The organism is Microbacterium indicum DSM 19969, from assembly GCF_000422385.1.
GTDB classification, from domain to species: Bacteria; Actinomycetota; Actinomycetes; order Actinomycetales; family Microbacteriaceae; genus Microbacterium; species Microbacterium indicum.
Map to the genome: position 1 here is coordinate 56,985 of NZ_AULR01000005.1, position 113,379 is coordinate 170,363.

The window sequence follows — 113,379 nt, forward strand, 5'->3', positions numbered from 1 at the left end:
CGAGCCCCTTGACGCGGAGGATCGACGTCGACCCCGCGTGCCGCTCGATGAGCCCAACCGCGAGGAACAGCGTCGTCTGCACGACGATGTGGTGGACCATGTAGTACACCGTCGCGCCGACGGCCTCCTCGGTCGCCATCGAGATGCCGAAGATCATGTAGCCGACGTGGCTCACGAGCGTGAACGAGAGGATCCTCTTGAGCTCGGCCTGCGCGACGGCGCCGAGGATCCCGATCACCATCGTCGCGGCGCCCACGATCCCGAGCACGAGGTCGAGGTCGCTCGAGTGGAACATCTGCGTCTCGGTGCGGATGATCGCGTAGACGCCGACCTTCGTCAGGAGCCCCGCGAACACCGCGGTCACGGGCGCCGGCGCCGTCGGGTAGGAGTCGGGAAGCCAGAAGCCGAGGGGGAACACGGCGGCCTTGATCGCGAAGCCCAGCAGCAGCATGACGTGCAGGACGAGCTGGACGTCGTGCGGGAGCTCGGCCATGCGCTCGGCGATCTGAGCCATGTTCACGGTGCCGAGGGCGCCGTAGATCACGGCGATCGCCGAGAGGAAGACGACGCTCGAGACGAGCGAGACGACGATGTAGACCGTGCCTGTGCGGATCCGCGACTCGGTGGATCCGAGGGTGATGAGGACGTACGAGGCGACGAGGAGGATCTCGAACCCGACGTAGAGGTTGAACAGGTCGCCCGCGATGAAGGTGTCGAAGATGCCGGCCGCGAGGATCAGGTACGACGGGTGGAAGATCGAAACGGGGGTGTCCTCGTCGCCGTCCTCCGCGCCCTGTCCGATCGAGAAGAGCAGGACCGCGAGGAGCACGATGCTCGACACCGCGATGAGGAGCGCCGCGAGCCTGTCGACGTAGAGCACGATGCCGAACGGCAGCGGCCAGCCGCCGACCGAGACCGCGAGGGGCGTCCCCGCGTCGACGGCGACGAGCATCACGGCCGCGAGGACGAAGGTGGCCGAGAGCGTGACGACCGAGACGCCGATCTGCAGGCGGCGGTGCTTGCCGAGCAGGAGCGTGAAGGCCGCGCCGAGCAGGGGCAGCATGACGAAGAGCGGTACGAGGTTGCTCATCGATCGCCCCCTTTCTGTTCGGCGATCTCGTCGATCGCGGCGGTCAGCGGCTGCGCGGGGGCGCCGCTGAAGTCGCTCGTCTCCTCGTCCTCGTCGTCGGCGTCCTCCTCCTCGTCGTCCATGACGACCTCGGCCTCCTCGGCGCGCTCGAACAGCGACCTGTCCTCTTCGTCGTCGCGGACGGTGTCAGCCTGGCCGAGCTGCCAGGAGCGGTAGATCAGGGCGAGGAGGAACGCGCTGACCGCGAAGGTGATGACGATCGCGGTGAGCATGAGCGCCTGCGGGAGCGGGTCGCTGGCCCCCTCGGCGCCGTGGAACGGCGAGACGCCGGGGAAGCCCATGACGACGAGCAGCAGCAGGTTCGTCGCGTTGCCGAGCAGGAGGAACCCGAACAGGACGCGGGTGAGGCTGCGCTCGAGCATCGCGTAGACGCCGACGGCGTAGAGCACGGCCATGACGACGACGAGGGATGCGGAGGTGGTCACCTCGTCACCTCCGATGCCTTGAAGATCCGGGCGTCCTCGGCCATCTGGCGGTCGACCTCGGCGCCGAGCGAGCGCAGGACGTCGAGGACGAGCCCGATGACGACGAGGTAGACGCCGATGTCGAAGAAGGTCGACGAGACGAACTCGACGTGGCCGACGAGCGGGAGCTCGGCCTCCCAGATCGCGCGGGTCAGGGGGTCGGCCCCGAAGAACATCGGGACCAGCGCCGTGCCGACCGCGAGCACCATGCCGGCCCCGAGGAGCTGCCCCGCGTCGCGCGGCGCCGCGACGCCGAGCTCGTAGCGGCCGCCCGCGACGTAGCGCATGACGAGGGCGAGGCCCGCGACGAGGCCGCCCGCGAAGCCGCCTCCCGGCAGGTTGTGGCCCGCGAAGAGCAGGTACAGCGAGATCACGATGATCGTGTGGAAGAGGATCCGCACCACGACCTCGAGGATGATCGACCGGTTCTCGGTCGCCATGGTCTGGCCGCCGAGCAGCCACGCCCGCGGGCGCCCGAGGTTCTCGGCGTTCTGGACGCGGATCCCCTCCGTCGTCTCGACGAGCGTGCGCCCGCGGGCGGCGCGGCGCTGCGCGCGCGGGATCGTGCGGCGCACCTTGGCGCGGAACTCGCCGAGCTGGTCGGCGCGCGCCGTGACGAAGACGAGCGAGGCGACGCCCGTCGCCGCGAGGACGAGCACGCTGAGCTCGCCCATCGTGTCCCATCCGCGCAGGTCGACGAGCGCGACGTTGACGACGTTCTGGCCGTGGCCGATCTCGTAGGCGAGCTCGGCCCACGCCGTCGAGACGGGCTCCGCGATGCGGGCGCTCGAGGCGACGACTGCCACGACCGCCATCGTCGCGCCGACGCCGACGCCGATGAGCGCGCGCCAGATCCCGCCGGACGAGCCGTTGTGGTCCCCGAGGCGGGCGGGGATCCGCCGCAGCACGAGTGAAAACGCGATGAGCATGACGGTCTCGACGAGGACCTGCGTGACCGCGAGGTCGGGGGCGCCCGAGACGGCGAAGAGCACGACCATGCCGAGGCCCGTGACGCCGACGAGGACCACCCCCGTGAAGCGCTTGCGCGCGCGGGCCGCGAGGATCCCCGCCGCCATCATGACGAGGGCGACGACGGGCTGGGCGGGGTGCTGCCAGAGGTCGACGCTCGCCTCCCAGCCGGAGCCCGAGAGCAGCACGGCGGCCTCGGACCCGATGAGGACGACGAAGACCGTCCCGACGTAGACGGGAAGCGATCCGCTCTGGGCGACGGAGGTCACGAGGACGGAGGACCGCTCGATCGTGCGGACGACCGTGTAGTAGACGTCGCCGGCCTGGAAGGGCAGGAGCCGCCTGCGCGCCGCGAAGCACGTGCGCTGCGCGAGCCAGAACACGAGGACGCCCGCCGCGATCGCGCAGATCGAGAGCAGGAGCGCCGGCTCGACGCCGTGCCAGAGCGCCAGGTGGTAGTGCCCCTCCCCCGCCGTGTCGGCGTAGGGCGAGAGCAGGTCGTCGAGCATCGGCGCGACGAAGCCGCCCGCGAGGGTCAGCGCCGCGAGGAGGAGGGGGCTCGCGAGGAAGCCGATCGGCGGGTCGGGCCAGGCCGTGTCGGGGCGGAGCGCGCCGTCGTCGCCGCGCTTGCGGGCGAAGGCGCCCCAGAGGAACCGCAGCCCGTACGCCGTCGTGAGCGCCGAGCCCGCCACGATCCCCGCGAGCGCGACCCATCCCCACGCCGATCCGCCCAGTGCGGCCTCGAGCAGCGAGGTCAGCGCCGCCTCCTTCGCCACGAAGCCGAGGAGCGGCGGGAAGCCGGCCATCGACGCGACCGCGATGACCGAGATGATCGCGAGGGTCGGCGCCTGGCGCGCGAGGCCGGAGAGCTCGCGGACGTCGCGCGTCGAGAGCTGGCGGTCGATGATGCCGACGACGAGGAAGAGCGCCGCTTTGAAGAGCGCGTGGGCGAGGACGAGCGCGACGCCCGCGAGAGCCGTGTCGCGCCCGCCGAAGCCCACGACGACCGAGATGAAGCCGAGCTGGCTGACGGTGCCGTAGGCGAGGATGCGCTTGAGGTCGTTCTCGCGCAGCGACTGCATGCCGCCCATGAGCATCGTGAAGATGCCGAGCGAGACGAGGATCGGCCGCCACGGACCCGCCCCCGCGAAGACCGGCGCGAACACCGCGAGCAGGTAGATGCCCGCCTTGACCATCGCGGCCGCGTGCAGGTAGGCGCTGACGGGCGTCGGGGCGGCCATCGCGCCCGGCAGCCAGAAGTGGAAGGGGAAGATCGCCGACTTCGACAGGGCGCCGACGAGGAGGCACACGAGCGCCGCGTCGATCAGGCCGCCCGTCGGGGCCGCCGCGAGGATCCCCTGGATGCTGTTCGTGCCGGCCTCGACGACGAGGATCACGGCGCCCACGAACATCACGAGGCCGCCGAGGGTCGTCGTGAGGAGGGCCTGCAGCGCCGAGCGCCGGCTCGCGGCGCGCGTGAAGGAGTGCCCGATCAGGAGGTAGGAGAGGATGCTCGTGATCTCCCAGAACATCACGAGCATGATGAGGTCGTCCGTCAGGACGAGCCCGTACATCGCGCCGGCGAAGGCCAGGAGCACGGCGGCGAAGCGGCCGACGCCGTCGCTCTTCCCGCGGAAGTAGTTGCGGCAGTAGATCAGGACGAGGGCGCCGACCCCCGTGACGATGATCGTCATGAGCCAGTTCAGCGTGCCCATGCGCATCGAGATCTCGATGCCGAGGTGCGGAATCCAGTCGTATGTCTCGAACGGAATGCGACCCGCGAGCACGTCGCCCGTGCGGACGAGGGCGTGCACGAGGCCCGCGATCGGCAGCAGCGCCGCGGCGTAGAAGACCCGAGCCCCGAGCACCTTCGTGAGCCACGGCAGCATCGCCGCGGCGATCGCGAACGCGAGGAGGATCACGAGCACGGGCATCTCCTCGTCGTCGGGCCGGCGCTGAGCGCCCAGGCGGCGGGTGTGGGGGGGTCCGTCCATTCTACGGGCGATATGCCTTCCGCGCCCCGGCCCGCGCAAATAGGCTGACGCCATGCCCGCCCGCCACGCCCGCCTGCGCGCCGACGCGGGCGCTCTCGCCGCGTCGCTCGCGGCCTTCCGCGCCTCGCTCGATCTGCCGGGCGACTTCCCGCCGGACGCCCTCGCCGAGATCGGCGACGAGGCGGTCGACGGACCCGACGCCGCGCGGGCCGACCTCACGGGCGTCGCCTTCCACACGATCGACCCTGAGGGATCGCGCGACCTCGACCAGGCGCTGTCGATCGAGCGCTCGGGCGACGGATTCCTCGTGAGGTATGCGATCGCCGACCTCGCGGCGTGTGTGCGACCCGGCGGCGCGCTCGACGCCGAGGTGCGCCGCCGGGGCCAGACGCTCTACGCGCCAGACGGATCCGTCCCCCTCCACCCGCTCGAGCTCTCGCACGGGGCGGCGTCGCTCCTGCCGGGCGAGCGGCGCCGGGCGTACGCGTGGTGGTTCGCGCTCGACGCCGCGGGCGCCGTCGCCGAGGTCGGCCTCGAGCGCGCGTGGGTGCGGTCGAGGCGGCAGTGGACCTACGCCGAGGCGCAACGCGAGATCGACGCCGGGACGGCCCCACCTGAGGTCGCCCTCCTCGCCGACGTCGGCCCGCTGCGGATCGCGCAGGAGGCGGCCCGCGGCGGCGCCAGCCTCGACACCCCCGAGGAGGAGGTCGTCGAGGTCGACGGCGGCTACCGCCTCACGCGGCGAGCGCCTCTCGCCGTCGAGGACTGGAACGCGCAGGTCTCGCTCATGACGGGCATGGCCGCGGCCGACCTCATGCTCCGCGCGGGGGTCGGGATCCTCCGCACCATGCCGCCGGCCGCCGAGGAGGCGCTCGCGGGGTTCCGCGCGACGACGCGCACGCTCGGGCGGCCGTGGGGCGACGACGTCGACTACGGCGCGTACCTGCGTTCGCTCGACGCCGGCGACCCTGTGACCGCCGCGATCATGCAGGCCGCGACGAAGCTCTTCCGCGGCGCGGGCTACGAGCCGTTCGACGGATCCCCGCCCGCCGACCCCGAGCAGGCGGCGATCGCGGCGCCCTACGCGCACGCGACCGCTCCGCTGCGCCGCCTCGTCGACCGCTTCGTCCTCGCGATCTGCGAGGCGGAGGCGAACGGCGCGGACATCCCCGCGTGGGCGCGCGGGGCGCTCGGGGAGCTGCCCGCCGTCATGCAGCGCTCGGGCCAGCTCGCGGGCCGCCTCGAGTCGGGCGCGATCGACCGGATCGAGGCCGCCGTGCTCGCGGGCATGACGGGCGCGGAGCTCACGGCGGTCGTCATCGCCGAGACGAAGGGCGGCGTGCGGGTGCAGGTGACCGATCCGTTCGTCAGCACGACGGCCCCGGGCCCCGCCGCCGTCGGCTCCGAGGTCCGCGTGCGGGTCGACGCGACCGACATCGCCGCCGGCACCGTCACCCTCTCGATCGTCGGGTGAGGCGGCGCGCTACGCCCGGTCGATGTCGATCGCCGCGACGCCGTCGTCGCGCACGTGCACGTCGGCGACCATCGTGAAGTAGACGTCCTCGTCGATCGGGATGAGGCTGCCCGTGAAGTAGTCCTGCACAGTGAGGGTCACGTGCGCCGTGCCGCTCGCGGGGCTGACCTTCCAGCTGTCGCCGTCGGGGACGAGCTTCGTGCGCGGCATCGACGTGATCGACCACTCGATGTCGTCCTGCGCCCAGCCCCACGACGCGTCGTACGAGAACGGGCAGCCGCTCGGCTGGAGGACGGCCTGCGTGGTGCAGGTGTCGGTGAGGTACTGCTCGACGCTGTTCTGCACGACGTCGCGGAGCTGATCCGTCGGCTCGGTCTGGACGTCGACGGAGACGACGCCCATCGGATCCTCGGCCGTCGCGGTCACGGGGTCGGCCGTCGTCGCGGCCGTGTCGACCGAGATCGCGTACGACCCCGGCGCGAAGACGAGCATCGAGACGGGATCGAGCCCGTTCGCGTCGACGCCGTCGGGCGAGATCTGCCGCTCGTCGACCTCGAAGTCGGCGACCGAGAAGCGCCAGGATCCGCGCACCGTCAGGTCGATGACCGCGAGCGGGCTCGTCTCGAACGCCCACTCGGGCACGAGCCCCGCGCTCCCCGTCTGCTCGACCCGGAACGTCGTCTCGCCCGGGGACCCGTCGAGCGTGTAGGCGACCGTGACCTCGTGCACGCCGCCGTCGACCACCCGGTCCCGGGTCACCCGCACGTCGTCGAACTCGCCCGTGAGCGTCGCGGACCGCAGGAGCACCTCCGATGCGCCCTCCTCGCCGATCCCGCGCAGCTCGGAGACCTCGGGGGCGACGCCGGGGATCGCGAGGGCCGCCGAGGCGTCGGCATCGGCGAGCGTCTCGACGTAGCGCTCGGCGAAGGCGCCCGCGCTCCAGAACTCCCTGTTCAGCGCGAGGAACGACGCGCCGATCGCGGCGAAGGTCATGAGGAGGAGCAGGACGATGACGGCGAGGTCCCATCCCGCGCGGCGCCGCGGCGCGCCGGGGGAGGGGTGAGACATGCGGCAAGTCTAGGAACGCGATCGTGCGGATCCCCTGATCGCGCCGCGACCGTTGCCGAAACGTAGGATGGGCGGGTGCCCGCACCCTCCCTCTCCCCCGAGCAGGAGGCGCTGTTCCGGCTCATCGAAGACACGCAGGAGCACGTCTTCGTCACGGGCCGCGCCGGGACGGGCAAGTCGACGCTGCTGCGCCACCTCACGTGGAACACGAAGAAGCAGATCGCGATCTGCGCCCCCACGGGCGTCGCGTCGCTCAACGTCGAGGGCCAGACGATCCACTCGCTGTTCAAGCTGCCCATCGGCCTCATCGCCGACAGCGACATCGACCAGTCGGGCGACACCCGCAAACTCCTGAACGCGATCGACACCCTCGTCATCGACGAGATCTCGATGGTCAACGCCGACCTCATGGACGCGATCGACCGATCGCTCCGCCAGGCGCGCGCTCGGCGCCGCGAGCCCTTCGGCGGCGTGCAGATCGTCATGTTCGGCGACCCCTACCAGCTCGCCCCCGTCCCGCCGCGCGGCGACGAGCGCCGCTACGTCGACGACCACTACCGCTCGTTCTGGTTCTTCGACGCGAAGGTCTGGGCAGGAGAGGGATCCGGCGACGGCCTCATCGAGATGGGCCGCCACGGCGCCGAGCTGCACATCCGCGAGCTCACGCAGATCCACCGCCAGGCCGACGACGGCTTCAAGACCATGCTGAACGCCGTGCGGTACGGCCGCGTGACGAAGGACATCGCCGACCGGCTCAACGAGGCGGGCGCGCGCACGCCCCCGGCCGACCTCGCCGACCCGATCATCACGCTCGCGACGCGCAACGACCGCGTCAACGCGATCAACGCGCGCCACCTCGCCGAGCTGCCGGGCAAGGTGCAGACCGCCGTCGCCGAGGTGTCGGGCGACTTCGGCCGCGGCGACGCGTACCCCGCCGACGAGAACCTCGAGCTGAAGATCGGCGCGCAGGTGATGTTCCTCCGCAACGACGCCGGCGCCGGAGAGGACGGGCCGCGCTGGGTCAACGGCACGATCGGCACCGTGACGCGGATCCTCGGCGACACCGTGCGCGTCGACGTCGAGGGCGAGGAGCACGACGTCGAGCCCGTCGTGTGGGAGAAGTACCGCTACTCCTACGACCCCTTCCAGAAGAAGCTCTCGCGCGACATCGCGGCCGAGTTCACGCAGTTCCCCCTGCGCCTCGCGTGGGCCGTCACGATCCACAAGTCGCAGGGCAAGACCTACGATCGGGCCGTCGTCGACCTGGGACCCGGCGCCTTCGCGCCCGGGCAGACCTACGTCGCGCTCTCGCGGCTCACCTCGCTCGAGGGGCTCTACCTGTCGCGCCCCCTGCGCCCGAGCGACATCCGCGTCGACGAGGACGTCCGCCGCTTCATGAAGGGTGCCTGGGAGCGGCAGGGCGAATCCATGCGGATCAGCTCGCCCGAATAGACTCGTCCGCAGTCTGTCTGATCTGGGGGTTCCATGCGCTTCTCGCTCCGTCGTCGTCGCACCGCGGCGGCCGCCGCCATCGGAGTCGCCGCTCTGCTCCTGAGCGCCTGCACGGGATCGAACCCGTCCCCGTCCGAGATCGAGGATCCGCTCCCCGACGACATCGCGACGCAGCTCCAGGACACCGCGACCCACGGCATGGCCGCGGGCGGCGCCTCGGGCGCGATCGTCGGCGTCTGGGTCCCCGGCGTCGGCGACTGGACGGCGGGCATCGGCGACGGCATCTCGACCGACATGACGTTCCGCGCCGGCCAGATCACCCGATCCATGACCTGCGACGTGCTCTACGCGCTCGACCGCAAGGGCACCGTCTCGCTCGACGACGCCGTGACCGACTACATCCCCTCGGTGCCGCAGCTGAGCGAGGTCACCCTCGTCGAGCTGTGCGACGGCACCTCGGGCGTCGCGTCGTCGCTTCCGCGCATGTGGGGCGAGGTCCTCTCGAACCCCGACCGCGACTGGGAGCCGCGCGAGTTCGCCTCGGGCGGGCTCGGCGGATCCCTCGGCGACGGCGAGAGCTGGGCCGACTCCGACACCGCCTTCGACCTGCTCGGCATCGCGCTCTCGAACGCGGCGCACGAGAGCTACGCCGACCTCGTGCAGCAGTACGTCGCCGACGCCGCGGGTCTCGAGCAGACACGGATCCCCGCCGACACCCCCGCCGCCGCGGGCTCGAATGCGATGCCGGGCTATTACACGAGCTCGTCGCAGCAGCAGGCGGGCTGCACCGAGTCGACCGAGTACACGAAGATCTCCCCGAGCTACGGCTTCGCCGACAGCAGCGCCGTCTCGACGCTCACCGACCTGCGCGACTACGTGAGCGACCTCGCGGGCTCGGCCGGCTCGTCCGACGACCTCGCCGCGCGCTGGGCGTCGTCGCTCCCGACGTCGTCCGACGGCGACCAGTGGATCCGCGCCGCCGGCGGCGACATCCTCTACGGCCCCATGCTGGGGCAGGAGGGCTCGATCCTCGGATACTCGACGGCCGCGTACAGCGACGTCGACAGCGGGCTGACGGTCGTCGTCGCGCTGAACGACTCGGCGGGCGGGGGCGCGCTCGCGGGCGCGATCGCGCGCGAGCTGGCGGCCGTCGCGGCGACGGCCCCGGCCGACACCCCCGCGTCGCTGCCGTGGACGGCGGAGCAGGCCCGCTCGGCGGTCGACGCCGCGGCGGTCTGCCCCATCAGCTGACGCGCGCGTCGCCTCAGAGGCCGCGACGGGCGTCGCGCTCGGCGAGCGCGGCGAGGCGCGCGTTGTACTCCGCGAGCTCGGCGTCGCCCGTGCGGTCCGCGGCGCGGTCGTGGCGCTTCTGCTCCCGGCGGTCCGAGCGCGACCACTGGATCGCGACCGTGATCGCGGTGATGACGGTCGGGATCTCGCCGATCGACCATGCGATCCCGCCGCCCGTGTACTGATCCTCGAGGGGCGTCGGGCCCCAGTCGCGCCCCATCGCGCCGAACCACTCGGCGACCATGAGGCCGTCCTGGCTCATGATCGCGATGCCGAAGAACGCGTGCATCGCCATCGTCACGATGAGCGTCACGAGGCGCCCGGCGTACGGCATGCGGTAGGGAACGGGGTCGGCTCCCGTGAGCGAGAGCACGAAGAGGTACCCCGTGACGAGGAAGTGGACGACCATCCACTCGTGCCAGAGGTGGTCGTACATCACGAGCCGGAAGATGTCGGTGAAGTAGAACACCCACAGCGAGCCGACGAACAGGAGCGCCGCGACGATCGGGTTCGTCAGGACCTTCGCGACGGGGTTGTGCACGATCCAGAGGATCCACTCGCGGCCGCCCCGGGTGCCGTCGTCGCGCCGCGCGATGGCGCGGGCCGCGAGCGTGACGGGGGATCCCGGAACGAGCATGAGCGGGATCGCCATCGTCAGGAGCATGTGCAGCAGCATGTGGATGCTGAAGAGCGTGTGCCCGTAGGCGTTGAGGGGGCCGCTCGTCACCCACGCGAGGACGAGCATGCCGAGCACCCAGAGCACCGTGCGGTGGACGGGCCAGCGGTCGCCGCGCTTCGCGAGCCGCCTGACGCCCAGGAGGTAGAACACGATCGCGAAGCCGCACACGAGGAGCCAGAGCGGATCGATGTCCCACTCCGTGAGGAAGCGCAGGGGCGTGAGCTCGGGAGGCAGCGGCACCTCGGTGAGGATCTCGGCCGGCGTCTGGCGCACGGGAGGGACCTCGTTGACCGGAGGGGCCGAGCGCGCGAGCGCCGCGGCGGCTCCCATCGCGATGCCCATGAACGCGAGCTCGAGGACGAGCACGGCCCAGAAGACCGCGTTCCGCTCGCCGCTGCGCGGGATGAGGGATCGCCGGTACCAGGCGCCGAGCGCGCCCATCGCGACGAGCATGACGACCTTGATCAGCAGCACGACGCCGTAGGCCGTCGTGACGAGCTGGACCGGATCGGCGATCGACGACGTCGAGCGCAGGACCCCCGAGAACGCGACGACGACGAACATCGCGAGCGCGAGCGACGAGTAGCGCTCGAGCACGACGCGCGCCCGGTCGCCGTCGAGGGACGACCGGATGATCGCGAGCGCCAGGAGGCCGCCGAGCCAGATCGCCGCCCCGATGACGTGGAGCGCGAGCGAGGTCACGACGACGTTGTGGTCGGCGAGGTCGCCCGAGTGCCCCTGCGTCGCCATCGGCACGAGGCTCGCGACCGCGAGGACGCCCGTCACGAGGGTCGGGATCCATCCCCGCACCGCGAAGGCCAGCACCGTGACGACCGCGCCCGCGATCGTCTGGATCAGCCAGGCCGTGCCGAGCTCCGTGCCCGTGAGGAAGGACCCGAACTGATCGCCGAACTCGCTCGACGCCGAGACCTGCGGGTTGAAGCTCGAGAGGTAGTTGAAGTACGCCGTGACGCCGCTCGCGACCGTGAACACCGCGGCGCCGATCGAGGCGACGTCGAGCGTGCGGTCGAAGGCCTTCTCGCCGGGCTTCAGGGCGAAGACCGCGAGCACGATCGGGCCGACCATCACGGATCCGCCCACGTTGACGAACATCTTCGCGACGGGGAGGCCCCAGCGGACGACGGGGCCCGGGTCCTGCAGCGCGAGGGGCGATGCACCCCCGGCGATCTCGAGCGAGACGACGAGCGCCGCGATGCTCGCGACGAGCAGCACGACGGGCCCGACGGCCCGCAGCAGGCGGGGATTCACGCCCTCCACCCTATTTCTCGGCGCCTGAACGCCGGATACGCGTCGAGGCGCTCGCCCCGGAGGGCGAGCGCCTCGAAGAGACGACGTCGTCTGATTACTTGACGGCGGCCTTGAGCTTCGAGCCCGCGGTGACCTTGACGCGCTTGCCCGCGGGGATCGCGATCTCGGCGCCGGTCTGGGGGTTGCGGCCCGTGCGGGCGGCGGTCTCGACCTGCTCGAAGGCGATCCAGCCGGGGATCGAGACCTTCGAACCCTTGGCGACGGCGTCGGACACGGTGGCGAAGAGCGCGTCGAGGACACCCGAAACGGTGGCCTGGCTCTGGCCCGTGGCGCTCGCGATGCTGGCGACGAGCTCGGTCTTGGTGATGTTCTTGTCGGCCATTGGTCTTCCTCCAGCGGCGCGGGGCACCGCAGCGATTCAGTGGACCGAGGGTGTTCCCTCGGGTGGTCGTTCGACCGTGCACCAAGCTAGCCGCTCGCCGCGGTTTTCCGCGTATTTCCGCGGTTCTCGGCCGAATCGACGCGGCGTGTCGCCCCGGATTTCGCCCGCGGCGGACAGATCGGGGCCGAACGCGACCCCCGGAGACGCCGGAAGGCGGATCCCGCAGGAGCAGGATCCGCCTTCCGGATGCGTCGAGGTCAGCTCACCAGGACGACTTGGTGATGCCGGGCAGCTCGCCGCGGTGCGCCATGTCGCGGAAGCGGACGCGCGAGACGCCGAACTTCGTCAGGACGCCGCGGGGGCGGCCGTCGATGACGTCGCGCGAGCGGACGCGGACGGGCGACGCGTTGCGCGGCAGCTTCTGCAGCGCGACGCGGGCGGCCTCGCGCTCCTCGTCGGACGCGTTCTCGTTGACGAGCGTCTTCTTCAGCTCGAGACGCTTCTCGTTGTAGCGGGCGACGACAGCCTTGCGCTGCTCGTTGCGCGCGATCTTGCTCTTCTTAGCCATGGATCAACGCTCCTCTCGGAATTCGACGTGCTTGCGGACCACCGGGTCGTACTTCTTGAGCACGAGGCGGTCGGGGTTGTTGCGACGGTTCTTCTTGGTCACGTAGGTGTAACCGGTGCCCGCCGTCGAACGGAGCTTGATGATCGGACGGACGTCCTGCGACTTCTTAGCCATCAGATCTTCACACCCTTCGCGAGCAGGTCCTTCACGACCGAGTCGATGCCGCGGGCGTCGATGACCTTGATGCCCTTGGCCGAGACCGTCAGCGTGACCTTGCGGCCGAGCGACGGGACGAAGTACGTCTTCTTCTGCACGTTCGGGTCGAAGCGACGCTTGGTGCGTCGGTTCGAGTGCGAGACGTTGTGACCGAAGCCGGGGGTGGCTCCCGTCACCTGGCACACAGCAGCCATGTTTCACTCTCCTTCAATACCGTGGCCCGCGACGGGGCCACCCAAGATCTCTTGTCTGCGCCCCGCTCTCCCCGCCCGTGACGGGCTGTGTTCAGGGGAGTGAGGCACGGTCTGTGCACAGGAGTGCGCACAGCCAAAGAGCGAGTCTACCAGACGTCAGGGGCGCAACAGGATCTTGCCCACGCGGCCGGCGGTGTCGCTCGCCGCGGCCGCCTCGCGCGCCTCGTCGAACGAGAAGATCCGCTCCACGGGCAGGCGCACCTCGCCGCCGCCGACGCGCCGGAACAGCTCGCCGAAGAGCTCGGCGCGCTTCTCGGGCGCGAGCTCGCGGCTGACGCGGGATCCCCAGAACCCGCGCACCGAGATGCCGCGGAAGATCACGTCGGCCGCCGTGACCGCGAGATCGGCCGAACCCATCGATCCGAACACGACGACCGATCCGTCGTCGCCGAGGACCGAGATGAGGTCGGCCGTCCCCGCGCCGCCGACCGAGTCGACGGCCGTCACGGGGCGGTCGTCGCCGAGGATCGCGAAGGCCTCGTCGCGCCAGCCCTCGTGCTCGGTCGAGACGACGCGGTCGATGCTCGCCTCCGCGAGCTCGGCGACCGCCGCGTCGCGGCGCACGAGGCCCAGGACGTTGACGCCGCGCGCCCGCGCGAACTGGGCGACGAGGCGGCCGACGGCGCCGTTGGCCGTGTTCTGCACGATCCACTGGCCGGGCTCGACGGCGAGCGAGTCGAGCAGCGCGAGGGCGCTGAACGGCATCGAGACGAGCTGCGCCGCCGTCTCGTCGTCGACGCCGTCGGGCACGGGGATCATGCCGGCCGCCGGCGCGACGAAGTGCTCGGCCCAGACGCCGAAAGTCGACCCCGTGACGCGCTGGCCTACGCTGAGGTTCTCGACGCCCTCGCCGAGCGCGTCGACGACCCCGACGGCCTCGGTGCCCGACTGCGCGGGAAGCTCGGGCTTGAATCCGTAGGTGCCGCGGATCGTCCAGAGGTCGTGGTTGTGGATCGGCGACAGGATCGTGCGGACGCGCACCTGCCCGGGGCCGGGCTCGGGGGTAGGGATCTCCTGGACCCGGAGGACGTCGGTCGCCTCTCCGAACGTCTCGTGGACGAGTGCGCGCATTGCAGTGCCTTTCTGTGGACGGATGCTCCGACTGTTCAACAGGCGTCCTGCTGGATTCATTCCCCGCTCACCACGGGCCGACCTCGCACCAGCTCGAGTCGAAGCCCGGGACCACCTGGATCTCGTCGCCCGTCGCGATGTCGACGATCCGCGTCTCGACGGTCTCGGGCATCGCCTGGTGCCCGCCGTCGTAGCGGTTCCCGACGATGTCCGGGGCGACGACGACGGCGGCGTACTGCGCGCTCGGCGAGGCGCACACCTGGAGCAGCGCGTCGCTCTCGGCGACGGTCGCGACGTCGAGCTGCGAGCCGCCAGGCAGCGCCTCGACGATGCGGGTCTCGCGGGGGACATTCCCGTCCATCACGCCGTAGGCGCGCAGCGTCCCGCCGTCGGCCGTCGGGATCAGCTCGTTGAGCAGCCAGACCCCGTCGTGGTCGACGTCGGCGAGGGGCGTCGTGTCGCCCGTCTCGAGGTCGAGGCCCACGATGCCCTGGTCGGCGGTCTCGACGATCGCGGTGTAGGTCGACCGCGCGATGCCCGCGATCGCCGAGCCGAGGCCGAAGCTCGAGGGATCCCCTCCCGCCTGGTCGACGAGGGTCAGGTCGCCGTCGAAGTCGTTGAGGAGCAGCGACGAGGTCTCGGGCACGAAGCGCCACGCGTTGATGCTCGGGGCCGAGCCCGCGACCTCGACGGGCGCGGGATCCGCCGACCCGCCCCATGCCGCGCGCAGCTCGCCCGTGTACAGAACGCTGTTGCGCCCCGAGGTCTCGGTCAGCTCGTCGTCGGTGTAGACGAAGCCGTACAGCTGGCCCTTCTCGGACACCTGCAGGCCCGCGATCGTCCCCTCCCCGGGCAGCGCGACGTCGCGCGCCTCGCCCGTCGCGCGGTCGACGACCGTCAGCCCGTCGCCCGTCGACACCGCGAGGAAGCCGCTCGTCGCGCGGAAGTCGTCGATCGTCGGCGCCTCGTAGACGACGTCCTCCGCGTCCGACCCCACGGTGCGGCTCGCGATGCGGTCGTCGCCGTCTGCGCTCCGCTCGAGCACCAGGTAGCCCGCGGCCGGCGTCGTGAAGCTCGTCGTGAGCGTCGACGACGGGCCGCCCCCGAGCCCCGTGGCGCCCGAGACCGTGACGGTGTAGGTCGTCCCCGCGTCGAGGGCGGCGGGGAAGCGGACCCCGACGGTGCGGCCCGACGCGTCGATCGTGTGCTCGGTCTCGGGTTCGACCGTGACCTGCGCGTCGGCGACGTCCGCGAGCGCCTCGTTGGCGGTGAGGATCACGCGCGACCCCGACTCGGCGATCGCCGACGCCGGGTCGACCTGGACCTGCGTGACGCGCGGCCCCTGCGTGAGGCTCACGCCCGCCCCGACGCCGCCGATCACCGCGAGGACGCTGATGACCGCGGCGAGCGCGACCGAGAAGCCGCGCCGCCTGCGCGCCGTGCGCCGCGAGCGCCGCGTGTCAGTACTCATACGGATCCTCGGGCTCGTCGATCGCCGTGAGGGTCGCGGCGTCGATCACGAGCGATCCCGCGGCGTCGGTCCCGACCTGGCCCGCGATCTCGACCCACTGGCCGGTCTCGAGGTCCGACCCCTCCTCCCCCGCGATCGGGAGGTTCGCGGGCTGCGCGTCGATGACGCAGTGCGTGATGACGAGGCGGCTGAGGTCGATGGAGCCGTCGGACCCCGGGGTCACGAAGCCCGTGAGCGTGATCGGGGCGCCGAGGTAGCGATCGGGGTTCGTCGCCGTCGCGAAGACCGCGGCCCAGTCGCCGACGCCGAAGTCGGACGTGTCGACCTCGCCGAGCTCGACGTCGTCGGCCCCCGCGAAGAGGGGCGGCGTTCCCGTGTCGCGGTCCATCGCGACCTCGGCCGAGAGCGTCGCGGGAGGGAGGGCGACGGCCGCCGCGGCCACGATCGAGGCGACGACGCCGCCCGCGACGGCGGCCGCGGCGCCGACCCGCGACGGGGATCCGTGTTCGTGCCCGTGATCGTGCTCGTGCTCCTCACGGAGCGGCAGGAGGAACGACGCGATCGATCCCGCGAGCAGCAGGACCGCCATGCCGCAGGCGAACCACGCCTGGCCGGGGTTGATGTAGAGCTGCAGGCGGCCCGTCGCCGTGAGCGCGACCGTCAGAGCCGCGAGGAGCGAGGCGATGCCGACGCCGAGCCAGCGGTTCCACGCACTAGAGGACAAGGTTCATCACCGTCCCGAGCGCGAAGGCGAAGAGCGCGACGACCGCCGAGATCCCCGCGATGACGCGCGTCGTGAACGTCGTGCGGAGGAGGGCGATCATCTTGACGTCGATGAGCGGGCCGACGACGAGGAACGCGACGAGCGAGCCCGTCGTGAAGGTCGACGCGAACGAGAGCGCGAAGAAGGAGTCGACGTTCGAGCAGAGCGCGACCGTGACGGCGAGGAGCATCATCGCGACGACCGAGAGCACGGGGTTCGACCCGATCGCGACGAGGACGCTGCGCGGGATCACGACCTGCACGGCGCCCGCGATCGCCGATCCGATGACGAGGGCCGGCATGACCGCGCGCAGCTCGATGACGAACTGGGCGAGGCTGCGGCGGAACCGGGATCCCCCGGCCTCGGCCGTGTCCTCGCACGCGAGGCGGAAGCGCTCCGTCAGGAGCGCCTGCGGGTCGGGGTGGCGGCTGTAGACCCAGCCGATCAGGAGGGCGACGGCGTAGCCGCCCGCGACGCGGGCGACGAGGATCCCACCGGACCACCCGAACGCCTGGTGCGTCGTGATGATGACGATGGGGTTCACGATCGGCGCCGCGACGAGGAACGCGAGCGTGTCGGCCGGCGTGAGCCCGCGCATCATGAGCCCCCGCGCGAAGGGCACGTTGCCGCACTCGCACACCGGGATGAGCATGCCGAGCGCCGCGAGCACGAGGCGGCGCGGCCACGCCCGCCGCGGGAGGACCCGCTCGACCCACGCGGCCGGGACCCACACCTGGATCGCGATCGCGAGGATCACGCCGAGGCCGACGAACGGCAGCGACTCGATGAGGACGCTGAGGGTCAGGGTCAGGCCGTCCTGCACCCGCGTCGGCAGCGTCGCGTCGAACGCGGGCGCGAGGAGCAGGTTGACGGCGAAGATCAGCGCCGCGAACAGGACGCCGGCGCCGAGCGCCAGGAGGGCGCGCGACGGATCCGCCGTCTCACGGCCGTTGCGGCCGATGCGGACGGATCGGGCTGCGGGGGGCGCCGCCACGCGTCAGGCCGCGTCGACCTCGGCCGTGCACTGCGCGCACAGCCCGAAGATGTCGACGACGTGCTCGGCGCCCGTGAAGCCGTTCTGCGCCGCGACGTCGTGCGCCCACTGCTCGACGGCCGTCGCCTCGATCTCGACGGTGCGGCCGCAGCGACGGCAGATCAGGTGGTGATGGTGTCCCGAGGTCTTGCAGGCGCGGTAGAGCGCCTCGCCCTCGGGGCTCTGCAGGCTGTCGGCCTCGCCCGACTGCGCGAGGCCCGCGAGGGCGCGGTACACCGTCGCGAGGCCGATGCCGGTGTCGTCGCGGATGCCGGCGTGCAGGGTCTGCGCGCTCACGAAGCCGTCGGCGTGGCCGAGGGCCTCCCGAACGGCCTCCTTCTGCCACGTGTTGCGCTGTGCCGCCATGGCCCCCAAACTACCGCCCGGGCCTGCACGGCGCATCGTCCGCGGCATGGAGGCGCATGTGAAGCGCGCGGTCGCGGCGGGCCGCGATGATGCGGCACACGACGTAGATGAGGAACGAGATCGTCGTGATGTACGGGCTCACGGGCAGCGTCCCCGAGATCGCCAGGAGGATCCCGCCGACCGCCGAGACGAAGCCGAACACGGCGGCGAGCACGGGCACGACGACGGGGCTGTGGCTGACCCGCATCGCGGCGGCGGCCGGCGTGACGAGGAGCGCCATGACGAGGAGGGCGCCGAGGATGTGGACCGCGGCCGCGACGATAATGCCGAGCAGCAGCATGAACACGATGCTCAGCCCGCGGACGGGAAGCCCGCGCGCCTCGGCCGCCTGCGGGTCGAGCGAATCGAAGCGCAGCGGGTTCCACACGATGACGAGGCCGACGAACACGATCGCGGCGAGGACGACGAGCCACACCGTCGAGCTGTCGCTCACGGCGACGATCTGGCCCGTGAGCAGGCTGAAGCGGTTGGCCGATCGCCCCTGGTAGAGCGACAGGAACAGGATCCCGAGGCCCAGCCCGAAGGGCATGAGGACGCCGACGATCGAGTTGCGGTCGCGGGCGCGCGACCCGAGGAGCCCGATGATCAGGGCCGCGACGATCGAACCCGCGAGCGAGCCGACGACGACCGAGGAGCCGAGGAGCAGCGCGAGCGCCGCCCCCGCGAAGGAGAGCTCGCTGATCCCGTGCACCGCGAACGCCATGTCGCGCTGCATGATGAAGACGCCGATGAGGCCGCCGACGATCCCGAGGGCCGCGCCCGCGATGAGCGGGTTGATCATGAGCTGGAGCAAGGCGCCGTAGTCCTGGAACGAGAACACGTCGCTCCACTCGAGGGCGGGGAGGATGCGGATCATCAGGCGGCTCCCGCGTCGTGCTCGTGATCGTGATGCGGGTGGTGGGGCTCGGCGTCGGGGATGCCCGCGACGAGCAGGCGGCCGGCGGCCCGGACGACCTCGACGGGCGCGCCGTAGAGGTCCGTGAGCACCTCGGTGCGCAGCACCTCGTCCGGCGTCCCGAGGCGGAAGCGCCCGCCCGCGATGTAGAGGATCCGGTCGACGACGCCGAGGATCGGGTTGATGTCGTGCGTCACGAAGAGCACGGCGGCCCCGCGGTCGCGGCGCTCCGCGTCGATGATGCTCGTCACGGCCCGCTGGTTCGCGAGGTCGAGGCTCGAGAGCGGCTCGTCGCAGAGGAGCATCTGCGGGTGGCCCGCGAGGGCCTGGCCGACCCGCAGCCGCTGCTGCTCGCCGCCCGAGAGCGAGCCGACGGGGTCGTCGGCGAAGCGCGTCGCCCCGACGCCCGCGAGCAGCTCGTCGACCCGCTCGCGGTCGCCCCGGCGCGGGAGGGGAGCCCCGAACCGGGTCCCCGTCACGCCGAGCGCGACGAGGTCGCGGGCCCGGAGGCTCGTCCCGAGCGGGAGCGGGCGCTGCTGCGGGATGTACCCGACCTCGGGGTTGCCGCGGCGCACGGGGCGGCCCGCGACGCGGATCTCCCCCGCGCTCAGCCGCTGCAGCCCGAGGATCGAGCGCAGCAGGGTCGTCTTGCCCGAACCGGAGGGGCCGAGCACGGCCACGAACTCGCCCGGCCGGATCTCGAGGTCGAGACCCTGCCAGAGATCGCGGCCGCGCAGCCGGAGCCCCGCCCCTGTGATGCTGAGAACCGGTTCGGTCATGCCTCCGATTGTCTCAGGGGCGGGTGCGTCACTCGGCAAGGGCGTCAGCGAGGTTCTTCGCGTTGTCCTGCATCCAGCCGAAGAAGTCCTCGCCGTCCGGAAGCGTCTCGGTGAGCTCGATCACGGGCACGCCCGCCTCGTTCGCCGCGTCGATGACGGCCTCGGTCTCGGATCCGCCCGTCTGGGCGTTGGCGATCAGCACGCTGACGTCGCCGCCCGAGATCGCGTTCGTCGCGGCGAGGAGCGTCGCCGGCGCGACGTCCTGCCCCTCCTCGACGGCCTCCGAGAAGCCCTCGGTCGTGACGTCCTCGAGGCCGGCCTCCTCGGCGAAGTACGCGCCGACGGGCTCGGTGAAGAACGCGGTGTCGCCCGTGTGGTCGGCCGCGATGTCGGCGAGCGACGCCTCGAGCGCGTCGAGGTCGGACGTCACCTTCTCCGCGCCGGTCGCGACGGCGTCCGATCCGTCGGGGTTCAGCTCGTCGAGCTCGGTCTGCACCGCCGCGACGAGGCCCTCGACCGTGTGCGGGTCGTACCAGACGTGCTCGTTGAAGCCCTCGATGTGCTCGTGGTCGTGGTCGTGCTCGTCGGCGCTCTCGTCGTCGCCGTGATCGTGCTCGTCCTCGGCCGCGTCGGCACCCGGGTAGGTGCTGTTGTAGTCGACCGCGCTGATGACGTGGTCGACGCCGGCCGAGTCGATCATCTTGTCCATGAACGAGTCGTAGCCGCCGCCGTTCATGACCACGAGGTCGGCGTCGTCGACCGTGAGCTGGTCGCGGGCCGTCGCCTCGTAGTCGTGCGGGTCGGCCGACGCCGAGCTGATCACGGGCGTGACGGTCGCCGAGTCGCCGACGAGCTCCTGGAGGATCGACGCGTAGACGTTGGTCGAGGTGACGATCGTGAAGCCCGCGTCGCTCGCGGCGGCGTCGAAGCCGGAGTCGGCGGAGGATCCGCAGCCGGCCAGGATCAGGGCGGGCACGGCGAGGAGGGGTGCGACGATGAGCGCGCGTCGGTTCAGCATGCGAGCGACGCTACGCCTAACGAGAACCGTTATCAAATTCAGCGAGCGCTGTACAGAGGCCTCACGGATTCAGGATCCCCGAGATCTCCTCGAGCCCGTCGATCGCGGCCGTCGCGGCGGTGTCGGACGCGGTCGCCCCGCTCACGAGGTGGACGTCGCCGTCCGCGACCGCCGGAACCCCGGCCAGCGCCGCGCTCCGCAGCAGGCCGTCGAAGGGCGCGAGGCCGGCGCCCCGGAAGTCCTCGACGAGGATCACGTCGGGCGCGGCCGCGACGATCTGCTCCGGGTCGGCAGGCACGGCACCCGGACCCGCCCCGACGACGCGCCCGCCCGCCTGCTCGACGAGGTGCGACATCAGCGTTGTCTGGGGCTGGATCATCTGCTGCCCGCCGCGCGCCATGAGGAGGAGCACGGAGGGGCCGTCGCCGCCAGACGGCGCCGCCTGCTCGACGGCCGCGCGCCGCTCGTCGAAGTCGGCCAGGACCCGGGCGGCGGCGTCCTCCTCGCCGAGCGCGTCGCCGAGCACCGTCACCGCGTCGGCGATCCCGTCGAGCGTCTGGAACTCGGCCGAGTCGAACGCGATCGTCGGGACGCCCGTCCCCTCCAGGAGCGACGCCGCGTCCTGTTCGCCGTCGTGGCGCGCCGTCATGAGGACGAGGTCGGGCTCGAGCGCGAGGATCTGCTCGGGATCCGGAGACGTGCTGGTCTCGAGGACGGTCCCGACCTGCTCCGCGAGGTCGATCCGGTTGCCCGCGCCCTCCGTCACGCTGCCCGTCGACACCGCGACCAGGCGATCGGGCCCGCCGAGCTGCAGGGCGACGTCGCCCGTCTCGGTCGAGAGCGCGACGACGCGCTGCGGCGCCTCCGAGATCTCGACCGACGCGCCCTCGACGTCGACGGTCCGCGGCCATTCCGCCGCATGAGCGGCCGTGGGCACCGGCTCGCTCGCGGGCGCCTCGGCCCCGCACGCGGCGAGGCCGAGCGCGCCGGCCAGCGCCGTTCCGACGGCGAGGATGCGGGCGGGAGTGGATGTCATGGTTCTCTCTCTTTCTCAGGGGGGAGCGTGCCGAGGAGGGCGATCCGCAGACCGCCCGTCTCAGGGTCGGGGCGGACGCGCGCATCGACGCGGTACGCGCCCGCGAGCGTCTCGGGCGTGATGACCTCGGAGGGCCGGCCCGTCGCGACGACGGCGCCGTGCGCCACGACCGTGACGACGTCGCAGACGCGCGAGGCGAGCTCGAGGTCGTGGATGACGACCCCCACCCCGACGCCGGCCGCCGCGATGCGGCCGATGAGGCGGATGACCTCGAGCTGGTGGAACGGGTCGAGCGAGGCGAGCGGCTCGTCGAGGAGCAGGAAGCGGGGATCCTGCGCGATCGCCTTGGCGATGAACGCGAGGCGCCGCTGTCCGCCCGAGAGCGACCGCAGGCCGCGATCGCCGAGGTGCGCGAGCCCGACCCGCTCGAGGGCGTCGCGCACGCGGGCGGCGTCGACGGACGACGGCGGCGCCAGCGGCGGGCGGTGCGGGTAGCGGCCCATCATGACGAGCTCGCGCACCCGCAGGTCGTCGCCTCCCGAGGCGTCCTGCGGCAGCATCGCGCGGATTCGGGCGCGCGAGCGCGAGCGGATCGACCGCATGTCCCGGCCCCCGAACCGCACGACGCCCGAGGAGGGGAGGGTGACGGCGAGGGCGCGCAGGAGCGTCGACTTGCCCGCGCCGTTGGGTCCGACCACGCCGTGGACGCGTCCGGGGCGGATCTCGATCGAGGCGCCGCGGAGCACCAGCGCGCCGCCCCGGCGGACGTCGATCCCGCGGGCCTCGTAGACCTCCCCGCTCACGGCGCCGCCCGCCGGCGCAGCACGAGGAGCATAAGGACGGGGGCTCCGACGAACGCCGTCACGGCCCCGGTCTGGAGCGTCACGGGCTGGAAGGCGAGGCGCGCGACGATGTCGGCCAGCACGAGGAAGACCGCCCCGGCGGCCGCCGACAGCCCGAGCAGGCCGCGGTGATCCGATCCGACGACAAGCCGCACGAGGTGCGGGACGACGAGCCCCACGAACGAGATCACGCCGGTCACGCAGACCACGGACGCCGTCGCGAGCGCCGCGACGGCGAGCAGCGCGTGCCGCGTGGCCGACGTGCTCACGCCCGTGGAGGCGGCCTGCTCGTCTCCCAGCGCAAAGAGGTTGAGCGCGGGCCCCGACAGGCAGAGCACCGCCACGCAGACGACGGCGGGGCCCGCCGCGATCGCGACGTCCGACCACGTCCGCGCCGTGAGATCGCCGTTGAGCCAGAACATGACGCGCTGCACGTCGGCCGAGTCGGCCGCGTTCGCGAGCACGGCCGCGACGATCGCGCCGAGGAGGGCGTTGATCGCGATCCCCATGAGGACCAGCGTCGACGGCGCGCCCCCGGCCAGGCCCGCGATGACCTGGACCGCGACGGTCGCCAGGAGCGCACCGACGAAGGCGAACGCGGGGAGAGCCCACCACGCCGTCGTCGCCGCGCCCAGCACGATCGCGACGACCGCCCCGACCGCGGCGCCGCTCGAGACGCCGACGATCCCCGGCTCGGCGAGCGGGTTGCGGAACAGCGCCTGCATGACGACGCCGCAGACCGCGAGCGCGGCCCCCGCGAGCGCCGCGACGAGCACGCGCGGGAGCCGGACCGTCGCGATCAGGGCGTCGGACCCGCCCGCCGGCGCACCCGCGGCGAAGGCGGCGATCGCGTGCGCGACGTCGGGGAGCGGCGTCGCGACGGGGCCCAGCGAGATCCCGGCGAGCATCACGGCCGCGAGGGCCGCCGCGGCGATCGCCGCCGTGAGCAGTCGCCGGGGCGCGCTCAACCCTGGCGGCCCTTGAAGCGCGGGTTGAGCTTGTTGATGACGTAGACGCGGCCACGGCGGCGCACGACCTGCGCGCCCGGCATCTTCTTGAGCGACTTGAGCGAGTTGCGGACCTTCATGGATCCTCCTTAGTGAGAATGGTTTTCAGTAATGTACCGTAGGTCGGCATGACCCCCACCAACCTGATCGCCGTCGTCGGAACGTGCGCGCCCGAGCGGGCGCAGTACGCCGGGCGGCTCGCCGCGCGCACGGGCCTCGCGCACCTCCCCCTCGCCCGGCTCGCGATGTCGCCCGACCCGATCGACGAGGCGGAGGCCCTCGCCCCCTGGTCGCACGAGCAGGGCGGCGCCGTCGCCGAGCTGCCTCCCGCGATCGCGCCGACCGCGATCATCGGGCGGTACGCGCGCGCCGACTCCCCCGTGCGCCTCATCGGGCTCGTCTGCGTCGTCGACGCGGCGCACCTCATCTCCGACCTCGCCCGCGACGACTACCTCACGGTGTGGGGATCCGACGGCGAGCGCATGCACCGCGCCCGCGCCCTCGCGACCGCGACCCAGATCGAGTACGCGACGACCGTCGTGCTCGCCAACTGGGAGTCGCTCGCGACGCCCGACCTCTCGACCGTGCTCGCGATCGTCAGCGCCCTCGGCCCGACGGCACGGATCCGCCTCGACCCGTCGCCGTACCCCGCCGTCGAGCTCGCGACCCCCATCACGCAGGTGCAGGATCGCCCCGGCTGGATCGGCCTCCTCAACGACGACCACGAGCCGCACATGACCGATCGCCGCGTCAGCGCCTTCCGCTACGAGGCGGCGCGGCCCTTCCACCCCGCGCGGCTCGAGGCGCTGCTCGACGACCGGGTCGAGCCCGGCGACTTCGGCACCGTGCTGCGCTCGGCGGGGTTCTGCCGCCTCGCCACCCGGCCCGGGACCGTCGCCCACTGGGAGCACGTCGGGTCGATGCTCTCGCTGCCGCCGCTCTCGGACGACGGCGACATCGGCGACGACGAGGAGCTGCTCGCGGCGGGCCAGGACATCGCCTTCTTCGGGCTCGACCTCGACCGCCCCGCCCTCGTGCGCGCGCTCGACGCCGCGTGCCTCACCGACGCCGAGTTCGCCGCCGGCCCCGACGCGTGGCGGTCATACGAGGATCCGTTCCCGGCGTGGGAGCGCGCGTAGGGGCTACGTCAGGAGGGCGCGGAAGTCGGCTGTCGTCAGGGCCGAGGGGGCGAGGTCGTCGGACCCGCCCAGCACGCCGTCGAACAGGCGGCGCTTGCGCTGCTGCAGCTCGCGCACCTTCTGCTCGATCGTGCCCGCCGCGATGAGCCGGTACACCATGACGGGGCGCTCCTGCCCGATGCGATGGGTACGGTCGACCGCCTGCTCCTCGGCCGCGGGGTTCCACCACGGATCGAGCAGCACGACGTAGTCGGCCTCGGTGAGAGTCAGGCCGACGCCGCCCGCCTTGAGCGAGATGAAGAACGCGGGGATCTCGCCCGACCGGAAGCGATCGATCATCGCGGCCCGACGGCGCTGCGTCGTGGATCCGTCGAGGTGCGCGTAGCGGATGCCCATCTCGTCGGCGACGCCCGCGGCCATGCCGAGGAACTCGGCGAACTGGCTGAACACGAGCACGCGATGCCCGTCGGCGACGACCTCGCCGAGCAGCCGGGCGAGCGCGTCGAGCTTCGCCGAGGGTGCGTCGACGCCCGCGAACGACGGGTCGAGGGCGTGGCGGCGGAGCGTCGTCAGCGAGGCGAGGATCTGGATCCTGTTGCGGTCGACGTCGTCCAGCAGGCCGAGGAGCTTCTGCTGCTCGCGCCGGAACCGCTTCTCGTAGGCCCGCTGGTGCGCGGGGTCGAGCGGGATCTCGAGGACCTGCTCGCTCTTCTCGGGGAGCTCGGGCGCGACCCGCTCCTTCGTGCGGCGCAGGAGGAAGGGGCGGATCCGGCGCCGCAGCTCGGCGAGCCGCCGCCCGTCGCCCTCGCGCTCGATCGCGCGCTGGTAGCCCTCGCGGAACCGCGACCGCGTGCCGAGGAGGCCGGGCGCCGCCAGCGTCACGAGCGCGAAGAGCTCCATGAGGTCGTTCTCCATCGGCGTGCCCGTGACGACGAAGGTCGACGGCGCCTCGAGGAGCCGCGCCGCCGCGTAGCCGCGCGACTGCGTGTTCTTGACCTGCTGCGCCTCGTCGAGCACGAGGATGCGGAAGCCCAGGCGCCGGAACTCCTCGGCGTCGATGCGGAAGATCGCGTAGCTCGTGATGAGGAGCGTCGCGTCGCCCGCGGCCTCGGCGAGCGGGGCTCCGCGCTTCGCCGTCGTCTCGGCGATCGCGCGGGCGCCGAGGCCCGGCGCGAACCGCTCGGCCTCGGCAGCCCAGTGCCCCACGACGCTCGTGGGCGTCACGACGAGGAAGCGCTCCCCCGGCTCGTCGACGCGGGCCTGGTCGAGCGCCGCGAGCATCTGCACCGTCTTGCCGAGGCCCATGTCGTCGGCCAGCACGCCGCCGAGGCGGTGGCGGCGCAGGAAGTCGAGCCACGAGAAGCCGTCGCGCTGGTAGCCGCGGAGCTCGGCGCGGAACGACGCCGGCGGGTCCGCGCGCTCGATCCGGTCGTCGCCGAGCGCGGCGAGCGCCTCGAACCACGCGCTCTCCTGACGCGCGATGACGCCGATCTCGGCGAGCTCCTGCCAGAGGTCGAGGTCGTACCTGCCGATGCGGACCGTCTCGCTCGTCGGGTCGTCGAGCGCGCGCGCCTGGGCGAGGATGTCGCGCAGCCGCGCGAACGCCGGCGCGACGAGCGGGAACACCGTGCCGCTCATGAGCGTGAAGTAGGTGCGGCCCTGCGCGAGCGCCGTGAGGAGATCGGCGTTCGGAACGGGCTCGCCCTGGATCGTGACGACGATCCTGAGCTCGAACCAGTCGCGGCCGCCCGGGTCGACGCCGACCCGGACCACGGGATCCTCGGTCGCGAACGCGTAGGCGGGGACCTCGTCGTGCAGCTCGACCGACAGGTCGCCGATACCGCGGAGCGCCGGCAGCACCTCGGCGAGGAACTCGACCGTCTCGTCGGGGCCCAGGTCGCGCGCGGGGTGGATGAGGTCGCGCGGGCCGCGGCCGAGGAGGTGCGCGAAGCGGCCGGCCGCCTCGTCGACGGCCGCCATGATCTCGCGCTCGGCGCGGCGGTGCGGGCGGGCGCCGGGCGGATACTCCCACTCCCAGTAGAGGTGCGCGACGGGCGCCGCGTGCCGCACCGCGAGCACGAGCCTCGGGCGCGGGGCGGGCGGGATCTCGAACGACCCGTCGCGCGACGCGAGGGGCGCGATCTCGCGCAGGCCCGGCAGGTAGTCGTGCACGAAGTCGGCGACGCGGGCGGCGGGGATCGAGAGGTGGTCGGCGCGGTGCAGCGCGTCGAACTCGGCGCTCACGGGCTCGGCGAGCGGCACGAGCAGGTCGATTCCCCCGCGCTCTCCCCCCGTCTGGGCGACCGCGACGGTCGGCGCCCCGAGCGGGTACCGCCGGCCCTCGGCCGGGGACTCGGGGATCGCGATGACGGGCTCGACCCGCAGACGCCCGCGCGCCATGCGCAGGTCGATCGACGCGGTGCCCGCGATCTCGGAGACCGCGACGGGGGCGTCGCCGTCGCCGAGGAAGATCACGCCGGCGTCGTGCGCGTCGCGCAGCGCGCCCCACAGGCCGCGCGAGGGGACGGCGTCGAGGCGCACCCAGTCGGGGGCTCCCCACCCGCCGCCGTACTGCGTGCGGTAGCCGCCGCGGGGGCGCAGCCGCTCGGTCGACGCCGCGAAGTTCTCGCGCGAGAGGTGCAGCGCGAGGACGTCCTCGAGGGCGCGCCACCGTGGATCCTCGCTGCCGCTGTCCACGATGTCGCGCCACGTGAGGGCCGAGCGCACCCACGCGCCGCGGGCCCCGCGCACGAGCGGGCGGATCGCGACGCCGTCGCCCGGGGGATCGCCGGCCTCGCTCCCGCGCACGCTGAACAACAGGGCGATGTCGCCCGGCGGGTCGGCGTCTGACGCGGGGGCGTCGCGATCGAGCACCCCGCGCAGCGCGCGCTCCCACGGTTCCAGCATGCTCACAACGCTAGGGCCCGGGTCCGACAGGCGACGCCGCGCGTCAGTCGAGCAGCAGCGCCGGCTCCTCGAGGACCGCGGCGATGTCGGCGAGGAAGCGGCTGATCTTGTCGCCGTCGACGATGCGGTGGTCGAAGGATCCCGACACCGTGGTCACCCACGCGGGGCGGACCTCGCCCTCGACGACCCAGGGCTTCTGCCGGATCGCGCCCATCGCGATGATGCCGGCCTCGCCCGGGTTGATGATCGGGGTCCCCGCGTCCATCCCGAACACGCCGATGTTCGTGATCGTGATCGTGCCGCCCGCCATCTCCGCGGGAGTCGTCCTGCCGTCGCGCGCCGTGCGCGTGAGCGACTGCAGCGCGAGGGCCAGCTCGCGCACCGACATGTCCTGCGCGTCCTTGATGTTCGGCACGATGAGGCCGCGCGGGGTCGCCGCGGCGATGCCGAGGTTCACGTAGTTGCGGATCTGGATCTCGGCACCCTGCTCGGTCTCGATCCACGCCGAGTTGACCTCGGGCGTGCGCTGCACGGCCCAGAGGACGGCCTTCGCGTAGACGAGGAGCGGCGAGACGCGGATGTCGGCGAACTGCGGCTGCTTCTTGAGGCGCGCGACGAACTCCATCGTGCGGGTCGCGTCGACGTCGGTCCACACCGAGACGTGCGGGGCCGTGTACGCGGATCCCGAGACCGCGTTCGCGGTCGCCTTGCGGACGCCCTTCACGGGGATCGCGTCGTAGCGGTCGTCGAGCGGGCGCGGCGAGAGGGGCTTGCGGACCTCGCGCTCGGCGGGCCACTCGGGCGTCTGCAGGTTGCGGAAGACCGACGCCTGCTCGGCGTGCTTCACGACGTCGTCGCGCGTGACCTCGCCCGAGGGGCCCGTCCCGGCGACGTCGGCGAGCGCGACGCCGAGGTCGCGGGCGAGCTTGCGCACGGGGGGCTTCGCGATCACGCCGACCGACGAGACGACCGCCGCGTCGTGCGAGGGCCGGCGCGTGCGGCGGGTCTTGGCCTCGCCGCCCGAGCCGTAGCCGACGAGGACGTCGCTCTTCTTCTCGGCGGCGGGGCTCGCGGGGGCGGGCTCCGCGGGGGCCGGATCCACGGGCGCGGCCGGCGCCTCCGGGGCGGGCGCGGGGGCCTCGGCAGAGGCGGTGTCGACCGTCAGGATCGGGGATCCGACGTCAACGGTGTCGCCCTCCTTCACGAGGAGCTCGCCGACGACGCCGTCGATCGGGGCGGGCAGCTCGACGACGCTCTTCGCCGTCTCGATGTCGGCGATCGTGTCGTTGACCGACACGCGGTCGCCGGGCTTCACGTGCCACTCGACGAGCTCGGCCTCGGTCAGGCCCTCGCCCACGTCGGGAAGGTTCACGGTGTCCATGCGGAGATCCTCTCTCGGGTGTCCGGAGATCAGAAGGCCAGGGCGCGGTCGACGGCCTCGAGCACGCGGTCGGCGTCGGGCAGGAAGAGGCCCTCGAGCTTGGCGGGCGGGAACGGGACGTCGAAGCCGCTCACTCGGAGGACGGGCGCCTCGAGCGAGTAGAACGCGCGCTCCGTGACGGTCGCGGCGATCTCGCCGCCGAGGCCCAGGTGGCCCGGCGCCTCCTGCGCCCACACCATGCGGCCCGTCTTGCGCGCCGACTCCACGAGGGGCGCGTAGTCGACGGGCGAGATCGAGCGCAGGTCGATGACCTCGCAGCTCGTGCCCTCGCCCTCGGCGATCGCGGCCGCCTGCAGGAGGACCGAGACCATGGCGCCGTGGCCCACGAGGGTCACGTCGGATCCCTCGCGCACGACTCGCGACGCATGCAGGTCGAGCCCGCGCTCGTCGGTCTGGACCTCGCCCTTCTGCCAGTAGCGGCTCTTGGGCTCCATGAAGATCACGGGGTCGTCCGAGGCGATCGCGTCCTGGATCATCCAGTACGCGTCGTTCGGCGTCGAAGGGCTCACGACGCGCAGGCCCGGCGTGTGGGCGAAGTACGCCTCCGGGCTCTCCTGGTGGTGCTCGACGGCGCCGATGTGGCCGCCGTAGGGGATCCGGATCACGACGGGCATCGACAGGGATCCCTCGTGCCGGTTCGTGAGCTTCGCGAGCTGCGTCGTGATCTGGTCGAACGCCGGGAACACGAAGCCGTCGAACTGGATCTCGACGACGGGGCGGAAGCCGGCCATCGCGAGCCCGATCGCGGATCCGACGATCCCCGCCTCGGCGAGCGGGGTGTCGAGGACCCGGTTCGCGCCGAAGTCGCGCTTGAGGTGCTCGGTGACGCGGAAGACGCCGCCGAGCTCGCCGATGTCCTCGCCCATGAGGAGGACGCGGTCGCTCTCCTCCATCGCGCGGCGGAGGCCGGCGTTCATCGCCTTGCCGAAGGTCATCGTGGTGGGGTTCACTTCGCGTCTCCCTCGAACGAGGCCTCGTAGCTCCGGAGCCACTGCGCCTGCTCGGCCATGACCGGGTGATCCTCGGAGTACACGTGGGCGAACATGCTCTCGGGCAGCGGATCCGCGAGCTGCGCGATGCGCGTGCGGGTGTCGGCCGCGAGCGCGTCGCCCTCGGCGTCGACGTCGGCGAAGAAGCGCTCCGAGGCGCCGCGGGCCGCGAGGAAGGCGCGCATGCGGGCGATCGGATCGCGCCGCGCCCACTCCGCCTCCTCGTCCTTCGTGCGGTACTTGGTCGGGTCGTCGCTCGTCGTGTGGGCGCCCATGCGGTAGGTCACGGCCTCGATCGCGCGGGGGCCGCCGCCCGTGCGCGCCTCGTCGAGGAGCATGCGCGAAACGGCATATGACGCGAGCACGTCGTTGCCGTCGACCTGGACGGAGGGGATCCCGTAGCCCGCGGAGCGCTCGACGAGCGGCGCCTTCGCCTGCGTCGAGACGGGGACCGAGATCGCCCACTGGTTGTTCTGCAGGAAGAAGAGCTCGGGGGTGCCGTAGGACGCGGCGAAGACCATCGCCTCGTGGACGTCGCCCTCGCTCGCGGCGCCGTCACCGTAGTAGACGACGACGGCCTCGTCGGTCTCGACGTCGCCCGTGCCCGACTTCCCGTCGAACTTCAGCCCCATGGCGTAGCCCGTCGCGTGCGGCACCTGCGTGCCGAGGACGAGCGTGTAGAGGCGCGTGTTGCCGTTCTTCGGGTCGCTCGGATCCCATCCGCCGTGCGAGGCGCCGCGCATGAGCTTGATGATGTCGATGAGGTCTACGCCGCGGATCTTCGCCACGACGTGCTCGCGGTACGACGGGAAGATCGTGTCCTGCGGGCGGGCGGCGCGGGCGGATCCGACCTGCGCCGCCTCCTGCCCCCACGACGGCGGCCACAGGGCGAGCTGGCCCTGCCGCTGCAGCAGGGTCGCCTGCCGGTCGAAGGCACGGATCACAGCCATGTCGCGGTACATCTGCTCGAGCGCGGCGTCGTCGAGATCGTCGACGAGGGCGCGGTATCGCTCCGCCTCGGGAGTGGGAGCGAACGAGCCGTCTGGTTCCAGGAAGCGAACGGTCACCGTAGGAGCCTATGCGGCCCGGCTGTCCGCCGTCCGACGACACGGCCCACAACGGATCGGCGGATCATGTGGGGGAACCCGACAGGCGCATGCCGCCCCCCGCATGCCCGCGACTCTCCTTTTCTCCGTGTTTTCCCCACGCCAGGCGTGGGGAAAACACGGAGAAAAGGAGAGTTCTGGGGGGTCAGCGGGTGAGGCGGGCCCTCGTGAGCTGCTCGGCGAGGCCCGTGTAGGTCGCCGGGGTGAGCGCCTTCAGGCGGTCCTTCGCCTCGTCCGCGAGGTTCAGGCCGTCGACGAACTCCGCGAGGTCGGTCGCGCCGATGCGGTGGCCGCGCGTCAGGTCCTTGAGCAGCGCGTACGGGTCGGAGATGTCGCTGCGGCCCGCGACCACCTCGGCGCGAATCACCGTCTGGATCGCTTCGGCGAGCACCTCCCAGTTGCCGTCGAGGTCGGCGAGCAGCGCCTCGCGGTCGAGCGAGATCTGGTCGAGCCCGGCCGACAGGTTCGTGAGCGCGAGGAGCGAGTGGCCGAGCGCGACGCCGATGTTGCGCTGCGTCGTCGAGTCGGTCAGGTCGCGCTGCATGCGCGAGGTCACGAGCGTCTGGCCGAGCGTCTGCAGCAGCCCGCCCGCGATCTCGAAGTTGGCCTCGGCGTTCTCGAACCGGATGGGGTTGATCTTGTGCGGCATCGTCGACGAGCCCGTCGCGCCCGCGACCGGGATCTGCGTGAAGTAGCCGAGCGAGATGTACGTCCACACGTCCTGCGCGAGGTTGTGCAGGATCGCGCCCCCGTGGCGCACGTGGTCGTAGAGCTCGGCCTGCCAGTCGTGCGACTCGATCTGCGTCGTGAACGGGTTGAACGACAGCCCCAGGCCCTCGATGAACTCGCGCGTGAGGTTGGGCCACGCGAGCTGGGGCTCGGCGGCGAGGTGCGCCGACCAGGTGCCCGTCGCGCCCGAGAACTTCGCGAGGTACTCGGTCTGCTCGATGCGGGCGAGCACGCGCTCGGCGCGCCACACGAAGACGCCGAGCTCCTTGCCCATCGTCGTGGGCGTCGCGGGCTGGCCGTGCGTGCGCGCGAGCATGGGCGCGTCGGCGAGGTCGAGCGACGTCGCGCGCAGCTTCTCGACCACCTGGCGGAACGCCGGCAGCCACACCTCGGTCACGGCGCGCCTGACCGTGAGCGCGTACGACGCCGAGTTGATGTCCTCGCTCGTGCACGCGAAGTGCGTGAGCTCGGCGATCGCGTCGAGGCCCAGCTGCGAGAGCCTGTCGCGCACGAGGTACTCGACGGCCTTGACGTCGTGGCGCGTCACCGCCTCCTTCGCGGCGAGCCAGTCGATCTCCTCCTGGCCGAAGTTCAGGTAGGCGAGCCGCAGCGCGTCCTTCTTCTCCTGCGGCAGCGGCTCGGTCCCGAAGATCCTGTGGTCGGTGAGGTGCAGGATCCACTCCACCTCCACCTCGACCCGGGCGCGGTTGAGGCCGGCCTCGGACAGGTACTCGGCGAGCGGGGCGACGGCGGGCTGGTAGCGGCCGTCGAGGGGGCTCAGGGGCTGGGTGGGCAGTGCGCTCACGCGGCACCTCCGGATCGATCAGGCAGGTTTGCCCCCTCAGCCTACGGCGTGTCGGACGCCGGGTCAGCGCGTCCACAGGGGCCTCCTCCTCCGGGTTATCTGAGGATCCGGCGCCCGGGTCGCGCGGCGGATCCGCGGATGTTGCGAGGGTTGCCCCATGGATCCCGAACTCGCACGGCGCGCCGCGACGCTGCTGGAGTGGGCCGCGTCCGACGCGGGCGTCGCCTCCCGCGCGGCGCAGGACGCCGCCGACGCGCTCACGGCCGCGGTCGCCGGCATGGACTGGCGCTCCGCCGCGGGCGACGCCTTCCGCGCGAAGGCCGCCGCCTTCGCGGCGGAGGCGCAGGACATCGCGGATCTCGCGGGCGCCGACGCCGAGGCACTCGCCGCGCGTGCGGCCGAGCTGGCGGCGTCATGAGCGTCGCCGTCACGTCCGGATCGGTCGTCGCGGTCGACCCCGACTCGCTGCGCGGCGCCGCCCGCGTCCTGCGGCCCGCCGTCTCGGACGCGATGTCGGCGGGCGCCGCGTCGGCGCGGCAGGACGGGTGGGTCGCCGAGGCGCAGCCCGAGGCGAGCGCCGGCTGGCTGCCGCTCTCCTACGGCGGCGCGGCGCGGGCGTACGCGCTCCGCGACGGGATCGCCGAGCTCGTCGCGGGGCTCGCGCACGCGGCCGACGCGTACGAGCTCGTCGAGCTCGAGACCACGCGCCTGATGGGCGGGGGATCAGCGGCGGACGCCGCCCGGTGGGACGAGATCGCGGCGCGCGACCCCGAGGCGGCCGCCGAGGCCTCGCGCCTCCTCGGCGCCTGGAGGGTGTTCGGCGGGGCCGAGCTCGCCCCGCACTGGAGAGACGTCGCCGGCGTCGACGCGGGGATCTGGTTCCTCGCCTCACTGCGGACCGTGCGGTGGGCGGCGTCGCTCGGGAAGGGATCCCTCGGCGCCGGCGCGCGCGAGGACGCCTGGCTCCGGGCGCACCCCGACCGCGTCCGCATGGAGATGACGCCGACGACGTTCGCGTCGCGGCCCGCGTCGTCGGCGGCCGACGCGATCCGGCGGATCCCTACGGGCGAGGGCGGCGGCGGAGACGAACCGGGCTCGCGGCCGCAGGACCGCGTGCGCGTCGACCGGATCACGATGGCCGACGGATCCGAGCGCTTCGCCGTCTACGTCTCGGGCTCGCGCGAGTCGCCGCTCGACACGAGCGACGTGCTCAGCTGGAAGAACAATCTCGCGCTCTGGACGAGCGAGGGCGACGCCCCGGGCTACGAGTTCGTCGTCGACGCCCTGCACCGAGCGGGCGCGACCTCGGCCTCGCCCGTCGACGCGTACGGGTTCTCGCAGGGCGCGATGATCGCGCAGCGGCTCGCGCGCGACGACGCGTTCGCGGTCGACCGCGTCACGACGATCGGGGCACCCTCGCGGATCCCCGCCCCGGACGGGACCACCTCGCTGACCTTCGCGTACGACGACGATCCCGTCGCGGGGCTGTCCGACGGCGGATCCCCCGCGCCCCTCGGCGGCCCGGGCAGCGCCCTCGTGCGCGGCGTGCACGACCCCGCGAACCGCGGGATCCTCGAGCTCGACGCGAGCGCGCACCGCGTCGCGGCGTACGCCGACCTCGCCGAGGAGTTCGCGGCCTCGCACGACGAGCTGGCCGACGAGGCACAGGCGTTCTACGACGGGCTCGCGGGCGCCGTGTCGGTCGAGAGCACCGTCTTCGAGGCGCCCGAGTACGACCCCGAGAGCACCGAGATCCTCGCGCCGGGCGACGGGCCGCCCGCGCTCTGGGCTACCGCCGCTTCTTCGCCTGAGGCCTGAGGATGATGCCGAAGATCCAGTTGATGACGCTCAAGAGGATGCCCGCGAGCACCGCGGGCCAGAACGCCCCCGTGCCGAGGCCCCAGTCCCACCCGCCCGTGATCCAGGCCGTGACGATCAGCAGGATGCCGTTGAGCAGCAGCGACGCGAGGCCCAGGGTCAGGACGAAGATCGGGAAGGCGAGGACCTTGATGACGGTCCCGATGATCGAGTTGACGAGCCCGAAGAGCGCGCCGAGCACGAGGAGCGTGAGGACGAGCTGCAGGTCGCGGCCCGGGGCGAAGGGCGTGATCGAGATCTGCAGCAGGGGGATCAGCGAGAGCACCCAGAGGGCGAAGCCGTTGACGACGGAGCGGATGACGAAACCCATGGGGCGAGTGTCCCATCGACTCGGGGCCGCGGCACTGGGGATGACCCGAATAGGATCTGAAGATGGTCTCCGACGAACCCGTCCTCCCCCGCCTGCGCCCCGAGATCGCGGCGCTCCCGCCCTACCGCCAGGGGAAGGCCGCGTCGGCCTCCGGCTTCAAGCTGTCGAGCAACGAGAACCCGTTCGACCCGCTGCCCGGCGTCGTCGAGGCGGTGCACGGGGCGAGCGCGCTCAACCGCTACCCCGACGCCACGGCGGCGCGCCTCCGCGCCGCGCTCGGCGAGCGGTACGGGGTCGCGAGCGACGAGGTCGTCATCGGAAGCGGCAGCGTCTCGCTCCTCGCGGCGTTCATCCAGGCCGCCGCGTCGGTCGGCGACGAGGTCGTCTACGCGTGGCGCTCGTTCGAGGCCTACCCGAGCCTCATCCTCGTCAGCGGCGCGACGAGCGTGCAGGTCCCGGGCCGGGCCGACGGCCGCCACGACCTCGACGCCATGGCGGCGGCCGTGACGGATCGGACCCGCGTCGTCATCGTCTGCTCCCCCAACAACCCCACGGGGCCGATCGTCACGTCCGAGGAGTTCGAGGCGTTCGTCGCGCGGATCCCGTCCGACGTCCTGATCCTCCTCGACGAGGCGTACACCGAGTTCGTCACCGACGAGGGAGCCGTCAGCGGCCTCGAGGAGCGGGTCTTCGAGCGGCACCCCAACGTCGTCGTCCTGCGCACCTTCTCGAAGGCCTACGGCCTCGCGGCCCTCCGCGTCGGCTACGCGATCGGCCACGCGCGCGTGCTCGACGGCGCGCGATCGACGCAGATCCCGCTCTCGGTCACGGCGCAGGCCGAGGAGGCGGCCCTCGCGAGCCTCGGCCACGAGGATCAGCTGCGCGAGCGCGTGGCCCACATCGTCGAGCGCCGGGGCCGCCTCGTCGCTGGCCTGCGCGAGCTGGGGCTCGCGGTGCCCGACAGCGAGTCGAACTTCGTCTGGATCCCCACGACGGATCCCGCGGTCGCCGAGGCCTTCATGTCGGCCGACGTGGTCGTGCGCCCCTTCCCCGAGGGCGTGCGCATCTCGGTCGGCGAGGAGGAGTCGCTCGAGCGGATCTTCGCGATCGCGCGCACGATCGCGTCCTGACGCCCCGGGCGGGGCGCCGGCGGCTCACTCCTCGTCGGAGGGCTTCTTCGCCGCCTTCTCCTCGTCGTCGCGGAGGAGGACGGGCTTGTCGGGCGCCGTCGTGACGTCCTTCGGATCGATCGCGAGCAGCAGGAGCGCCACGCCCAGCAGGACGACGATGAACACGATGCCGGCGACGATGCCCGCGAAGCGCCAGGCCGCCTGCACGGTGCCGGCGCCGAGGTCGGTGAACGCGCCCATCGACATCGCGACGACGAAGCCCGCGAAGAGCGCCGCGACGAGCGCGAGGCCCACGAGCTGCATCGGCTTCATGAGTTCGCGGCGTGCGGAGGGCTTCTTCTTGCTCATGACTGCTCTTTCGAAAGCTGTGCGGGTGCGGGCGACAGGGCCCCGATGGCGAGGTACACGCCGACGAGGGCGGCCCAGCCGCCGAAGATGCCGACGCCGATGATCGTGCCGGTCAGGGTGAACGAGCGGCCCGCGTCCTCGATGAAGTAGTCGAGCGCGTACTGCGGCTCGACGATCAGCGAGACGACGGCGAGCAGCAGCGTCAGGCCCCCGACGACAGCCATCTCGGCCGCGCCAGCGGTGCCGCGGCGGCGGATCCCCGGGACGAGCTCGACGAGGCCGGACGCGATGGCCCAGCCGAGCAGCAGGACGTGGAAGCGCACCCCCGCGTCGCCCAGCGGGACGACGGCGAGGACGGCGGTCGCGAGGTGGACCGCGGCGAGGACCCAGCGGCGCCCCGCGAGCAGCACGACGCCCGTCGCGGCCGCGAAGAGCGCGAGCACGAGGAGGCTGAAGGATCCGTCGCGCTCCTGGACGAACGTGATCACGAGGGCCGCGGCGATCGCCACGACGGCTCGCGCGATCAGCACGGCCCGCGTCGCGCGGGTGCTGAAGGTGCGTGGGGGCATGGCGGTTCCAGAAGCTCTCTCGGGGGTCGTCCCCATCCTAGGAGCCCCGTTGCTGGGAGCCGTTCAGAGAGCGCGCGTCATGAAGTACGACTCGGGGCTCGCGGGGTAGCGCCCGAACGGCCCCGTCTCGGCGAAGCCCTCGCTCGCGTAGAGGTGGCGTGCGGCGGCGAACGCGTCGGAGGTCCCCGTCTCGAGCCAGAGGTTCGCGTACCCGCGCGAGCGCGCCTCGGCGATCGCGCGGCGCAGGATGGCGCGGCCCACGCCGCGCCCGAGGAACGCCGCCGCGGTGCGGAACGACTTGAGCTCGCCGTCGCCGCCCAGGCCCGCGAGCCCGCCGACGCCCGCGAGCGCGCCGTCCTCCCACGCCGAGAACAGGGTCACGCCCTCGCGCGTCAGGGCGTCGACGTCGTAGGCGTAGACGAACTCGGCGCTCTCGGCGCCGCTGTGCATCTCGGCGACGTGCGATGCCACGAGCTCGCGGGTCGCGGGGGAGGTCAGGTCGTCGATGCGGATCTCGAGGGTCACGAGAACCTATTATCGTCAGGCGACGCTGTGATCCGGCTTCCTGCGCGCCCAGCGAGCGGGCGTATCGGGGCCGTCCCAGACGAGGACGATGCCCCACAGGACGGCGGCGAGCGGCACCGCGAGGATCGCTCCGAGGATCCCGGAGAGGACCGTGCCGATCGTCAGGGCGACGAGGATCACGAGGGCGTGCAGCTGGAGCGCGCGGCCCATGAGGACGGGCTGCAGCAGGTTGCCCTCGAGCTGGTTCACGACGACGACGATCGCGACGATGATGACGGCCGTCCAGATCCCGCCGTCGACGAGGCCGACGAGCGCCGCGAGGATCCCCGCGAGCGTCGCGCCCACGATGGGGATGAACGCGAGCACGAAGACCACGAGCATGAGCGGGAACCACAGCGGAACCTGCAGGATCACGAGGCCGATGCCGATGCCGATCGCGTCGACCGCCGCGACGGCCGCAGTGCCGCGCACGTAGGCGCCGATGGTGCCCACCGTCTTGTCGCCGATGCGGCGCATGCGCTCGTAGTTCTCGCCGCGGAAGGGGCGCAGGAGGAAAGCCCAGATCAGGGGGCCATCCTTGAGGAAGAAGAACAGCACGACGACCATGAGTACGAGGCCCGTGACGAAGTTCGCGACGGCGCCGCCGACCGCGACGGCGCCCGAGCTGAGCGTCGACCCGAGCGACGACGACGACAGGAAGCTCTGGATCTGGCCCCAGATCTCGTCGAGCGCAGACTGGTCGTGCACGATCGGCAGCGTGTTGACCCAGTCGATAACCTGGGCGACGCCCGTCGCGGCGCTGTCGTAGAGCTCGGACCACTGCCCGATGATCGAGGCGACCATCGCGTAGACGACGCCGCCGAGGATCAGGACGATCGCGACGAGCACAATGACGGTCGCGAGCGCGTTGGGCATCGCGCGGCGCAGGCGCTTCATGATCGGCTCGAACGCCGACGCGAAGATCAGGGCGAGGATCACGGGGATCACGACGACCGTGATCGAGCGCGCCGCCCAGATCACGCCGACCGCGAGGATCACGACCGCGATGATCTGGATCGAGCGCGTCGCGAGGCGGCCCATGGTGTCGCGCCACAGCTCCGACGGGTGCGGCGCCTCGGCGGGCGCCGCGGGGCGCGGGGCCTGGCGGGCCTCGGGGGTGGGCGAGGGGCGTCGTCCGAACAGCATGGGGATCCTTCCGTGCGGTGCGCGTCACCCTATCCTGCCCCACGCGGGCCGCGCGGCGGGGCGCCGTGCCGCTAGCGTGTGGGCAAGCGCTTTCCCCGCGCCGCATCCGAGCCGAAGGAGCCTCATGCCGATCCGCGTCGCCGTCGTCGGAGCGGGAGCCATCTCCCGCGAACAGCACCTGCCGAGCCTCGCCGCGCTCGGCGACCGCGTCGAGGTCGTCGGGATCGCCGACGTCGCCCCCGACGCCGCGCGCGCCCTCGCCGACACGTGGGGCGTCGCGCGCTCGTACGGAGACGCCCGCAAGATGATCGCGGCCGAGCGCCCCGACCTCGTGACGCTCGCGACGCCGCCCATCGCGCACCGCGGCGACGCGATCGCGGCCCTCGAGGCCGGCGCGTGGGTCCTCTCGGAGAAGCCCCCGACGCTCTCGCTCGCCGAGTACGACGAGGTCGCCGCGCACGAGCGGGAGGGCGGCCCGTACGCGGCCTACATCTTCCAGCACCGCTTCGGATCCGCCGCCGTGCGGCTGCGCGAGCTCGTCGCCGACGGATCGCTCGGCCGGCCGCTCGTCGCGCTGTGCGACACCCTCTGGTTCCGCGACCCCTCCTACTTCGCGGTGCCGTGGCGCGGGAAGTGGGCGACGGAGGGCGGCGGCCCGACGATGGGCCACGGCGTGCACCAGATGGACATGCTGCTCTCGCTCCTCGGCGACTGGACCGACGTGTCGGCGCAGATGTCGACGCTCGCCCGCGACACCGAGGCCGAGGACGTCTCGCTCGCGCACGTGCGCTTCGCGAACGGCGCCCTGTGCTCGGTCGTGAACAGCCTGCTGTCGCCGCGCGAGACGAGCCGCGTGCGGATCGACTTCGAGCGCGCGAGCGTCGAGGTCGAGCACCTCTACGGATACGACAACGCGCACTGGACGTGGACGCCGGCGCCCGGTGTCCCGCTCGAGGAGGCCGCGACGTGGGCCCCGGTCGACGACGTGCCGAGCTCTTCCCACGCGCCCGTCTTCGCGCACGTCGTCGCGTGCATGGAGCGCGGCGAGCGCCCCGTGACCTCGGGGGCGGGAGGGCGCCGCGTCATGGAGCTCGCGGCGGGCATGTACGCCTCGGCGCTCTCGGGCCGCGCCGTCGCCCACGACGAGCTCGCGCCGGGCACCCCGTTCCACGCCGCGATGGCGGGGCCGGATCCCCGCGCCGCGACCGCGCGGATCCACGCCGGCACGATCCGGGGCGGGAAAGTCGCGGATCCGCACTTGTGAAACGTTTCGGGTCTGCGTTAGCGTGCGAATCGGCAAGCGCTTTCCCTGGCGCACCTCGGGCCACACCGCAAAGACGCAGTAAGGACCAGCGATGAAGCGATCCACGAAACTCTCCCTCCTCTCGACCGCCGTTCTCGGCGCGACGGCGCTCGTGCTCTCGGGCTGCGCCGGCGGAACGGCGGCCGAGGAGTACGACCCCGACGAGCAGGTCTCGATCACCTTCACCTGGTGGGGCAACGACGACCGCGCCCAGCGCTACAACGACCTCATCGACCGGTTCAACGAGGAGTACCCGAACATCGAGGTGAAGGGATCCTTCACCGACTTCGCGGGGTACTGGACGCAGCGCCAGACCGAGGCGGCGGGCGGCGGCCTGCCCGACGTCATGCAGTTCGACTACTCCTACCTGCGCCAGTACGCCGAGAACGGCCTCATCACCGACCTCTCCTCCTTCGAGGACGTCGACACCTCCGCGATCTCCGACAGCCTCCTCGGAACGGGCCAGCTCGACGGCACTCAGTACGGCCTGCCGCTCGGCTACAGCACCTGGGCCACGTTCCTCAACGACGACCTCCTCGCGGAGTACGGCGTCGAGCCCTATGCGGGCGGCACCTCGTACGAGGACTACTCGGCGTGGATGGCCGACGCGACCGAGAAGTCGGGCGGCGCGGTCTTCGGCGGCACCGACTACTCGCAGCGCATCCAGAACTTCGAGATGATGCTGCGCGCCGGCGGCGGGAACCTCTTCACCGAGGACGGCGAGCTCGGCTTCGACGAGGACCAGCTGCGCGAGTTCTGGAACCTCGGCGCCGCCGACATCGAGTCGGGCGCCGTCGTCCCGCAGCAGCAGCTCGCCGAGATCGACCCGATCTCGGGGTTCGGCGCGAACCTCACCGAGAGCGAGCTCAGCTGGAGCAACTTCATCGCGAGCTACCTCGCCGACTCGGGAGCCTCGAGCGTCACGATGGCGGCCCCGCCGACCTTCGAGGACGGATCGCAGGACCTCTACCAGCAGGCGGGCCTGCAGATGGTCGTCTCCTCGCAGAGCGAGCACCCGACGGCCGCCGCGATCTTCCTCGACTACGTCGTGAACAGCCCCGAGGCGGGCGAGATCTTCGGCACCTCGCTCGGCTTCCCGGCCTCCGAGACCAAGCTCGCGGGCGCGACGCTCGAGGGGCCCGACCAGCAGGTCGCCGACTTCCTCGACTCGGTGTCCGACCGCATCGGCGACGCCCCCGCGCTGCCCGTCAACGGGTACGGATCCATCGAGCAGACCTTCTGGGACCTCGGCAAGGAGATCGGCCTCGGCACGACGAGCGTCGACGACGCCGTCAGCCGGTTCTTCAGCGAGGCCGACGTCGTCCTGAGCGCCAACAGCTGACCCGACGATGACGACGACGACGGAGACGAGAGCGGTCACCACCGCGAAGGCGGTGCGTCGCCCCCAGCCGGTCGATGCGCCGCCCGCGCGGGCCGAGCTCAAGAAGAAGAACCTGCGCGAGACGCTCGGCGGGTACGCGTTCCTCGCGCCGTGGCTCGTGGGGTTCCTCGGCCTCACGCTCGGCCCGATGATCTACTCGCTGTACCTGTCGTTCACCTCGTACAACCTGTTCACACCGCCGAAGTGGATCGGGCTCGACAACTTCGTGCGCATGTTCACGGACGACCCGGTGTTCATCCAGTCGGCGACGATCACGCTCGTCTACGTGCTCGTCGGGACGCCGATCAAGCTCGCCGCGTCGCTCGCCGTCGCGATGCTGCTCAACTACCGCGACCGCGGATCCGCGTTCTTCCGCTCGGCGTTCTACGCCCCGAGCCTCATCGGGGCGTCGGTGTCGGTCGCGATCGTGTGGCGCGCGATGTTCACGACCGACGGCCCCGTCGACAGCGGCCTGCAGCTGTTCGGGATCCACCTGGGCGGCTGGGTCGGCAACGTCGGCCTCGTGCTCCCGATGATGATCCTCCTCGCCGTGTGGCAGTTCGGATCGACGATGATCATCTTCCTCGCGGGCCTCAAGCAGGTCCCGAAGGAGCTCTACGAGGCCGCCGAGGTCGACGGCGCCGGGTCGTGGCGCCGGTTCCGCACCGTGACGCTGCCGATGCTCTCACCGACGATCTTCTTCAACCTGGTCCTCGAGCTCATCGGCGCGTTCCAGGTGTTCGCGTCGGCGTACATCATCTCCAACGGCCAGGGCGGCCCCGCCGGCATGACCAACTTCCTCACGGTGTACCTGTACCGCCGCGGATTCTCCGACGGGCAGATGGGCTACGCCTCGGCGATCGGCTGGGCGATCATGATCGTCGTCGCGATCCTCGCCGTGATCCTGTTCCGCACCCAGAAGTCGTGGGTGCACTACTCGGGAGAAGACCGATGACCGCAACAGCCCTCATCACGACCGGCCGGCCCGCGCCGCGGCGCCGCGTCAAGCGCCGCACCTGGCAGACGGTCGTCTGGTTCGTCGTCCTCATCGCCATCACGTGCGTCGTGCTCTACCCGCTCGTCTGGCTCCTGCTCTCGACCTTCAAGCCCAACGCCGAGTTCGGGCAGAACCAGGGCCTCCTGCCCCAGAGCCCGACGATCCAGAACTACCTGACCGTGATGGAGGGCATCGGCGGGGTCCCGATGTGGCGCTTCTTCGCCAACTCGCTGATCCTCGCGGTCGGGGCCGTCGTCGGCACCGTGATCTCGTCGTCGCTCGCCGCCTACGCCTTCGCGCGCATGCGCTTCCGCGGCGTCGGCGTCCTCTTCACCTGCATGATCGGAACGCTGCTCCTGCCGTTCCACGTCGTGATCATCCCGCAGTACATCTGGTTCAACCAGCTCGGCCTCGTCGACACCTTCGTGCCGCTGATCCTGCCGAAGTTCCTCGCGACCGAGGCGTTCTTCGTGTTCCTCGCGGTGCAGTTCATCCGCGGGATCCCGCGCGACATGGACGAGGCGGCGCGGATCGACGGCGCGGGCCACTTCCGGATCTTCCTGCAGATCATCGTGCCGCTCATCAAGCCCGCGCTCGTGACCTGCGCGATCTTCGCGTTCATCTGGTCGTGGAACGACTTCATGGGCCCGCTGCTCTACCTCAACAGCCCCGAGAACTATCCGCTCCCGATCGCGCTGCAGCTCTACAACGACCAGACCTCGGCGAGCGACTACGGCGCGACCGTGACCGCCTCGTTCGTCGCCCTCGTCCCCGTGCTGCTGTTCTTCGTGATCTTCCAGCGCTTCCTCGTCGACGGGGTCGCGACGCAGGGGCTCAAGGGATGAGCGCCTCCCGCGCGCGCCGCCGCGCCGCCGCGAGCGGCACGGGCCCGACGGCCGACGCCCCCGCCGCCAACCCGGGGGCGACCGCCTGGTTCGCCCTGCTCGGCGAGGTGTTGCTCACGGGGATCGGCGTGACGGTCGCCTCGCTCCCTCTCGTGACGCTGCCGGCCGCGCTCGCGGCGGGGCACCGGCACCTGCGCCGGTACGTGCGGGCCGAGGGCTCGTCGTTCGGCGCCGCGTGGCGCGACTTCGCGCGCGCCCTCCCCGGCGGGATCCTCGTCGGCGCCGGCGCGCTCGCGCTCGCGGCCGTCCTGGCGGTCGACATCGCGTTCGCGGGATCGGGCGCACTGCCGGGCGGATCCGCGTTCGTCGTCGCCGGCTGGGCCGTCGCCGTCGCCGCGGCGGGCGCCCTCCTCGTCGCGGCGGGGCTCTGGGATCCGTCGTCCGGCTGGCGGGGCGCCCTCCGCGCGCTGCCCGCGGCCGTGACCTCCGACCTCGCGGGCGCCGCGTACGTCGCGCTCGCGGGCGGCCTCGTGCTGCTCGCGACGTGGATGTTCGCGCCGCTCCTCGTCCCGGCGCTCGGCTGCGCGTCGCTCGCGTCGGTCGCGGCCCCCGCGCGCCCGCGGAGGCGCTGATGCTCTACGGCGCCGACTACAACCCCGACCAGTGGCCCGAGGAGGTCTGGGACGACGACGTCGCGCGCATGCGCGAGGCGGGCGTCACGACCGTGAGCCTCGGGATCTTCGCCTGGTCGCGCCTGCAGCCGGGCCCCGACGAGTGGGACTTCGGCTGGCTCGACCGCGTCATCGACCTGCTCCACGCGGGCGGGATCGGCGTCAACCTCGCGACCGCGACGGCCTCGCCGCCGCCGTGGGTCACGGTGCGGCACCCCGACGTGCTCGCGGCCGACGAGAACGGGGCGCCGTACTGGCACGGATCCCGGCAGCATCACTCGCCGTCGTCGCCGACCTACAGGAGGCTCGCCGCCGAGCTCGTCCGGCGCATCGCCGAGCGCTACGCGCACCACCCCGCCGTCGTCATGTGGCACGTCGACAACGAGCTCGGCTGCCACCTGCCCGTCGAGTACGGCGACAGCGCGCGCGACGCCTTCCGCGCCTGGCTGCGCGAGAGGTACGGCACCGTCGCCGCGCTCGACGCCGCCTGGGGAGCCGACTTCTGGTCGCAGCGGTACGGCTCGTTCGACGAGGTCTTCCCGCCGCGGAAGGCGCCGTACAGCCGCAACCCCGCGCAGGTCCTCGACTACCGGCGCTTCATGTCCGACACGTGGCTGTCGCTCTTCCGGATGCAGGCCGACATCATCCGCGCGGCGGGCGCGACCCAGCCGATCTCGACGAACATGATGGGGCCGTTCCCGCACGCCGACTACGCGTCGTGGGCCCCGCACATCGACGTCATCACGGACGACTGCTACCCGGATCCGTCGAGCCCGACGCGGGTGCGCGACATCGCGTTCCAGCGCGACCTCGTGCGCTCGCTCAAGCGCGGGACGCCGTGGCTGCTCATGGAGCAGGCGACCGACGCCGTGAACTGGCGGCCGACGAACCCGTCGAAGCGCGACGGGCAGCTGGCGGCCGAGACGGCGCAGGCGATCGGGCGCGGCGCCGACGGCGTCTTCTTCTTCCAGTGGCGCCAGTCGCGGGCGGGGAGCGAGAAGTTCCACTCGGCGATGCTCCCGCACGCGGGCACCCGCACGCGGACGTGGGAGTCGGTCGTCGAGCTGGGATCCGCACTCGCCGCCCTTCCCGAGCTGCCCGCCCCCTCGGACTCCCCCGTCGCGCTCGTGTTCGACTGGGAGAACTGGTGGGCGGTCGAGGGGGCCGACCACCCCGGCACGGTCGACTACCTCGGCGTCGTGCGCGCTTGGTACGGCGCGCTGCACCGGCGCGGGGTGATGGTCGACGTCGTCCGTCCCGAGGACGTCGACGGGAGGTACCGCCTGGCGATCGCGCCGTTCCTGTACCTGATGCGCGACCCGGGGGTGGCTGCCCTCCGCGCGTTCGCCGCGGAGGGCGGGGTCCTCGCGGCCGGGCCCTTCACCGACGTCGTCGACGAGAGCGACCGCTTCCGCGACGGCGGGTTCCTCACGCAGCTCGGACCGATCCTCGGCGTCGCGTTCGAGGACTTCCGCCCGCTCCTCCCGCCGACGCTCGGCGACGCCGCGGCGCGGGCCGGCGCGGCGTCCGTCGCGGCGGCGTCGCCCGCGGAGGAGGCCGCCGTGGCGTTCGGATCCGCCGAGTTCGCCGGCACCTTCTTCGCCGAGGCGCTCTTCGCCGACGACGCGGCCGTCCTCGCGACCTTCGCCTCGGGGCCCTCCGCCGGGCGGCCCGCGATCACGCGGCGAGCGCACGGATCCGGATCGGCCTGGTACCTCGCGACGCAGCCCGACGAGCGGGGCCTCGACCTCGTCGTCGCGCGGCTCCTCGCCGAGTCGGGCGCCGAGTCGGTGCTCGGGATCGCCCCTCCGCCCGGCGTCGAGCTCGCCCAGCGCGGCGATCTCGTGACGATCATCAACCACGGCGAGGGCGAGGCGCGGATCCCCGAGCTCGGCCTCGCCCTCGGCCCGCAGGAGCACGCCTACGTGCGGCAGGATGGGGCGGCATGACGATCACCGAGCAGATCCTCGACGGGCCCCACGGGCCCCTGCGGGTGCGGCTGTATCCGGCGAACGGCGACACGGCGATCGTGTGGGCGCACGGCGGCGGGTTCGCGTACGGCGACATCGACATGGACGAGGCCGACGCGGTCGCGCGGGCGTTCGCCGAGCGCGGGTTCCCGACGGCGTCGGTCGACTACCGCCTCGCCTCCGCGATCCCGGGCGACAGGTGGCCGGCCGCGGGCGAGCCCCGCGGCATCCGCGCGCCCGTCCCGGCCGAGGAGGTCGCCTTCGTCGTCGGGTGGGCGCGCTCGCTCGCGTCGCGCGTCGCGGTCGGCGGCGCGAGCGCGGGAGGCAACATCGCGGTCGGCGCGACGCTCTCGCTCATCGGCGCGGGCTCCGCGCCGCCCGATCGCGTGATCCTCGCCTACCCGACGCTGCACGCGGCGCAGCCGCCGACGCCGCCCGCGCTCGCGGCGCGGATCGCCGAGCGCGGGCTCGCGGATCAGTTCTCGCCCGCGGTCGTGCGCGACATGTACGCGAACTACCTCGGCGGATCCGAGCCCACCGTCGTCGCCGTCCCGGGAACCGCGGGCCCCGACGACCTCGCGGGCTTCCCGCCGACGACGATCGTCGCGTCGGAGACCGACGAGCTGCAGGTCTCGGGCGCGGCCTTCGCGGGATCCCTCGCGAACGCGGGCGTCGACGTGTCGTTCGCGGTGATCCCCGGCACGACCCACGGCCATCTCAACCGCCCGGAGGACGGCGGCTTCGAGGAATCGATCGCCGCGCTGGCGGCGGGGCTCGGGGCGTAGCGCGTCGCTCAGGCGACGAGCGTGACGCTCGATTCGCCTGTCTCGAGCTCGATGTGGACGCGGGCACCGACGGCCTCGGCGTATCGCATGAGCGTGTCGATCTTGTTCATGCGCACGTCGCCGCGCTCGATGCGCGACACCCGCTTCTGGCTGATGCCGAGGCGGTCGGCGAGTTGCTGCTGCGTCAGCCCGTACGCGTCACGCAGCTCGCGCAGCGCATGCGCATTGACCTCGCCGCGCAGCCGCTGCTTGGCCGCTTCAACTGACTCCTCATCGAGCGCGACCTCGCCGCGCAGCTCGTCCCACGTCCTCGCCATCACGGCCTCCTCAGCCTGTCGAGATGCTCCTGCCACAGGGCATCCGCCCGCGGAATGTTCTTGTCGTACCACTTCACCCCCTCGCCCGACTTGTCACCCGCGATCAACAGGATCGCGTGGCGTCTGGGGTCGAAGGCGAACAGGATTCGGATCTCGCTGCGCCCTGTGGATCCGGGCCGCAGCTCTTTCATGTTCCGGAATCTCGAGCACGAAACCGTGTCGACGACCGGCCTCCCGAGCTGCGGCCCCTCTTCGCCGAGCATGTCGAGCGCCGCCGCGACCTGCTGCTGCGAGCCGGGGTCGAGCCCGAGAAACCACTTCTCCACGAGGTCGACCTCGATCACCCACCGGGACACAGCTTACTACCTATACGTTCTGGAACGGGTGCTCTCATGCACGAATCACACCAGCGACCCCCCGACATCCGAACGACGCGACCAGAGGCGTCAGGAGGCGTGGAGATCGGCGGCCGTGCAGGCGGTCGGCTCGGCGGAATCCAGATGGAGTTCGACGCTGCACCGGTTCCATGTCACGAGCCCGATCGCACCGTCTCCTCGTTCACGTGGATCACCTCGGGAGGACCCATGCGCATGTCGCGTCAGTTGCCGAGCGGCAGCGCGTCGAGCCAGCCGTCGGCGGGCCCGTCGAACAGCAGCGTGGTCACAGGCGTCGGATCCTCACGTGGGCCGATCCCGGAGCCCGCCCCGTCACGTAGAGGCGCGGGCCGGGCATCGCGTCGGTGCCGCCGAGGTAGGTGTAGTCCTCGCCGGGCCGGTAGAACCCCGTGCCGACCGACGCGGACGTCTCGACGCGGACCGCGTCGTCGCCCGCCCGGTAGATGGACCCGTCGAGCACGCCGCCGGGCCGGAAGGCGATCTCGAGCGACCACGCCGTCTGCGGCCCGTCGATCGACAGGTCCAGGTCGACGCCGTCGAGCGTCGGAATCACCCGGATCCGGGTCGTCAGCTCGACGTCGGTTCGCGCCCGTTCACCGAACGCCATCGCCGCGGAGAAGCGTCCCTCGTCGACGACCGGGTATACGCCGTGCGACCGTCTGTGCTCGGGCGCCAGGGGCTGGTAGTAGCTGCCGGTGACGCTCTCGCCGAGGTCGATGCCGCCGTCGCCCTCGGCCATCTCGTCGGCGCGGAACGGGCCGAGCCCGAAGAATTCGCGCGAGAGGCGCACCGACTCGATCACCACCTCTCCGGCGTGAATCCGCAGGAACGTGGGATTGTTCGCGAGCCCCGAGCGGATCCGCCTGTGCTTCGCGTAGTCGCTCCCGCCGAACACCGTCACGGCTCGAGTCAGGTTCCGATCGATCACGAGACCGGATTCCGGCCATGAGAACCGCCCGACGGGGCGCACGGACGCCTCGGGTAGCTCCTCGGCGATCTCCGGATGCAGGAGGATGTCGGCGAGAACCGTCTGAGGTTCGGCGATGTCGGCCCGCGCGGCGACGCTCGCCGCCCATGCGAGCGTCTCGTCGCCCGTGGCGAGCGCGGCGCGTCGGAGCGGCACGAGCAGCGGGGCGAGCGCGAACGACGGTTCGCACTGATCCTGCCTGCGCGAGTGCACGGTCTCGACTGTTGCGTCGTCGTGGATCGCTCCCACGAGCGAGAGGAGGTTGCGGTGCGCGATCTCCAGGAGGTCGGGGCGCGCGAGCTCGCCTGCCATAGCGAAGAGAGCGGGAAGCGACACGTGCGCCGCATAGTTGGCGCTGCGCTCGGAGAACTGTCCGTCGGCGTCGATGTCGATGCCCTCGGCGAGCCACTGATCGATGCGGGAGCGAACAGCAGCGGTGTCCGGAGCGACGCGGAGCAGCCGGGCAAGCGCCGCGGCGAGTTCCCACCGATGATTCGGCGTGTGCACCCCACCCGTCAGCATCGCGGGGATCGCCGTGCGAGCGATCCCCGCGAGCCCTGCTCCGAGTGTCTCGAGCGCGGGATCCATCGAGGCCTCGATCAGCGCGAGGATGTCGCCGACGTCGTTCAGTGTGAAGCCGCTGTCGGGAGGCGACTCGACGTTGTCGCCGCCCGAGAACAACCCCGACGGCGTCTGCAGCGTGGTGAGCGCGCGAGCGTATTCACCCGCCTGCTCGATGAGCGAGGCCTCACCCGAGAAGCGGCCGGCCGGGGCGAGGTACGCCGCGACGAGAAGCTTCGCGCGGCGCATCGACTCCCGGTGCGGGCCGAGCGGGGCCCGTTCGATGGGCTCCGCCCCCGCGAGCGCGTCGACCGCGTCGTCCGCTGCGGCGATTACTCGGGCGAGGAAGGCGTCGTCTCTCGTCATGGTGCGACCTCCAGGCGCAGGGTCCGGATCTCGAACGCGGCGAGCGCGTGGGCTTCGTCACGGGCGACGTCGTCTCCCGGCGTCTCGACGAGATCGCATTCGCGGATCCGCGCGACGTCGAACCCGGGGATGAGGCGGAACGACGTACGCGCACCGCACGTCTCGAACAGCCGGACGATCACATCGCCGGAGCCGTCGGCCGCGAGTTTGATCGCGGAGATCTCGGCGCTCGTGTCGGGGTCGAGGGCGACGAGCGGCTCGACCGTCGCGGAGCCCCGGATCAGGCGCGGCGGCGCCTCGACGACGGATGCCCATGCCCGTGCGACGTCGGTCTGCTCGGCGGGAGCGATGAGCGTCGTGAATTCGTGATCACCCTGGTCGGCGTGAGGGTCGGGGAACGTGGGTGCTCGCAGCAGCGACTGTCGCACCGTCGTGATCACCCGCCCGCCCACGCTCTCGCGTCGCGCGTCGTGACCGTAGATCCCGTCGTTGACGAGCGCGACCCCGAAGCCGGGCTCGCCCACGTGCACCCACCGGTGTGCGCACACCTCGTATCGCGCCGCGTCCCACGACGTGTTGCGGTGCAGTGGTCGCTTCACGTGGCCGAACGCGGTCTCGTAGGCTGCGTCTGCGGCGTGCACCTCGAACGGGAAGGCGAGCTTGAGCATGCGACGGGTCTCGTGCCATGCGACGCGGGTGCGGATCACGACCGCGCGCCCCGTCTCGTCGAGCCCGATGCGCTGCGTCATGCGACTCGACCCGAAGTCGCACTCGACGATGACTTCGTCGCCGTGGAGCCGCGCCGCGCCGACGAGCGTCTCGGTTGCGAGTTCGTAGGAACGATCGAGGTCCCATGCGTCCCACCGTGCTGGTGCGTCGACGCACAGCCGCGCGACGTTCGCCGGGTGTCCCGGCGCGAGCAGGTCTCGCCCTGTCTCGAGATCGACGATGCTGACGATCGCGCCGTCTCGGCCGACGGAGACGCCGAGGGCGTCCGAGCGCAGGCGGAGCGCCTCTCCGTCATCGAATGCGGCGATCGTGACGGGAGCAGAGGGATCGACGACGCCGAAGGACGACCCGTGCGCGGCGAGCTCGCGGTCCCCGACCGGAACGAGCGCAGCCAGGGATCTGGAGATCATCGCCTCGAGCGTTTCGATCACGCGCGCGTGCGTCGCTTCGGCCTCGCGATGCACCCAGGCGATCGCGCTCCCCGGGAGGATGTCGTGGAACTGGAGCAGGAGGACCTCGCGCCAGAGTGCGTCGAGTTCTTCGGCAGGATACGACGCTCCCGTCCGCACCGTCGCCGCTGCAGCCCATCCCTCGGCCTCGACCAGCAGGCTCTCCGCCCGCCGGTTGCCGCGCTTCGTGCGCGACTGCGACGTGAAGACCCCCCGGTGGAACTGCAGGTTCATCTCCCCCGACCAGATCGGAGGGTCGGCGTACTCGGCCTCAGCCTCACGGAAGAACCCCTCGGGCGTGCCCAGCTCGACGCGCGGCGAGCCATCGAGATCGGCCTGAACACGAGCGTCCGCGACCATCTCCCGCGTGGGCCCGCCCCCGCCATCCCCGTATCCGAAGGGCATGAGCGACATCGTCGCCGCCCCGTGATCAGCGAAGTTGCGCACGCTGCGGGCGAGTTCGGTCGGCCGCATGTCCCCCGAGTATGTGTTGTTGGGCGGGAAGTGGGTGAACACCCGGCTGCCGTCGATGCCCTCCCAGAGGAAGGAGTGATGCGGCATCGCGTCGGAGTCGTTCCAGCTCATCTTCTGCGTGAAGAACCAGCGGATCCCCGCGCGGCGCAGAATCTGCGGCAGGGATCCCGGATACCCGAAGGAGTCGGGCAGCCAGCCGACCTCGGACCGCACGCCGAATTCCTCGTCGAAGAAGCGCGTGCCGTAGAGCAGCTGCCGCGCGAGCGACTCCCCCGACGGCATGTTGACGTCCGACTCGACCCACATGCCGCCGACCGGCGCGAACCGCCCCTCAGCGACCCGCTCTCGGATCCGTTCGAAGAGCGCGGGATCATGCTGTTTCACCCAGGCGAAGTGCTGGGCGGACGAGCTGACGAAGGTCACCTCTCCGTCGCGGTCCATGAGATCGAGCACGTTGGCGTAGGTGCGGATCACCTTGCGCACGGTCTCCCGCGAGGGCCAAAGCCAGGCCGAGTCGATGTGCGCGTGCCCCGTCGCGGTGACCCGGTGGGCGGAGCTCGACGCGGGCGCGGCGAGGAGGGGCGCGAGGATTTCGCGGGCCTCCGCCGCGCCTCGGGATGGAGCGTCCGGATCGATCGCGTACAGCGCGCGTTCGAGGCCCCGCAGGATCAGCGCACGACGGGGCGAGGCATCGTCCAGTTCCGCGGCGAGGCCGCGCAGGATACGCACCTCGCGTTCGAGGGCTTCAACGCCCGCGTCGATCAGGCGGATCTCCATCCGGCCGAATCGGTAGAGCGGATCGGAACCCGCCGTCACTCGGTCGCCGAGCGGGGTCGCGGAGAAGGCGCGGGGGCTGCGGAAGTCGTCGCCGCCCGAGAGATCCGCGTTCGACGCGGCCTCGACGAGGAAATCGACGTGCGACCCGGGGTCAGCATCGAGCGGAACGTGGTGGTTGCGGGGCTCAAGCCCCTTGACCGCGGTTCCGTCGAGGAGTCGCACGAGGCCCTCGCACTGGAAACCCGGTTTCGCGGATCCGAACCCGAGGTCGATCGATGCCTCGATGCGCCCGCGCCCTGCCCAATCCGACGGGATCGCGCCCGCGATGCGAAGCCACGTGGTGCCCCACGGCGCACCCCACGCATCGCCCGGCTTCACGGGGACGTAGCTCGCCCGTGCCACGGCCTCATCGAACGGTATCGGCTCGCCCGGCACCTCCCACGCGCCCACCTGGAGGTCGACGGCGCCGGCGACGATGCCTTGCGGGAGGTATTCGCCGAGGAAGCGGTCGACGCGGTCGAGAACGAGGTGGGGCGCGTGGTGCACGTCAGTCCTTGAGGCCTGTGTTGATGTTGGACGAGGTGATGTACCTCTGGAACACGAGATACAGAGCGACGAGCGGGATCATCGACAGGACCGACGCCGAGAGCAGGACGCTCCAGTCGATGTTCTCCGCGCCCACGAGCGACCGCAGACCGATCTGCAGCGTGTACTGCTTCGGATCGCCGAGCACGATGAGCGGAAGGATGTAGTCGTTCCAACGCCACTGGAACGAGACGATCGCGAGCGTCAGCATGATCGGTCGCGAGAGCGGCATCATGATCCGGAAGAAGATCCCGTACTCACTAGCGCCATCGATCCGCGCGGCGTCCATGAGTTCGTCCGGCACCGTCACGAAGAACTGTCGGAACATGAACACACCCGTCGGAGTGACGATGCTCGGCACGATCACCCCAAGCAGCGAGTTGTAGAGCCCCAGGTCGCGGACCACAGTGAACAGCGGGTTGAGGATCACCTCGCCCGGCAGCATCGTCATCGACAGGATGAGGAGGCCGAGAACGCTGAGCCACGGGTTCTTGTACTTCGCAAGCGCATACCCCGTGGTAGCGCAGAGGAAGACAGTGAGCGCCGTCGTCACGACGGCGACGATCGCACTGTTCGTCAGGTATTGCAGGAAGTCGATCTGCTCGAGTGCCTTCTCGTAGCCGTCGAGCGTCCAGGTGCGCGGCAGGAACGACAGCGGGTAGCTGAACAGCTCGCCGCCCGGCTTGAACGATGACAAAAGGAACCACAGGAGCGGGAACGCCATGAGGACCGCGAGTACCCAGAGGAACGTCGTCGGGAGGACGGCTCGACGCCAGCGGCCGCCACGCCTGCGCGTCGGACGCCTCGTGCCCGATTGGACGGTGAGAGAGTATGTGCTCTCCGTCGGTGGTGCCGTCACCATGCGCTGTTCCTCCTGCTCGCCCAGAGCTGCACGATCGCAATGATCATGAGGACCACGAGGAGGATCATCGAGGCGGCGCTCGCGTATCCCACATCGCCGCTCGTGAAGCCCGTGTCATAGATGTACTGCACGATCAGTCGATTCTGAGTCCCCGGTCCCCCGCTGTTGAGCGCCTGGATCATCGCGAACTCCTTCATGCTGCCGAGCGTCGACAGCAGGACCACGAGGACCGATGTGGGAGCGATCGACGGCAGTGTGATGTGCCAGAACCGCTGCCATGCGTTCGCCCCATCGAGCTCGGCAGCCTCGTAGTACGACTGCGGAACGTTGTTGATCGCGGCGATGAACAGCAGCATGTTGAACGCAGCCCCGCCCCAGGCGCCCGCGAGCACGACGACGAGCAGCGAGAGATCCGCGTTGCTCGCCCACGGAACCGGTCCGATTCCGACCAGCCCGAGCGCGAAGTTGACGAAGCCGAAGCTCTCTCCGAACAGCCACCGCCAGATCACACCGGCGACGATGGGCGAGACGAGCCATGGCAGGAAGAAGATGATCCGCGCCGCGGTCTTGCCCTTCGCTCCTGCCCCATTGAGCGCCACCGCCATCGCGAGAGCGAGCACGTACCCGACGGGCACCGAGACGAGCGCGAACAGCAGCGTGCGCCCGAGCGACTGGTAGAAGTCGGAGTCTTGGAACAGCGTGATGTAGTTCTCGACCCCGATGAACTCGGCGTCGCCGTACCCGCGGTAGTCGGTCAGCGAATATGCGAGCCCGAGCAGCCCAGGCCAGAGGAAGAACAGCGCGAACAGGACCGCGGTGATGACGGTGAAGAGGAAGGGCGCGGTGCGGTAGCGGCCGAACGGCCGCCGGCGCCCGGGGCGCCCAGCCGGGGCGCTCGGCGGCGCTGGGGCCCGCATGAGAGTGTCGGTCATCGGGCCGTCACTCCCCGGCCGCGGCCATCTGCTCGGTAGTCGCCTCGCCGACCGCCGCCACAGCCTCGTCAAGCGTCGCCTCGCCCGTCAGGTAGCGCACCATCTCATCCTCGAGCGGCTCGCTGTCGACCGAGACGCCGAGGTACCCGTTGAGCAGGGCGTCTGTGGTCTGGGCAGCGGAGACCTCGGGCGACTCCGCGATCTCGTCGTTGTACAGGTCGAAGGCGTACGAGTCGTCGCCGTAGTCGACGTCGATGCCATCGAGCGCCGGCAGACAAGCCGAGATCTCGCAGTACTCCGCGTAATGCTCCGGCTGGTACATCCACGAGATGAAGTCGAGCGCCTCCTGCTCGACGCCGCTACCGTCGAACGCGACGATCCAGCTCGCCGCCCCGTAGTTCGTCGCGCGCACCGGTTCCTGCGGCAACGGCACGGAGACCCACTCGAAGTCGGAGATGTTCTCCTGGAAGTCTGCGATCTGCCAGACGCCCGACAGGTATGCCGCGACACGGCCGCTCTTGAATGTCGCGCTCGCGTCCTCGGCGGACGCCCACACGGAAGCGGGGATGAACCCGTCGTCGTTCAAGTTCTTGAAGTATTCGAACGCGTCAGCTCCTTCGCGGTCGAGCGCCCAGCTGCCGTCGTCCTGCTCCGTGACGCCCTGGCTCCCGAACTCGTACAGGAAGGCTCGCAGACGGTGAGCGGACCGGTCCATGACTGCGCCGTACTGCGCGTCGGTCGCCTCGACGACCTGAGTCGCGGAGTCGACGAACTCGTCCCAGGTCCACTGCTCGTCGGTCGAGGTGGGGTAGCTCACGCCCGCCTCATCCCACAGCGACTTGTTGAGGAACATGCCGACCGACGTCAGCGTCGTCGGGAGCGCCTTGACCTTGTCGCCATCAGTGGGGTCGGGAACTTCGAGAGTGTCGATGACGCCGGCCTCGTCGGAGATGTCGCTGAGGTCGAGCAGCCGGTCGCTCCACGCCGGGTCGACGCCGGGCGCCGCCGCGAGCGCGGGCACGTCGTTGGCCTGAGAGGCGGTACGCAGCCGCGTCTGCAGGTCGGCGCTCGGCACCTCGACGACGTCGACTTTGACGCCCGTCTCTTTCTCGTATTCGGCAGCCATCGCCGCGTAACCACCGCCCTGATTCGCATCGCCCGATTGCAGGAACTCGAGGGTCACCTCCCCGGAGTCGGCGCTGCCGGAGCAGGCCGACAGCCCGAGAGCCGCTGCGGCGACTCCCGCAACGAGGACGGTGCGGATGGTGCGTGATCGTTTCATGGCATCTCCTGACCTGGCGCGCTACAGACTTTGGCATCACTACGAGCGCTTACTGAGCCCCACTGTCACGCCATGAGAATTCGTTGCAAAGTCAAGGATGTTTCCGGATGATGAAGATGTGGCGGCGGCCTCCCATCACGGGAAAGCGGGCACTCCTGATCTGATTCACTATCAACCTGATGCCAAATCGCAATGGGACGGAGACGCCGGTGACAGCATCGCGCTCGCGACGGACCGCGACGACGAAGGTCGTCACGCAGATCAACAGGACAGCGGTACTCGACGCATTGCGGGACTCCGGCCCGGTGACCCGGCGGCGGCTGTCCGATCTGACGGGGCTGAGCTCCGCGACGATCGAACGATTAGTCGGCGCGCTTCTTCGCGAGGGTCTCATTGAGCAGGATGGCGTGGTGCGGCAGGCCGGCGGACGCCCGTCGACGCTGCTCAAGTATTCCGGCGGGCGACGCAGCGTGGTCGTCCTCGAGGTGAGCGCCGAGGCCGTCCGAAGTCTCACGATCGGCCTCGACGGCGACCCGCTAGGCGATGTCGCCGTCACCCCGCTCTCAGACTGGTCGTCTCGTCACCTCACCGACGTCATCGAGATCACGAAGCAGGCTGTCGCGCACGCAACCGACATCGGCGGCGAGTGCCTCGGTGTCGGCGTCACGGTGCCCGGCATCGTGCACAGGGGGCTCGTCGCGAAGACCGCGGAACTCGGCTGGCAGAACGTGCCGCTCGAGCAGATCCTGCGGGATCAGACGAAGCTTCCTGTCCTGGTCATGAACGACGCGAACGCGATCGCGTACGGGGAATGGCGGCGCGGTGCCGCACGCGAACTGTCGACCGTGGCGTCTCTCGTGCTCGGGTCGGGCCTCGGTTCCGGCATCGTCAACGATGGCCACCTCTATCTCGGCGCGCGCTCCGCAGCGGGGGAGGTCGGCTTCCTCTTCGGCGATGTCACCGCAATGCGTCGATACTTCACCGACCACGGCGACCTCGAGTCGCGGATGAACGAGATCGCCCGGCGAATCTCGCCCGGCTCGCCGACTACCGCTTCCGCCGTGCGCTCGGCCGTCGAGATGTGCGCCTCAGGCGATGCCCCGGCCGACGAAGCCGAGTTGTTCTTCGACCTCCTCGCCTTCGGCGCCGCCGCGATCTCGATCGCGTTCGACACCGAGGCTCTGCTCCTTGCCGGGGCCTTCGAAGCAGCGCCGCAGCACTGCGTCGCCGAAATCGAGCGACGCCTCGTCGGGCGTATCGCCTCGGTGCCGACGATCATGCCCATCGCCCTCGGGTCCATGAGCGCGCTGACGGGAGTCGGCGAATCGCTGATCCGCATCGTGCGGGAGGCCACCTACCTTGCGTGATGTCGACGGGCGCCGCCCCGCGGCCGTCGTCGGAGTCGACGTCGGCGGGACGAAGACGCACATCGCGACCATCGATACCCGCGGCGAGCGCAGCGATGTGATCATCCCGTCTTCCGCGTGGCGCGAAGGCGATGTCTTCGCACACCCGGACAACCTCGTCCGTCTCGCCTCGGCGATCTCCGACGGCGCCCGGGTCGTCGACCACACCCGAATCGTGATCGGGCTGCACGACTGCGATACCGCGGAACAGGGGCGTGCGGCGCGCGCGGCGCTTGCGGACGAGCTCCATGCGCGGAACGTCATCGTGGCGAACGACGGCGAGCTGTTGGGCTGGGCCGAGAACCACCCGACGTCAGTGCAGCTCATCGTCGGGACCGGATCGGTCGTCCTCGGGCGCACGGCCGCGGGGGTCCCGGTTCGCGCGCTCGGCAACGGCTGGCTTTTCGACGACGCGGGGAGCGCCCCGGCGCTGCTCCGCGAGGCGGTCGCGTCGATCGCGTCGACGCACGACGACCCCGATATCTCCCGCGATCCGCTCGCCCAGTTCCTGTTCTCCGACTACGCAGTATCGGACGTCCCCTCGCTCGCCTCGGCGGTCGCGCGAGATGCCGGTCCCGCCGAGTGGGGCACGCGCGCCCCGCTGGTCTTCGAGGCGATGCGCCTCGGTTCCCCGATCGCTCGACGCGTCGTGCAGCGTGCGGCCGATTCGATCGCATCGGCAATCGCATCGGTTCGGGCCCGTGGCGCCGTCGCCGATTCGATCGTCGCCGCCGGCGGAGTGATCGTGAACCAGGAACCGCTGCGCGCCGCGATCCAGAACTCTCTGGCTGCGCTATCCGTCGATCTCCCGCTTCACGTCATCGCGCACGCGCCCGTCGAAGGCGCCGTGCGGTGGGCGCAGTCCCTCACGCCCCCGAGGAACACGCCGTGACCGCTGCTATCCCCGTCGTCCACGGAGCCGGCGCCTCGAATGGGCGAGGCAGGATCGCGGTGGCGGCCGCGTACGTCTTCAACGGGCTCGCGCTGACCTCATGGAACGTGCGGCTCTCGTCGATCCGCGACGAAATGGGCATCACCTCCGCTGACCTCGGCGGATTTCTCACGGCCGGTGCGGTCGGAACGGTGGTCACCGCGCTCGTCGCAGGGCGTTTCGTGCAGCGTTTCGGCGCGCGCCGCATCTATCTGGCGGCCACCGCGCTCTTCGCTGCCGCGTACCTGACCCTTGCAGCGGCGCTCGAGGTGCATTCCTTCCCGCTGCTCCTCGTCGCCAGCGTGGTCCATGGCCTCGCCTTCGCCTGCACGAACGTGCCGCAAGCGGTTCTCGGAGCAGCGTCCGAACGACACGTCGGGCGGACGATCCTGCCCCAGTTCCACGCCGCGTATTCGGTCGGAGCCGCCATCGGCGCGTCCATCGGCGGCCTGCTGTCAGGCGTCGGTGTCTCCCCGAGCCTCCAGTTCCTCATGCTGGCAGCCGCAGCCGTCGTCATCAGATCGGCGATCGCGCGACTCGTCCGCCCCCTCGATGAACGGATGTCGGCAGAGCGCTCCGTCGACGTCGCTGGTCGCTCCGACCGTACCCCCTGGTACGCGGTCTGGGGGAATAGCGCTGTGCTGTCGATCGGCGCCCTGGTGTTCGCGACGTCGATCTCCGAGGGAGCCGCGAACAATTGGGCATCCATCGCGCTCGTCGACAGCTTCGAGGCCGACGAGCAGACGGCCGCCGCGGCCCTGACCGTGTTCCTCGTCGCGCAGACGATCGTACGGATCGGTGGAGGCCGACTCGTCGATATCGTCGGTCGGCCCTGGGCGTTGGCAGGATCCGCCGCGGCGGCGGCACTAGGGCTCGCCCTGTTCGTCTTCGCCCCGACCATCGAGACAGCGATCGCCGCGAGCGCGCTCTGGGGAGCGGGTGCGGCACTCGTCGTCCCGGTCGGTGTCGGTCTCGTCGCCCGAGATCCCGTCAACGGCCCGTTGCGAGTCGCCGCGGTCACGTCGCTAGGGTCGATAGCGAACATCGCCGGACCGCCGCTCATCGGAGCAGCGGGCGCCGCGGTGGGCGTGCGCCCCTCGCTTCTGTTCGTGGTGGCCGCCCTGGCCATGACCGCCCCGCTTGTCATCCGACTGAGGGAGAGACGATGAAAGACCACACCCCCATCGATCGAAGGAGATCCATGCGCATCGACCGTCCCGGGCCCGGAACCGGCTCGCTCCCGCCTCGCGCCCGCCTGCGGTCGGACGCCCCCGAGCAGCTGCTCGACGGCGAGTGGTCCTTCCGCGTCCACCCCGCGCTGCGGGCCGCGCCCGACGACGGGTGGCAGGAGGCCGACGCGTCGGCGTGGGACACGATCGAGGTGCCCGGGCACTGGAACCTGCAGGGCCACGGATCCCCCGCCTACTCGAACGTGCAGATGCCGTTCCCCCTCGACCCGCCGTTCCCACCCGACGAGAACCCGATCGGCGACCACCGCCTCGACTTCCTCGCGGCGCCCGACGTCCTCGCGCACGCGCGCCGGATCCTGCGCTTCGACGGCATCGAGTCGGCGGCCGAGATCTGGCTCAACGGCCGGCACCTCGGCTCGACCCGCGGCAGCCGCCTGACGCACGAGTTCGACGTGTCGGATCACCTCGTCGAGGGCTGGAACCGCCTCGCTGTGCGCGTCGCGCAGTTCAGCGACGGCACGTACCTCGAGGACCAGGACATGTGGTGGCTCCCGGGTATCTTCCGCTCGGTGACGCTGCTCGCGCGGCCCGAGGGCGGGATCCGCGATGCCTTCCTCACGGCCGACTTCGACCCCGCGACGGGCGAGGGATCCGTCGCCGCCGACGTCGACGGAGACGCCCGCCTCGTGATCGACGAGCTCGGCGTCGACGCCCCGGCCGCGGGCTCGATCGCGGTCGGCCCCGTGGACCCCTGGACCGCCGAGACCCCGCGGCTCTACGACGCGCGCCTCGTCAGCGCGGGCGAGACGGTGACGCTCCGCCTCGGCTTCCGCCGCGTCGAGGTCGCGGCGACCGAGATCCTCGTCAACGGATCCCCCATCATGTTCCGCGGCGTCAACCGCCACGAGCACCGCCCCGAGCACGGCCGCGTCTTCGACCCCGCGGTCGCCCGCGACGAGCTGCTGCTCATGAAGCGGCACCACATCAACGCCGTGCGCACCTCGCACTACCCGCCGCACCCCGACGTGCTCGATCTGTTCGACGAGCTCGGCTTCTGGGTCATCGACGAGTGCGACCTCGAGACGCACGCCTTCGAGTTCGTGAAGTGGCGGAGGAACCCGAGCGACGAGCCCGCGTGGCGCGAGGCGTACCTCGACCGCATGGCCCGCACCGTGAACCGCGACAAGAACCACGCGTCGGTCGTCATGTGGTCGCTCGGCAACGAGTCCGGCACGGGCGCGAACCTCGACCAGATGGCGCTGTGGACCAAGCAGTTCGACCCCTCGCGCCTCGTGCACTACGAGGGCGACTGGTCGTGCCGGTACACCGACGTGTACTCGCGCATGTACGCCTCGCACGACGAGGTCCGCCGCATCGGCGAGGACGGGATCGGCGGACGCCCCGAGCTGCCGTTCATCCAGTGCGAGTTCGTGCACGCGATGGGCACGGGCCCCGGCGGCATGGAGGAGTACTGGGATCTCTTCGAGCGCTTCCCGCGCCTCGCGGGAGGCTTCGTGTGGGAGTGGCTCGAGCACGGGATCCGCTCGGCCGACGGCCGCATGCTCTACGGCGGCGACTTCGGCGAGGCCGTGCACGACGGCAACTTCGTCATCGACGGGCTCGTCTCGGCCGACCGCGAGCCGCGCCCCGGCCTGACCCACTACGCCGCCGTCATCGCCCCTGTCCGCCTCACGGTCTCGCCGGATCGCTCGTCGGTCGACGTCGAGAACCGCCACGACCACGCGTCGCTCGACCGCTACGAGCTCGTCTGGCAGCGCGAGGTCGACGGGCGGGTCGTCGCGTCGGGATCCCTCGGCTCCCCCGCCTGCGGCCCGCGCACGCTCGTCGCGGTCGACCTGCCCGCGTTCGAGGCGGTCGAGGCCGCGACCGCCGACGTCGTCACGGTGCGCGCCGTGACGCGCGCCGACGCGGCGTGGGCGCCCGCCGGGCACGTCGCGGGCGTGGGGCAGAGCGTCATCCGCACCGCTCCCGCCGCCCCGGAGGAGGGCGGATCCCTCCCTTCCTTCGACGAGGTCACGGGCCGGGTCTCGGGCATCGGCGGCGTCCCCGTCTCGGGCCCCGCCGTCGGCGTCTGGCGCGCGCCGACCGACAACGACGACGGCCGCCTCTGGGGCGAGGAGGATCCGCGACCCCTGTCGCTGCGCTGGCGCGAGGCGGGCATGGACCGCATGGTGCCGCGGCTCGTCGCGTTCGAGGCGGGCGACGCCGTGCGCGTCACGACCCGCACCGGGGCGCCGATCCACGACTTCTCGGTCGACTCACGCCTCACCTGGACGCCCGTCGCGGGCGGCGTGCGCCTCGACGTCGAGATCGACCCCGTGGGCGACTGGCCGGTCGGGTGGGCGCGCCTCGGCCTCGACTTCGTCATCGACGCGGCGCCCGCAGGTCTCGCCTTCGCGGGGCTCGGCCCCGTGTCGGCATACCCCGACATGACGGCGGCGGCGCACTTCGGCTGGTGGGAGATCCTGCCGGACGACCTCGTCGTCCCCTCCGTGCGGCCGCAGGAGTCGGGCGCGCGCCAGGGCGTCGTCGACGCGACGGTGCGCACCGAGGCGGGATCGCTCGGGATCCGCGCGCTCGGGGATCCGTTCGCGCTCACGGTGTCTCCGTACTCGCGCGCCGAGACGGCCCGGGCCGAGCACATCTGGGATCTCGCGGCCGACGGCCGCACGCACGTGTCGATCGACCTCGCGCAGTCGGGCGTCGGGACCGCGAGCTGCGGGCCCGGCGTGCTGCCCGAGTACCGGCTGGACGCGCGCTCGTTCCGCACCTCGCTGGTGTTCGAGGCGCGGTAGCCCCCGCGCCGAGACTCTGGCGATGAGCCGGCTCCCGCCCGAACCGGGTGGGATCGCCAGAGCCTCGGCGCGTCGCCAGAGTCTTGGGCCCCGGCCGCGTCAGGCTGCGCGGCGCGCGAGCGCCCTCCGCAGCGGCGCGAGGCGCGCGATGCTGTCGGCGAGGCCGCCCTCACGCGACGACAGGAGCCACGCGGAGCGCTGCGCGGCGAGGAGCGCGTCGAGCCGCGACGCGAACGCCCGGGCCGCGGGGCGGTCGGCGGGGGACGGATCCCGCAGGAGGATCCCGTCGGCGAGCAGGTCGACCGCGAGGATCGCGAGGCGCACCGCCTGGCCGACCTCGGCCGCGAGGCGGGAGGGATCCTCGCGGGTCGGCCGCATGAACTCGAGATCCTCGAGCGCGCCCGCCAGCACCGCGCGCGCCTCGGCGAGCCGGTCGGCGGCCGGGTAGTCGCGCTCCGCGTACTCCTCGGCGAAGAGCAGCACGCGGAAGAGCGGGCTCGCGTTCGCGATCGGGACGCCGAGCCGCGCCGTCACCCGGCCGATCTCGACGAGCACCCGGCCCGCGATCCCCGTCTCGTCGTCGAAGATCCGCTCGCCGAGGACGCGCGCGAGGTCGACCCCGCGGTTCGCCTCCGACGCCCAGCCCGCGCCGCCCGCGTAGACGATCCCGGGGTACGCGATCGCGGGCGGGTCGTAGTGGCCGTGGTCGCCCCACGTCGTCGTGAGGATCCCGTCCGACCCGTTCTCGAGCCCGACGGCGACGGCGTCGTCGATGTTCGCGATCGCGTTGTCGATGCGGCCGATGAGCGAGAGCCACGCGCTCGTGCCCGGCGCGACCCAGAACGGCGTCCCGGCGTCGACCAGGGCCTGCGAGCGGCTGCGGAAGGCGCCCGCGATCGCGTCGAGGTCGACGCCGTGATCCGCGAAGTCGCGCCGCTCCTCGTCGGTCATGCGCGAGACGGCCTCTGCCATGAGCTCGGGCGAGTCGTACTGCCACACGACGGGCTTCGCGCCGGCCGGGACGTCGCCCGCGACCTCGGGGTGGTTCGCGAGGATGTCGGCCCAGAACTCGACGCCGTACCCGCGCTCGATCCACGGCGTGAGCACCCGCGTTACGTAGTCGAGGTAGACGCGCCCGATCCCGTCGCGCTCGGCGCGCTCGCGGCTCGCGCCCCGGCCGAGCTCCCACGTCTCGTCGGCGCCGACGTTGACGCGGTCGGATCTCAGGAGGGCCTGCAGCTCGTCGACGAGCCCCGTCACGAACGCGGCGTTCTCGGCCGTCGGCGCGAGGGTCGACGGCGGCCGCAGCTGCCCGCCCATCTCGATCGGCCCCGACACCTCGCCGCGGGCCGCGTAGGCGTCGTGCTCGAGCCAGCGCTCCCAGTGGCCGAAGGTGTTCTGGTTCGCGACGAGCGCGATGCCCTTCGACGCGCACAGGTCGTCGAGCCAGCGCATGTCGTCGGCCGTGAGCGGCGACGCGTCCTGCCAGGCGGCCGCGTGGCCCGCGTAGGCGAAGGTGTGCTCGAGGTAGATCTCGAGCTGGTTGATCCGGGATCGCGCGAGCACCTCGACGAGGCGCGCGAGCGACGCCCGCGTCGGGACCCGGTCGCGCGCGACGTCGAGCATGAACCCGCGGTGCGCGAAGTCGGGCCAGTCGTCGATCTCGCAGGCGGCCTGCTCGGCGAGCGGGGCGCCGCGCAGCTGGTCGAGGGCGTCCTGCCCGTAGCGGAGGCCCGCCGCGTCGGAGTAGGCGAGGCGGATCCCCGCGGCCGCGTACGTCAGGCGGTAGCCCTGGGGGCGGATCCCGGGATCGCGGACGACCTCGATGGGGGCGTCGGGCCCGGCGGGGCCGCCGTCGAGCTCCGCGATCGAACGGGGTACGGGGAAGAGGAAGGGGAGCGACATGGTGCCTTTCGGGTGGCGGTCAGCCCTTGACGGCGCCCGCGACCATTCCGGTCGCCATCGTGCGCTGGACAAGGAGGAACAGGATGATCACGGGGACGGACACGAGGGCGGATCCCGCCATCACCCCGCCCCAGTCGGTGCCCTGCATGCCCTGCTGGAAGGTCTGCAGCCACACGGGGACGGTCGTCGTCCCCGACGAGAGCATGACGAGGGCGAGGGTGTACTCGTTCCACGCGACGAGGAAGCCGAAGACGCCCGTCGAGACGAGGCCGGGCCCGAGGAGCGGCAGCGTGACGCGGAAGAAGGCGCCGATCTGGCTCGACCCGTCGACCATCGCGGCTTCCTCGAGCTCGACGGGCACGCCGTCGACGAAGCCCTTGAGCGTCCACGCGATGAACGGCAGGACCGTCCCGACGTAGAGGAGGCTCAGGCCCGCGACCGAGTTGAGGAGGCTGACCGAGTCGAGCATGCGGTACTGCGAGATGAAGAGCGCCTCGGCGGGGATCATCTGCACGACGAGGACCGCGACCACGATCCCGCCGCGCCCGCGGAAGCGGAAGCGGCTCAGCACGACGGCGGCGAGGACCGCCGCGATGAGCGACACCGCGACGGCGAGGAGGCTCACCCGGAGGCTCATCCACAGCGACGACCAGAACGACGGGTCGGCGAGCACGCCCGCGTAGGAGTCGAGGGTCGGCTCGGACGGGAACAGCCGCGGCTCGCTGATGCGGAGCAGGTCGGGATCCTGCAGCGACGCGTTGACCATCCAGTAGATGGGGAAGACCCACGCGAGGGCGAAGAGGATCGCGATGACGCTCGCGATCGTGCGCCCGGGCCGGGGCCTGCGGCGCGCGGCCGGCGCGGCGATCGGTGCGGCTGCGACGGTCATGCGATGTCTCCCTGCTTTCCGAGCTGGCGCACGTAGCGCCACGTCATGGCGAGCAGCAGCAGGAGCATCACCATGGCGAGGGCCGATGCCATGCCGTAGTCGCCGCCCGAGATGCCCGTGTTGTAGATGTACGTGCCGAGCAGGTTGGTCTCGGTCGCGTCGCCGCCCGAGCGCTGCAGGACGTGGATCTGCGTGAACACCCGCAGATCCCAGATGATCTGCAGCGTGCCGACGAGCATGAGCACGGGACGGACGAGCGGGAGGAGCACGTGGACGAACTGCCGCCACACGCCCGCGCCGTCGAGCGCGGCGGCCTCGACGACCGACGCGTCGACCTGCGTGAGCGCGGCGTAGGAGGTCAGCGTCACGAGGGGGACGCTCGCCCAGACGATCACGCTCGAGGCGACGACCCAGAACGACAGGGGGCTCGCGTGCAGCCAGTTGAAGCCGTCGAAGCCCGTGAGGCCGATGCCGGAGAGGATCCGGTTCACGAGCCCGTTGCGCTGGTCGAGCAGCAGCTGCCAGATCGTCAGGGCCGCGATGCTCGGCGTCGCCCACGCGAGGACGAGCGCGACCTGGAGGGCGACGCGGGCGCCGGGCCAGATCCGCTGCATGAGCGCGGCGAACCCGACCCCGACGACCATCGTGATCGCGGCCGTGACGAGGCAGAACAGGATCGAGCGGATGAGCACCTGCCAGAAGTACGGGTCCGTCGCGATCGCGACGTAGTTCGCGAAGCCGACCCACTCGGGCGGCTGGCCGAACTGCTGCGCGAGGCCGAACTCCTGGAACGACATCACGAACTGCTGCGCGAGCGGGTACCCGAGCGCGATCGCGACGAGGGCGACGGGCAGGGCGATCAGCAGGTAGGGCGCGAGCCGGCGTGCGCGCCGCCCCCGCGCCGTGCGCACGGGCGCATGCACGGGGACGGTGCGCGGTTCGCCGCCGCTCGCGGCGCCGGTCTTCTCGAGCGTCATCGTCATGCTCAGCCGTTCAGCATGCCCTCGAGCTGCGCGTCGACCTCTTCCGCGACGGTCTGCACGTCCTCGCCGTTCGCGAGGCGGGTGAAGATGCTCGCCGGCACCTGGGCGCTGTCGGCGACGCCCCACTCGGGGGTGTTCGGGGTGAGCTTCGACGCCTCGACGGCCTCGACCGCGAACTGCGCCGTCTCGCCCGTGAGCTGGTCGGCGTAGTCGAGGTTTCCCGGCACCCAGCCGCCCGACGACGCGAGGAGCGACTGGAAGTCCTCGCTGTAGATGAGCTTCATCGCGTTCTGCGCGAGCTCCTGGTGCTGCGACGCGGCCGAGATCGCCATGTTGGATCCGCCCGCGAAGGTCACGCCGGCCTCGCCCGGCTCGAGGCCGGGGAGCGCCATGACCCCGACCTTGCCGCTGTCCCAGAGATCCTGGTCGATCTCGGTCTCGGCGTAGTTCAGGTAGGAGAGGAACCCGACGCGGCCCGCGTTGAAGAGGTTCGGGGCGGCCTGCACGGCGTCGTTCGAGTCGAGGTCGTACTCGGATCCGTCCTGGAAGATCCGCTGGATCGTCGTGAGCGCCTCGATCGACTCGGGGGTCTCGAGCGCGCCCTCCCATGTGCCGTCGGCGGCCTGCGTCGCGTAGTCGCCGCCGTAGGTGAAGAGCATGCCCTCGAGCGTGTGCGCGTCGGACGCCGCGAGGTACATGCCCGTGAAGTCGTCCGTGCCCTCGGGGTTCGCCTCGTTGAGCGCGATCGCCGCGTCGGCGAGCTCGTCGATCGTCGTCGGGACCGCGATCCCCGCCGCGTCGAGGAGGTCGGTCCGGTAGAAGATGACGCGCGCGCCCTGGTAGAGCGGCGTCGCGTAGAGTGTGTCGTCCCACGTGCCGGCCTCGATGCCGCTCGCGACGAGGCTGTCGCCGCCGAGGTCGCCGACGATGTCGTCGAGGGGCGAGAAGGCGCCGACCGAGGTGAAGGTCGAGGCCTGCGTGTTGCCGACCTCGACGAGGTCGGGCGTCTCGCTCGAGCTCGGGAGCGCGGTCTGCAGCTTCTCGACGATGCCGGGCCAGGTCTGCACCTGGACGCTGAGCGTCGAGCCCTCGTTCTCGGCCGCGAACTCGTCCTCGAGCCATGTGAGGGCGTCGTCGGGGATCGACGACTCCATGAACCAGACCGTGAGATCGGCGGGGCCCCCGCCGTCGGCCGACGAGTCGGCGGAGGTCCCCCCGGAGCAGGAAGACAGGGCAAGGATGCCGATGGCCGCCGCCGCGGCCACAGGGATCGACTTCTTCATGATGGGTCCTCTCGAGTGCGGGACGGCGCGCCCGGGAGCGCATTCCGTCGTGTTGGGAACCGATTATGGACAGACGGTTTACAAAATGGAAGAGTGGTTCGCGAAAGAGCCGCAGAGTTTTCTCACGGGAAACACAATGACCTCGACATCTCCGCAGACGCGCCGCCCGGCGCGACAGCCCGCCGACGCCCGCGCGCACAACACGGCGCTCGCTCTCAGCGTCATCTTCCGCGGCGGCCCGCTCTCCCGTGCCGACATTGCGCGCGAGACGGGGCTGACCCGCGTCACGGCGTCGACGATCGTCGGCGAGCTCGTCTCTCGGCGGATCCTCGTCGAGCTCGAGGCCCGCGAGCCGACGGGGCGCGGCAAGCCCGCGACCCCCGTCGACATCGACCGCGAGGGGCTCTGCATCGTCGTCGTCGACGCCTCGCCCGCCGCGCACCTCACGGGCGCGATCATCGACCTGCGCGGCGAGATCGTGCGGCGGCTCGAACGGGCGCGCCCCGACGACGTCGTCGGGGACGCCGCCGTCGAGGCGATCGCGGATCTCGCCCGCGAGCTCATCGGATCCGCCGCGGCGACTGTCGTCGGCGTCGGCGTCGCGAGCCCCGGCGTCATCTCCCCCGCGGGGATCGTCCGCCAGGCGCCGAACCTCGGGTGGGCCGAGCTGCCCCTCCGCGAGCGGCTCGCGGACGAGCTGGGGCTGCCCGTCAGCGTCGCGAACGACGCCAACCTCGCGGCCCTCGCCGAGCACACGCTCGCCGACGGGTCGCCCGACATGCTCCTCCTCCGCGTGGGCCACGGCATCGGCGCAGGCCTCCTCGTGCACGGCCGGCTCGTGGGCGGCGCGCACGACGCGGCCGGCGAGATCGGCCACGTGACGATGTCGGCCGACGAGGGCCCGCTGTGCGCCTGCGGCAAGCGCGGCTGCCTCGAGGCGTGGGTCGCGATCCCGCCCCTCGCCGCGTCCGTCGCGGCGTCCGCGGATCCGCGATCCGTGCTCCGCGAGGCGGGCGAGCGCATCGGGCTCGGGATCGCCCCCGTCGTCGCGGCGCTCGACCTCGGCGAGGTCGTCATCGCCACATCCTCGGGCCTCTACGGCGCCGACCTCCTGGACGCCGCGCGGGCGACGCTCGACGCGCACACCTTCCGCGCGCAGACGGCGGTGCGGATGTCGCGCTGGGCCGACGACGGCGTCCTGCGCGGCGCGTTCGCGCAGGTGCTCGCCGACGAGCTGGGGATCGCGTGACGGGCGTGCGCGTCGGGATCGACATCGGCGGCACGAAGGTCGAGGCCGTCGCGCTCGACGCGTCGGGGGCCGTGGTCGCGCGCGACCGCCGCCCGACCGACCCCGGCCCCGACGGCGTCGTCCGCTCGGCACTCGCGTCGGTCCGGGCGCTCGCCGCCGAGCCCGCGAGCATCGGGATCGGGATCCCCGGCATGGTCGAGGGCGGGGTCGTGCGCGGGGCCGTGAACCTCGGCATCGCCGAGCTGCCCCTCGCCGACGTGATCGCGGCCGAGACCGGCGCCGCGGTGGGCGTGGAGAACGACGTGCGGGCCGCCGCCGTGGGCGCATCGCACGTGTGGGAGACCCCGACGATCGCCCTCCTGAACCTCGGGACGGGCGTCGCGGCCGGCGTCGTCGTCGCGGGGCGGCTGCTCTCCGGCCGTGGCGGGGCGGCGGGCGAGATCGGGCACTTCTCGATCGACCAGGCCGGTCCCGCGTGCGCGTGCGGGCAGCGCGGATGCATCGAGGCGTACGCGGGAGGGCGGGCCCTCGCGCTGCGCGCCGGCATGCCGGCGGCCGCCGCCTTCGCGGCCGCCGCGTCGGGCGACGCGCGCGCCCGCGGGGCCGTCCGCGACGCCGTCTCGGCCGCGGCGTCGGCCGTCGAGATCCTCGCCCTCTCGATCGACCCGCCCGTCGTCGCCGTCGCGGGAGGCATGGCGCGCGCGGGAGGCGGCTTGCGCGACGAGCTCGCCGGCGAGCTCGACCGTCGCGCCGCGTCCTCGCCCTTCCTCCGTGAACTGCGGATCCGCGACCGCCTGCGCTACGTTGGCGACGCGCCCCTCCCCGCGGTCGGCGCCGCCCTCATCCCCGAACAGGAGCCCCATGGCTGAAGTCGTCATCGTCCGCGACCAGGAGGAGGCGGGCCGGCTCGCCGCGGCCGCGATCGCCCGCCGCCTCGCCGTGACGGAGAACCCGGTCCTCGGCGTCGCGACGGGCTCGACGCCCGAGTCGACGTACCGGGCGCTTGCCGCCGCGGGCCAGCGCCTGACGGGCGTCACGGCATTCGCGCTCGACGAGTACGTCGGCCTCCCCGCCGGCCATCCCGAGTCCTATCGCGCCGTGCTCGAGCGCGAGCTCGTGGCGCCCCTCGGCATGGACCCCGACATGCTCCGCACCCCCGACGCCTCGCCGGAGGGCCTCCACGACACGGGCGAGCGGTACGAGGCCGCGATCCGCGAGGCGGGCGGCGTCGACGTGCAGATCCTCGGGATCGGCACCGACGGGCACATCGGGTTCAACGAGCCCGGCTCGAGCCTCGCGAGCCGCACGAGGATCAAGACCCTCACGCAGCAGACCCGCGAGGACAACGCGCGCTTCTTCGACAGCGTCGACGACGTCCCGATCCACTGCGTGACGCAGGGCCTCGGCACGATCCGCGACGCGAGGCACCTCGTCCTCCTCGCCTTCGGGGAGGGCAAAGCGGAGGCCGTCGCGGCCGCCGTCGAGGGCCCCGTCTCGAGCGGCGTCCCGGGGTCGCTCATCCAGCTGCACCCGAGCGTGACGGTGCTCGTCGACGAGGCCGCGGGCTCGCGCCTCGCGCACGCCGACTACTACCGCCTCGCCTACGCCAACAAGCCCTCCTGGCAGGCCCTGTGAGCGAGGTCGTCGTCCACTCGGCCCGCGTCGTATCGGACGGGTCCGACGACGCCGACGCGTGGATCCGCCTGCGCGGGTCCGAGGTCGCCGCGGCGGGATCCGGGTCGTCATGGGAGCCGGCCGACGAGGTCGTCGACGCCGCGGGCCGGGTGCTGACGCCGGGCCTCGTCGACGCGCACGTGCACGGAGGGGCGGGCGAGTCGTTCGACGCCGGGCCCTTCGCCGCGGCCCGTGCGGAGCACAGGGCGCACGGCGTCACGCGGTCGGTCGCGTCGCTCGTCGCCGCGCCCGTCGACGCGCTCGCGCGGCGGATCCCCGAGCTCGTCGGCGAGGGGATCGTCGGCATACACCTCGAGGGCCCCTTCCTCGCGCCCGAGCGCCGGGGGGCTCACGACGGGCGGATGCTCGTGCATCCGACGCCCGCGGCCGTCGAGCGCCTGATCAAGGCGGGAGAGGGCCGGATCGTCCAGGTCACGATCGCGCCCGAGCTGCCGCACGCGCTCGACGCGATCCGCCGTTTCGCCGCCGCGGGGATCCGCGTCGCGGTCGGCCACACGACCGCCGACGCCGACACGACGCGGGCCGCGATCGACGCCGGCGCCACGCTCCTCACGCACGCGTTCAACGCGATGCCCGGGATCCACCACCGCGACCCGGGCCCCATCCCGACGGCGGCGGCCGACCCGCGGGTCACGCTCGAGCTCATCGCCGACGGCGTGCACGTCTCGGGCGACGTCATGCGCATGCTCCTGCTCACCGCGCCCGGGCGCGTGGCGATCGTGACCGACGCGATGTCGGCGACGGGCATGCCCGACGGGGCCTACGCCCTCGGGGGGCTCGACGTCGAGGTCGAGCGGGGCGTCGCGCGCCTCGCGGGCGGCGGCGCGATCGCGGGGTCGACGCTCACGCTCGACGACGGCGTGCGCCGCGTCGCCGCGCTCGGCGTCCCCCTCGCCGACGCCGTCGCCGCCGCGACGTCGGTCCCCGCCGCGGCGCTTGGCCTCGCGGGGCTGGGATCCCTGCGCCCCGGATCCACGGGCGGGGCCGTGCTCTGGTCGGAGGGCCTCGAGGCCGAGCGCGTCTGGGCCTGACGCCCCGAATCCTCCGCACCGTTCCCCGAGAGGCGATTGCCCCGCGCGGCCGACCTGTGGCACACTCATTCCAGCGGGAAAGCGCTTACCCGCAACCACACCGACGCAAGGACGCATCACCGTGAACCAAGCCCGCGAAATCGGCATCATCATGAACGGCGCCTCGGGGCGCATGGGATACCGCCAGCACCTCGTGCGCTCGATCCTCGCGATCCGCGACGAGGGCGGTTTCGAGCTCCCGAACGGCGAGAGGGTCACGGTCCGGCCGCTCCTCGTCGGCCGCAGCGAGCAGAAGCTCGCCGAGCTCGCCTCGCGCCACGGCATCGCCGACTACACGACCGACCTCGACGCCGCGCTCGCCGACCCGCAGTGGGAGATCTACGGCGACTTCCTCGTCACGAAGGCCCGCTCGGCGGCGCTCCGCAAGGCGATCGCCGCCGGCAAGACGATCTACACCGAGAAGCCGACGGCCGAGACGCTCGAGGAGTCGATCGAGCTCGCTCAGCTCGCGAAGGACGCGGGCGTCAAGACGGGCGTCGTCCACGACAAGCTCTACCTGCCCGGGCTCCAGAAGCTCAGGCGGCTCATCGACTCGGGCTTCTTCGGGCGGATCCTCTCGGTGCGCGGCGAGTTCGGCTACTGGGTGTTCGAGGGCGACTGGCAGCCCGCCCAGCGCCCCAGCTGGAACTACCGCACGGAGGACGGCGGCGGGATCATCGTCGACATGTTCCCCCACTGGAACTACGTCATGGAGAACCTCTTCGGCGGCGTCAGGAGCGTCTACGCGCAGGCCGTGACCCACATCCCCGAGCGCTGGGACGAGCAGGGCGAGAGGTACGCCGCGACGGCCGACGACGCCGCCTACGGCGTCTTCGAGCTCGAGGGCGGCGTCATCGCGCAGATCAACTCGAGCTGGACGACCCGCGTCGACCGCGACGAGCTCGTGCAGTTCCACGTCGACGGAACCCACGGATCCGCCGTCGTCGGCCTCTTCGGCGCCAAGATCCAGCCCCGGAACGCGACACCCAAGCCCGTCTGGAACCCCGACCTCGAGGACACGATCGACTACGACGCGACCTGGCAACAGGTCCCGGCGAACGACGTCTTCCTCAACGGCTTCCGCCAGCAGTGGCAGGAGTTCCTCACGAGCTATGTGCTCGGCACCGACTACCCCTTCGACCTCCTCGCCGGCGCGCGCGGCGTGCAGCTCGCCGAGGCGGGCCTCGCGTCGAGCGCGTCGGGATCCCGCGTCGAGCTGCCGACCCTCTCGCTCCGCTGATGGACACGATCCCGCTCCTCGGATCCGACGGATCCGTCACCCGCGCCGCCCTGCGCGAGGCGCCGGGGTTCGCGAAGCCGGCCGGCGGCCTCACGAGCCGCGTCGCCTACGCCGCGGCGCACGTCGCGCCCGTCGCGTGGGCCGACAACACCCCGGGCCGCCCCGCCGAGATCGACTGGGACGCGACCCTCGCGTTCCGCCGCAACGTCTACTCGTGGGGCCTCGGGGTCGCCGACGCGATGGACACGGCCCAGCGCAACATGGGGCTCGACGCCGCGGCGGTGCGCGAGCTCATCGCCCGCAGCGCCGAGGTCGCCCGCGAGGAGGGCGGATCGGTCGCCGTCGGCGTGAACACCGACCACGTCGACGACGAGCTGATCCCGCTCGACCGGATCGTCGACGCCTACCGCACGCAGCTCGCCCACGCCGAGGAGCACGGCGCCGTCCCCGTGATCATGGCGAGCCGCCACCTCGCCTGCGCGGCCCAGTCGCCCGCCGACTACGTGCGGGTCTACCGCGAGGTCCTCGCGTCGGCGACGGGCCAGGTCGTCCTCCACTGGCTCGGCACGGCCTTCGACCCGCAGCTCGCGGGCTACTTCGGGTCGAGCGACTGGACCGCCGCGTCCGACACCGTGATCGAGATCATCGGCGAGAACGCCGACCGCGTCGCGGGCATCAAGATGAGCCTCCTCGACGCCGTGAGCGAGGTGCACGTGCGCGAGCGCCTGCCCGAGGGCGTGCGCATGTTCACTGGCGACGACTTCAACTACGTCGGCCTCATCGGCGGCGCAGACGTGCCGGGGGCCGAGCAGCCGGAGCGCTCCGCGGGAACCGACCGCACGCACTCCGACGCCCTCCTGGGGGCCTTCGCCGCGATCACGCCCGTCGCGTCGGCCGCGATCCAGGCGCTCGACGCCGGGGATCCCGATCGCTACTACGCGCTCCTGAAGCCGACGGAGGCGCTCAGCCGCCAGGTCTTCGCGGCGCCGACGTTCTTCTACAAGACGGGCGTCGCGTTCCTCGCCTGGCTCAACGGCCACCAGCCCGCGTTCCAGATGGTCGGCGGGCTGCACTCGGCCCGCAGCCTCCCGCACCTCAGCGAGATCGTGCGCCTCGCGAACGACGCGCACGCGCTCGAGGATCCGGATCTCGCGGCGGCCCGCTGGGGGTCGCTCCTGACGCTGAACGGAGTCGGCTGATGACGACGCCCCACCCCCGCCTCTCGATCAACCAGGCCACGCTGCAGCGCACCACGGTGCGCGAGGCGATCGACGCCGTGACGGCGGCTGGGATCCAGGCCATCGGGCTCTGGCGCCAGCAGGTGCAGGACGCGGGGCTCGACGAGTCGGCGCGGATGATCGCCGACAGCGGGCTGCGCTACTCGACGCACTGCCGCGGCGGGTGGTTCACCGCCGAGGAGGGGCCCGTCCGCGTGACGGCGCTCGACGACAACCGGCGCGCGATCGACGAGACGGCGGTGCTCGCCGCGGCGGGGGCCGAGGGATCCCGTGCCGCACTGGTCCTCGTCGTCGGCGGGCTGCCCGAGGGATCCCGCGACCTCGTCGGCGCGCGCGAGCGGGTGCGCGACGCCGTCGCCCGGCTCGCCCCGCACGCCGAGGCGCAGGGCGTGCAGCTGGCCCTCGAGCCACTGCACCCCATGTACGCGTCCGACCGATCGGTCCTCTCGACGCTCGACCAGGCGCTCGACATCGCGGCCGACTTCGACCCCGCCGTCGTCGGCGTGACGGTCGACACGATCCACCTGTGGTGGGATCCCGAGGTCACCCGGAAGATCGCCCGGGCGGGCCGCGAGGGCCGGATCGCGTCGTACCAGGTGTGCGACTGGAAGACCCCGCTCCCCGCCGACAACCTGCTCGCCCGCCAGTACCCGGGCGACGGGGTCATCGACTTCGAGACGATGACGCGCGCCGTCGAGGCGACCGGCTACACGGGCGACGTCGAGGTCGAGCTGCTCAACCAGGAGATCTGGGACACACCGCCCGCCGAGGTCGTGCGCCGCACCGTCGAGGGCTTCCAGCGGGCCGTCGCCCCGTTCCTCGGGTAATTTCGTGGGCGTGGATCTCGGGCACCCTGCGACGCTGAACGACGTCGCCCGCGAAGCCGGGGTGTCGCTCGCGACCGCGTCGCGGGTGCTCAACGGATCCTCCCGTCGCGTCGCGGAGGCCTACCGCGAGCGCGTCGAGGCGGCCGCGCGGAGCCTCGGCTACTCGGCGAACCTCTCGGCGCAGGCGACGGCCCGCGGCACCTCGGCGACGCTCGCCCTGCTCGTCGCCGACATCGCCGACCCGTACTTCTCGCAGATCGCCCGCGGGGCCGCGCGGGCGGCCGACGAGCAGCGGCTCGTCATGACCATCGGGGTGACCGATCGCGATCCCACCCGCGAGGAGCGGCTCGTCCGCACCCTGCGGGGCCTGCGCCCGCGGGGGATCATCCTCGCCGCCTCGCGCGGCGTCGGCGGCGAGTCGGCATCGTCGGCCGAGGCGCTGCGCGAGGTCGAGGCGGGCGGCGGGACCGTCGTCGCGCTCGGCCGCCCGCTGCCCGGCGTCGCGGCCCGCACCGTCGGGGTCGACAACCACGGCGGCGGATCGCTCCTCGGGTCCGAGATGGCCGCCGCCGGATACCGCGATGCGCTGCTCGTCGGCGGGCCCGAGGGCCTCGTCACGAGCGACGACCGCCTCGTGGGCTTCGAGGAGGGCTTCGCCGGGGGCGGCGGATCCGTCTCCCGCATCGTGCGCGGCGACCTGAACCGCGACGCCGCGTACGCCGTCATGGAGCGCGCCCTCGCGGACGGGGTCGAGCCCGGCACGCTCGTCGTCGCCGCGACCGACGTCATGGCCGTCGGCGTCTCGTCGGCGATCCGCGACGCGGGGCGCCGCGTCGGCGACGACATCGCGGTCGCGGGCTTCGGCGGCCTCGCGGCGGGGCGCGACTCGGTTCCCGCGCTCACGACGGTCGTCGCCCCGCTCGAGGACCTCGGCGCCGCGGCCGTCGCGGCCGTCCTCGCCGACGAGTGGCCGGCCGCACCCGACCTCCTCCCGATGGCGCCGCAGATCCGCGCGTCGACGCCCCGCCGCTGACGAGCCGTTCGCGAGTGCCTCCCGGCCCCGCGAGGCGCGCGGGCACTCGCGAGGGCGGCGTCACGCCTCCGGCGCCGCGGGCACGGACGGGGCGGCGCGGTCGTACTGGCGGGCGATCGCGCGGTAGGCCGGCATGAGCATCGCGGCGACCGCGAGGATCACGCACACGACGCCCGCGACGAGGAAGATCAGCGCGATGCCGCGCGAATCGCCGCGGCCGAGCAGCCACTCCCACCGCGCGAGGCCCTGCTCCGTGCGCATGTACGGGATCACGAGGAACTCGGCGAGGGGACCGATCGCGAGCGAGGTCACGGGCGCCGCGGCCGACTCGAACATCATCGCGAAGCCGAAGACGCGGCCCTGCCGCTCGAAGGGCACGACGCGCTGGATCACGGTCTGCTCGGCCGCCTCGATGACCGGGACGAGCGCCATGTAGACCCAGATCCCGACGAGGAAGAGCCACGCCCACTCGCGCAGCGCGAACGCGGCGCCCACCGCGCCGACGACGACGCAGAAGAGCAGCATCGTCCGGATGGGCCGGCGCCCGAGCCCGACCTTCGCGACCACGAGGCCGCCCGCGACGAACCCCGTCGAGGCGAGGGCGAAGCCGATCCCCCACCCCTGCACGCCGAGGAGCTCGATCCCGTACGGGTCCATGAGCGCCATGAACACCCCGCCGACGAGGTTGTTGAGCGCCGAGAAGACGACGAGGAAGAGCAGCCCCTCGGCCGCGCGGACGGCCGCCCAGCCGCCGCGGATGTCGACCCAGCCCGGGGATCCCTCCGCGTGGACGACCTGCGCCTCCGGCATGCGCAGCGTCGCGAGGTGCGCGAGCGAGAGCACGAGCGCCGAGATCCCGATGACGAGCGTCCGCCCCATGCCGAGGAAGCCGATCGACAGGCCCGAGAAGACGCTCGTGACGAGCATGCTGACGCCCTGGACGGTGCCGACGAGCCCGTTGGCGTTGGCGTGCCTGTCGTCGGGCACGAGGAGCGTCACGGTCGTCGAGAGCGCGATCGAGCGCAGCTGCTCGACGACGGCCCCGCCCAGCATCACGACGGCGAAGATCCAGAACCAGGGGCGCCCGAGATCCGCGATCCCGTCGGCGCCGACGGCGAAGAACAGGGCGGCGTCGAGGACGAACACCCCGACGGCGGCGAGCGTCGCGATCACCATGACGGGCTTCTTGCGGAAGCGGTCGACGAGCGTGCCGAACATGACGCTGCACAGCGACACGAAGAGCATGTACGCCGCGCCGATGACCGCCGTCGCGAGCACGTTGCGCGTCTCGGCGTAGATCCAGAACGTCAGGCCGAACCAGAGGAAGCTCGTCGAGACGTTCGCGACCGCCGTGTTGACGAGGACGCCGACGAAGGTGCGCATGACGTAGAAGCTATGCGGCCCGCTCCCCCGGCGGAAGGGGGAGCGGGCCGCTCGCGGGCGCCGAGCCGTCAGTCGTTGTCGCCCGCCGCCCCGAGGAGCTCGCGGACGCGCGACGAGATCCGGTGGAACTCGGGCGTCTCGAGCGTCTCCGCGTACGAGCGGCGGCGCGGGAGGTCGACCGTGTGCTCCTCGATGATCCGGCCGGGGCGCGGGCTCATGACGACGACGCGGCTCGCGAGGTAGACGGCCTCGGCGACCGAGTGCGTCACGAGCAGGACCGTCGTGCCCGTCTCGGCCCAGATCCGGTTGAGCTCGATGTTCATGCGCTCGCGGGTCAGGGCGTCGAGGGCGCCGAAGGGCTCGTCCATGAGGAGGACGCTCGGCTCGTGCAGCAGCGCGCGGCACAGCGAGACGCGCTGCTGCATGCCGCCCGACAGCTCGTGCGGGAGCGCCTTCTCGAAGCCCGTGAGCCCCGTCATCTCGATGAGGGAGTCGGCCCGGCGCCGCGCGACGGCCATGTCCATGCCGCGCATCTCGGCCTGGAGCGTGATGTTGCCGCGCACGCTGCGCCACTCGAGGAGGGCGGCGCGCTGGAACACGTATCCGATGTCCTGCCGCGGCGCCGTCACGCGCTCGCCGCGCAGAGCGACGGATCCCGAGCTCGGCGTCGTGAGCCCCGCGACGGCCTTGAGCAGCGTCGACTTCCCGCAGCCCGACGGCCCCGCGATCGCGACGAACTCGCCGGGCTCGACGTGGAGCGTGACGTCGGTGAGCGCCTGCACGCGGCTGCGCTTGGACGCGAAGGTGATGTCGACGTCGTCGATCGCGACCGTCGTCGTGCCGGCGGGCGAGAGGGTGTCAGCGCTCACGGTCACTCCGGCTGGAAGCTGTCGTCGTAGTACGTGTCGGGCGTCTCGCCCTCGGCCGTGAGGCCCGACTCCGACAGGACGTCGATCGTCGCCTGCCAGTCGGACTCCGCGTTGGTGCCGGGGACGGATCCGGCCGTCGCCTCGGTCTCGAGCAGCGCCGTCGTCTCCTCCCACTGGCCCTGCAGCACGTCGGCGTCGGGCATCTGCGGATCCTTGCCCGCCATCGCCGCGACGGCGTCCTCGGGGTTCTCGGCCGCGGCCGCGAACGCCTCGGACGTCGCCTGCACGAGCGCGTCGACGAGGTCGGGGTCGTTCGCGATCGTGTCGCCCGAGGCGACGAGGCCGTTGCTGTAGAAGTTCAGTCCCGCGTCGGAGTAGCGCAGGTAGGTGACGTCCTTGCCGCTCTGGGCCGCGATCGTCGGGCCCTGGTCGTGCGCGAAGCCGATGAGGCCGTCGACCTGGCCCGAGAGCATCGCGGCGATCTTGCCCGCCGCGTCGAGGTTCTGCTGCGTGACGTCGCCCTCGTCGAGGCCCACGGCCGCGAGGTAGAGCGGGAACGTCGTCGTCGGGGCGTCGCCCGCCGAGACCGCGATGGTCTTGCCGACGAGGTCGGACGGCTCCGAGATCCCCGAGTCGGTGAACACCTGGACGGCCGACGGGGTCGTCTGGAGGAAGACGCCGACGCTCTTGATGTCGACGCCGCTGTCGATGTTCGACATGACGGCGGGTGTGTCGGCCCAGCCGAAGTCGACCTGCCCCTGGCCGACGGCCTGGGCCGTGCGGGTGGATCCCTGCCCCGCCTCGATCTGGAGGTCGATCCCGTGTTCGGCGAAGATCCCCTGCTCGACGCCGTAGTAGAACGGGGCGTGCTCGCCGTAGGGGTACCAGTTCAGCATGAGCGAGACCTCGGTCGTCTCGACGGCGTCGCCGCCGGACGATGACGACGGATCGCTCGAGGATCCGCCGCAGCCGGCGAGGACGAGGGCCGCGGATCCCGCGAGGGCGAGGGCGGCGAGGGTGCGGGTGTTCTTCTCCATCGAAGACATCTCCTTGTTTCGGGTGGTTTCAGGCGCCGGCTCGGACGGTCGCGGATCCGGTTCCGCGCCGCGAGGCGTGCCAGGGGATGAGGAAGCGCTCGGCGATCTGGATGATCGCGAAGAGGAGGACGCCCATGAGCGACATGATGATCAGGGCGGCGAAGAGCATCGCGGTGTCGAGCATGCCGTTGGCCTGGAGGATCACGTAGCCGAGGCCCTCGTTCGCGCCGACGAACTCGCCGACGACGGCGCCCGTGACGGCGAGGGTCGCGGCCACCTTGAGCCCGCTCAGCAGCTCGGGGAGCGCGGCGGGGAGCCGCACCTTGAGGAACGTCTTGATGCGGCCCGCGCCCATCGTCGAGGTGAGCTGCAGGATCTCGGGGTCGACGGATCGGAGCCCGGAGAGGCCCGAGATCACAACGGGGAAGAACGCCATGAGGACGGCGACGAGGATCTTGGGTCCGACGCCGAACCCGAGCCACACGATGAACAGCGGGGCGATCGCGATCTTCGGGATGACCTGGGCGAAGAGGATGATCGGGTAGACCGTCTTCTCGAGGCCGGACGAGTACACCATCAGCACGGCGACGAGGAGGCCGACGACGGCCGCGATCACGAAGCCGATGACGGTCTCGTACGTCGTGACCCACGTGTGGTGCGCCAGGTAGGGCCCGTTCTCGGCGAACGCCGCCCACGTGTCGGCGGGCGAGGGGATCAGGTACGGGGCCACGAGGCCGAACTCGGTGACGACCCACCACAGGATGAGGAGGGCGATCACGAAGACGATCGGGTGCCAGAACCGCCCGATCCAGCGGGCGAACGCCGACGGCTGTCGGTCTCGGGATTCCGCGAGCGCGAGCGTCTCGGTCGCGGTTGCGTTGACGGTCATTGACGGGCTCCACATCGTCGTGGACTGCCCGCCGCGGCGCTGCGGCGGGGATCCGGGAAAGCGCTTCCCGTGCACCGATCAAAACATCGCGGCGGACCCGTGTCAAGGAACGGATCGGCATCGAGAGGGCCGCGCGCCCTCGCCGTCTGCGAGCGCCGCGCGGCCCCCTCTCCGCGTCAGGCGCGGCCTTCGAACTCCTCGTCGGTGACCTGCTCGCCCCACCAGCTGGGGGTCTCGGCGTCGCCGTCGGCCTCGAGGATCGCGTAGTGCGCCATCATGTGGCCGGGCGCGGCCGCGTGCCAGCGCTCCTCGTTCGGAGGCGTGTAGAGCGTCTGCCCCGCGCGGACCTCGATGATCTCGCCCGCGCGGTTGCCGAAGCGTCCGACGCCGTCGATCACGTGCAGGTACTGGCCGCGCGCGTGCGAGTGCCAGGCGGTGCGGGCGCCGGGCAGGAAGCGCACCTTGCCGACGATCGTGCGCTGCAGCGACTCGTCGTGCGGCAGGACGATGTGGTCGAGGTAGACGCCTCCCGGGAACCGGTCCTCGGGGTTCAGGATCGTCTCGGACTCGGGTTCGATGTTCATCGGTTCTCCTTCTCGAACGCGTTCTTCGCGACGGCCATGGCGCTCATCGCATTGGGCCAGCCCGTGTAGAACGCCAGGTGGGTGATGAGCTCCTTGACCTCGTCCCACGTGACCCCGTGCTCGATCGCGAAGGGGATGTGGAAGTTCAGCTGCTCGGCCTTGCCCGTCGCGACGAGCGCGGCGACCGTCGCGAAGCTGCGGTCGCGGGGCGAGAGCTCGGGGCGCTCCCAGACCTCGTCGAACAGCACGCGGTCGGTGTAGTGCACGAGGCCTGGCGCAAAGTCGCCGAAGGCGTTGAAGCCGCCCTGCCATCCCTGTTTCTCATCGGTCATGATTCCAGGACACACCCGGATCCGCGTCCGCGCCAGGGCCCGGCAGGACCCCTCTTCCCCGCTCCCTGGGGCCCGCGATCAGGCCGTGACGAGCTGCTCGCGGGCGCGGATCGCGAGGAGGAGCGCCTCGGCGACGGGGGTCGCGACGCCCGACTCGCGCCCGATGCGCACGACCTCGCCCGAGAAGATGTCGATCTCGGTCGGGCGGGCGGCGCGCATGTCCTGCAGCATCGACGTCTCGCCGCTCGGGTCGAGGGTGTCGACGACGGCCGTCCACTCGGCGAGGTCGTCGTCGCCGAGGGCGATCCCGCGGGCGTTCGCGAGGGCGATGACCTCGCGGCAGGCGAGGATCATGAGCTCGCGGGCCGGCCGACCCTCGCCCTGGAACGCGCCGTATTCGGCGTCGAGCAGCGCCGAGGTCGTGTTGATGCCGCAGTTGCCCATGAACTTCCACCACATCGCGTGGGGCATGTCGGCCGGGACGACGTGCGGGACGCCAGCCTCCGCGAAGAGGGCGGCGAGCGCGGCGACGGCGTCCGGCTGCGCGTCGTCGCCGAAGGTGATGCGGCCGAAGTTCGCGAAGCGGATCTCGCTCCCCCGGCGCACGACGTCGGATCCCGCCGTCATCGCGGGCACGACCGACGCCTCCGGGAACGCCTCCGCGAGCACGCCCTCGGAGTGGATCCCGTTGATGAGGCTCACGACGATGGTCCCGGGCCGGACGTACGGCCGCGCAAGGTCGATCGCCGGCGCGAGCCCGTCGGCCTTCGTCGCGACGATCACGACGTCGGCGGCGCCCGCGGTGTTCACGGGCCAGAGCCGGCGCTCGCCGTTGAGGAGGATCCCGTCGCGCAGCCTGTCGGCCCGCTCGCCGTCGGCGACGACCGTGACGTCGAGGTCGGGCTTCCCCCGGGTCAGCCGATCGAGGTAGATGCCGCCGAGTGCCCCGAGCCCGATCATCGCGATGCGCATGGATCCATCCTCGCGCCTGCCGGCGGGCCGGGGCGACGGCGGTCACTCCTCCGGGTACTCGCAGAACGCGAAGGCCGAGGAATCGGGCGCCCAGCTCGGCACGTTGATCGTGCCCTGGCCGCCGCGGAACGCCGCGATCGTCCGCGCCTCGCCCCACGCGTCGCCCGTCACGAGCCGCAGCTCGACGGGGAGCCCGCCCGGGTGGCCCGTCGTGCCGCCCGGGTAGCTGAGGTAGACGACGAGCTCGCCGTCGGGCGAGGGGTGCGGGAACCAGTTGACGCGCTCGTCGGAGGTCAGCTGCTCGAGCCCCGAGCCGTCCTCGCGGACCCGGGCGATCTGCGCGCGGCCCCTCTCGAACTGCTCGGTGTTGAAGAGGATCCACTCGCCGTCCGGCGTCCACTCGCAGCCGTCTGCGGGGCCCGGATCGGTCGTCACGGCGCGGTCGTCCGACCCGTCGGGCGCGACCGTGCGGATCGTCGCCGACGCCCACCAGTCTTCGCCGTCCGGCGTGAGCCGGACATAGGCGAGGCGCCCGCCGTCGGGGCGCACGCCGTGGAGGAAGTGCATCGCATCGACCCGCGTGACGCGCCGCGCGCCGCCGCCCGCGAGCGGCACGGCCCAGATGTGGAAGTCGTCGGCCGAGGCGTAGATCGTCTCGCCGTCGGGCGCGAGCACGTGGTCGTTGTTGACGGCGGGGAGCCCCGCGGCCTCGATGCGCACGGGATCCGCGGATCCGTCGGCCGGCATCGCCCAGAGCGCACCGTCGCCGTTGAGGACGAGGCGCCCGTCGGCCGTCCAGTTCGGAGCCTCGAGGTGGCGCGTCGTCTCGTGCACGACGCGGGTCCGCCCCGTCGCCCGGTCCCAGACGCGGATGCGCGTGATCATGCGGCCTCCTCCAGTGCGTCGCGCATCGTCGGCGGCGTGCTGTTCTGCGACATGTCCCCAGTCTTCCCTACGCTGGCGCTATGCCCCCGGAGCCCATCGCCCGCACCGACGCCGGGGCGGTGCGCGGCGCCTGGCGCGGCGGCTGCGCCGTCTTCCTCGGGATCCCCTACGCCGAGCCGCCGACGGGCGAGCGCGCCTTCCTCGCCCCCGTGCCCCACGCCGCGTGGGACGGGGTGCGCGACGCGACGGCGCCGGGCGCGACGCCGCAGCGGGGCGCCCCGGGCGAGACGATCATCCCCGAGCCGAGCGTTCCCGGATCCTCGACGCTCAACGTCAACGTCTTCACGCCCGATCCCTCGCCGGGCGCGGGCCTGCCCGTGCTCGTGTACATCCACGGCGGCGCCTACACCTCGGGGTCGATCGCGAGCCCCTGGTACGACGGGTCCGCCTTCGCGCGCGACGGCGTCGTGACGGTCGTCCTCTCGTACCGGATCGCGTTCCGCGGGTTCGCGGGCGTGCGGGGGCCTGATCCGCACAACCGCGCGGTGCTCGACTGGCTGCTCGCGCTCGAGTGGGTGCAGCGCAACGCGCGCGCGTTCGGCGGCGATCCGCAGCGGGTCACGCTCGCGGGGCAGTCGGCGGGGGCGGGCGCCGTCCTCACGCTGCTCGCGATACCGCGCGCGCAGCACCTCTTCCGCGCCGCCTGGGCGATGTCGCCGACCCTCTCGCTGCTGTCGGCCGACGCCGCGACGCGGCTCGGCGACGCGATCGCCGCGGGGGCCGGATCCGAGAACACCCCCGCGGCCCTCGCCGCGCTCCCTCGCGGGGCCCTCGCCGCGTCGGAGCGCGATCACCTCGCGAACCGCACCTCGATCGCGGCGCTCCGCGCGATGCTCGACCGGGGCCTCCGCATCGGGCCCGTCGTCGACGGCGAGATCATCGACCGCCCGACGATGGCAGGGCTCCGCGGCGGGATCGGGCGCGACAAGCCCCTCGTCGTCGGCACGACGGACGACGAGTTCACGATGGCGCTCGACCCGTTCGCGGCGGTGCTCGACTGGATCCCGTCCGTCCCGCTGCTGCGCCTCCTCGGGCTGCGGGGCCGCGCGTGGCTGCGCGCGAACCGCCGCCCGACCGCGGCCCGGCTCGGCCGGTACGCGAGCGACATGCTGTTCCGGCGGCACGTGCCCGAGATCGCCGACGCGCACGGCCCCGCGACGAGCGTCTACCGCTTCGCCTGGCCCTCCCCGACGATGCGCTGGGCGCTGCACTGCCTCGACGTGCCGTTCTTCTTCGACGCCCTGGGCGCGCCCGGCGTCGCGCGCGTGGCCGGCGCGCACCCGCCGCAGGCGCTCGCCGACGAGATCCACGGCGCCGCCGTGCGCTTCGTCACGACGGGCGAGGCGCCCTGGGATCCGTGGCCCCGCACCCGCGTCCTCGGCCGGCGCTCCCGCACCGTCGACGACGGATACGCGTCGGTCGCGGGGCTCGGGGGCGCGTGAAGCCTCGCGCTACCGGATGACGATCGCGTGCGGCATGCGCTTCTGCATGACCTCGATCGCGCGGGCGTTGCCGTCGACGAGGACGGCCTGGCGGCCCATCCGCGACGCGACGGCGCCCGTCGTGCCGGATCCGGCGAAGAAGTCGAGCACGCGGTCGCCGGGGCGGGTCGACGCCTGGATCATGCGGCGCAGGATCCCCTCGGGCTTCTGCGTCGGGTAGCCCGTGCGCTCGGGGCCCGAGGTCGGCACGATCGTGTGCCACCACACGTCGGTCGGCAGCTTGCCGCGGGCGGCCTTCTCGGCGTCGACGAGGCCCGGCGCCATGTACGGCTCGCGGTCGATCGCGTCGGAGTCGAAGAAGTACCCGTCGGGGTCCTTCACGTACACGAGGATCGTGTCGTGCTTCGTGGGCCAGCGGCTGCGGCTCTTGGCCCCGTAGTCGTAGGCCCAGATCAGCTCGTTGAGGAAGCTGTCGCGCCCGAAGACGGCGTCGAGCATGACCTTCGCGTAGTGCGCCTCGCGGTAGTCGAGGTGCAGGTAGAGCGTCCCGTCGTCGGCGAGCAGCCGCCACGCCTCGACGAGCCGCGGCTCGAGGAACGCCCAGTAGTCGTCAAAGCGGTCGTCGAAGGTCGTGAGGGTCTGGCGGATCCGCTCGTACCTCCGCCCGTGGAACCCGTTCCAGACGGGGTTCTCGGTCGCGTTGAGGAACTCGTCGCCGAAGAGCGCGTCGCCCGCCTCGGGCTCGACGTCGTCCACGTGCACGGCGTCGGGCGCGTGGGTCGCCCGCTGCGTCGCGTGCTGGCGCCGGCGGCCCGTGTTGAAGGGCGGATCCAGGTAGATCATCGTGAAGGCGCCGTCCGGGAGATCCCGGATCACCTCGAGGTTGTCGCCGTGGTGGATCGCGACGGGCGCGGCCGCGCTCAGCCCCTTGCCCGGGGCGCTGTCGGCGGCGCTCACGGAACGCGGTGCAGCCACGCGTCGGTCGAGAACTTCGTGCGCACGAGCTCCTCGGCCGCCGCGTACTCCTCGTCGGTGATGCTCGCCCGCTCGGCGCCCGTGAGGCCCTGGAACACCTCGATGAAGCGGTCGAGGATCGCGCGGCGCTCCATGCCCGTCTGGCTGCGGATCGGGTCCACCCGCTTGGCGGCGCTCGTCGTGCCCTTGTCGCTGAGCTTCTCGCGGCCGATGCGCAGGACCTCGCTCATGACCTGGCCGTCGATGTCGTAGCTGAGGGTCGCGTGGTGCAGGACGCCGCCGTTCGCGAGGCGCTTCTGCGCGGCGCCGCCGATCTTGCCCGTGGGGCTCGTGATGTCGTTGAGGCCCTGGTAGGTCGCCTCGATCCCGACGGAGTGCAGCGCCTGGAGGACCCAGTCGTCGAGGAACGCGTAGGAGTCGGCGAAGGTCAGGCCCGCGACGAGCGAGGCGGGGACGTAGAGCGAGTAGGTGATGATCTGGCCGGCGCCCATGAGCATCGCGCCGCCGCCCGAGATCCGGCGCACGACGTCGAAGCCGTGCTTCGCGGCGCCCTCGGGGTCGACCTCGTTGCGGAACGACTGGAAGGATCCGATCACGACGGCCGAGCGGTCCCACTCCCAGATGCGCAGGGTCGGCTGGCGGAGGCCGGCGCCGACGCGCTCGGTGAGGACCTCGTCGAGCGCGAGGTTCATGAGGGGGCTGACGGCGGGGTCGTCGACGACCTGCCACGCGAAGTCGCCCCAGGACGACGCCCGCTGCAGGGCGCGGCGCACGGCGGTGCCGACGGACTCGGGGGTGAAGCCGAGCAGCTGGGCGCCGTCGGGGAGGGCCGAGCGGATCGCGGCCGCGATCTCGCCGACCTCCGAGGTGTCCGGCATGCCGTTCACGGCGGCGTCGATGTCGGCCAGCGCGTCGTCGGGCTCGAGGAAGAAGTCGCCCGCGAGGGCGAAGTCGCGGATCCGCCCGTCCTGGACCTCGAGGTCGACGACCACGAGCTTGCCGCCCGGAACCTTGTACTCGCCGTGCATGCCTCCAGCTTAGGCGCCGCCAACTCTCCATTTCTCCGTGTTTTCCCCCGCTCTCGCGTGGGGAAAACACGGAGAAATGGAGAGTTACGGGCGCTCGATGATCTCGTTGGGCGTCGTGAGGACGTCGATGGGGCGGGTCGCCGTGATCTCGAAGCCGCCCGTGTCGCGGCGGTGGAGGCGGCCCGATCCGATGAGCCAGGCGAGGCCGATCGCGCCCGCGACGAGGCACGCGATCCCGCCGACGACGAGCGCCGAGCGCGGGCCCCACGCGTCGGAGACGGCGCCGATCAGCGGCGCCCCGACGGGGGTCGAGCCCATGATGACCGCCATGTACAGCGCCAGCACGCGCCCGCGCAGGGCCGGCGTCGTCGTCGTCTGCACGAAGCCGTTCGCCGTCGTCATCATCGAGACGCTCGCGAAGCCCACCGCGACGCACAGCAGCGCGTAGGTCAGGTAGGTCGGCATGAGCGACGAGACGACGAGCGCCGCCCCGAACCCGCCGGCCGCGAGGATCACGACCCGCAGCTTCGCCCTGTCGCGCCGCGCCGCGAGCAGCGCGCCGGCGAGCGATCCGACCGCGAGCGACGAGCTGAGGAGCCCGTACCCGTCGGCGTCGCGCCCGAACTCGACGGCCATCGTCGACGCGAAGATCGGGAAGTTCAGCCCGAACGCGCCCACGAGGAACGCGATCGCGAAGGTCACGAGCAGATCCGGCCGCCGCAGCACGTAGCGGAACCCGCCCACGAGCGATCCCGCGCCCTTCTTCGGCCGCCCTCCCCCGTGGATCTCGCCGCGGCGCATGAGGAGGAGCGCCGACAGCATCGCCGCGAACGTCGCCGCGTTGACGACGAACACCCAGCCGCTGCCGATCACGATGAGCAGGAGGGATCCGATCGCCGGCCCGAGCAGCCGCGCCATGTTGAACGACGCCGAGTTGAGCGCGACGGCGTTCGACGCCTGGTCGCGGCCCACGATGTCGCTCACGAAGGCCTGACGCGCGGGGCTGTCGAACGCGTTGGCGACGCCGAAGAGCGCCGCGAACGTCAGCATGAGGGGCAGCGTCATGACCCCCGAGATGAGGAGGGATCCGACGACGAGCGAGATGACCCCGAGCGACGTCTGCGTGACGAGCAGCAGCTTGCGCCTGTCGAAGCGGTCGGCGACCCATCCCGTCACGCCCACGAGCAGCAGCGGCGGCCCGAACTGGAACGCCATCGTGACCCCGACGGCGGTCGCGTCGTGGTCCGTGAGCTCGGTCAGGACGACCCAGTCCTGCGCCGTCGCCTGCATCCACGCCCCGACGTTCGAGACGAGCGCGCCGAGGAACCAGAGGCGGTAGTTGAAGATCCCCAGCGACCGGAACATCGACTTCATCGGTGCACCTCGCGGAGGATGATGCGGGCGGCGGCGCCGAGCGTCGCGCGGTCGTCGTCGTCGAGGGCGTCGAGCAGCCCCTGGAGCCACCCGTCGCGCCGCCGCAGCGTCTCGAGCACGACCTCGGATCCCTCGGGCGCGATCGCGATGATCACCTTGCGCCGGTCGGTCTCGTCGGCGACGCGCGTGACGTAGCCGGCCTCCTCGAGCGAGTTCACGGTGCGGTTCATCGACGGCGCCGTGACGCCGTCGCGCTCGGCGAGCGCCGTGAGCGTGTGCGGGCCGTGGAGGTGGACGTTGACGAGGACCGCGAACTGCGCGTCGGTCATCGACGCGATCGAGCGGTTCTGGCGGATCCTGCGGGCGAGTCGCAGCGTCGCGGCGCGCAGGTCGGATGCTTCGGGGGAGATCTCGGAGGTCATGTGATTATTTAGCTTAGCTAATTAGTTTTGCGAAGCAAGTCTGTCCGTAGGCTGGTGCCATGCCTTCGTACGTCGACAGCTACGGCATCGAGATCTTCTACGACCTGTACGAGCCCGAGGGGGAGCCCCGCGGCATCGTCCAGATCGTGCACGGCGTCAGCGAGCACGCGGGCCGCTACACCGCCCTCGCCGACGCCCTCACGGCCGACGGGTGGGTCGTCTACGCCGATGACCACCGCGGCCACGGCCGCACGGGCATCGGCCAGTGGGGCACCCTCGCGAAGCGCCGCCGGCTCGGCCCGGGCGGGCACCGCGCCGCCGAGGACGCCGTGTGGCAGCTGACTCAGATCGCCCGCGCCGCGCACCCCCGCGTGCCGCTCGTGATCATCGGCCATTCGTGGGGCTCGTTCCTCACGCAGATGCTCGTAAACGACCACTCGAGCGCGTTCGACGGGGCCGTGCTGATCGGATCCGCGTACCGGGTCCCCGGATCCCTCAACACGGGCGACCTCAACGCGCCGTGGAAGGGCCCGCACTCGCGCGGCAACGAGTGGATCAGCGAGGATCCCGCCGTCCGCCAGGCCGCGCACGACGACCCGCTCACGACGCAGATGCCGCTCGCGCAGGCGTTCGGCCTCGCGAACGCCGCGCGGCTCTTCGGCCGCCCGGCCCGCGGCCTCAGGGACCTGCCGATCCTCCTGCAGGTCGGCCGCGACGACACCGTCGGAGGGCCGCGATCGGTGGAGCGCCTCGCCGCGGCGTACCGCACGCGATCGGGCCTCTCCGACGTCACGACCCGCGTCTACGACGGGCGCCACGAGATCCTGAACGACCCCGTCCAGGACCGCGTGCGCGCCGACATCCTCGCCTGGCTCGACGAGCGCTGGGGCCGCTGATCCCCTACCCGGCGAGCTCCGCGTCGAGCGCGTAGTCGTCGGGGTCGTACGGCGCGTCGGCCCCGTACGTCCGAGCGCCGACGGCCGACGGATCCCACGGCATCTCGCCCGTCCGGATGAAGCCGACCCAGTCGGCGTGCATCTCGTCGGCGAGCGCCTGGGGCGCGTCGCCGAGCACGCGGTCGACGCCGTCGGCGGCGAGGACGTCCCACGCGAACGGCACGTCGAGGCAGTGCGCCGCCGCGCCGTCGACGGGCGAGTGGTGCGCGAAGTCGAACAGCCAGGTGCGCTCGGCCGCCCCATGCGCGGATCTCAGCGCGGCGTTCCGCGCGAGCGGGGCACGGAAGACCTGCGAGATGGCGAGCTGCGCCTGCGCGAACCGCTCGCCGAGCACGCCGACCTCGACGAGGTATCTCTCCATCCCCGCCTCGCTGACGCCCGCCGATCGCAGCGCCGCGAGCACGTCGTCGAGGGGCGTCGGCGACGGGAACGCGAACTCGTTGCGCGTCGTCCCCATGACGAGGGGGACGTCGGCCGCCGCGCCCGCGGCGAAGGCCAGCCGCGGCGACACGACGGTCTCGCCGTCGTCGACGGGCGCCCACAGGAGGCCCAGCGCGGGCTCGGGCGCGCGGATCGCCTCGACGAGGTCTGCGGGCGACGCGTCGAACTCGATCGACCCGGGGGTGTGATTGAACTCGCGCTCGCGGTCGAGGACCTGGTCCTCGGTCAGCGAGCGCCATCCGGCGAGGGTCGGCTCGACGCCCATCGCGGCGGCGAACCCGCGCCCTCCCGCCTCAGCGACGGCGAGCGGCACCGCCCCGTCCGCCGCCGAGTGCGCGATGACGCCGTGCATGAGCCCCGCGGCCCGCGGCGACGCGAGGAGCGTCAAGACGCTTCCGCCTCCCGCTGACTGCCCCGCGATCGTGACGCGCGACGGGTCCCCGCCGAAGCCCGCGATGTTGTCGCGGATCCACTCGAGGGCGGCGATCTGGTCGAGCACGCCGCGGTTGAGGGGCGCGTCCTCGATCCAGCCGAAGCCGTCGAAGCCGAGGCGGTACGAGATCACGACCGTCACGACGCCGTCGCGGGCGAACGCGGATCCGTCGTACCAGGGGCTCGCGGGCGAGCCGGCGAAGTACCCGCCGCCGTGGACCCACACGAAGACGGGCAGGCCCGCGTCGGGCGAGGCAGACGGCGTGAAGACCGTGAGCGAGAGCGTGTCGTCGCCGGGGATCGACGGCTCGGGGATCGTCGTCAGGAAGTCGCCGAAGGGCCGGCGCTGCGGCGTCGCGCCGTAGCGATCGCACGCGCGCACCCCCTCCCACGGCTCGGGCGGCCGCGGCGCCTGGAAGCGCAGCTCGCCGACGGGCGGCGCGGCGAAGGGGATCGAGAAGAACGCGGATCCGTGGGGATGCGGAACCCCCGACACCCGACCCGCGGTGGTCTGGACGATGGGATGCGTGGTCATGCCCCGATCCTGGCAGGCACGAAACCGCCCATGGACTTCCGAACACGTTCGGAATAAGCTGGGGCGATGACCCTGGTGAACGATCCCACGAGCACCACCCGCCGTTCCTCCGACCTCAGCAAGCGGCCCGCCGAGGTGTTCGCCGAGGCCGAGGACCACCCCGTCCGGGTGACCCGCCGCGACGGCGAGCCGCTCGTGCTCATGTCCCAGCGCGAAGCCGATGCCCGCGCCCGGCTGCTCGAGCTCGCGGCGCAGCTCATCACGGTGTCGATCGACGACGAAGGGCCGCTCGTGCGGCGCATGGCGCGCATGTTCCCCTGGATCCTGGCGCTGTCCCCGAACGACCAGGAGACCTGCGCACAGGATCTCGTCGACGCGGCCCGCGCATCCTTCGCGACACACCAACCCCATCTCGCGCTCGCGGAGCTCACCTCGTGGCAGGAGACGGCGGCCGCCCTCGCCGCAGGGCTCTCCGGCCACTCGGTCGACTGGATCCTCCTCGACGAGCCCGTCGAGCGTCCCTGACCGATGGGGAAGGGCGACGTCGTCCCGCGACCGACGAAGAAGGCCGAATTCGAGATCCGCTTCGCCACGTCATCGGCGCGGCGGGGCTGGACCGGCCTCGCCGCGACGATCCGCAACGCCCTCGCCGACAGCTGGGACTTCCTCACCCGCACTCCGCTGGAACGAACACCGACGAACTACCCGCTTCGAGGCGACCTGGGAACGATCCGTCGAGACGGCGCGACGTTCGACCGGTGGCAGCACAAGCCGACCCTGCTGGGCGACGCCCGCATCTGGTTCTACGTCTCGGGCCGGGCCGTCCTCCTCGAGCAGGTGCACACGCGACACCCGAACCAGACGAAGTGACGCACCGCTGTCGGCGAGCGCGCGCCCGGAGTAGCGTCGCGCTCATCGCTCCGGCAAAAGTTCTGATGAAGTTCACTCGGGATCGGGCGCACACCGCCTCGCGACCGATGCCCCGACGGTAGCGTCGACAGGAAGTTCGAAGGAGATATTGCGTGAGGATCATCGTCTTCGGCGGGGACGGCTTCTGCGGCTGGCCCGCCTCCCTCCACCTGTCCGACCTCGGCCACGAAGTGATGATCGCGGACAATCTGTCGCGACGCGCGATCGATGAGGAGCTCGGGGCCGAGTCGCTCACCCCCATCGCCTCGATCGCGGATCGCCTCGCCGCCTGGCGCGAGGTGTCGGGCCGCGAGATCGCCTTCCGCGACGTCGACCTCGCGGCCGACTACGACGCGCTCCTCACGGCGCTCGAGGAGTTCCGCCCCGATGCCGTCGTGCACTTCGCCGAGCAGCGCGCCGCCCCGTACTCGATGAAGGACGCGGGCCACAAGCGCTACACGGTCGACAACAACGTGCGCGCGACGCACAACCTCCTCGCCGCGATCGTCGAGTCGGGCCTCGACGTGCACGTGGTGCACCTCGGCACCATGGGCGTCTACGGCTACGGAACCGCGGGCATGCAGATCCCCGAGGGCTACCTCGACGTGCAGGTCACGACGCCGGACGGCGAGACGATCGACCAGCAGATCCTGTACCCCTCGAACCCCGGATCCGTCTACCACATGACGAAGGTCCTCGATCAGCACCTCTTCGCCTTCTACGCGAAGAATGACCGGCTGCGCGTGACCGACCTGCACCAGGGGATCATCTGGGGCACGAACACGACCCAGACCTCGCTCGACGAGCGCCTCGTGAACCGCTTCGACTACGACGGCGACTACGGCACCGTGCTCAACCGCTTCCTCGTCGAGGCGGCCGTCGGCTACCCGCTCACGGTGCACGGCACGGGCGGGCAGACGCGCGCGTTCATCCACATCCAGGACATGGTGCGCTGCGTGCAGATCGCGATCGAGAACCCGCCCGAGGCGGGGGATCGCGTGAAGATCTTCAACCAGATGACCGAGACGCACCGGGTGCGCGACCTCGCGGCGCAGATCGCCGAGATCACGGGGGCCCGCGTCGAGCTGACGCCCAACCCGCGTCAGGAGTCGGCCGAGAACGAGCTGCACGTCGTGAACCGGTCGTTCCTCGACCTCGGCCTCGAGCCCACGCGGCTGTCGGAGGGCCTCCTGCGCGAGGTCGAGGAGACGGCGGGCCGCTACCGCGACCGCGTCGACCTCGAGCGGATCCCGTCGCGGTCGCTCTGGACGTCGCGGCAGGCGCCAGGGGTGCCGCCGTCGGCGCCCGTTCCCGTCGCCTGATCGCGGCGCGCGTGCGCATCGCGATCATCACCGAGGTCTTCCTGCCGAAGGTCGACGGGATCGTCACCCGCCTCACGGGCACGCTCACGCAGCTGCGCGAGCTGGGCCACGAGGCGCTCGTGTTCGCGCCGGGGAAGGCGCCGGCCGAGTACGCGGGGCATCGCGTCGTGCGCGTCCCCTCGGTGTCGTTCGGGCGCGTGTACCCGGATCTGCGGGTCGGGTTCCCGGGGCCGCGGCACGCGCGCGAGCTGCACGCGTTCCGCCCCGACGTCGTGCACGTCGTCAACCCCGTGTGGACGGGATCCTTCGGCGCGCTCTACGCCGAGCGCCGGAAGCACCCCATGCTCGGCTCGTTCCACACCGACGTCCCCGCCTACGCGCGGCGGCTCGGGCTCGGGGCGCTCGCGCGGCCGGCCGAGGCGTGGATCCGCCGATCCCACAACCGCGCCTCGGTCAACCTCTGCACCTCGCAGCAGATGATCGAGAAGGCGCGCGGCTTCGGGATCGAGAACCTCGACCTCTGGCCCAAGGCCGTCGACACCGAGCGCTTCACGGCCGCGAACGCGTCGCGGGAGATGCGCGCGCGGCTCACCGATGGGCATCCCGACGCCCCGCTGATCCTCTCGGTCGGGCGGCTGTCGAAGGAGAAGGACCTCGACCTGCTGCGGCACGCGCTCGACCGCGCGCCGCAGGGGACCCGCCTCGCGTTCGTGGGCGACGGGCCCGCGGCGGCGGATCTGCGCGCGCTGTTCCGCGGGACGCCGACCGTGTTCACGGGGCCGCTTCGTGGGCGCGACCTCGACGAGGCGTACGCGAGCGCCGACGTGTTCGCCTTCCCGTCGACGACCGAGACGCTGGGGCTCGTCGCGCTCGAGGCGATGGCGTCGGGGACGCCCGTCGTCGGGGCCGACGCGGGCGGGATCCCGTTCGCCGTCCCCGACGGCGTCGGCGGCCTGCTGGCCCGGCCGCGCGACGCCGCCGACCTGTCGGAGAAGCTCAACCGCGTGCTCACCGACGCGGGCCTGCGATCGCGCCTCGCGGAGGGCGCCCGCGCCGCGACCGAGCCGTTCGGCTGGCGCGCATCGACGGAGGCCCTCGTCGGGTTCTACGAGCGCGCGATCGCAGCGGAGAACGCGAAAACGACCCCTCCGCGCGCTGAGAAGGGTCGTTCGCGCACGCCAGGATCCGCGCCCCGAACGTGAAGTGCGAAAACGGCCCCTCCGCGCGCCGGGAGGAGCCGTTTTCGCGCACCAGGTCAGGCGGCGAGCAGCCCCAGCGTGCGGGGGCGGACGACGAACCAGAGCGCCGCGATGCCGACGACCGCGCAGGCGATCATGATCGACGACATCGAGAGGGGCGTGATCCCTCCTGTCAGTCCCGCGACGACGCCCACGAGCGGCGAGATGAGGCCCGCGACGCCGTTGTTCGCCGCGCCGAGGACCGACGCCGCCGTGCCGGCCGCGTCGGGGTGCCGATCGAGCGCCAGGACCTGCGCGCACGGAAACGTGAAGCCGCACGAGGTCATGAAGAGGAAGAGCGGCACCGCGACGCCGAAGACGCTGTCGGTCACGAGCGCCCCGACCGGGATCAGCGCCGACATCACGAGCAGCGAGACGGTCGACCCCGCGAGCACCCACTGCGGCCCGATGCGGGTCGCGAGGCGCGCCGCGATCTGGTTGCCGATCACGAGCCCGATCGAGTTCGCGGCGAAGAGCATGCCGTACTGGAACGCCGAGAGCCCGTAGGTCGTCTGGAAGAGGAACGACGACGACGAGAGGTACGAGAACAGGCCCGAGAACCCCATGGCGCCGATGATGAGGCAGCCGACGTACACGCGGTCCGAGAAGACGACGCGGTAGCGGTGGCGGACCGAGGTGGTCTGCGCCGTGATCCGATCCGCCTTGGGCCGCGTCTCGGGCAGGCCGAACAGCGCGCACGCGAGGATCACCGCGCCGTAGCAGCACAGCACGATGAAGATCCCGCGCCACGGCATGGCCCCGAGGAGCGCGGATCCGATGAGCGGCGCGATCACGGGCGCGACGCCCGTGACGAGGGCGAGCCGCGAGAGCATGATCGCGAGGCGCTGACCGCCGAACAGGTCGCGCACCATCGCCATCGCGACGACGCCGCCTCCCGCCGCGCCGACGCCCATGAGGACGCGCATGATGCCGAGGGTCACGAGGTCGGGCGCGAAAGCCGCCGCGAGGCACGACACGAGATGCAGCGACGTCGCGATGAGGAGCGGCGTGCGCCGGCCGACGGCGTCGCTCAGCGGGCCGATGATCAGCTGGCCGATCGCGAAGCCCACCATCGTGCCCGTGAGGGTCAGCTGGATCGCCGCGCTCGTCGTGTGGAAGTCGGCCTCCAGCACGGGGAACGCCGGCAGGTACAGGTCGACCGTGAACGGCCCGAGCGCCGTGAGCGCGCCGAGCAGCAGGACGTAGAGCGTGCGGCGGCGCACCGAGAAGCGGTCACCGGGGTGCACCGACGCGCGCTCGCCCGCGGCGTCGCGCACCGCATCGGGCACCGTGATGGTGCCCGTCGGGATCGGGATGAGGCCCGTCGACGTGGGCAGGCGGTGGGTATGTTCGTTCTCGTGCATCACGCGGTCGCCTTCGCTCGTGCTGTTCCGTCGCGCAGCCGTGCGCAACTGGAAAAGTCTATTGGCGTCGGGGCTCGTAGCGCACGGGGGGAAAGGCCCCCGCGACGACCGACCTGAGCGCCTCGAGGTCGCCCGACACAGCCCCCGCGGCGCGGGCCTGGATGAGCAGGTTCCCGATCGCCGTCGCCTCGACGGGCCCCGCCTCGACCGGGATCCCCGATCGGTCGGCCGTGAGCTGGCACAGCAAGGCGTTGAGGGCTCCGCCTCCGACGACGTGGATCGTCTCGACGGGCACGCCCGACAGCGCGCTCGCCGTCGCGACGGCCCCCGCGAAGGCCGCGGCGAGGCTCTCGACGATCGAGCGCGCGAACGCCGCGCGCGACTCCGGGACGGGCCGATCGTGCTCGCGCAGCCAGGCCGCGATGCGCCCCGGCATGTCGCCCGGCGGCAGGAAGACGGGGTCGTTCGCGTCGAAGATCCCCACGGATCCGCGCACCTCGGCCGCCTCGGCGAGGAGGGCCGGGAGGTCGATCCGCTCCCCCGCCCGCTCCCACTCGCGGATCGTCTCGCTGAGCAGCCAGAGGCCCATGACGTTGTGCAGGAAGCGCGTGCGGCCGTCGACGCCGCCCTCGTTGGTGAAGTTCGCCTCGCGCGCCGCGTCCGTGAGGATCGGCCGCTCGGTCTCGACGCCCACGAGCCCCCACGTGCCGCACGAGATGTACGCGGCGCGGTCGGCCCGCATCGGCACGGCCGCGACCGCCGACGCCGTGTCGTGCGATCCGACGGCGACGACGGGGGCGGATCCGCCGACCTCCCGAGCGACGTGCGGCAGGAGCCCGCCGACGCGGTCGCCCGGGTCGACGAGCCGCGGCAGCAGCCCCGCGGGGACGCCGATCCGGCTCAGGAGATCCGCGTCCCACTCGCGCGTCGTCACGTCGAGGAGGCCCGTCGTCGACGCGTTGGTGCGCTCGGCGACCCGCTCCCCCGTGAGCATCCACCCGAAGAGGTCGGGGATGAGGAGGAGCGCGTCGGCGACGTCGAGCATGTCGCCCTCTGTCGCGAGCTGGTAGAGCGTGTTGAACGCGAGGAACTGCAGCCCGTTGCGCGGGTACAGCTCGGCGAACGGCGTGCGCGCGTGCACGAGCCCCGGCCCGCGAGCCGTGCGCTCCTCGTCGCGGTAGTGGAACGGCTCGCCGAGCACCCTGTCGCCCCGCAGCAGGGCGTAGTCGACGGCCCACGAGTCGACCCCGATCGAGGCGATGTCGGGCGCGGCCCGGAACGCCTCGGCGAGGCCGTCGCGGGCGCCCCGGTAGAGCGCCGTGACGTCCCAGTGGAGCCCGCTCGGCGTGCGGACGGGCGCGTTCGGGAACCGCGCGACGGTCTCCATCTCGAGGGATCCGTCGGCGAATCGGCCGACGATCACGCGGCCGCTCGTGGCGCCGAGGTCGATGGCGGCAAGTGCTGTCATGAGGGGTCCTGATGCAGAAGTACGGCAGAACGTGAGGAGGCGGCGGCGGGACCCGCGGGATCGCAGGGCCCGCCGCCGGGCGACCACGGCTCCTGCCGTAGTCGTGCGGGCGCTACCGCAGGAACGCCGCCGCGACGCCCGAGTCGACGGGGATGTGCAGGCCCGTCGTGCGGCTGAGCTCGGGGCCCGTCAGCACGTAGACCGCGTCGGCGACGTTCTCGGGCACGACCTCGCGCCCCAGGATCGTGCGGTTCGCGTAGAACTGGCCGAGGTCCTCCTCCTTGACCCCGTAGGTCGCGGCACGCTGCGCGCCCCAGCCGCCCGCGAAGATCCCGGATCCGCGCACGACGCCGTCGGGGTTGATGCCGTTGACCCGGACGCCGTGCTCGCCGAGCTCGACCGCGAGGAGGCGCACCTGGTGGGCCTGGTCGGCCTTCGTCGCCGAGTACGCGATGTTGTTGGGGCCCGCGAAGACGCTGTTCTTCGACGAGATGTAGATCACGTCGCCGCCCATGCCCTGCTCGATGAGCGGCTTCGCGGCGGCGCGGGCGACGAGGAAGGATCCCTTCGCCATCACGTCGTGCTGCAGATCCCAGTCCTTCTCGGTCGTCTCGAGCAGCGGCTTGGAGAGCGAGAGGCCCGCGTTGTTCACGACGAGGTCGATCCCGCCGAAGGCGAGGAGCGTCTCGTCGATCGCGGCCTGGACGCCCGCGGCGTCGGCGACGTTCGCGGCGACGCCGATCGCGACGTCCGATCCGCCCAGCTCGGCCGCCGCGGCGCGCGCCTTCTCGAGGTCGAGGTCGGCGACGACGACGCAGGCGCCCTCCTTCGCGAGGCGCGTGGCGATCGCCTTGCCGATGCCCGACGCCGCGCCGGTCACGAACGCGATGCGGCCCTGGTGGGTCTTCGGCGCGGGCATGCGCTGGAGCTTGGCCTCCTCGAGCGCCCAGTACTCGATCCGGAACTTCTCCTCGTCGGAGATCGGGGAGTACGTCGAGAGCGCCTCGGCGCCGCGCATGACGCCGATCGCGTTGACGTAGAACTCGCCCGCGACGCGCGCCGTCTGCTTGTTCCGGCCGTAGCTGAACATGCCGACGCCCGGGATCAGGACGATGAGGGGATCCGCGCCGCGCATCGCCGGCGACGCGTCGGTCGCGTAGCGCTCGTAGTACGCGGCGTAGTCGGCGCGGTACTCCTCGTGCAGCTCCTTGAGGCGCGCGACCGACTCCTCGATCGAGGCCGATGCCGGGAGGTCGAGGATCAGCGGCTTGACCTTCGTGCGGAGGAAGTGATCGGGGCAGCTCGTGCCGAGGGCGGCGAGGGCGGGCGCCTTCTCCGACGCGAGGAAGTCGGTCACGGCCTCGGCATCAGTGAAGTGGCCGACCATGGGCGCGTCCTGCGACGCGATGCCGCGGATCGTCGCCGCGAGGGCGGCGGCCTTCGCGCGGCGCTCGGCGGCGGGGAGCGCCTCGAAGCCCGGCCGGACGGCGCCGAAGGGATCCGCGGATCCGCGCTCGGCGATGTACGCGGCGGCGGTCTCGATGATCCAGAGCGAGTTGCGCTCGGTCTCCTCGCTCGTGTCGCCCCACGCCGTGATCCCGTGGCCGCCGAGGATCGTGCCGATCGCCTGCGGGTTCGCGGCCTTGATCGCGGCGATGTCGAGTCCCAACTGGAAGCCGGGGCGGCGCCACGGCACCCACACGACGCGGTCGCCGAAGATCTTCGCCGTGAGCTCCTCGCCGTCGGCGGCGGTCGCGATCGCGATGCCGCTGTCGGGGTGGAGGTGGTCGACGTGCGCGGCGTCGACGAGGCCGTGCATCGCGGTGTCGATCGACGGGGCGGCCCCGCCCTTGCCGTGCAGGCAGAAGTCGAATGCCGCGACCATCTCGTCCTCGCGCTCGATGCCCGGGTACACGTTCGCGAGCGCGCGCATGCGGTCGAGGCGGAGGGCGGCGAGGCCCGACTCCTTCAGCGTCCCGAGGTCGCCGCCGGATCCCTTGACCCACAGCAGCTCGACGGGCTCGCCCGTCACGGGGTCGATCTCGGTGCCCTTCGCCGACGTGTTGCCGCCCGCGTAGTTCGTGTTCTTCGGATCGGCGCCGAGTCGGTTCGAGCGCGCGAGCAGGTCCGTGACCGTCTGGTTCGTCATCTCTTCTTCCTGAGATCAGGCGCCCCAGCTGGCCTGCTGGCCGCCGACGCGCTCCTGTTCGATCTTCTGCTGGTAGCCCGACGCGACGTACGCCGCCATCGGGTCGGCCGGGAAGCCCCGGCTCTCGCGCCACTCGGCGAGCGCGGGGCGCACGTCGGTGTAGAACGCGTCCATGAACACCTGGTTCGCGCCGAGGACGTCGCCGTCGAGCTGCGCCTTCCGCAGCGCCTCGAGGTCGACGAGCAGGGCGCGCGCCGTCATCTCCTGCACGTTGAGGACGGATCGAGTCTGGCCCAGGATCTTGTTCTCGACGTTGTGGCACTGGTCGAGCATGAACGCGACGTCGGGGTTCAGGTATCCGCCTCCGCGGATGACCTCGAAGATGATCCGGAACAGCTGGAACGGGTCGGCCGCGCCCACGATGAGGTCGTCGTCGGCGTAGAAGCGGCTGTTGAAGTCGAACGAGCCGAGCTTCCCGAGCCGCAGCAGCTGCATGACGATGAACTCGATGTTCGTGCCCGGCGCGTGGTGGCCCGTGTCGAGGCACACCATCGCGCGCTCGCCGAGCGCCGAGACCTGCGCGAAGGAGGTTCCCCAGTCGGGGACGTCGGTGTGATAGAACGCGGGCTCGAAGAACTTGTACTCGAGCACGAGGCGCTGATCGTCGCCGAGCGCGTCGTAGATCGTCTGGAGCGAGTCGTGCAGGCGGTCCTGGCGGCCGCGCATGTCGGCCTGGCCCGGGTAGTTGGATCCCTCCGCGAGCCAGATCTTCAGGTCGCGCGACCCCGTCTGGTGCATGACGTCGATGCACGCGAGGTGGTGGTCGATCGCCTTGCGCCGGATCGCCGCGTCCTCGTGCGTCAGGGCGCCGAACTTGTAGTCGTCGTCCTGGAAGGTGTTCGAGTTGATCGTCCCGAGCGAGACGCCCTCGTCCTCGGCGTGCTTCGCGAGATCCCCGAAGTCGGCCATGTCCCACGGGATATGGAGCGCGACGGCGGGGGCGAGGCCCGTGAGCCGGTGCACCTGGGCGGCGTCGGAGATCTTCTCGAACGGGTCGCGCGGGGTGCCGGGGGTGCCGAACACCTTGAAGCGCGTGCCCGAGTTCCCGAACGCCCACGAGGGCAGCTCGATCGACTGGCCCGCGAGCTGGTCGAGGATCTCCTGGCTGAGGATGCTCATGGTCGTGCCTTTCTCTCTCACGCGTCGCCGTCGAGCGCGTGCAGCTGGGTTTCGAGGTGGAAGATCTCGGGGAGCGTTTCGGCGTCCTGATCCGCCCGCCCCTCCTGGTCGACGAAGAAGCGGGCCATCTCGGCCTCCCACCGCGCCGCGACCTCGCTCGCGGCGAGGTACGCCTGCGAGGCCCGGTCGTCGCCGGTCTCGTAGACGCCGATGAGCTCTCCGCCGCCCGCGTGGAATATCGAGTAGCCGCGCCGCCCGGACGCCGCGATCTCGCGCAGCATCTCGGGCCAGATCGGGTCGTGGCGCCGCAGATACTCGTCCAGCAGCTCGGGCCTGACGCGCAGCCGGAAGGCCACCCGCGTCGCGGTGTCGCTCATCATCGAGGCTCCCTCATGTTGAATCGTTTCATTATGACCACACGGACGGGCGATCCGCAAACCCGATCTCCGAAAGCGCGCAGATCCGCTCATCGCCCCGCGCCGAGGGGTCGATACGATCGACGGACGACCTGGGGAGGAGCCGCATGGCTGTCAGCATCCGCGATGTCGCGAACCGAGCGGGCGTCTCCGTCGGAACCGTCTCGAACGTGCTCAACCGGCCGACCGCCGTCGCCGCCGCGACCGTCGAGCGGGTGCGCACCGCGATCGACGACCTCGGCTATGTGCGCAACGACGCCGCGCGGCAGCTTCGGGCGGGCCGCAGCGCGACCGTCGGCCTCATCGTGCTCGACGCCGGCAACCCCTTCTTCGCCGAGGTCGCCCGCGGCGCCGAGGACGAGGCCGCGGCGCAGACCCTCGCTGTTCTGCTGGGCAGCAGCGACGAGCAGGCCGAGCGCGAGACCCGCTACCTCGAGCTCTTCGAGGAGCAGCGCGTGCGCGGGGTGCTGCTCTCGCCGCAGGCCGAGGTGCCCGAGACGGCGTCGCGGCTGCAGGAGCACGGGATTCCCGTCGTCCTCGTCGACCGCCACGCGGCCGGATCCCCCTTCTCGTCCGTCTCGGTCGACGACGAACGCGGCGGCTACCTCGCGACGCGGCACCTGCTGGATCAGGGGCGCCGGCGGATCGCGTTCGTCGGGGGACAGCGCGGGCTGAGCCAGGTCGCCGGGCGACTCGCGGGCGCCAGGCGCGCCGTCGCCGAGGTCGCGGGGGCGACGCTCGAGCCGATCTCGACCGCCCAGCTCACGGTTCTCGCGGGCCGCGAGGCGGGGACGGCGATCGCGGCCCGCGCGGCCGCCGACCGGCCCGACGCGGTCTTCGCGGCGAACGACCTCCTCGCGGTCGGCGTCATGCAGGCGCTCGTGATGCTCGGATCGATCCGGATCCCCGACGACATCGCCCTCGTCGGCTACGACGACATCGACTTCGCGCAGTCGACCGTCGTGCCGCTGACGTCCGTGCGGCAGCCGGCGCGGCTCATCGGATCCACCGCCCTGCGGCTGCTGGGGCAGCTGAGCGACGACCCGGGCCGCGAGCCCGAGCACATCGAGTTCGCCCCCGAGCTCGTGGTGCGCGGCTCGAGCCTCGCCCGGTCGTCCTGAGGGCCAGCGTGGGCTCGGGGATCGGCGCCGCCTCGGTCGCGTGGGGGCCGGATCCGCTCGCGCTCGTCCGGTCGCTCGTCGGCGACCCGGCGGCCGAGATCGCGCACGCCTGCCCGCGGTGCGGATCCGCGGCCCACGGCCGGCCGTTCGTCGCAGGGTCGCCCGTGCCGATCTCGATCAGCTACGCGGACGGTCTCGCGATCGTCGCGGCCGCGCCGGGTGCCCGGGCGGTCGGGATCGACATCGAGCGCGCCGACGACACCCGCGCCGCCGAGCTCGGGCCGCTCTTCGCGCCGGAGGATCCCCCGTCGATCCGCGACTGGACCCGCATCGAGGCGGCCGTGAAGGCCGACGGGCGCGGGCTGCGGATCTCTCCGGCCGCGGTCGTCCTCTCCCCCGGCCGTGCCGAGCTGCCGGGCGGCGTCGAGCTCGCCCTCGCGGACGCCCCCGGCCCGGACGGCTACGTCGCATCCCTCGCGCTCCTGCGCTGAGGTCCGCCCGCTCCGGGTACGCGAACGGTCGCCCGCACCCCGGATCCGCGACCACATGCGCACCCGGAAGGGGCGGCGGGGCGCTCAGGCGAAGCGGGGGCCCAGCGACGCCGGGGCCGACGGGAGGTCGGACGGGGGCAGCGCCGGGAGCGGGGCGCGGTCGAGCCAGCGGCCGAAGAGGGGGGCGAGGGCGGATCCCGACTCCTCCTCGGCGACCGCGATGAAGTCGCGCGGGGTCGCGGTCGCGTGGCGGAACCGTTCGGTCCACGCGCGCAGCACCGCGAAGAAGGCGTCGTCGCCGATCGTGAGCCGCAGCGCGTGGAGCGTGAGCGCGCCGCGCGTGTAGACGCGGTCGTCGAACATGTCGGCCGCACCCGGATCCGAGACGACGATGTCCTGCGGCTCGCGCGCGAGGCGGGCGTGGTGCGCGAGAGCGAGCGCGTGCGCGGTCGGGCCGCCCGACGCCTCCGACCAGATCCACTCGGCGTAGCAGGCGAAGCCCTCGTTGAGCCAGATGTCGCGCCACTGCGCGAGGCCCACGCTGTTGCCGAACCACTGGTGCGCGAGCTCGTGCGCGATGAGGCGCTCGAGGGATCCGCGCCCGTCGATGTGGTTCGCCCCGAAGACCGCGCCGCCCTGCGCCTCGAGCGGGATCTCGAGGTCGTCCTCCGTCACGACGACCGTGTAGTCGGGCAGCGGATACGGCCCGAACGCCTCGGAGAAGACCTCGACCATGCGCGGCAGGTCGCGGAAGTCGCGGGCGACGCGCGGCGCGATCCCGCGCGGGTGGAGGATCTCGCCGCGCACGCCCCCGAGGTCGACCTCGCGCCGCAGGTAGCGGCCGATCTGCACCGTCATCAGGTACGTGGCGGTCGGCTCGTCGCGCTCGAACACCCACGTGCGCCTGCCGCGGGCCGCCCGGCGCGAGACGAAGCCGCCGGACGCGACCGCGTACCCCGCGTCGGTCGTGAGCTCGAGCCGGTAGCTCGCCTTGTCGCTCGGCACGTCGTCGCACGGGAACCACGTGGGCGCGCCCGTGGGCTGCGACGCGACGATGACGCCGTCGTCGAGCTCCTCCCAGCCGAGGGATCCCCAGGGCGTGCGCCGCGGGCGGGGGGATCCCGCGTAGGTCACCTCGATCTCGAACGTGTCCCCCGCGGCGAGCGCGCGGCCCAGCCGGATCTTGAGCTTGTGGTCGCTCTGCTTGAAGCTCGCGCCCTTGTCGCCCGCGACGCGCACCTTCGACGCGCGCAGGCCGACGAGGTCGAAGGAGATCCCCTTCGTGTCGCGCACGGCGCGCCCCGTGATCGTCGCGGTGCCGGCGAGCCGGTTGGCCGAGACCTTGTAGTCGAGCTCGAGCTCGTAGCGGTCGACCGAGATGTCGACGTCACCGCTGCGTGGGGCGTAGGCGTCGCCGCCCGTCATTCGGCGCTCTCCGCGTAGGCGCGGACCTTGACGGCCCGCCACGGGCCGATGGGGTTGCCGCTCCACCGCGAACCCGCGGGCACGGACTCGCCGCGCATGACGAGCGACGCGGGCCCGACGGTCGCGTCGTGTCCGATCGAGGCGGCGGGGAGGATCACGCTGTGCGGGCCGAGGGTCGCGCCCTGTTCGAGCGTCACGGTGTCAGTCGCCATCACACGATCATGGAACAGATGGGTCTGAACCACAGAACCGCGGTTGACGACGGATCCGTCTCCGAGGGTCACGAGGTCGGGCTCGGGCAGCCAGTAGCTGTCGGTCCACACGCCGTGCCCGATCTTCGCCCCGAGGGTGCGCAGCCAGAATGCGAGCGCCGGAGTACCCGCCGCCGCGTTCGCGAACCACGGCGCCGCGAGCATCTCGGTGAAGGTGTCGCTGACCTCGGTGCGCCACACGAAGCTGGACCAGAGCGTGTGCTCGCCCGCCCGGATGACGCCGACGAAGATCCACTTCGCGGCCGTCGTCACGAGCGCCGCGACGGCGCCCGCCGCGAGGAGGACGACGCCCGACAGCAGCACGGCCGCCCACACGCCCCACGCCTCGGCGAGGAGGCCGAGCGCGACGAGCACCGCGACGCCGAGCCCGACGGTCGCGAAGACCGGCACGATGCGGCACATCTCCCACAGCGCGCGGGCGACGCGGAGGCCCGCCGACGGCGCGTAGGTGCGCTCGGCGTCGGCCTCGTTGACGACGCGGCGCAGGCGCATGGCGGGGGATCCGAGCCAGGACGACCGCGCCTTCGCCTTGTCGGGTGCGACGCCGAGAACCGCGACGAGCGCGTCCTTCGGAACCTTGTGTCCCGCCGACGCGAGGCCCGAGTTGCCGAGGAAGGCGCGCTTGCCGATCCGCGCCTCGCCGAGGCGCATCCACCCGCCCCGCAGCTCGTAGGTCGCGAGCATCGTGTCGTCGGCGAGGAAGGCGCCGTCGTCGATGCGGCTGAGCGAGGGCAGCAGCAGGACCGTCGACGCCTCGACGTTCTTCCCGACCTTCGCGCCGAGCATGCGCAGCCACACGGCGGTGAACATGCTCGAGTAGATCGGGAAGAGGAAGGTGCGCGACGCGTCGAGCAGCCGCTCGGTCGTCCAGGCCTGCCACGCGATGCGCGAGCGCGACGGGTGCACCCCGGGCCGCAGTCCGATCGAGAGCAGGCGCACGAGGATCACGACGGCCCCGGCGTAGACGACGCCGATCACGAGTGTCGCGGGCACGAGCCACGCCGCGAGAGCCCCGACGGCGCCGAGGAGCGAGTCGGATCCGCGCGCGCCCCAGGCGAGGACGGCGCCTCCCGTCGCGAACGCGACGAAGGGCAGGAGCGCGAGGCCGATCGAGGAGAGCGCGTAGGCCGCCATCCAGCCGTTGCGGCGGGGCGGGTCGCCGGCCGCGAGCGGCGCCGACTTCCCCGAGACGCGCACGGCGGGGGATCCGGCCCAGCGCTGCTCGGCCTTCACGCGCCCGAAGACGCTCGAGCCGGGCGCGATCTCGGCCCCGCGGCCGACCTTGGCCCCGGGGGCGAGGGTGCTGCGCGCGCCGATCGTCGCGCCGGCGCCGACGTGGATTCCGCCGATGCGGACGGTGTCGCCGTCGATCCAGTAGCCCGTGAGGTCGACCTCGGGCTCGATCGAGGCCCCGTCGCCGATCTCGAGCATGCCCGTGATCGGCGGGAGCGCGTGGAGGTCGACGTCTCGGCCGATCTTCGCCCCGAGGAGCCGCGCATACTGCACGACCCAGGGCGCGCCCGCGAGCCCGACGGCGTCGATCTGCGCGCCGATCTGCTCGGCGAGCCAGAGCCGCAGGTGCACGCCCCCGCCGCGGCGGTGGTCGCCCGGCGCGACGCCACCGAGCAGGAGGCGGGCCGCCGCGGCCGCGATGCCCATGCGCCCGAACGGCGTCGCGAAGACGACGAGCCCGATCGCGATCGCCCACCACGGCGCCGTCGGCAGGAAGCCGAAGCCCGGGAAGAGGTTCAGGATCCAGCCCGCCGCGAGCAGCCAGAGGACCCAGCGCGCGCCGCTCAGGATGAAGAGCGGAACCTCGAGGAGGGTCTGCAGCCACCGCATCGAGCGCGGGGTCGGCGACGCCGTCGAGAAGGTCGCGGGCGCCTGGTCCTCGTCCTCGGACTCGTTCTCGACGGCCGCGGCCATCTGCCCGAGCCGGGGCAGGTCGTAGACGTCGCCCATCGTGAACTCGGGGGCGCGGGCGCGGATCCGCGACACGAGCTGCGCCGCCGCGAGGGACCCGCCGCCGAGCTCGAAGAAGTCGGCGTCGGCGCTCTCGGGCGGCGCGCCGAGCACGGCGGCCCACTGCTCGGCGAGCCACGCGGCCGTGCCCGTGAGCGAGGAGTCGATCTCGCCCGTCTCGAGCGGCCACGGGAGCGCCTTCTTGTCGACCTTGCCCGAGACGCGCACGGGCAGCTCGTCCATGAGGGCGATGAGCGGGATCAGCGGCGCGGGAAGCGACTCGGCGAGCTGGGCGCGCGCCGCGGATCGCTCGAAGCCCTCCGCGGGGACGACGTAGCCGACGAGCAGCGAGACGCCGCCCTCGGACTTCTGCACCGTCACGGCGGCCGCCGACACGTCGGGCAGGTTCTGCAGCGCGCTCTCGACCTCGCCGAGCTCGATGCGGCGGCCGCCGACCTTCACCTGGTCGTCGGCGCGGCCCATGAAGACGAGCCCCTCGCTCTCGGAGCGCACGAGGTCGCCCGAGCGGTAGGCGCGGTCCCAGCCGAGCGACGGCATGGGCGCGTACTTCTCGGCGTCCTTCTCGGGGTCGAGGTAGCGCGCGAGGCCGACCCCGCCGATGACGAGCTCGCCCGTCTCGCCCTCGGCGACGCGTTCGCCCTCGCCGTCGACGACCGCGAGGATCCAGCCGTTGAGCGGCAGGCCGATGCGGATCGGGGCGGATCCGTCCATCTTCGCCGCCGACGCGACGACCGTCGCCTCGGTCGGCCCGTACGTGTTCCACACCTCGCGGTCGGGGCCGACGAGGCGTGAGGCGAGCTCGGGAGGCAGCGCCTCGCCGCCGAAGATGAGGAGGCGCAGGTTCTCGATCGCGTCCTGCGGCCAGAGCGCCGCGAGGGTGGGGACGGTCGAGACCGCCGTGATCCCGTGCCCGAGGAGCCAGGGGCCGAGGTCCTCGCCCGAGCGCACGAGCGCGCGCGGCGCCGGGACGAGGCAGGCTCCGTGGCGCCACGCGAGCCACATCTCCTCGCACGACGCGTCGAACGCGACCGAGAGGCCCGCGAGCACGCGGTCACCGGGGCCGAGGGGCTGCTCCTGCAGGAAGAGGTTCGCCTCGGCGTCGACGAACGCGGCGGCCGAGCGGTGGCGCACCGCGACGCCCTTCGGCACGCCGGTCGAGCCGGAGGTGAAGATGATCCACGCGTCGTGGTCGGGCGTCGGCGGATCGACGAGCGGCTCGCCGCCGGGCTCGGGGTCGTCGCCGTCGAAGAGGTCGGTCTCGGATCCGTCCGCCGCGACGTAGGCGTGCTCCTGGGCGATGCCCGCGACGTGCGCTTCGCCGAAGACGAGGTCGGCGCGCTCCTGCGGGTCGTCGGCGTCGACCGGGACGTAGGCGGCGCCCGCCGCCATGATGCCCAGGATCGCGACGTAGAGCTCGCGGCTGCCCGAGGGCATGCGCACGCCGACCCTGTCGCCCGGCCGCACGCCCGCGTCGCGCAGCCGCGCGGCTGTGCGCCAGACGTGGGCGAGGAGCTCGGCGTAGCTGAGCGCGCCGCCCTCGTCCTCGAGCGCCGAGGCGTCGGGGTGCCGTTCGGCCGTCGCGCGCACGACGTCGATGAGCGTGCGCTCGGGTGCGGCGAGGCCGGAGCGGTCGAAGGGATCGGTCACGGGGTCTCCTTGGGATCCAGCGGCTCGAGCCCCAGGATCCTACCGAGGCGAGGTGAACGGCAGGGGGCCCGTCAGCGCGCGAGGAGCGTCGCGAGCGCGGCCGAACGGCGTTCGAGCTGCTCGGCGTAGCTGCCGTCCCTCTCGGCCCAGCGCAGGTGCTGCGCCGCCTCGACGACCACCTCGTTCGGGGTCGGTTCGCGGACGATGAGACCGATGACCTCGTCGAGGAACTCTCCCATCGGCAGAGCGGCGGGGTTGATCCGCTCCTGCCCCGCGTTCGCGACGGCGGGCGGCACGAGCTCCGTGACGCCGATGCCCGTTCCGGCGAGCTGCGCGCGCAGCGCCTCACTGTAGGCGTGGACGCCGGCCTTCGTCGCGCCGTAGCTCGGCATCGGCGGGAACGGCAGGAAGCCGATGCCGGACGACACCGTGACGATGTCGCCCGATCCGCGCGCGAGAAGGTGCGGCATGAAGGCGTCGACCACGCGCATGGTGCCGAGCAGGTTGATCTCGACCGCCCGCTCCGCCTCCGCCGCGTGGGCGGGGTCACGGAGGTCCTCGATCGGCATGATGCCCGCCATCGTGACGACGAGATCGAGGTCCGGGTGTGCCAGGAGGATCGCGTCGCGGGCGCGGGCGATCGACAGGGGATCGGTGACGTCGATGCGGACCCGGCCGTCGCCCTCGGCAGCCCGTCCTCCGACGATGACGGTGCTCCCGGCCTCGCGCAGGCGGGCGGCGAGTGCCGCTCCGATGCCCGTGGTCCCCCCGGCGATGAACGCGGTGCGTGCGGTGATGTTCATGGTCTCTCCTCGTCTGCGCCCCGTACTCGGGGCTCGGATCCATCGTGTGGTCGCGCTTCGCCCCCAGGGAGTGCCGCGCTCATCCAGGGGTCCGGCGGGGCATCCCCTCGTCCGTCGCGTGGTCGTAGCGTGTGGAGCATGGATCCCGACCGGAACCGCCTCGGCGACTACCTGCGCGCGCGGCGTGACCTCGTCACGCCGGAGCGGGCGGGGATCCCCGGGGGAGGGCGTCGCCGCGTGCCCGGCCTCCGACGCGAGGAGGTCGCGATGCTCGCGGGCATCAGCGCCGACTACTACCTGCGGCTCGAGCGCGGGCGCGACGCGCACCCGTCGGAGCAGGTGCTGTCGGCGCTCGCCCGGGTTCTGCAGCTCGACGATGTCGAGCGGCAGTACCTGCTGGAGCTGGCGCAGCCGGCTCCCGTGCGCCGGCGTCCGGGACATGCCGAGCGCGTACCGCCGCGGCTCGACGCGATGCTGTCGGCACTCGGTGTCCCGGCTTTCGTGGAGGGGCGCGCATACGACGTGCTCGCGTCCAACGCGCTCGCCCGTGCGCTCTCTCCGCGCCTCGTCCCGGGAGAGAACCGGCTGAGGTCGCTCCTGCTCGACCCCGCCGAGCGCGACTTCCACGCCGAGTGGGAGCTGCAGGTCCGCGGGTTCGTCGCCGCGTTCCGCGGAACGGTGCGGGGGCAGGAGGACGACCCGCGGGTCCGGGAGCTCGTCGGCGAGCTGTCACTCGCCTCGGCTCGGTTCCGCGATCTCTGGGCGCGGCACGACGTGCGCGAGCTGGCGGGTGGCACCGCGGAGGTTCGTCATCCCGTCGTCGGCGACCTCACCCTGCATCGCGAGAAGCTGCCCGTCGAGGCCGTGACGCTCGTCGTCTACTACGCGTCCGACGAGACGTCGGCCGAGAGGCTGCGCCTCCTGGGCTCCTCGATCGCGGGTCCCGCCCTCACGCCTCGCGCGTGATCGCGACGCGGACCCCGAGCTCGCTCCCCGACGGCCCGGCGTAGACCCCGCGCAGGGGCGGGACGTCGGTGTAGTCGCGCCCGCGTCCGACCTGCACGTGCCGGTCGCAGATCTCGATCGCGTTCGTCGGATCCCATCCCCGCCACTCGCCCGCGAACCACTCGACCCACGCGTGCGATTCGCCCGTCACGGTCTCGCCGATCGCCGGCTCGGCCTGCGGGTGCAGGTACCCCGACACGTAGCGCGCGGGGATGCCGACCGAGCGGAGGGCCCCGAGCGCGATGTGGGTGATGTCCTGGCACACGCCCTCGCCCGCGGCCCACGCGTCGGCCGCCGTCGTCGACACGTCGGTCGCGCCCGGGACGTACCTGACGCGCGCCGCGACGGCGCGGAGGATCTCCTGCGCCGCGCGATCCGGGTTGGCCTCGGCCGCCGCGATCCCCGCCGCGATGGCCCGGACCTCCTCGTGCGGCTCGGTGCGCGGGGTCTGGGCGATCTGCTCGACGGTCGGAACCGCGGCCGCCGCGGCCGCCGCGAGCTCGGCCCAGGTGAGGTCGACGGGCTCGAGGTCCCTCGGCCGCACCTCGACGACGCTCCGCGCCGTGATCGTCAGGTCGTCGTGCGCCGTCAGCACCTCGAACGCCGCGACGTGGGTTCCGAAGTAGTCGACGTAGGTGCTCACGGCCGTGTGCGGGGCGATGTCGAGCGACGTCGTCATCACGAGCTGCCGCTCGGTCGTGACGGGCGTCATCCGCACCTCGTTGTACGACGCCGTGACGTCGCTCGGGTAGCGGAACCCCGTCTCGTGCTCGATGCGCAGGCGCTTCATCCGACCTCTCCGATCCAGCTGGGCTCGGCCTGCGTCGGGAAGAACTGCTGGCGGATCGCCTCGCTCGCCTCCGTCGACAGGGCCTGCACCCGCTCCATCCGCCCCGGGAGGTCGTCGAGGATCTCGGCGACGGGGGTGTACTCGAGCTCGTGGCGGATCCGCCCGAGCGCCCGCTGCGCGGGATTCGCGTGCCCCGCGCGGCCCGTCTGCGGGTCGATCCCCGCGAGCGATCGCTCGGCCGCCGCGACCGAGAACACGATCGAGCGCGGGAAGAGCCGGTCGAGCAGCAGGAACTCGGCCGCCGCCGCGGCGCTCTGCGCGCCCTGGTAGGTGCGCAGGAACGGGTCGTACGCGCCGCAGGAGCGCAGGATCGTCGTCCACGACGGGCCCGACTCGGGGGTCAGCGACCGCGTCGCCAGGAGCCGGGCGATCATGTCGATCCGCTCGATCGCGCGGCCGAGCGTGAAGAACTGCCACGACTCGTCGCGCGCCGCGTTCGACTCGACGACGCCGTAGGCGAGGGCCGAGCGGTCGAGGACCCACTGGAAGGCCTCGTGCGACTGCCCCGAGCGCAGGCGCCGCGGCATGCGCCTGTTGGTCGTGTTGAGGACCTCCCACAGCTCGGCCGACACGATCTCGCGGGCGCGGCGCGCGTTCTCGCGCGCGGCGCGCACCGAGAACGCGATGCTCGTCGGCTCGTCGAGGTCGACGGCGAGCCTGCGGACGACCTCCTCGCGCCGCACGACCTCGCCGCGCGGGGGCGCCGCGACGCCCATGACCGAGAGCATCGAGCGGCAGGCCGTGTCCTCGTCGGCCCACGGATCCTCGAGCAGCAGCTGCAGGTGCACGTCGAGGATCCGGGCGGTCCCGTCGGCCCTGTCGATGTACCGTCCGATCCAGAACAGGCTCTCGGCGATCCGGCTCAGCATGGCGCCTCCCCCCTCGCCTGCTGCTGTTGCTGTTGCTGTTGCTCGGCCGCGGGCTCGTCCTGGGGCGAGTGCGTGACGGCGGGCTGGTCGTCGTAGACGATCGGGATCGCCTCGGTCGGCGGCGAGGACTGGTCGTCGACGAGGTCGGCGACGCTCGCCCGGCGCCCGTACTCGACCGAGTGGAACGCGGCGGGGCCGCCGACGATCCAGGTGTCCTTCGTGCCGCCGCCCTGGCTCGAGTTCACGACGAGCTGCCCCTCCGGGAGCGCGACGCGGGTGAGCCCGCCCGGCTGCACCCAGATGTCGTTCCCGTCGTTGACGGCGAAGGGGCGGAGGTCGGCGTGGCGGGGCCGGATCCCGTCGTCGACGATCGTCGGGATCGTCGACAGCATGACGACGGGCTGCGCGATCCAGCCGCGCGGATCCGCGATGAGCTTCGCGCGCAGCGCGTCGAGCTCGGCCCGCGACGCGTCGGGGCCGACGACGAGGCCCTTGCCGCCCGACCCGTCGACGGGCTTGACGACGAGCTCGTCGAGCCGGTCGAGCACCTCCTCGAGGGCGCCGGGATCCTCGAGCCGCCACGTGTCGACGTTCTTGAGGATCGGCTCCTCGCCCAGGTAGTAGCGCGTGAGGTCGGGCAGGTACGTGTAGGTGAGCTTGTCGTCGGCGACGCCGTTTCCGACGCCGTTCGCGAGGGTCACGTTGCCGAGCCGGGCCGCGAGCATGAGGCCCGGCGTGCCGAGCACGCTGTCGGCGCGGAACTGCAGGGGGTCGATGTAGTCGTCGTCGACGCGGCGGTAGATGACGTCGACGCGCTGCGGCCCGCGCGTCGTGTGCATGAACACCTTGCCGCCTGTGCAGACGAGGTCGCGCCCCTCGACGAGCTCGACGCCCATGAGGCGGGCGAGCAGCGAGTGCTCGAAGTAGGCCGAGTTGTAGACGCCGGGCGTCATGACGACGATGCACGGATCCTCGACGCCCGCGGGCGCGGCGTTCTTGAGGGCCTGCAGGAGCCGGGTCGGGTACTCGCCGACGGGCCGCACCGCGAGCTGCTCGAACATCTCGGGGAAGGTCTGCGCCATGACCCGGCGGTTCGAGATCACGTACGAGACGCCGGACGGGATCCGGACGTTGTCCTCGAGGACCCGCATCTCGCCGTGCTCGTCGCGGATCAGGTCGATGCCGCCGACGTGCACCCGCACGCCGTTCGCGTAGCGGATCCCCGCGGCCTGGCGGGAGAAGTACTCGCTCGACGCGACGAGCTTCGCCGGGATCACCCCGTCGGCGACGGCCCGCTGCGCCCCGTAGGCGTCGTCGAGGAACGCCTCGAGCGCGCGCACCCGCTGTCGGACGCCCGCCTCGACGCGCACCCACTCGTCGTAGTGGATGATCCGCGGCAGCGGGTCGACGGGCATCGCCCGCTCCTCGCCGGCGAAGTCGAAGGTCACGCCCTGCGCGAGGTACGACGAGGCGAGGGCGTCGGTGCGCCCCCGCAGCTCGTCGGACGTCATGCGGGCCAGGGCGGCGTGGAAGGTGCGGTAGGTGTCGCGCGCGTCGCCGGGCGCCGCGAACATCTCGTCGAACGGCGGGAGGCCGTCGGCGGTGGTCCGTCCCGTCGCCGCGTAGCCCGCGAAGAGATCCGTCATGCCGCGACGCTAAGCGGGCGGCGTGACGGGGAGATTTCGCGCCGGTGTCCGGATCAGCCCGCGAGGACGAGCTGCAGCTGCTCGACGGCCCAGTCGAGCTCCGTCGCCCGGATCGTCAGGGGCGGGGCGAAGCGGATCGTCTGGCCGTGCGTGTCCTTCGCGAGGACCCCGCGGGAGGCGAGCCGCTCGGTGACCTCGCGGCCCGTCCCGACGGCGGGGTCGATGTCGATCCCCGCCCACAGCCCGACGGTGCGGACCTCCGTGACGCCGTGCCCGACGAGCGCCTGCAGCAGGGCGTCGAGGTGCGCGCCGAGCTGCCGCGCGCGCTCCTGCCAGGTGCCGGTCGCGAGCATGTCGACGACGGCGTGGCCGACCGCCGCCGCGAGCGGGTTGCCTCCGAACGTGGAGCCGTGCTGGCCGGGGCCGAGGACCCCGAGGACGGCCTCGTCGCCGACGACCGCCGACACGGGGACGACCCCGCCGCCGAGCGCCTTGCCCAGGAGGTACAGGTCGGGGACGACGCCCTCGCGGTCGCACGCGAACGTGTGCCCCGTGCGGCCGAGGCCCGACTGGATCTCGTCGGCGACGAACAGCACGTTCCGCTCGCTCGTGATCTCGCGCACGCGGCGGAGGTAGCCGTCGGGCGGGACGACGATGCCCGCCTCGCCCTGGATCGGCTCGATGAGGACGGCCGCGGTGTCGTCGTCGATCGCCGCGGCGAGCGCGTCGGCGTCGCCGAACGGCACGGTCACGAAACCGGGCGTGAAGGGCCCGAAGCCGTCGCGCGCCTCCGGATCGTCGCTGAAGCTCACGATCGTCGTCGTGCGGCCGTGGAAGTTGCCCGCCGCGACGACGACCTTCGCGCGGCCGTCGGGGATCCCCTTCACGCGGTATCCCCAGGCACGGGCGACCTTGATGCCGGTCTCGACCGCCTCGGCGCCCGTGTTCATGGGCAGCACGAGGTCCTTGCCCGCGAGCTCCGCGAGCGCGGCCGCGAAGGGCTCGAGCGCGTCGCTGCGGAAGGCGCGGCTCGTGAGCGTCACGCGCTGCAGCTGATCCATCGCGGCCCGCACGATCTCGGGGTTGCGGTGGCCGAAGTTGAGCGCCGAGTACCCGGCGAGCATGTCGAGGTAGCGCCTGCCGTCGGCGTCGGTGACCCAGGCGCCCTCGCCGCCGGCGATCGTCACGTCGAGCGGGGCGTAGTTGCGCGCGACGTGCGCCTCGCCCGTCACTTCGCGCTCCGCAGCTCGAGCGTGCAGCACTTGATGCCGCCGCCGCCCAGGAGCAGCTCGCTGAGGTCGATGAGGACCGGCGTGTACCCGCGCTCGGCGAGCTGCTTCTCGAAGCCCTTCGCGCGCGGTGAGATGAACACGTTCTTCCCGTCCGACGCCGAGTTGAGCCCGAAGACGGCCCCGTCCTCGTCGGACACGTGGATCGCGTCCGGGAAGCGCTCCGCGAGGATCCGCTGGCTCTCCTCATCGAACGCGTGCGGCAGGTAGGCGATCGTGGGCGTCGCGCCCGGCTCGACGACGGGGTCGAGGATCGAGAGCGCCGTGTCGAGGTGATAGAACC

At 72.1% G+C, this 113,379-nt stretch carries 103 protein-coding genes (2 of these 103 running past the window's edge); 35 read left to right on the top strand and 68 right to left on the bottom strand.

Annotated features, from left to right (window positions below; genetic code table 11):
- The 3 genes in view from H576_RS0107445 to H576_RS0107455 are tightly spaced (each overlapping or abutting the next) and all read right to left on the bottom strand, a layout consistent with a single transcriptional unit that may run on beyond the window.
- A protein-coding gene (locus tag H576_RS0107445) for a Na+/H+ antiporter subunit D (protein WP_029150412.1) crosses the window boundary here: on the bottom strand, positions 1-1,090 show its 5' portion. It extends 467 nt beyond the left edge of the window; the window shows 1,090 of its 1,557 coding nt (coding positions 1-1,090); it begins with the start codon at positions 1,088-1,090; its stop codon lies off the left edge, out of view.
- Complete coding sequence (locus H576_RS0107450; protein WP_029150413.1) at positions 1,087-1,575, bottom strand: Na(+)/H(+) antiporter subunit C; 489 nt, start codon at positions 1,573-1,575, stop codon at positions 1,087-1,089. Before H576_RS0107450 ends, H576_RS0107445 begins: the two co-directional genes overlap by 4 nt.
- A complete protein-coding gene (locus tag H576_RS0107455; protein ID WP_029150414.1) occupies positions 1,572-4,511 on the bottom strand; it encodes a Na+/H+ antiporter subunit A in 2,940 nt (979 codons plus the stop codon). Before H576_RS0107455 ends, H576_RS0107450 begins: the two co-directional genes overlap by 4 nt.
- Positions 4,512-4,629: 118 nt before the next feature.
- On the opposite strand from H576_RS0107455, the gene H576_RS0107460 reads away from it, so the two are divergent.
- Entirely contained in the window at positions 4,630-6,051 is a 1,422-nt protein-coding gene (locus H576_RS0107460) for an RNB domain-containing ribonuclease (RefSeq protein WP_029150415.1), read from the top strand.
- A 9-nt stretch (positions 6,052-6,060) separates the two neighbouring features.
- Here the strand turns inward: H576_RS0107460 and H576_RS14825 are convergent, their stop codons facing one another.
- Positions 6,061-7,119 carry a hypothetical protein gene (locus H576_RS14825; protein ID WP_036319904.1) on the bottom strand — a complete coding sequence of 353 codons (1,059 nt, stop codon included), beginning with the start codon at positions 7,117-7,119 and terminating at the stop codon, positions 6,061-6,063.
- Between the two features lie 75 nt (positions 7,120-7,194).
- On the opposite strand from H576_RS14825, the gene H576_RS14830 reads away from it, so the two are divergent.
- Together H576_RS14830 and H576_RS0107475 are read left to right on the top strand one after the other, a co-directional pair.
- Entirely contained in the window at positions 7,195-8,571 is a 1,377-nt protein-coding gene (locus H576_RS14830; RefSeq protein ID WP_036319907.1) for an ATP-dependent DNA helicase, read from the top strand.
- A 33-nt stretch (positions 8,572-8,604) separates the two neighbouring features.
- Positions 8,605-9,822 (top strand): serine hydrolase domain-containing protein, encoded by a 1,218-nt coding sequence (locus H576_RS0107475; protein ID WP_029150416.1) that lies wholly within the window; start codon positions 8,605-8,607, stop codon positions 9,820-9,822.
- A 13-nt stretch (positions 9,823-9,835) separates the two neighbouring features.
- Here H576_RS0107475 and H576_RS0107480 read toward each other — a convergent pair whose 3' ends face one another.
- From H576_RS0107480 to ykgO, 17 genes are all read right to left on the bottom strand, one after another.
- Positions 9,836-11,809, bottom strand: a complete 1,974-nt coding sequence (locus H576_RS0107480; protein WP_029150417.1) for a bifunctional copper resistance protein CopD/cytochrome c oxidase assembly protein — start codon at positions 11,807-11,809, stop codon at positions 9,836-9,838.
- 94 nt (positions 11,810-11,903) lie between these two features.
- Positions 11,904-12,191 (bottom strand): HU family DNA-binding protein, encoded by a 288-nt coding sequence (locus tag H576_RS0107485; RefSeq protein ID WP_029150418.1) that lies wholly within the window; start codon positions 12,189-12,191, stop codon positions 11,904-11,906.
- A 262-nt stretch (positions 12,192-12,453) separates the two neighbouring features.
- Positions 12,454-12,759, bottom strand: coding sequence for a 30S ribosomal protein S14 (gene rpsN, locus H576_RS0107490; RefSeq protein WP_029150419.1), 306 nt, complete (start codon positions 12,757-12,759; stop codon positions 12,454-12,456).
- A gap of 3 nt (positions 12,760-12,762) precedes the next feature.
- Positions 12,763-12,933 (bottom strand): 50S ribosomal protein L33, encoded by a 171-nt coding sequence (gene rpmG / locus H576_RS0107495; RefSeq protein ID WP_029150420.1) that lies wholly within the window; start codon positions 12,931-12,933, stop codon positions 12,763-12,765.
- Complete coding sequence (gene rpmB / locus H576_RS0107500) at positions 12,933-13,169, bottom strand: 50S ribosomal protein L28 (RefSeq protein WP_029150421.1); 237 nt, start codon at positions 13,167-13,169, stop codon at positions 12,933-12,935. Before rpmB ends, rpmG begins: the two co-directional genes overlap by 1 nt.
- A gap of 156 nt (positions 13,170-13,325) precedes the next feature.
- Positions 13,326-14,300, bottom strand: a complete 975-nt coding sequence (locus tag H576_RS0107505; RefSeq protein WP_029150422.1) for a zinc-binding dehydrogenase — start codon at positions 14,298-14,300, stop codon at positions 13,326-13,328.
- Positions 14,301-14,367: 67 nt separating this feature from the next.
- Positions 14,368-15,771 carry an Ig-like domain-containing protein gene (locus tag H576_RS0107510; RefSeq protein ID WP_029150423.1) on the bottom strand — a complete coding sequence of 468 codons (1,404 nt, stop codon included), beginning with the start codon at positions 15,769-15,771 and terminating at the stop codon, positions 14,368-14,370.
- Positions 15,761-16,495 (bottom strand): TIGR03943 family putative permease subunit, encoded by a 735-nt coding sequence (locus H576_RS0107515; protein ID WP_029150424.1) that lies wholly within the window; start codon positions 16,493-16,495, stop codon positions 15,761-15,763. Before H576_RS0107515 ends, H576_RS0107510 begins: the two co-directional genes overlap by 11 nt.
- On the bottom strand, positions 16,485-17,495 hold the full coding sequence (locus tag H576_RS0107520; RefSeq protein ID WP_029150425.1) for a permease: 1,011 nt from the start codon (positions 17,493-17,495) through the stop codon (positions 16,485-16,487). Before H576_RS0107520 ends, H576_RS0107515 begins: the two co-directional genes overlap by 11 nt.
- Before the next feature lie 36 nt (positions 17,496-17,531).
- A complete protein-coding gene (locus tag H576_RS0107525; RefSeq protein WP_036319910.1) occupies positions 17,532-17,933 on the bottom strand; it encodes a Fur family transcriptional regulator in 402 nt (133 codons plus the stop codon).
- Positions 17,934-17,943: 10 nt separating this feature from the next.
- The gene (locus tag H576_RS0107530; protein WP_051172387.1) at positions 17,944-18,849 is read right to left on the bottom strand and encodes a metal ABC transporter permease; all 906 of its coding nucleotides are present in this window, start codon (positions 18,847-18,849) and stop codon (positions 17,944-17,946) included.
- Positions 18,849-19,667: a metal ABC transporter ATP-binding protein gene (locus H576_RS0107535; protein ID WP_029150428.1), complete on the bottom strand. Its 819-nt coding sequence runs from the start codon at positions 19,665-19,667 to the stop codon at positions 18,849-18,851. The genes H576_RS0107530 and H576_RS0107535 overlap by 1 nt, the downstream gene beginning before the upstream one ends.
- 28 nt (positions 19,668-19,695) lie before the next feature.
- Positions 19,696-20,685 (bottom strand): metal ABC transporter solute-binding protein, Zn/Mn family, encoded by a 990-nt coding sequence (locus H576_RS0107540; RefSeq protein WP_036319913.1) that lies wholly within the window; start codon positions 20,683-20,685, stop codon positions 19,696-19,698.
- A 61-nt stretch (positions 20,686-20,746) separates the two neighbouring features.
- The gene (locus H576_RS0107545) at positions 20,747-21,721 is read right to left on the bottom strand and encodes an ABC transporter substrate-binding protein (protein WP_029150430.1); all 975 of its coding nucleotides are present in this window, start codon (positions 21,719-21,721) and stop codon (positions 20,747-20,749) included.
- Positions 21,718-22,524 (bottom strand): ABC transporter ATP-binding protein, encoded by an 807-nt coding sequence (locus H576_RS0107550; protein WP_084502561.1) that lies wholly within the window; start codon positions 22,522-22,524, stop codon positions 21,718-21,720. The genes H576_RS0107545 and H576_RS0107550 overlap by 4 nt, the downstream gene beginning before the upstream one ends.
- Positions 22,521-23,531 carry a FecCD family ABC transporter permease gene (locus H576_RS14835; RefSeq protein ID WP_036319916.1) on the bottom strand — a complete coding sequence of 337 codons (1,011 nt, stop codon included), beginning with the start codon at positions 23,529-23,531 and terminating at the stop codon, positions 22,521-22,523. The genes H576_RS0107550 and H576_RS14835 overlap by 4 nt, the downstream gene beginning before the upstream one ends.
- Positions 23,528-23,650 (bottom strand): type B 50S ribosomal protein L36, encoded by a 123-nt coding sequence (ykgO, locus tag H576_RS0107560; protein ID WP_029150432.1) that lies wholly within the window; start codon positions 23,648-23,650, stop codon positions 23,528-23,530. Before ykgO ends, H576_RS14835 begins: the two co-directional genes overlap by 4 nt.
- Before the next feature lie 48 nt (positions 23,651-23,698).
- On the opposite strand from ykgO, the gene H576_RS0107565 reads away from it, so the two are divergent.
- Positions 23,699-24,709, top strand: coding sequence for a GTP-binding protein (locus H576_RS0107565; RefSeq protein ID WP_029150433.1), 1,011 nt, complete (start codon positions 23,699-23,701; stop codon positions 24,707-24,709).
- 3 nt (positions 24,710-24,712) lie between these two features.
- Here the strand turns inward: H576_RS0107565 and H576_RS14840 are convergent, their stop codons facing one another.
- From H576_RS14840 to purB, 5 genes are all read right to left on the bottom strand, one after another.
- Entirely contained in the window at positions 24,713-27,616 is a 2,904-nt protein-coding gene (locus tag H576_RS14840; protein WP_051172389.1) for a DEAD/DEAH box helicase, read from the bottom strand.
- 43 nt (positions 27,617-27,659) lie between these two features.
- The gene (locus H576_RS0107575) at positions 27,660-28,997 is read right to left on the bottom strand and encodes a dihydrolipoamide acetyltransferase family protein (RefSeq protein ID WP_029150434.1); all 1,338 of its coding nucleotides are present in this window, start codon (positions 28,995-28,997) and stop codon (positions 27,660-27,662) included.
- Between the two features lie 29 nt (positions 28,998-29,026).
- Complete coding sequence (locus H576_RS0107580; RefSeq protein ID WP_029150435.1) at positions 29,027-29,992, bottom strand: alpha-ketoacid dehydrogenase subunit beta; 966 nt, start codon at positions 29,990-29,992, stop codon at positions 29,027-29,029.
- Between the two features lie 11 nt (positions 29,993-30,003).
- Positions 30,004-31,113 carry a thiamine pyrophosphate-dependent dehydrogenase E1 component subunit alpha gene (locus H576_RS0107585; RefSeq protein WP_029150436.1) on the bottom strand — a complete coding sequence of 370 codons (1,110 nt, stop codon included), beginning with the start codon at positions 31,111-31,113 and terminating at the stop codon, positions 30,004-30,006.
- Between the two features lie 184 nt (positions 31,114-31,297).
- Entirely contained in the window at positions 31,298-32,686 is a 1,389-nt protein-coding gene (gene purB, locus H576_RS0107590; protein WP_029150437.1) for an adenylosuccinate lyase, read from the bottom strand.
- A 157-nt stretch (positions 32,687-32,843) separates the two neighbouring features.
- Between purB and H576_RS16695 the strand changes: the two genes are divergently transcribed.
- Together H576_RS16695 and H576_RS0107600 are read left to right on the top strand one after the other, a co-directional pair.
- Positions 32,844-33,104 carry a hypothetical protein gene (locus H576_RS16695; RefSeq protein ID WP_029150438.1) on the top strand — a complete coding sequence of 87 codons (261 nt, stop codon included), beginning with the start codon at positions 32,844-32,846 and terminating at the stop codon, positions 33,102-33,104.
- Positions 33,101-34,504, top strand: a complete 1,404-nt coding sequence (locus tag H576_RS0107600) for a hypothetical protein (protein ID WP_029150439.1) — start codon at positions 33,101-33,103, stop codon at positions 34,502-34,504. The genes H576_RS16695 and H576_RS0107600 overlap by 4 nt, the downstream gene beginning before the upstream one ends.
- Here H576_RS0107600 and H576_RS0107605 read toward each other — a convergent pair.
- Positions 34,476-34,874, bottom strand: coding sequence for a phage holin family protein (locus H576_RS0107605; protein ID WP_029150440.1), 399 nt, complete (start codon positions 34,872-34,874; stop codon positions 34,476-34,478). The genes H576_RS0107600 and H576_RS0107605 overlap by 29 nt on opposite strands.
- A 62-nt stretch (positions 34,875-34,936) precedes the next feature.
- Between H576_RS0107605 and H576_RS0107610 the strand changes: the two genes are divergently transcribed.
- On the top strand, positions 34,937-36,004 hold the full coding sequence (locus tag H576_RS0107610) for a histidinol-phosphate transaminase (protein WP_036319919.1): 1,068 nt from the start codon (positions 34,937-34,939) through the stop codon (positions 36,002-36,004).
- A 24-nt stretch (positions 36,005-36,028) separates the two neighbouring features.
- Here the strand turns inward: H576_RS0107610 and H576_RS0107615 are convergent, their stop codons facing one another.
- From H576_RS0107615 to H576_RS0107630, 4 genes are all read right to left on the bottom strand, one after another.
- Complete coding sequence (locus tag H576_RS0107615) at positions 36,029-36,352, bottom strand: hypothetical protein (RefSeq protein WP_029150442.1); 324 nt, start codon at positions 36,350-36,352, stop codon at positions 36,029-36,031.
- Positions 36,349-36,921 carry a hypothetical protein gene (locus tag H576_RS0107620; RefSeq protein ID WP_029150443.1) on the bottom strand — a complete coding sequence of 191 codons (573 nt, stop codon included), beginning with the start codon at positions 36,919-36,921 and terminating at the stop codon, positions 36,349-36,351. Before H576_RS0107620 ends, H576_RS0107615 begins: the two co-directional genes overlap by 4 nt.
- Before the next feature lie 63 nt (positions 36,922-36,984).
- Positions 36,985-37,446: a GNAT family N-acetyltransferase gene (locus tag H576_RS0107625; protein WP_029150444.1), complete on the bottom strand. Its 462-nt coding sequence runs from the start codon at positions 37,444-37,446 to the stop codon at positions 36,985-36,987.
- A 15-nt stretch (positions 37,447-37,461) separates the two neighbouring features.
- On the bottom strand, positions 37,462-38,631 hold the full coding sequence (locus H576_RS0107630) for an AI-2E family transporter (RefSeq protein ID WP_036319921.1): 1,170 nt from the start codon (positions 38,629-38,631) through the stop codon (positions 37,462-37,464).
- 124 nt (positions 38,632-38,755) lie between these two features.
- Between H576_RS0107630 and H576_RS14845 the strand changes: the two genes are divergently transcribed.
- The 7 genes from H576_RS14845 (at position 38,756) to H576_RS14855 (ending at position 46,583) form a co-directional block, all read left to right on the top strand.
- Positions 38,756-39,895 (top strand): Gfo/Idh/MocA family protein, encoded by a 1,140-nt coding sequence (locus tag H576_RS14845; protein ID WP_051172391.1) that lies wholly within the window; start codon positions 38,756-38,758, stop codon positions 39,893-39,895.
- 91 nt (positions 39,896-39,986) lie between these two features.
- Positions 39,987-41,276 carry an ABC transporter substrate-binding protein gene (locus H576_RS0107640; RefSeq protein WP_029150446.1) on the top strand — a complete coding sequence of 430 codons (1,290 nt, stop codon included), beginning with the start codon at positions 39,987-39,989 and terminating at the stop codon, positions 41,274-41,276.
- Positions 41,277-41,283: 7 nt separating this feature from the next.
- A complete protein-coding gene (locus H576_RS0107645; protein ID WP_084502563.1) occupies positions 41,284-42,270 on the top strand; it encodes a carbohydrate ABC transporter permease in 987 nt (328 codons plus the stop codon).
- The gene (locus H576_RS0107650) at positions 42,267-43,157 is read left to right on the top strand and encodes a carbohydrate ABC transporter permease (RefSeq protein WP_029150448.1); all 891 of its coding nucleotides are present in this window, start codon (positions 42,267-42,269) and stop codon (positions 43,155-43,157) included. Before H576_RS0107645 ends, H576_RS0107650 begins: the two co-directional genes overlap by 4 nt.
- Positions 43,154-43,789, top strand: a complete 636-nt coding sequence (locus tag H576_RS0107655; RefSeq protein WP_029150449.1) for a hypothetical protein — start codon at positions 43,154-43,156, stop codon at positions 43,787-43,789. The genes H576_RS0107650 and H576_RS0107655 overlap by 4 nt, the downstream gene beginning before the upstream one ends.
- Positions 43,789-45,777 carry a beta-galactosidase gene (locus H576_RS14850; protein WP_051172393.1) on the top strand — a complete coding sequence of 663 codons (1,989 nt, stop codon included), beginning with the start codon at positions 43,789-43,791 and terminating at the stop codon, positions 45,775-45,777. Before H576_RS0107655 ends, H576_RS14850 begins: the two co-directional genes overlap by 1 nt.
- Positions 45,774-46,583 (top strand): alpha/beta hydrolase fold domain-containing protein, encoded by an 810-nt coding sequence (locus H576_RS14855; RefSeq protein WP_051172394.1) that lies wholly within the window; start codon positions 45,774-45,776, stop codon positions 46,581-46,583. The genes H576_RS14850 and H576_RS14855 overlap by 4 nt, the downstream gene beginning before the upstream one ends.
- A gap of 8 nt (positions 46,584-46,591) precedes the next feature.
- Here H576_RS14855 and H576_RS0107670 read toward each other — a convergent pair whose 3' ends face one another.
- The 7 genes from H576_RS0107670 to H576_RS0107700 all read right to left on the bottom strand — a co-directional run bounded on the left by H576_RS0107670 (position 46,592) and on the right by H576_RS0107700 (position 55,279).
- A complete protein-coding gene (locus tag H576_RS0107670) occupies positions 46,592-46,900 on the bottom strand; it encodes a helix-turn-helix domain-containing protein (protein WP_029150450.1) in 309 nt (102 codons plus the stop codon).
- A complete protein-coding gene (locus tag H576_RS0107675; RefSeq protein WP_245559137.1) occupies positions 46,900-47,244 on the bottom strand; it encodes a type II toxin-antitoxin system RelE/ParE family toxin in 345 nt (114 codons plus the stop codon). The genes H576_RS0107670 and H576_RS0107675 overlap by 1 nt, the downstream gene beginning before the upstream one ends.
- 316 nt (positions 47,245-47,560) lie before the next feature.
- Positions 47,561-49,189, bottom strand: a complete 1,629-nt coding sequence (locus H576_RS0107680) for a hypothetical protein (RefSeq protein ID WP_029150452.1) — start codon at positions 49,187-49,189, stop codon at positions 47,561-47,563.
- Positions 49,186-52,164, bottom strand: a complete 2,979-nt coding sequence (locus tag H576_RS0107685; protein ID WP_029150453.1) for an alpha-mannosidase — start codon at positions 52,162-52,164, stop codon at positions 49,186-49,188. Before H576_RS0107685 ends, H576_RS0107680 begins: the two co-directional genes overlap by 4 nt.
- A gap of 1 nt (position 52,165) precedes the next feature.
- Entirely contained in the window at positions 52,166-52,927 is a 762-nt protein-coding gene (locus H576_RS0107690) for a carbohydrate ABC transporter permease (protein ID WP_245559138.1), read from the bottom strand.
- A gap of 131 nt (positions 52,928-53,058) precedes the next feature.
- Positions 53,059-53,997, bottom strand: coding sequence for a carbohydrate ABC transporter permease (locus H576_RS0107695; protein ID WP_084502565.1), 939 nt, complete (start codon positions 53,995-53,997; stop codon positions 53,059-53,061).
- A gap of 7 nt (positions 53,998-54,004) precedes the next feature.
- Positions 54,005-55,279: an extracellular solute-binding protein gene (locus H576_RS0107700; RefSeq protein ID WP_029150456.1), complete on the bottom strand. Its 1,275-nt coding sequence runs from the start codon at positions 55,277-55,279 to the stop codon at positions 54,005-54,007.
- Positions 55,280-55,488: 209 nt separating this feature from the next.
- On the opposite strand from H576_RS0107700, the gene H576_RS0107705 reads away from it, so the two are divergent.
- Genes H576_RS0107705 through H576_RS0107720 form a run of 4 tightly spaced genes read left to right on the top strand, consistent with a single transcriptional unit; the run spans position 55,489 to position 61,622 of the window.
- Entirely contained in the window at positions 55,489-56,646 is a 1,158-nt protein-coding gene (locus tag H576_RS0107705) for an ROK family transcriptional regulator (RefSeq protein ID WP_169564323.1), read from the top strand.
- Positions 56,639-57,577 carry a BadF/BadG/BcrA/BcrD ATPase family protein gene (locus tag H576_RS14860; protein WP_036319927.1) on the top strand — a complete coding sequence of 313 codons (939 nt, stop codon included), beginning with the start codon at positions 56,639-56,641 and terminating at the stop codon, positions 57,575-57,577. The genes H576_RS0107705 and H576_RS14860 overlap by 8 nt, the downstream gene beginning before the upstream one ends.
- Positions 57,574-58,785 (top strand): MFS transporter, encoded by a 1,212-nt coding sequence (locus tag H576_RS0107715; RefSeq protein WP_169564325.1) that lies wholly within the window; start codon positions 57,574-57,576, stop codon positions 58,783-58,785. The genes H576_RS14860 and H576_RS0107715 overlap by 4 nt, the downstream gene beginning before the upstream one ends.
- 32 nt (positions 58,786-58,817) lie before the next feature.
- Positions 58,818-61,622, top strand: a complete 2,805-nt coding sequence (locus H576_RS0107720; RefSeq protein WP_036319930.1) for a glycoside hydrolase family 2 TIM barrel-domain containing protein — start codon at positions 58,818-58,820, stop codon at positions 61,620-61,622.
- 99 nt (positions 61,623-61,721) lie between these two features.
- On the opposite strand, the gene H576_RS0107725 is transcribed toward H576_RS0107720, so the two are convergent.
- Genes H576_RS0107725 through H576_RS0107740 form a run of 4 tightly spaced genes read right to left on the bottom strand, consistent with a single transcriptional unit; the run spans position 61,722 to position 66,682 of the window.
- Positions 61,722-63,527, bottom strand: a complete 1,806-nt coding sequence (locus H576_RS0107725) for a family 20 glycosylhydrolase (RefSeq protein WP_029150460.1) — start codon at positions 63,525-63,527, stop codon at positions 61,722-61,724.
- A 19-nt stretch (positions 63,528-63,546) separates the two neighbouring features.
- Positions 63,547-64,416 (bottom strand): carbohydrate ABC transporter permease, encoded by an 870-nt coding sequence (locus H576_RS0107730; RefSeq protein WP_051172396.1) that lies wholly within the window; start codon positions 64,414-64,416, stop codon positions 63,547-63,549.
- The gene (locus H576_RS0107735) at positions 64,413-65,393 is read right to left on the bottom strand and encodes a carbohydrate ABC transporter permease (protein ID WP_051172430.1); all 981 of its coding nucleotides are present in this window, start codon (positions 65,391-65,393) and stop codon (positions 64,413-64,415) included. Before H576_RS0107735 ends, H576_RS0107730 begins: the two co-directional genes overlap by 4 nt.
- A gap of 8 nt (positions 65,394-65,401) precedes the next feature.
- On the bottom strand, positions 65,402-66,682 hold the full coding sequence (locus tag H576_RS0107740) for an extracellular solute-binding protein (RefSeq protein WP_029150463.1): 1,281 nt from the start codon (positions 66,680-66,682) through the stop codon (positions 65,402-65,404).
- 136 nt (positions 66,683-66,818) lie between these two features.
- On the opposite strand from H576_RS0107740, the gene H576_RS0107745 reads away from it, so the two are divergent.
- From H576_RS0107745 to H576_RS0107780, 8 genes are all read left to right on the top strand, one after another.
- Positions 66,819-67,931 (top strand): ROK family transcriptional regulator, encoded by a 1,113-nt coding sequence (locus H576_RS0107745; protein WP_029150464.1) that lies wholly within the window; start codon positions 66,819-66,821, stop codon positions 67,929-67,931.
- Positions 67,928-68,800, top strand: a complete 873-nt coding sequence (locus tag H576_RS0107750; protein ID WP_051172399.1) for an ROK family protein — start codon at positions 67,928-67,930, stop codon at positions 68,798-68,800. Before H576_RS0107745 ends, H576_RS0107750 begins: the two co-directional genes overlap by 4 nt.
- Positions 68,793-69,566 carry a glucosamine-6-phosphate deaminase gene (locus H576_RS0107755; protein WP_029150466.1) on the top strand — a complete coding sequence of 258 codons (774 nt, stop codon included), beginning with the start codon at positions 68,793-68,795 and terminating at the stop codon, positions 69,564-69,566. The genes H576_RS0107750 and H576_RS0107755 overlap by 8 nt, the downstream gene beginning before the upstream one ends.
- Positions 69,563-70,657: an N-acetylglucosamine-6-phosphate deacetylase gene (locus tag H576_RS0107760; protein ID WP_029150467.1), complete on the top strand. Its 1,095-nt coding sequence runs from the start codon at positions 69,563-69,565 to the stop codon at positions 70,655-70,657. Before H576_RS0107755 ends, H576_RS0107760 begins: the two co-directional genes overlap by 4 nt.
- A gap of 151 nt (positions 70,658-70,808) precedes the next feature.
- Positions 70,809-71,936, top strand: coding sequence for a Gfo/Idh/MocA family protein (locus H576_RS0107765; RefSeq protein WP_036319993.1), 1,128 nt, complete (start codon positions 70,809-70,811; stop codon positions 71,934-71,936).
- A complete protein-coding gene (locus H576_RS0107770; RefSeq protein WP_029150469.1) occupies positions 71,936-73,135 on the top strand; it encodes a dihydrodipicolinate synthase family protein in 1,200 nt (399 codons plus the stop codon). The genes H576_RS0107765 and H576_RS0107770 overlap by 1 nt, the downstream gene beginning before the upstream one ends.
- Positions 73,135-74,001: a sugar phosphate isomerase/epimerase family protein gene (locus H576_RS0107775; protein WP_029150470.1), complete on the top strand. Its 867-nt coding sequence runs from the start codon at positions 73,135-73,137 to the stop codon at positions 73,999-74,001. Before H576_RS0107770 ends, H576_RS0107775 begins: the two co-directional genes overlap by 1 nt.
- Positions 74,002-74,011: 10 nt before the next feature.
- A complete protein-coding gene (locus H576_RS0107780; protein ID WP_029150471.1) occupies positions 74,012-75,034 on the top strand; it encodes a LacI family DNA-binding transcriptional regulator in 1,023 nt (340 codons plus the stop codon).
- Positions 75,035-75,094: 60 nt separating this feature from the next.
- On the opposite strand, the gene H576_RS14865 is transcribed toward H576_RS0107780, so the two are convergent.
- From H576_RS14865 to H576_RS14875, 8 genes are all read right to left on the bottom strand, one after another.
- A complete protein-coding gene (locus tag H576_RS14865; RefSeq protein WP_036319934.1) occupies positions 75,095-76,417 on the bottom strand; it encodes an MFS transporter in 1,323 nt (440 codons plus the stop codon).
- Positions 76,418-76,485: 68 nt separating this feature from the next.
- The gene (locus tag H576_RS0107790) at positions 76,486-77,286 is read right to left on the bottom strand and encodes an ABC transporter ATP-binding protein (RefSeq protein ID WP_029150472.1); all 801 of its coding nucleotides are present in this window, start codon (positions 77,284-77,286) and stop codon (positions 76,486-76,488) included.
- A 2-nt stretch (positions 77,287-77,288) separates the two neighbouring features.
- On the bottom strand, positions 77,289-78,323 hold the full coding sequence (locus H576_RS0107795) for an ABC transporter substrate-binding protein (RefSeq protein WP_029150473.1): 1,035 nt from the start codon (positions 78,321-78,323) through the stop codon (positions 77,289-77,291).
- 28 nt (positions 78,324-78,351) lie between these two features.
- Complete coding sequence (locus tag H576_RS14870; RefSeq protein WP_036319938.1) at positions 78,352-79,212, bottom strand: ABC transporter permease; 861 nt, start codon at positions 79,210-79,212, stop codon at positions 78,352-78,354.
- A gap of 176 nt (positions 79,213-79,388) precedes the next feature.
- Positions 79,389-79,796 (bottom strand): cupin domain-containing protein, encoded by a 408-nt coding sequence (locus tag H576_RS0107805; protein ID WP_029150474.1) that lies wholly within the window; start codon positions 79,794-79,796, stop codon positions 79,389-79,391.
- On the bottom strand, positions 79,793-80,128 hold the full coding sequence (locus H576_RS0107810; protein ID WP_029150475.1) for a carboxymuconolactone decarboxylase family protein: 336 nt from the start codon (positions 80,126-80,128) through the stop codon (positions 79,793-79,795). The genes H576_RS0107805 and H576_RS0107810 overlap by 4 nt, the downstream gene beginning before the upstream one ends.
- Before the next feature lie 78 nt (positions 80,129-80,206).
- The gene (locus tag H576_RS0107815; protein ID WP_029150476.1) at positions 80,207-81,100 is read right to left on the bottom strand and encodes a ketopantoate reductase family protein; all 894 of its coding nucleotides are present in this window, start codon (positions 81,098-81,100) and stop codon (positions 80,207-80,209) included.
- A 42-nt stretch (positions 81,101-81,142) separates the two neighbouring features.
- Positions 81,143-81,985, bottom strand: coding sequence for a TolB family protein (locus H576_RS14875; protein ID WP_051172406.1), 843 nt, complete (start codon positions 81,983-81,985; stop codon positions 81,143-81,145).
- An 80-nt stretch (positions 81,986-82,065) separates the two neighbouring features.
- On the opposite strand from H576_RS14875, the gene H576_RS14880 reads away from it, so the two are divergent.
- The gene (locus H576_RS14880) at positions 82,066-83,487 is read left to right on the top strand and encodes a carboxylesterase/lipase family protein (RefSeq protein ID WP_036319940.1); all 1,422 of its coding nucleotides are present in this window, start codon (positions 82,066-82,068) and stop codon (positions 83,485-83,487) included.
- 9 nt (positions 83,488-83,496) lie between these two features.
- On the opposite strand, the gene H576_RS16700 is transcribed toward H576_RS14880, so the two are convergent.
- The 4 genes from H576_RS16700 to H576_RS0107845 form a co-directional block, all read right to left on the bottom strand.
- Complete coding sequence (locus H576_RS16700; protein WP_245559139.1) at positions 83,497-84,444, bottom strand: DNA-methyltransferase; 948 nt, start codon at positions 84,442-84,444, stop codon at positions 83,497-83,499.
- Positions 84,441-85,490 carry a lipoate-protein ligase LplAB gene (gene lplAB, locus H576_RS16705; protein ID WP_029150478.1) on the bottom strand — a complete coding sequence of 350 codons (1,050 nt, stop codon included), beginning with the start codon at positions 85,488-85,490 and terminating at the stop codon, positions 84,441-84,443. Before lplAB ends, H576_RS16700 begins: the two co-directional genes overlap by 4 nt.
- Positions 85,491-85,574: 84 nt before the next feature.
- On the bottom strand, positions 85,575-86,855 hold the full coding sequence (locus H576_RS14885; RefSeq protein WP_084502581.1) for an MFS transporter: 1,281 nt from the start codon (positions 86,853-86,855) through the stop codon (positions 85,575-85,577).
- 5 nt (positions 86,856-86,860) lie between these two features.
- Positions 86,861-87,286, bottom strand: coding sequence for a MarR family winged helix-turn-helix transcriptional regulator (locus H576_RS0107845; protein ID WP_029150479.1), 426 nt, complete (start codon positions 87,284-87,286; stop codon positions 86,861-86,863).
- A 59-nt stretch (positions 87,287-87,345) separates the two neighbouring features.
- On the opposite strand from H576_RS0107845, the gene H576_RS0107850 reads away from it, so the two are divergent.
- Complete coding sequence (locus H576_RS0107850) at positions 87,346-88,182, top strand: alpha/beta fold hydrolase (protein WP_029150480.1); 837 nt, start codon at positions 87,346-87,348, stop codon at positions 88,180-88,182.
- Positions 88,183-88,186: 4 nt separating this feature from the next.
- Here the strand turns inward: H576_RS0107850 and H576_RS0107855 are convergent, their stop codons facing one another.
- Complete coding sequence (locus H576_RS0107855) at positions 88,187-89,650, bottom strand: carboxylesterase/lipase family protein (RefSeq protein WP_029150481.1); 1,464 nt, start codon at positions 89,648-89,650, stop codon at positions 88,187-88,189.
- Between the two features lie 66 nt (positions 89,651-89,716).
- Here H576_RS0107855 and H576_RS0107860 point away from each other — a divergent pair, with 66 nt between their 5' ends.
- From H576_RS0107860 to H576_RS0107875, 4 genes are all read left to right on the top strand, one after another.
- On the top strand, positions 89,717-90,175 hold the full coding sequence (locus tag H576_RS0107860) for a prevent-host-death protein (protein ID WP_029150482.1): 459 nt from the start codon (positions 89,717-89,719) through the stop codon (positions 90,173-90,175).
- Positions 90,176-90,178: 3 nt separating this feature from the next.
- Complete coding sequence (locus H576_RS0107865; RefSeq protein WP_029150483.1) at positions 90,179-90,520, top strand: hypothetical protein; 342 nt, start codon at positions 90,179-90,181, stop codon at positions 90,518-90,520.
- A 152-nt stretch (positions 90,521-90,672) separates the two neighbouring features.
- Complete coding sequence (locus tag H576_RS0107870) at positions 90,673-91,881, top strand: NAD-dependent epimerase/dehydratase family protein (protein WP_029150484.1); 1,209 nt, start codon at positions 90,673-90,675, stop codon at positions 91,879-91,881.
- An 11-nt stretch (positions 91,882-91,892) separates the two neighbouring features.
- Positions 91,893-93,083 (top strand): glycosyltransferase family 4 protein, encoded by a 1,191-nt coding sequence (locus tag H576_RS0107875; RefSeq protein WP_029150485.1) that lies wholly within the window; start codon positions 91,893-91,895, stop codon positions 93,081-93,083.
- Between the two features lie 53 nt (positions 93,084-93,136).
- Here the strand turns inward: H576_RS0107875 and H576_RS0107880 are convergent, their stop codons facing one another.
- The 5 genes from H576_RS0107880 to H576_RS0107900 form a co-directional block, all read right to left on the bottom strand.
- Complete coding sequence (locus H576_RS0107880) at positions 93,137-94,483, bottom strand: multidrug effflux MFS transporter (protein ID WP_084502571.1); 1,347 nt, start codon at positions 94,481-94,483, stop codon at positions 93,137-93,139.
- A gap of 58 nt (positions 94,484-94,541) precedes the next feature.
- Positions 94,542-95,951 carry a rhamnulokinase gene (locus tag H576_RS0107885; RefSeq protein ID WP_029150487.1) on the bottom strand — a complete coding sequence of 470 codons (1,410 nt, stop codon included), beginning with the start codon at positions 95,949-95,951 and terminating at the stop codon, positions 94,542-94,544.
- 112 nt (positions 95,952-96,063) lie between these two features.
- Positions 96,064-98,100 carry a bifunctional rhamnulose-1-phosphate aldolase/short-chain dehydrogenase gene (locus H576_RS0107890; protein ID WP_029150488.1) on the bottom strand — a complete coding sequence of 679 codons (2,037 nt, stop codon included), beginning with the start codon at positions 98,098-98,100 and terminating at the stop codon, positions 96,064-96,066.
- Positions 98,101-98,115: 15 nt separating this feature from the next.
- Positions 98,116-99,279, bottom strand: coding sequence for an L-rhamnose isomerase (rhaI, locus tag H576_RS0107895; protein WP_029150489.1), 1,164 nt, complete (start codon positions 99,277-99,279; stop codon positions 98,116-98,118).
- A gap of 17 nt (positions 99,280-99,296) precedes the next feature.
- Positions 99,297-99,656, bottom strand: a complete 360-nt coding sequence (locus H576_RS0107900) for an L-rhamnose mutarotase (RefSeq protein WP_342664877.1) — start codon at positions 99,654-99,656, stop codon at positions 99,297-99,299.
- 146 nt (positions 99,657-99,802) lie between these two features.
- Between H576_RS0107900 and H576_RS0107905 the strand changes: the two genes are divergently transcribed.
- Together H576_RS0107905 and H576_RS16140 are read left to right on the top strand one after the other, a co-directional pair.
- Positions 99,803-100,816 (top strand): LacI family DNA-binding transcriptional regulator, encoded by a 1,014-nt coding sequence (locus H576_RS0107905; RefSeq protein WP_029150491.1) that lies wholly within the window; start codon positions 99,803-99,805, stop codon positions 100,814-100,816.
- An 8-nt stretch (positions 100,817-100,824) separates the two neighbouring features.
- On the top strand, positions 100,825-101,307 hold the full coding sequence (locus tag H576_RS16140; protein ID WP_051172412.1) for a 4'-phosphopantetheinyl transferase family protein: 483 nt from the start codon (positions 100,825-100,827) through the stop codon (positions 101,305-101,307).
- Positions 101,308-101,391: 84 nt separating this feature from the next.
- Here H576_RS16140 and H576_RS14895 read toward each other — a convergent pair whose 3' ends face one another.
- The 3 genes from H576_RS14895 to H576_RS0107925 form a co-directional block, all read right to left on the bottom strand.
- The gene (locus tag H576_RS14895) at positions 101,392-102,732 is read right to left on the bottom strand and encodes a M1 family metallopeptidase (RefSeq protein WP_051172414.1); all 1,341 of its coding nucleotides are present in this window, start codon (positions 102,730-102,732) and stop codon (positions 101,392-101,394) included.
- Entirely contained in the window at positions 102,729-106,634 is a 3,906-nt protein-coding gene (locus H576_RS0107920; RefSeq protein ID WP_029150492.1) for a Pls/PosA family non-ribosomal peptide synthetase, read from the bottom strand. The genes H576_RS14895 and H576_RS0107920 overlap by 4 nt, the downstream gene beginning before the upstream one ends.
- Positions 106,635-106,705: 71 nt before the next feature.
- Positions 106,706-107,437 carry an SDR family NAD(P)-dependent oxidoreductase gene (locus H576_RS0107925; RefSeq protein ID WP_029150493.1) on the bottom strand — a complete coding sequence of 244 codons (732 nt, stop codon included), beginning with the start codon at positions 107,435-107,437 and terminating at the stop codon, positions 106,706-106,708.
- Positions 107,438-107,575: 138 nt separating this feature from the next.
- On the opposite strand from H576_RS0107925, the gene H576_RS0107930 reads away from it, so the two are divergent.
- Positions 107,576-108,403: a helix-turn-helix domain-containing protein gene (locus tag H576_RS0107930; RefSeq protein ID WP_036319944.1), complete on the top strand. Its 828-nt coding sequence runs from the start codon at positions 107,576-107,578 to the stop codon at positions 108,401-108,403.
- Here the strand turns inward: H576_RS0107930 and H576_RS0107935 are convergent.
- The 5 genes in view from H576_RS0107935 to ddaH are tightly spaced (at most 53 nt apart) and all read right to left on the bottom strand, a layout consistent with a single transcriptional unit that may run on beyond the window.
- A complete protein-coding gene (locus H576_RS0107935) occupies positions 108,387-109,232 on the bottom strand; it encodes a transglutaminase family protein (RefSeq protein WP_029150495.1) in 846 nt (281 codons plus the stop codon). The genes H576_RS0107930 and H576_RS0107935 overlap by 17 nt on opposite strands.
- Positions 109,229-110,161: an alpha-E domain-containing protein gene (locus H576_RS0107940; protein ID WP_029150496.1), complete on the bottom strand. Its 933-nt coding sequence runs from the start codon at positions 110,159-110,161 to the stop codon at positions 109,229-109,231. Before H576_RS0107940 ends, H576_RS0107935 begins: the two co-directional genes overlap by 4 nt.
- The gene (locus tag H576_RS0107945) at positions 110,155-111,807 is read right to left on the bottom strand and encodes a circularly permuted type 2 ATP-grasp protein (protein ID WP_029150497.1); all 1,653 of its coding nucleotides are present in this window, start codon (positions 111,805-111,807) and stop codon (positions 110,155-110,157) included. The genes H576_RS0107940 and H576_RS0107945 overlap by 7 nt, the downstream gene beginning before the upstream one ends.
- Positions 111,808-111,860: 53 nt before the next feature.
- A complete protein-coding gene (gene rocD / locus H576_RS0107950) occupies positions 111,861-113,039 on the bottom strand; it encodes an ornithine--oxo-acid transaminase (protein WP_245559140.1) in 1,179 nt (392 codons plus the stop codon).
- Positions 113,036-113,379 carry the end of a dimethylargininase gene (gene ddaH, locus H576_RS0107955; RefSeq protein WP_051172416.1) on the bottom strand. Its footprint extends 520 nt past the window's final position, so only the last 344 of its 864 coding nucleotides appear in the window; its start codon lies off the right edge, out of view; the stop codon is at positions 113,036-113,038. The genes rocD and ddaH overlap by 4 nt, the downstream gene beginning before the upstream one ends.

What these genes read in the sequence shown, in the direction of transcription:
- H576_RS0107460 (WP_029150415.1), top strand. Translation starts at nt 4,630, where the DNA reads ATGCCCGCCCGCCACGCCCGCCTGCGCGCCGACGCGGGCGCTCTCGCC.
- H576_RS14825 (WP_036319904.1), bottom strand. Translation starts at nt 7,119, where the DNA reads ATGTCTCACCCCTCCCCCGGCGCGCCGCGGCGCCGCGCGGGATGGGAC.
- H576_RS0107475 (WP_029150416.1), top strand. Translation starts at nt 8,605, where the DNA reads ATGCGCTTCTCGCTCCGTCGTCGTCGCACCGCGGCGGCCGCCGCCATC.
- H576_RS0107485 (WP_029150418.1), bottom strand. Translation starts at nt 12,191, where the DNA reads ATGGCCGACAAGAACATCACCAAGACCGAGCTCGTCGCCAGCATCGCG.
- rpsN (WP_029150419.1), bottom strand. Translation starts at nt 12,759, where the DNA reads ATGGCTAAGAAGAGCAAGATCGCGCGCAACGAGCAGCGCAAGGCTGTC.
- rpmG (WP_029150420.1), bottom strand. Translation starts at nt 12,933, where the DNA reads ATGGCTAAGAAGTCGCAGGACGTCCGTCCGATCATCAAGCTCCGTTCG.
- rpmB (WP_029150421.1), bottom strand. Translation starts at nt 13,169, where the DNA reads ATGGCTGCTGTGTGCCAGGTGACGGGAGCCACCCCCGGCTTCGGTCAC.
- H576_RS0107505 (WP_029150422.1), bottom strand. Translation starts at nt 14,300, where the DNA reads ATGCGCGCACTCGTCCACGAGACGTTCGGAGAGGCGACCGACGTCCTC.
- H576_RS0107510 (WP_029150423.1), bottom strand. Translation starts at nt 15,771, where the DNA reads ATGAGTACTGACACGCGGCGCTCGCGGCGCACGGCGCGCAGGCGGCGC.
- H576_RS0107525 (WP_036319910.1), bottom strand. Translation starts at nt 17,933, where the DNA reads ATGGCGGCACAGCGCAACACGTGGCAGAAGGAGGCCGTTCGGGAGGCC.
- H576_RS0107530 (WP_051172387.1), bottom strand. Translation starts at nt 18,849, where the DNA reads ATGATCCGCATCCTCCCCGCCCTCGAGTGGAGCGACGTGTTCTCGTTC.
- H576_RS0107535 (WP_029150428.1), bottom strand. Translation starts at nt 19,667, where the DNA reads ATGACCGAACCGGTTCTCAGCATCACAGGGGCGGGGCTCCGGCTGCGC.
- H576_RS0107540 (WP_036319913.1), bottom strand. Translation starts at nt 20,685, where the DNA reads ATGCTGAACCGACGCGCGCTCATCGTCGCACCCCTCCTCGCCGTGCCC.
- H576_RS0107545 (WP_029150430.1), bottom strand. Translation starts at nt 21,721, where the DNA reads ATGACATCCACTCCCGCCCGCATCCTCGCCGTCGGAACGGCGCTGGCC.
- ykgO (WP_029150432.1), bottom strand. Translation starts at nt 23,650, where the DNA reads ATGAAGGTCCGCAACTCGCTCAAGTCGCTCAAGAAGATGCCGGGCGCG.
- H576_RS0107565 (WP_029150433.1), top strand. Translation starts at nt 23,699, where the DNA reads ATGACCCCCACCAACCTGATCGCCGTCGTCGGAACGTGCGCGCCCGAG.
- H576_RS14840 (WP_051172389.1), bottom strand. Translation starts at nt 27,616, where the DNA reads ATGCTGGAACCGTGGGAGCGCGCGCTGCGCGGGGTGCTCGATCGCGAC.
- H576_RS0107575 (WP_029150434.1), bottom strand. Translation starts at nt 28,997, where the DNA reads ATGGACACCGTGAACCTTCCCGACGTGGGCGAGGGCCTGACCGAGGCC.
- H576_RS0107580 (WP_029150435.1), bottom strand. Translation starts at nt 29,992, where the DNA reads ATGACCTTCGGCAAGGCGATGAACGCCGGCCTCCGCCGCGCGATGGAG.
- H576_RS16695 (WP_029150438.1), top strand. Translation starts at nt 32,844, where the DNA reads ATGGATCCCGAACTCGCACGGCGCGCCGCGACGCTGCTGGAGTGGGCC.
- H576_RS0107600 (WP_029150439.1), top strand. Translation starts at nt 33,101, where the DNA reads ATGAGCGTCGCCGTCACGTCCGGATCGGTCGTCGCGGTCGACCCCGAC.
- H576_RS0107605 (WP_029150440.1), bottom strand. Translation starts at nt 34,874, where the DNA reads ATGGGTTTCGTCATCCGCTCCGTCGTCAACGGCTTCGCCCTCTGGGTG.
- H576_RS0107610 (WP_036319919.1), top strand. Translation starts at nt 34,937, where the DNA reads ATGGTCTCCGACGAACCCGTCCTCCCCCGCCTGCGCCCCGAGATCGCG.
- H576_RS0107615 (WP_029150442.1), bottom strand. Translation starts at nt 36,352, where the DNA reads ATGAGCAAGAAGAAGCCCTCCGCACGCCGCGAACTCATGAAGCCGATG.
- H576_RS0107620 (WP_029150443.1), bottom strand. Translation starts at nt 36,921, where the DNA reads ATGCCCCCACGCACCTTCAGCACCCGCGCGACGCGGGCCGTGCTGATC.
- H576_RS0107630 (WP_036319921.1), bottom strand. Translation starts at nt 38,631, where the DNA reads ATGCTGTTCGGACGACGCCCCTCGCCCACCCCCGAGGCCCGCCAGGCC.
- H576_RS14845 (WP_051172391.1), top strand. Translation starts at nt 38,756, where the DNA reads ATGCCGATCCGCGTCGCCGTCGTCGGAGCGGGAGCCATCTCCCGCGAA.
- H576_RS0107640 (WP_029150446.1), top strand. Translation starts at nt 39,987, where the DNA reads ATGAAGCGATCCACGAAACTCTCCCTCCTCTCGACCGCCGTTCTCGGC.
- H576_RS0107645 (WP_084502563.1), top strand. Translation starts at nt 41,284, where the DNA reads ATGACGACGACGACGGAGACGAGAGCGGTCACCACCGCGAAGGCGGTG.
- H576_RS0107650 (WP_029150448.1), top strand. Translation starts at nt 42,267, where the DNA reads ATGACCGCAACAGCCCTCATCACGACCGGCCGGCCCGCGCCGCGGCGC.
- H576_RS0107655 (WP_029150449.1), top strand. Translation starts at nt 43,154, where the DNA reads ATGAGCGCCTCCCGCGCGCGCCGCCGCGCCGCCGCGAGCGGCACGGGC.
- H576_RS14850 (WP_051172393.1), top strand. Translation starts at nt 43,789, where the DNA reads ATGCTCTACGGCGCCGACTACAACCCCGACCAGTGGCCCGAGGAGGTC.
- H576_RS14855 (WP_051172394.1), top strand. Translation starts at nt 45,774, where the DNA reads ATGACGATCACCGAGCAGATCCTCGACGGGCCCCACGGGCCCCTGCGG.
- H576_RS0107670 (WP_029150450.1), bottom strand. Translation starts at nt 46,900, where the DNA reads ATGGCGAGGACGTGGGACGAGCTGCGCGGCGAGGTCGCGCTCGATGAG.
- H576_RS0107680 (WP_029150452.1), bottom strand. Translation starts at nt 49,189, where the DNA reads ATGACGAGAGACGACGCCTTCCTCGCCCGAGTAATCGCCGCAGCGGAC.
- H576_RS0107690 (WP_245559138.1), bottom strand. Translation starts at nt 52,927, where the DNA reads ATGGCGTTCCCGCTCCTGTGGTTCCTTTTGTCATCGTTCAAGCCGGGC.
- H576_RS0107695 (WP_084502565.1), bottom strand. Translation starts at nt 53,997, where the DNA reads ATGACCGACACTCTCATGCGGGCCCCAGCGCCGCCGAGCGCCCCGGCT.
- H576_RS0107700 (WP_029150456.1), bottom strand. Translation starts at nt 55,279, where the DNA reads ATGAAACGATCACGCACCATCCGCACCGTCCTCGTTGCGGGAGTCGCC.
- H576_RS0107720 (WP_036319930.1), top strand. Translation starts at nt 58,818, where the DNA reads ATGCGCATCGACCGTCCCGGGCCCGGAACCGGCTCGCTCCCGCCTCGC.
- H576_RS0107725 (WP_029150460.1), bottom strand. Translation starts at nt 63,527, where the DNA reads ATGTCGCTCCCCTTCCTCTTCCCCGTACCCCGTTCGATCGCGGAGCTC.
- H576_RS0107730 (WP_051172396.1), bottom strand. Translation starts at nt 64,416, where the DNA reads ATGACCGTCGCAGCCGCACCGATCGCCGCGCCGGCCGCGCGCCGCAGG.
- H576_RS0107735 (WP_051172430.1), bottom strand. Translation starts at nt 65,393, where the DNA reads ATGACGCTCGAGAAGACCGGCGCCGCGAGCGGCGGCGAACCGCGCACC.
- H576_RS0107740 (WP_029150463.1), bottom strand. Translation starts at nt 66,682, where the DNA reads ATGAAGAAGTCGATCCCTGTGGCCGCGGCGGCGGCCATCGGCATCCTT.
- H576_RS0107745 (WP_029150464.1), top strand. Translation starts at nt 66,819, where the DNA reads ATGACCTCGACATCTCCGCAGACGCGCCGCCCGGCGCGACAGCCCGCC.
- H576_RS0107755 (WP_029150466.1), top strand. Translation starts at nt 68,793, where the DNA reads ATGGCTGAAGTCGTCATCGTCCGCGACCAGGAGGAGGCGGGCCGGCTC.
- H576_RS0107765 (WP_036319993.1), top strand. Translation starts at nt 70,809, where the DNA reads ATGAACGGCGCCTCGGGGCGCATGGGATACCGCCAGCACCTCGTGCGC.
- H576_RS0107770 (WP_029150469.1), top strand. Translation starts at nt 71,936, where the DNA reads ATGGACACGATCCCGCTCCTCGGATCCGACGGATCCGTCACCCGCGCC.
- H576_RS0107775 (WP_029150470.1), top strand. Translation starts at nt 73,135, where the DNA reads ATGACGACGCCCCACCCCCGCCTCTCGATCAACCAGGCCACGCTGCAG.
- H576_RS14865 (WP_036319934.1), bottom strand. Translation starts at nt 76,417, where the DNA reads ATGCGCACCTTCGTCGGCGTCCTCGTCAACACGGCGGTCGCGAACGTC.
- H576_RS0107795 (WP_029150473.1), bottom strand. Translation starts at nt 78,323, where the DNA reads ATGGAGAAGAACACCCGCACCCTCGCCGCCCTCGCCCTCGCGGGATCC.
- H576_RS14870 (WP_036319938.1), bottom strand. Translation starts at nt 79,212, where the DNA reads ATGACCGTCAACGCAACCGCGACCGAGACGCTCGCGCTCGCGGAATCC.
- H576_RS0107805 (WP_029150474.1), bottom strand. Translation starts at nt 79,796, where the DNA reads ATGAACATCGAACCCGAGTCCGAGACGATCCTGAACCCCGAGGACCGG.
- H576_RS0107810 (WP_029150475.1), bottom strand. Translation starts at nt 80,128, where the DNA reads ATGACCGATGAGAAACAGGGATGGCAGGGCGGCTTCAACGCCTTCGGC.
- H576_RS0107815 (WP_029150476.1), bottom strand. Translation starts at nt 81,100, where the DNA reads ATGCGCATCGCGATGATCGGGCTCGGGGCACTCGGCGGCATCTACCTC.
- H576_RS14875 (WP_051172406.1), bottom strand. Translation starts at nt 81,985, where the DNA reads ATGATCACGCGCATCCGCGTCTGGGACCGGGCGACGGGGCGGACCCGC.
- H576_RS14880 (WP_036319940.1), top strand. Translation starts at nt 82,066, where the DNA reads ATGCCCCCGGAGCCCATCGCCCGCACCGACGCCGGGGCGGTGCGCGGC.
- lplAB (WP_029150478.1), bottom strand. Translation starts at nt 85,490, where the DNA reads ATGCACGGCGAGTACAAGGTTCCGGGCGGCAAGCTCGTGGTCGTCGAC.
- H576_RS14885 (WP_084502581.1), bottom strand. Translation starts at nt 86,855, where the DNA reads ATGTTCCGGTCGCTGGGGATCTTCAACTACCGCCTCTGGTTCCTCGGC.
- H576_RS0107845 (WP_029150479.1), bottom strand. Translation starts at nt 87,286, where the DNA reads ATGACCTCCGAGATCTCCCCCGAAGCATCCGACCTGCGCGCCGCGACG.
- H576_RS0107850 (WP_029150480.1), top strand. Translation starts at nt 87,346, where the DNA reads ATGCCTTCGTACGTCGACAGCTACGGCATCGAGATCTTCTACGACCTG.
- H576_RS0107855 (WP_029150481.1), bottom strand. Translation starts at nt 89,650, where the DNA reads ATGACCACGCATCCCATCGTCCAGACCACCGCGGGTCGGGTGTCGGGG.
- H576_RS0107860 (WP_029150482.1), top strand. Translation starts at nt 89,717, where the DNA reads ATGACCCTGGTGAACGATCCCACGAGCACCACCCGCCGTTCCTCCGAC.
- H576_RS0107865 (WP_029150483.1), top strand. Translation starts at nt 90,179, where the DNA reads ATGGGGAAGGGCGACGTCGTCCCGCGACCGACGAAGAAGGCCGAATTC.
- H576_RS0107880 (WP_084502571.1), bottom strand. Translation starts at nt 94,483, where the DNA reads ATGCACGAGAACGAACATACCCACCGCCTGCCCACGTCGACGGGCCTC.
- H576_RS0107885 (WP_029150487.1), bottom strand. Translation starts at nt 95,951, where the DNA reads ATGACAGCACTTGCCGCCATCGACCTCGGCGCCACGAGCGGCCGCGTG.
- H576_RS0107890 (WP_029150488.1), bottom strand. Translation starts at nt 98,100, where the DNA reads ATGACGAACCAGACGGTCACGGACCTGCTCGCGCGCTCGAACCGACTC.
- rhaI (WP_029150489.1), bottom strand. Translation starts at nt 99,279, where the DNA reads ATGAGCATCCTCAGCCAGGAGATCCTCGACCAGCTCGCGGGCCAGTCG.
- H576_RS0107900 (WP_342664877.1), bottom strand. Translation starts at nt 99,656, where the DNA reads ATGAGCGACACCGCGACGCGGGTGGCCTTCCGGCTGCGCGTCAGGCCC.
- H576_RS0107905 (WP_029150491.1), top strand. Translation starts at nt 99,803, where the DNA reads ATGGCTGTCAGCATCCGCGATGTCGCGAACCGAGCGGGCGTCTCCGTC.
- H576_RS14895 (WP_051172414.1), bottom strand. Translation starts at nt 102,732, where the DNA reads ATGACGGGCGGCGACGCCTACGCCCCACGCAGCGGTGACGTCGACATC.
- H576_RS0107925 (WP_029150493.1), bottom strand. Translation starts at nt 107,437, where the DNA reads ATGAACATCACCGCACGCACCGCGTTCATCGCCGGGGGGACCACGGGC.
- H576_RS0107930 (WP_036319944.1), top strand. Translation starts at nt 107,576, where the DNA reads ATGGATCCCGACCGGAACCGCCTCGGCGACTACCTGCGCGCGCGGCGT.
- H576_RS0107935 (WP_029150495.1), bottom strand. Translation starts at nt 109,232, where the DNA reads ATGAAGCGCCTGCGCATCGAGCACGAGACGGGGTTCCGCTACCCGAGC.
- H576_RS0107940 (WP_029150496.1), bottom strand. Translation starts at nt 110,161, where the DNA reads ATGCTGAGCCGGATCGCCGAGAGCCTGTTCTGGATCGGACGGTACATC.
- H576_RS0107945 (WP_029150497.1), bottom strand. Translation starts at nt 111,807, where the DNA reads ATGACGGATCTCTTCGCGGGCTACGCGGCGACGGGACGGACCACCGCC.